This is a genomic window from Achromobacter marplatensis (genome assembly GCF_002209535.1).
Taxonomy (GTDB): Bacteria; Pseudomonadota; Gammaproteobacteria; order Burkholderiales; family Burkholderiaceae_B; genus Achromobacter; species Achromobacter marplatensis.
In genome coordinates this window covers 1-115,343 of sequence record NZ_NJIG01000002.1, presented here as the reverse complement: position 1 = coordinate 115,343, position 115,343 = coordinate 1, and the positions used below count along the sequence as shown (strand labels likewise).

Here is a 115,343-nt window from a genome sequence, read left to right as displayed (position 1 = left end):
AGATGCGGCTTGCGGTCGACGCCATGGGCGGCGCACTGCGCGACATCGGCATCACTCGGGAAAGCGCCGGCGCTCCGCCGCGCTTCCCGCAACCCCTCATCGCTTAAGGAAGATATCCATGCGTATGCTCCACACCATGCTGCGAGTCGGCAACCTCGACAAATCCATCGATTTCTACACCAATGTGCTCGGCATGCGCGTCCTGCGCCGCAACGACTATCCGGAAGGCAAGTTCACGCTGGCCTTCGTGGGCTATCAGGACGAAACCGAAGGCGCGGTCATCGAGCTGACCCACAACTGGGACACCGAAAAATACGACCTGGGCAACGGCTACGGCCACATCGCCCTGGAAGTCGACAACGCCTACGAAGCCTGTGACAAGGTCAAGGAACGCGGCGGCAAGGTCACCCGCGAAGCCGGCCCGATGAAGCACGGCAAGACGGTCATCGCTTTCGTGGAAGATCCCGACGGCTACAAGATCGAGTTCATCCAGAAGAAAGGACGGCAGGACTAGAGCCCCCACGCCGCACGCGCTGCGCGCGCTTGCTGCCCCCCGAGGGGGCCCTTTCCCCTTGGGGCGGCCCGGCGGCCGAAAATTGCCCCCACGCCGCACGCGCTGCGCGCGCTTGCTGCCCCCCGAGGGGGCCCTTTCCCCTTGGGGCGGCCCGGCGGGGAAAGAACTACCGCGTAGAAGAGACATACATCATGATTCATCCCATCCTGAAAATGGGCGACCCGCGCCTGCTGCGCGTGGCGCCTCCGGTGGAGCATTTCGACACGCCCGAGCTGCACGCCCTGATCGACGACATGTTCGAAACCATGGCGGCCGCGCAAGGCGTGGGGCTGGCTGCGCCGCAGATCGGCGTGGACCTGCAGCTGGTGATCTTCGGCTTCGACCGCAACGAACGCTACCCCGATGCGCCCCCGGTGCCGCAAACCATCCTGTGCAATCCCGTCATCACGCCCTTGTCGGACGAGATGGAAGACGGCTGGGAGGGCTGCCTGTCGGTGCCAGGGCTGCGCGGGCAGGTGCCGCGCTATCGCCACATCCGCTACAGCGGGCGCGACCCCTACGGCCAGTTGATCGAGCGTGAAGCCGAAGGCTTTCACGCCCGCGTGGTGCAGCATGAATGCGACCACCTGATCGGCCGCCTGTATCCGTCGCGCATCCAGGATTTCTCGAAGTTCGGCTTCACCGAAATCCTGTTTCCGGGCATGGACCCGAACGCCGACGACTAACCGCCCGGGTTCGGATGCGCCGCAGCAGGCGCATCTGCTGCGGTTGCCGCCTGCGGCGACAAGTCTTCCGGCGCGAAATCATCCACCTGCAAGACCTGCGACACCAGAGCCTCCGCCGCTTCCAGCTGCGCGGCCTGCGTGTCGGTGATCGCGCCGCGCTGATGCGCTTCGCGCCAGTCGCGCACGCCGGATTGCCGCAGGCGGTCGCGGATTGGCTGCACGGCATCCACCAGCGCGAACGCGCGAGTCAGCTCGCCCAACGGGTCGCCGCCCGCCCGGCCACCTCCCAGCAGCACGCCCGTCGCCGGGGGATTGCCCGGTTCCCGCTGCAGGTCGGCCGCCAGCCGCACATGCGTGGGAGACGGCTTCAAGAGCAGCTCGGCGCACTCCCGCGTCAAAGCGTCATTCGGCCCCCTGGCCAGGCGCAGCGGCAGAATGGCTGCACGCAGCCCCCAGGCCAGCACCCGCCCCGGCAGGTTGCGCAGCACCTGATCCAGGCTTTTCTCGATGCTGGCGTAGCCTTGCTCCATGCACCAATGCACCAGCGGCAGGTCGTCGTGCTTGCGCCCTTCGTCCTCCCAGCGCTTGAGCACCGCCGACAGCAGATACAGCTCGGACAGGATGTCGCCCAACCGCGCCGAAATCATTTCGCGCCGCTTCAACCCGCCGCCCAGTTGCGCCAGGGTGGCGTCCGCCAGCAGCGCGAAGCCAGACGAATAACGCCCCAGCCGCCGGTAATGGCCGGCGGTCGGGCCGGATACCGGCGACGGTGCCAGCACCGCGCCCGTCCAGGCGCGGCCGATGGCGCGCAGCGTGTTCTTGCCGGCATGTCGCAGGTGACGCCAGAACACGTCGTGGAAGACCTCGATGCCGCGTTCTTCGTCCGGGTTGGCCAGCGCCAGCATCTCCGGCATCAGATAGGGGTGGGCGCGGATGGCGCCCTGGCCGAAGATGATCAGGTTACGCGTCAGGATGTTGGCGCCTTCGACCGTGATGGCGATGGGCACCGCGCGGTACAGCCCGCCCAGGTAATTGCTGGGCCCGTCGATGACGGCGCGGCCGGCGTGCACGTCCATCGCGGCATTGACCGAGCCGCGCATGCGCTCGGTCGCGTGGTATTTCATGATGCCCGACACCACCGCCGGCTTCACGTCCTGGTTCAACGCGGCGCAGGTCAGGCGCCGGGCGGCCTCCACCATATAGGCATTGCCCGCCAGCTGGGCCAGTTGTTCCTGCACGCCTTCGAACTTGCCCACGGGGATGCCGAACTGCTCTCGCACCCGGGCATACATGCCCGTCGTGTGCGCGCACATGACGGCTGCGGCCGCCGACAGCGAAGGCAGCGAGATACCGCGCCCCGCCGCCAGGGCGCTCATCAGCATCTTCCAGCCCTGGCCCGCGCGGGCCTCGCCCCCGATCAGCGCGTCCAGCGGCACGAACACGTCGCGCCCCTTGTTGGGGCCGTTCTGGAACACCTGCATCGCGGGCAGGTGGCGCCGCCCGATCTCGACACCCGGCGCCTCGGTGGGCACCAGCGCCACCGAAATGCCGATGTCCTTGGGTCCGCCCAGGATGCCGTCGGGGTCGGACATCTTGAAAGCCAGGCCCAGCACCGTGGCGACCGGCCCCAGGGTGATGTAGCGCTTGTGCCAGTTCAGCCGGATGCCGATCAGTTCACGGCCGTCCACCACCTGGCGGCAGACGACGCCGGTGTCCACCATGGATGCGGCATCCGAGCCCGCCTCGGGGCTTGTCAGGCCAAAGCAAGGCACTTCGCGGCCGTCGGCCAGGCGCGGCAACCAGTAGTCGCGCTGCGCCGGCGTACCGAATTGCATCAGCAGTTCGCCCGGGCCCAATGAATTCGGCACCATGACCGTCACGCCCGCCGTCACGGAATACGCCGAAATCCGCCGCACGACTTCGGAATGCGCATAGGGCGAAAAACCCAGCCCGCCATAGCGCCGCGGAATGATCATGCCGAAGAAGCGCTGCGCCTTCAGGAACGCCCAGACCTCCGGCGGCAGGTCGCGCCGGCGCCAGGTGATGTCCCATTCGTCCAGCATGGCGCATAGCTGGGCTACGGGGCCATCGATGAAGGCCTGTTCTTCGCGGGTCAATGTGGCGGCAGGCACGTCCAGCAGCTTGCGCCAGTCGGGGTTGCCCGTGAACAGGTCCGCATCCCACCAGGTGTCTCCGGCCTCGATGGCCTCGCGCTCGGTTGCAGACATGGGCGGCAGGGCGTTGCGCGCCCAGCGATACGCAGGTTCCGAGATGCGGCGCCGGCGCCAGGCATTGAAGTCCATGAGTGTCCCTCACTGTTATGGCCCTAGGGCGTATCGGGCCAAAGTACCAGAATTGGCGGCGGGCGGCCAAGCTGGAGCGTGCCGACTCTGCGACAATGAGCGTCGCCGCGCTGGTGCGCAATCAACCGCTATCCGGGCACATTCCGCATGCTGAACAAACTCTGGCTGGGCTTTTTCCTGACTGCCGCAGCCGCCGCCCTGTACCGCTGGCTGGCCGTCGGCGACCCCGATGTCTTCCGGCTCATGGTGGCCAGCCTGTTCGACATGGCGCGCGTATCCGTCGAAGTCATGGTGCTTCTGTTCGGCACGCTGACGCTGTGGCTGGGATTCCTGCGCATCGCCGAAGGCGCCGGGATGGTGGAAAAACTGGCCCGGCTGCTGGGGCCGCTGTTCGCACGCCTGATGCCGGGGGTGCCGCGTAACCACCCCGCCATTGGCCTGATCACGCTGAACTTCGCCGCCAACGGCCTGGGGTTGGACAACGCAGCCACGCCAATCGGCCTGCGCGCCATGCGGGAACTGCAATCGCTGAACCCCACGCCGGAAACCGCCAGCAACGCGCAGATCCTCTTCCTGGTGCTGAACGCCTCGTCGCTGACCCTGCTGCCGGTCACGCTTTTCATGTTCCGTGCGCAACAGGGTGCCGCGGACCCGACGCTGGTGTTCCTGCCCATCCTGCTGGCCACCAGCGCATCCACGCTCGCGGGCTTCCTGGCGGTCGCCGCCTGCCAGCGGCTGCGCCTGACGGACCCGGTCGTGATGTTGTGGCTGGGCGGCGCGGCGCTGATCATGGGCGGCTTCATGGCGCTGCTGGCCAGCATGTCGGCCGCTGCCATCGCCACGCTGTCGTCGCTGCTGGGCAACCTGACGCTCTTCGGCATCCTGCTGGCATTCCTGATCGCGGGCGCCTGGAAGAAGGTGCCGGTCTACGAGGCCTTCATCGAAGGCGCCAAGGAAGGCTTCGATATCGCCAAGAGCCTGCTGCCCTACCTGGTGGCGATGTTGTGCGCCGTAGGCGTGCTGCGGGCCTCGGGCGCATTGGACTTCCTGCTGGACGGCATCCGCTGGCTGGCGCAATACGCGGGCTGGGACACGCGTTTCGTCGACGCCCTGCCCACCGCGCTGGTCAAGCCGTTCTCGGGCAGCGCGGCACGCGCCATGATGCTGGAAACCATGACGCACCACGGCGTGGACAGTTTCCCCGCGCTGCTGGCCGCGGTGGTGCAAGGCAGCACCGAGACCACCTTCTACGTGCTGGCGGTGTATTTCGGATCGGTGGGGATATTGCGCGCGCGCCACGCGGTGGGCTGCGCGCTGATCGCCGACCTGGCCGGGGTGCTGGCTGCGATCGGCGTGTGCTACTGGTTCTTCGGCTGAGCGCGGCAGCGGGGCTTGGCGCCCCGCATGCGCCGCCTTAGTCCACCAGCAGGATCTTCATGCCGTTGGTGCCGCCGCTGTCGCGGTAGAAGTCGCCCTTGGTCAGGATGACCCAATCGCCCGTCTTCACCAGGTTGCGCTTGCGCAATTCATCGATGGCGGCGTTGCTGAGGTCGGCCGGTTCGTAGTCCGACGGCGCGAACGGCACGGTGTAGACGCCGCGGAACATCGCCACGCGGTTCTGCGTGAGGCTATGCGGGCTGTAGCAGTAGATCGGCACGCCGGAACGGATGCGCGACATGATCAACGGCGTGTGGCCGCTTTCCGTCAACGCGATGACCGCCTTCACACCCGGGAAGTGGTTGGCCGCATACATGGCCGCCAACGCGATGGTCTCGTCGCAGCGCGTGAAGGTCTCGCCCACCCGGTGATGCGATTTCGTCGTGGTCGGGTGCTTTTCGGCGCCCAGGCACACGCGCGCCATCGCCTGCACGGCTTCCACCGGATACTGGCCGGATGCGCTTTCGGCCGACAGCATGACGGCGTCCGTGTAGTCCAGCACCGCATTGGCCACGTCCGACACTTCGGCGCGCGTGGGCATGGGGCTGGAGATCATCGACTCCATCATCTGCGTGGCCGTGATCACGACCTTGTTCAGCGTGCGCGCGTGCTGGATGATGCGCTTCTGGATGCCCACCAGTTCGGCATCGCCCACTTCCACGCCCAGGTCGCCGCGCGCCACCATCACGCCGTCGCTGGCGCGGATCAGGGCGTCCAGTGCTTCGTCATCGGCCACCGCTTCGGCGCGCTCGATCTTCGCGATGATCCACGCCTGGCTGCCGGCCTCGGCCAGCAAGGTGCGCGCTTCGTCGATGTCGCTGCCATAACGCGGGAACGACACGGCCACATAGTCCAGCTCCATTTCGGCCGCGAGCTTGATGTCAACGCGGTCCTTATCGGTCAGGCTGGGCGCGGACAAGCCGCCGCCGCGGCGGTTGATGCCCTTGTTGTTCGACAGCGGTCCGCCCACGGTCACGGTCGTGTGGACCTCGTCGCCTTCGACGCGGTCCACCACCAGCACGACGCGGCCGTCGTCCAGCAGCAGTTCGTCGCCGACGCGGCAGTCCGTCACGAGCTCCGGGTAATCGATGCCCACGATGCTGGCGTTGCCGGCTTCCTTGGGATGCACGCGCGACAGCGTGAACGGTTGGCCGACCTGCAGTTGCACCAGCTTGTCCGTGAAGCGCGCGATGCGGATCTTGGGGCCTTGCAGGTCGCCCATGATGGCGACGAAGCGTCCTTGCTTGGCAGCGATTTCGCGCACCAGCCGGGCGCGTTCGCGGTGGTCGTCCGCGCTGCCGTGCGAGAAGTTCAGGCGGGCCACATCCAGGCCGGCGCGGATCAATGCATCAATGCGTTCGGGCGACGAAGTCGAAGGGCCCAGGGTGGCGACAATTTTGGTGCGGCGCAATACAGGCATGACGGTCCACTCTCGCGAAAACAACGAAAGCGTTATGGTACGCCGCCTGCGTCCGCACGGGTATCATGGTCATCACACCACCCTACAACCAGGCCAATCAAACCCGTGAAAATCGTTATCGCTCCCGACTCTTTCAAAGAAAGCGTTTCCGCGCCCGATGCGGCGGCAGCCATTGCGCGCGGCGTCAAAGCCGCCAGCCCCGGCGCCCACACCGTATGCGTACCAATGGCCGATGGCGGCGAAGGCACGGTCGAAGCCGTGCTGGCCGCCACCGGCGGCCAGGAGCGGCAACTGACCGTCAACGACGCGCTGGGCCATAAGGTCGATGCGGTCTGGGGTTTGCTGGAAGACGGCACCGCCGTCATCGAGATGGCGGCGGCAGCCGGCCTGGAACTGATCGCGCCGTCCAAGCGTGACCCGATGCGCGCCAGCAGCCATGGCGTGGGCGAACTGATGCTGGCCGCCATCAACGCGGGCGCCACGCGCATCATCCTGGGGCTGGGGGGCTCAGCCACCAACGACGCCGGCGCCGGCATGCTGACGGCGTTGGGCGTTCGCTTCATGGACGCGGAAGGCCACAGCCTGCCGCCGGGCGGCGGCTCGTTGGGCAAGCTGGCCCGCATCGACACGCGTGGGCTGGACCCGCGCCTGGCCGGCATCCGCATCGACATCGCCTCCGACGTCGACAACCCGCTGTGCGGCCCGCAGGGCGCCTCGCACATCTTCGGGCCGCAAAAAGGCGCCACGCCGGAACAGGTACTGGCGCTGGATCAGATGCTGACGAATTTCGCCGACGTCTGCGCGCAGCACCTGGGCGCGGACCATCGCAACGAACCCGGCGCCGGCGCCGCCGGCGGTCTTGGATTTGCCGCCAAGGCGTTCCTGCAAGCGCACTTCCGGCCGGGCGTCGAGATCGTGGCGGAACTGGGCGGGCTGGCGCGAGCCATCGAAGGCGCCACGCTGGTGTTCACCGGCGAAGGCCGCATGGACGCGCAGACGTTGCGCGGCAAGACGCCGGCAGGCGTGGCCCGGATCGCGCAGCAGGCGGGCGTGCCGGTGGTCGCACTGGCGGGCTCGCTGGGCGACGGCTACGAAGCGCTGCATACCTGCGGCATCAGCGCCGCATTCAGTCTGGCCCCCGGTCCCATCACGCTGCAACAGGCGCTGGCCGATGCGGAGAAACTGCTTGCCGATCGCGCGCGCGATGTAATGCTGCTGTGGATGGCGGCGCAAAAGCGCATGCTGTGATTGGCGAACGCGCGCAACCCATCGGACGGCATACCGGTTCGACTCACGTTCCGCCCCAACGAAAAAGCCCGCATCAGCGGGCTTTTTCGTTGAGGGTTGCGGCTCAAGCGGACTGCAATATGCCCGCTTCCACCAGCGCATCCGACAGGCGGATGTAGCGGTCCACCGAGATGTCTTCCGCACGCGCCGTGGGAGCGATATCCAGGGCTTCCCAAGGTACCTGCGGCGCCCAGTCAGCCAACACGCGACGCAGCATCTTGCGGCGCTGCGAGAAGGCGCGCGCCACCACGGTTTCAAAGGCCCGCGTACTGACCGGACGCAGCCGGTCCGCAGGCAGCGGCACCATGCGCACGATGGCCGACACGACCTTGGGCGGCGGGTCGAACGCTTCCGGCGGCACATCGAACAGCTTGTGCATCCGGTAGCGCGATTGCAGCATCACGGACAAGCGGCTGAAATCGCCCGAACCGGGCTGCGCCACCATGCGGTCGATCACTTCGCGCTGCAGCATGAAATGCTGGTCGCGGATGTGGTCGGCCCACTCCATCAGATGAAACAGCAACGGGCTGGAGATGTTGTAAGGCAGATTGCCCACGACACGCAGTGCGTTGCCGAACTGTGAAAAATCCACCGTCAGCGCGTCGGCTTCGACCACCGTCAGGCGGCTTGCCTCGAACTGCTTGCGCAGGCGGGCGGCCAGATCGCGATCGATCTCGACCGCGGTCAGGTGGTCCAAGCGCTCGAGCAGCGGTCGGGTAAGCGCAGACAAACCCGGGCCGATCTCGACCACGGCATCGTCACGGGCAGGGGCAACCGCCCGGACGATGGACTCGACGACGCTTTCGTCGGTCAGGAAGTTCTGGCCAAAGCGCTTGCGCGCCTGGTGTTGAGACATGAAAAGCCCGTAATGCGTTTAGCGGTTGTTCTGCTGGATCTTCTGCTGCTTTTCAAGACGGTTGTCGACGTACGCTTGCGCGCGCAACTGGTCGAGCCAATCTTCGAAAGCAGGCTGGGCACGGCGCTCGAACAAAATCTGGCGCGCCTTCATGCGGGCCATTTCGTCGGTAACGTCATGCTGGCGGCGCTCTTCGACCTGGATCAAGTGCCAACCGAAAGGCGACTGGATCGGGACGCTGATTTCTCCCGGCTTCAGGGCGTTCATGGCGGCTTCAAACGGCGGCACGGTTTCACCCGGGTTCAGCCACCCCAGTTCGCCGCCTTGCGGCGCGCTCGAGTCCTGCGAATACTGGCGCGCCATGTCTTCGAACTTCGCATCGCCGGCCACCAGGCGCTGACGCACCTGCTCCAGGCGTTGGCGCGCGGTTTCGTCGCTCATCACGGTGGACGTCTTGATCAGGATGTGGCGTGCGCGGGTCTGCATGACTTCCGTCGGGCCTTGCGGCGCGGCGGCGGCCTGCGGCGGACGCGCCGCGGGCTGCGGGGCCTGTGCAGGCGCCGGGGCGCGCGCCGTGCGGCTGGGAGCCGGTTGCGCCGTGCCGCGGTCCATCACCTTGATGATGTGGAAACCGTTGCCGCTCTGGATCAGGTTCGTCACCTCGCCCTTCTGCAGATTGCTGATGGCCTTGACGAACAGGTCGGGCCAGCCGTCCAACGGACGCACGCCCATGACGCCGCCTTGCAAGGCTTCGGGGCCGTCCGAGGCCGCCGCCGCCAGGCTGGCGAAATCATCGCCGCGCTTGGCGCGCGCCAGAATGCCTTCGGCCTTCTTGCGCAACGCGGCAAGCTGTTCGGACGACGAGCCTTCCGGCACGCGGACCAGGATCTGCGCCAAGGCGTAAAGCATCGGGCCGGACGGTGCCGCAGCCTGTTCGGGCGCGGGTTCCGGTTGAGCCTGCGGCTGCGGCTGGGCTTGCGGTGCCGCGCCGAACGCCGGATTGCGGCGCTGGTCCTTCAGGAAGGCATCGACTTCGGTATCGGAAATGACGATGGTGGAATCCACCGCGCGCTGGCGCAGGCGATCCGTACGGATCTCATCGCGCAGCGACTTGCGGTAGGCATCCCACGTCGTGCCCGATTTTTCAATTTCGCCGCGCAGTTGCGCCACGCTGATCTTGTTGCGCCCGGCAATGGTCTGGATGGCCTGATCGACCTGGGCTTCATCCACGCGGATGCCAAGGCGATCAGCTTCATGGCGCTGCACGCGCTCCATGATCAAGCGCTGCAAGACCTGGTGCTGCAAGGTCTGGTCGTCGGGCACCTGGATGCCCCGCGACTTCAGTTCACCGGAAATGCGAAGCGAAGCATCGCGCAATTCGCGCAACGTGATCACATCCTTGTCGACCACGGCCGCGATGCCATCGACGAACTGCTCGCCCTTCGCTGCGGGAGCCGCAGCCTGCGGAGCGGCCTTGGCGCCATTGCTTGCGGCCCGGCCAGTCTGCTCGGCCGCATGCGCGGCGGGCAGGCCGGCGCAAAGGGCCAGCAACAGCGCGCTGCCGGACAGGCGGCGCAAAGAGTGCAACCTACGCATCATTCATACCTTTCAAATGTGGTCCCAGCCGGCACGGGCGGTGTAATGCTGGTGTAGCCGGGGATACTTCTGTTCAGCAGGTTCATCGGATCGGTGCCCAGGGAACCCAGGCCCGTCAGCTCAAGCTGGAAGAACACTGCGGAGTTGGCGTCCGTAGCCGATACGGCATAGCGCTGGTAGACCACGCGGCCCACCCAGCAGCAATCGCCTTTGTACTCCAGACCCGCAATAGCCTGCGTCACGCGAGGCGATTCCGTGGTGTTGGCCACCGTGCTGGACGGCCCGGAGCGCAGGGAGTAATCCACCCGACCAACACCGTACCAGCGCTTGGTGAAGGGCCATTGCAGCGCGAGGCTGACCTGATTCTGGCCCTGCGGCTGGTACGAAACCCCGGTCTGGGGGTCGCGCTGATAACGGTAGGACACGGCCACCGTCGTCAGGCGCTGCGGCGACCAGCGCGCGCTAATCAACCCGCGCGACCACTGGTTTTCATACGGGTTGTACTGGGCCGCCACGTCAGTGCTGAGCGTGTCGGTCAGTGCGGCGCTGGCGCCCACGAGGAAGTCGGAGCGCACGTTTTCACGCGGCGTTTCGCCCGGAAGCGTGACCTGTTGGTCTTCGAAATACAGTCGTTGCGCCACGGCCAGCGACATGCGCTCGAAGCCGGTGTTGGCGTCCAGCCAACGCGTCGTCAGCGCTGCAGTCAGCTGGTTGGCGTTGGAAATACGGTCCCAGCCGCCCGTGTAGATGTTCTCTTCAAAGGCCTGCGAAAAGCTGAAATCCGACAGCGACGTATCGTAGACCGGCAGCTTGGACTGATCGCGGTAAGGCACGCGCAGGTAGTACAGGCGCGGCTCCAGGGTCTGCGTGGACGCCTTGCCGAACAATGTGGTGTCGCGTTCGAAGATCAGGCCCGCATCCAGGGACATGATCGGCACGGTGCGCGATTGCGTCGACGGATAGCCAAAAGACGTGCCCGCGCTGGACGTGCCCGAATTCAGGCCCAACCAGTCTCTGCCATACCAATTGGTCTGGTACTGGGTATAGTTCACGCCTGCCTTCGGGATGATGAACCAGCCCGGCCGCACGATCGGATAGGACACGGTGGGATAGGACTGCAGGCGATCGCCTTCCGGGCCGCTGCGGCGGCCTGCCACCATGGGCACCTGGAAGCGCACCGCCGTCGATGTCCAGTCCACGTCGAAGCCGCCCCAATCATAGCGGGCACCGCGCAGGTAGAGCTCGGGCACCTTGTCGTAAGGTGGCACCAGCGGAGCGTCTGGATCTTGCAAGGTCTGGTATTTGTAGACCTGTGCGTACGTGCTCCAGTACGTCGAGGACCAGCCTACCCGCGCACGCTGCGGCAGGTAGGTGGTGGACGCCTGGTTCAGGCCCAGTTGGGAAATGTCCCGGAAATAGTTGTCGTCGGACACCTTGGCAACGTCCCAGTCCGCATAGAAACCATGCGAGAACTGCTGCTGATGACGCCACCAGTACATCCAGCGGTCTTCGCTGGTGATGTTGTCATTCGGCAGATAGGTGCCGTCCAGCGTGCCCGAATAGCCGGCCCCCAGATAGCGGAATTCGCCACCCAGCTGCATGCCGCGCTTGGAGAAGTAGCGCGGCTGTATCGTCGCGTCGTAGTTGGGCGCCAGGTTCAGGTAGTAGGGCAGCGAGAAATCGAAACCGCCTTGGCTGGTCGTACCGTAGGTCGGCATCAGGAAACCCGACTTGCGTTCCTTCTTGACCGGAAAGGTCATGTAGGGCGACGCCAGAATCGGCACATCCTTGAAATACAGCACGCCATTGCGCGCCACGCCTTCGTTCTCGTCGAAGTCGATATCGACCGTGTTGGCCTTGATGTACCAGGACGGCGTCTCGCACGAGCAGCCGCTGTACGTGACGGTATGCAGCCGCATCTGCGACTTGCTGAAGATGTCTGCGTGCTCGGCCACGGCAAACCCGCCGGTGGCCCCCATCCAGAAGTTGGGCTTCTCGACTTCGCCCGAATACTTGTCGACGTTGAACTTGGCGTTCGGACCGGTCACCAGCGTGCCGTCGCGCATCATGCGCGCGCTGCCCTGCACGTCGACTTCGCCCGTATCCTTGCGGTAATTGATGCGGTCGCCCTTGATGATGCCGTCGATGCGGCGCACTTGCGCGCTACCGGTCAAGGTCAGGTCGGAATCAGGATCGCCCTCGATGCTGTCCGCTTCCATGTAGGCGGGAATGCTGCCATCGGGCAAGCGATGCACCCGCAAACCGGGGGACGTGCGCAGCACGGGGGCCGCGGGCGACGTGGTAGCGGATGATGCGGCGGAAGCCGGACCCTGGCTACCTTGGGCCTGAACGGCCCCGGCGGCGACGCTGACAGCAGAGAGGATCAACCACCGAACCTTGCGCACGAGTGAAAACAGCCCTTTTTTGACGATGGGGGAACCTGGCACGGGCGCCACGGAAGGGCCAATGCGAACGGAAACGAGCCGGTATTATAGAGAAGCCGCGCCATACGCCCAGCCTTATGTGCGCCGAACGCAAATTTCAGCAATATTGCCTTTCTGACACGGATCTTCCTTGAAAAACGATCACGACCCCCGCCTGGCACAGATCCGCAACTGGCTGGAAAGCCTGCCCGCCGACCTGGATCTGGCCGTGGACACGCTGCGCCCGGCCTCTGCCGACGCCAGTTTCCGCCGGTATTTCAGGCTGGACGCCGGTAAGCGCACCCTGATTGTCATGGACGCGCCCCCGGCCCATGAAGACTGCCGCCCCTTTCTGCACGTGGGGCAATTGCTGGCCGACGCCGGCCTGAACGTGCCCAAAGTGCTGGCTCAGGACCTGGACCTGGGCCTGCTGCTGCTCTCCGACCTGGGCGAACAGACCTATTACCAGCGCATCCAGGACGGCCTGTCCGACAGCCAGCTCCAGACGCTCTACCGCGAGGCGCTGGCCGCCCTGGTCCAGCTGCAGAAGGCGTCCACCGCCGGACTGGCGTCCTATGACTCGGCCCGCCTGGCCGACGAGCTCAAGCTGTTTCCCGAGTGGTACGTGCAAAAGCACCACGGCGTGACGCTGGACGACAAGACGGCGAACGCCCTGGAAAAGATCTTCGCGCTGCTGTCAGCCAGCAATGGCGGCCAGGCGCAAGTGCTGGTGCACCGCGACTTCCATTCCCCCAACCTCATGGTCTGCGATCAGCCGCAATACGGCCCCAACCCGGGCATCATCGACTTCCAGGACGCCTTGGCCGGCCCGATCACCTATGACCTCGCGTCCCTGGTAACCGACGCCCGCACCACGTGGGAAGAGCCGCAGCAGCTGGACTGGGCCATCCGCTATTGGGAAATGGCGCGCGTCGCCGGGTTGCCGGTAGAGGCCGATTTCGCCGATTTCCACCGCGCCTACGAATGGATGGGCCTGCAGCGCAACCTGCGCATCCTGGGCGTGTTCGCACGCCTGAACCACCGCGACGGCAAGGCGCACTACCTGGCCCACATGCCGCGCGTGAACGGCTACGTACGCCAGGTCGTCCAGCGCTATGGCGTCTTCACCCCCCTGCTGCGCCTGCTGGACAAGCTGGACGACCGCCAGGTCAGCGTCGGGTACACGTTCTGATGCAAGCCATGATTCTTGCCGCGGGCCGCGGCGAACGCATGCGCCCGCTGACCGACAAGCTTCCCAAGCCCCTGCTGGCGGTCGGCGGCAAGCCTCTGATCGTCTGGCACCTGGAGCGCCTGGCTGCGGCCGGCATCCGCGACGTCGTCATCAACCACGCCTGGCTCGGCCACGAGATCGAGCGCGCGTTGGGCGATGGCGGCGCCTTCGGCGTGCGGATCCGCTATTCGGCGGAAGGCACCGCGCTGGAGACGGCCGGCGGCATCGCCCAGGCGCTTCCACTGCTGGGAGACGCGCCCTTTCTGGTGATGAACGGGGACGTCTGGTGCGACTGGGACCCCGCGGCGGCCCCTGGCCTGGCCGCCAGCCTGCCCGACGGCGGAGCCTGGCTGCTGATGGTGGACAACCCCGCCCAGCACCCCAACGGCGATTTCCGGCTGGCGCCCGACGGCAGCCTGCACGCCCAGGGGGAACCGCGTTTGACCTATGCAGGCATCGCCGTCTACCATCCCTCGTTGTTCGCGGATGTCCCGCGCGGCACGGCCATGCCCATGCTGCCCCTTTTTCGGCAGGCCATGGCCCAGGGCCTGGCGCGCGGCGCTCACCATACCGGCCGATGGACTGATGTCGGCACCCCTGAACGGCTTGCCGACCTGGACGCCGAGCTCCACGCAGCGGCGCGTTGACGCTCACATATTTCACAATATCAAGGTGCGCAACCAGGATTTTCCGCGCACCCATCGCCCCCGGCTAACGGGGTATTCTCTGACGCTTTGGCACGCGCGGGCACCGCGCGGACGAGCAACACACAGGAAGTTTTCTAGGAATGGGGATGTTTGGAAGATCGCAACGGGCCGTGTTCAAGCCCTCCGTATACCAACCCGGTCAACGCACGCGACGCCTGCCGCGCTGGCTCGTCCTGCTGCTTGTGGGGATTGCCCTGGGTGCGGGCGGCGTGCTCTTCCTGCAAACCAACTATGGCCCGCAACGCCTGACGGTGGAGCAGTCCGAGTCGCTGCATAGCGAACTGAGCGCCTCCAACCTGGAACGCCAGCGCCTGCAGACGCAACTGGACGAAGCCACCCAGCAGCGCGACGCCAACAAGTCGGGCCACGAAAAGCTGACCTCCGATCTGGCCGACGCGCGCAGCAAGATCGAAACCATGAACAAGGAACTGGTGCTGTTCCAGGACGCCATGCCGCCCGATCCGCGCGGCGGCAACCTGGGCATCCGCTCGGCCACCTTCAAGCGCGCCCCCGGCCAGCTGGACTACCAGGTGCTGGTCATGCGCGAAGAGCGCACCGGCGCCCCCTTCAAGGGCACGCTCACGTTCTCCATCGACGGCAGCTACCCCAACGGCCGCGCCGCCACCGTCACGCCGGAAGGCCCGGCGCTGAACGTGGACCGTTACGACTACGCACTGGGTCAGTTGAAACTGCCCGACGGCTTCACCCCCAAGGTGGTGGTGCTGCGCGTGATGGACGGCGGCCAGAAGCAGCAGGCGATGCGCATCTATTACGTGCGCAACTGACGCCCAGGACTCCGCCCGCGAAGACCCGCCCTGATCCGGCGGGTTTTTTTTCGCCCTGCGCAAGTAGTTGCGTGCACAACCTTTTCGGGAATATAGTTGCGCACACAACTACATATCGGAGACAAGATGCCGCTCCCCTCGCAGGTTCCCGTCCTGATCGCCGGCGGAGGCCCCGTGGGCCTCACGCTTGCCGCCCTGCTGGCCGAATACGGCATCGCCTCGCTCACCGTGGAAGCCGACGATGATTACTGCGCCGGCAGCCGCGCCATCTGCATTTCGCGCCGGTCCCAGGAAATCCTGAGCTGGGCCGGCGCCGACCAGCCCTTGATGGCAACCGGGCTGCCCTGGACCGGCGGGCGCAGTTACTTCCGCGATCGGGAAGTCCTGCACTTCGAAATGCCGCATGACCCGTTGCAGCGCTATGCACCGATGGTGAACATCCAGCAGTACTCGATCGAGGAATACGCCCATCAGGCCATGCAGCGCCATCCCGGACAGGCCGCGCTGCAATGGTCGGCCCGGGTAGCCGGATTGCAGGCGGATGCGGACGGCGTCACGGTCGAGGTGGATGCTGGCGGCCAGCGCCAGACCGTGCGCGCCGACTGGCTGATCGCCTGCGACGGCGGACGCAGCACCGTGCGCGAAGCAATGGGCCTGAAACTGGAAGGCATGCAGTACGAAGGCCGCTACGTTATCGTCGACATCGAGCAAGCCTCCAGCCGCCCCGTCGAGCGCCTGGCCTGGTTCGATCCCCCTTCCAACCCCGGGTCGACGCTGCTGATGCATCGGCAGCCTGGCAACGTGTGGCGCGTGGACTATCAGATCCGCGACGACGAAGACCCCGACGAAGCCGTCAAGCCCGAGAACGTGCTGCCGCGCGTGCAAAGCCATCTGGACATGATCGGCGAGACCGCCCCCTGGAAGCCGCTGTGGATCTCCATCTACAACGCCAAGTGCCTGACGCTGGACCAGTATCGGCATGGCCGCGTGCTGTTCGCCGGTGACGCCGGCCACCTGGTGCCGATCTTCGGCGTGCGGGGCCTGAATTCCGGCCTGGACGACGCGGGCAACCTGGCCTGGAAACTCGCCTGGGTGCTGAAGGGCCAAGCGCCGGCCAAGCTGCTGGACAGCTACAGTGTCGAACGTGTCCACGCCACCCGACAGAACCTGGCCTACGGCGCGAAGAGCACCGAATTCATGGCGCCACCGGATTTCGGTTTTCGCCTGATGCGCGAGGCCGCGTTGCGGCTGGCGTTGGTGGACGACAACGTGCGCTCCTTGATCAACCCGCGCCAATCCGCGCCCATTTCCTACGACACCTCGCCCCTGAATCTGGCGGACGGCGCCCCCCAGACCGGCCCCGCCGCCGCGCCCGGCCAGCCCGCGCCCGACGCGCTGCTGCAGGACGGCGATGCGCCGCGCTACCTGAGCGAATGCTTTGGTCGCGGCTTCGTGGCGCTGGCGGTCTCGCCCGCCACGCCCCTGTCGGCGGAACTGGATGCGCTGGCTGCGGCAACGCAAGGCTTGCCGCAGCCCCTGCAGGTCGTGAGTGTGGGCGCCGGCGGCTGGCACGATGCGCATGACCAATTGCGGCAACGCTATGGCGCGGCTGACGGCATGGTCTACCTGCTGCGCCCCGATGGCTATGTGCTGGGCCGCTGGACCGCCCCCGACGCAGCGACCCTGCGCACCGCCCTCATTCCCTACTATCCCTCGATCGCCCTGCCCGCAAAGAAGGAGGCTCAAGCATGAACCACGAAGAACTGGACCAGGTCTATACCGGCATGGCGCAGGCGCTGACCCGCGTGGGCGAATCGAACGCGCCGCTGTTCCTGTCGATACTCGGTTTGTCGTTGCTGAGCCGGCAACCGGATGCAGCGTCCGCGCTGGCATTGCTGGCACAGGCAGAAAGCGCCTGCCGGGGCGATGACGCTGTGGCAAACTATCCCCCCGCCACTCCTGCCCGCCCGACGTGAAAACGCCTGCCCTGGAACGATTCCTGACCTATCGCCTGCACGTGCTCAACAAGATCACGGACCGGGATACGAATCGCGCCTACCTGTCAGACTGCGGCATTCCGTTAGGCGAAGCGCGCTGCCTGGCGGCGATCGGCCGCTACGCGCCGCTCTCCGTCAACGACCTGGCCCGGTCGGCCAACCTGAACAAGGGTCAGGCCAGCCGATCGGCCCAGGCGCTGGTTGAACGCGGACTGGTCGAAAAAGCCCTGTCGGCCGCCGACGGACGCGGCGTGGTGCTGACGCCGACCGACGCAGGCGTGGCGCAGTACCAGCGCATCATCGCGCTGATCGCGCAACGCAATGACGAGATCTTCGCTTGCCTGGATGCCGACGAACAACGCGTCCTGGGCGACATGCTGGATCGCCTGATCGACCATCTGCAAGCGCGCGAAGACGGCGAACCTGGCGAAGGCGCCTAAGCGCCTGCCTTCGGCGCCGTCGCGCCCATCTGCGCGGCGGCCTCGTCCATGAACTGCGCCATGCGCACATCCAGTTCGGTCACGCCGCCGGCGTCATGCGTGGTCAGCGTCACGTCCACCCGGTTGTAGACGTTGGTCCACTCCGGGTGGTGGTTCAGCTTTTCCGCGAACATGGCCACCCGCGCCATGAAGCCGAACGCCGCGTTGAAATTCGGGAAGCGGAAGCGCTTCTCGATGGCATCGCGCGTGGCCACGGCCTGCCAGCCTGACAACGCGGCCACGGCGATATCGGTGCCGATACGGGCGGGAGGAAACATGCTCATGACAGACCTTATTGCTTGACCGCGTACAGGTAGATTTCCACGCGCCGGTTCAGCGCGCGCCCTTCGGCGGTCGCATTATCGCCGATGGGGTCGTTCGGACCGCGCCCTTCCACCGCCATGCGCCCGGCGGCCACGCCTTGCTTGGCCAGGTAGTCCGTCACGCTCTTGGCGCGATTGACCGACAGCGTCTGGTTATGCGCAAGCGCGCCTGTGCTATCCGTATGGCCGACCACCTTGGTGCGCAGCTCCGGATGCTGGTTGAGCGAACGCGCCACGCTGTCGAGCACCGGCAGCAACGCGGGCTTCAGCTGCGTCTTGTCCGTGTCGAACGACACGCCGCTGGGAATATTGACCTTCAGGCTGCCGTCGGGCATTTCCACGACATCGATCCCCAGGGAAGACGCGCCGGACTGCTGCACATCATCCTTGACGACCTTCCAGTTGTACCCGACAAGACCACCTGCCACCGCGCCGATGCCGGCGCCGATGGCCGCCCCCTTGCCGTGCCCGATCAAGGCGCCGATGCCAGCGCCGACCGCCGCGCCTGCACCGGTGCCAACGGCGGTGTTCGTCTGCTGCTGCGTGGCGCACCCCGCCAGCAACGCGCCCGCCGCCGCGACTACCGCGATCCGGTTGAATATTGTTCTTGAGTTCATGGCAACCTCCACTATCCCGTCGGTGCGCCGGATCATTCCGGCGTAAACCATGCTAGCAAGGGGACGCCGCGGGACCAGCAACATTTTGTATTGGCGGACGGCCCCAAAAGGACCACCACGGGACGCCCGAACGGGTCAGGCGGTACGGAACCGGGCCAGCCACGGCAGCGCCTCATCCAGGCGGGGGGATTCACGCTCCGGCGCGGGCGCCCCTTCGGGCAAGGACAATCCCACGCGGTTGTGCCAGTACGTGCGCAGGCCCACCTTGCTGGTGCCGAACAGGTCGTAACCCGAGCCGGCGACGAATGCCGCATCTTCCGGCCGTACCTGCAAGCGCGCCAACGCCAACGCGTACGGCCGGGGATCAGGCTTGTAGAAACCCGCCTCTTCGGACGTCACCACCACGTCCCAGTCCACGCCCAGCAGACTGGCTGCCTGGCGGCCCAGGCGGTCGGAACAGTTGGTAACCACACCCAGGCGGCAATACGGGCGCAAAGCCTGCAGCAGCTCGCGCGCCCCATCCCACACGGGCAGCTCCACCCAATGCGCTTCCAGCGCCTGGGGCGCGCTGGCAGGAAGCCCCACCGCGGCGGCAGCCTCTTGCACCAATTGCTCATAGGGCTGATACGCACCGCAACCATAGGTGCGGCGCAGATAGTCAGCGCGCCAGGCTCGGCCCTGGACTTCGCTGCCCGCCGCGCGATTCCAGACCGTCCAGGAATCCAGCAAGGCGGTCAGCAGGTCGAACAGCACCGCTTGCGGGTAGCCGGACGGGACAGGGGTATCGGTGGAATCGGACATGCGGCGCTCCTTGGATGGCAATGCGGCCACTATAAAGAGCCGGACGCCCGCTGTGATTTAGCGGGCGTTTACCCATCGTTAAGCCGGCCCTTAATGCCGGACTACCAGCGGTAGGTGGCGGTCGCCAGCACCGTACGCAGGTCGCCGTAGCGGCAGTCGCCCTGGCTGCAATTGCTCAAATAGGTCTTGTTGGTCAGGTTGCGCACATTCAGCGCCAGATTCCAGCGCTGAATCTGATAGCCGACCATCGCGTCGATCAGCGTGTAGCCCGGCAGCTTTTTGGATGCGGATTCCGCGTAGCCCTGGTTGGGTCCGGTGTAACGCGCGCCGACGCCCACCTTGATGCCCGACCCGAAGCGGTAATCGGTCCACAGCGCAAACTGGTTGCGCGACACTGCCTGCATCTGCTTGCCCACTTCGCTGGGCGTGCTGCTGGCCGTCACATCGGCTTTGGGGGTATAGGTGTAGGCCGCCACCACATTCATCTGCGGCACGGGGCGGAACCCGGCTTCGAACTCCAGGCCGCGCACCTGCACTTCGCCCGTCTGCTTGGGCAGGAAATCCTCGGTATAGGTGATGTAGTTGCGGCGCCGCAGGTCAAACGCCGCGGCGCTGTAGCGGCTGGTGCCGCCCGGCGGCTCGTAGCGCACGCCCACTTCGTACTGGCGCCCCGTCTCCGGCTTCATCGGACTGTTGGTGACGGGATCGATGGTGGCCGTCGGCGAGAACGACTCCGCATAGCTGAAGTACGGCGCAATACCGCTCGGATGCAGATACACCAGCCCGCCGCGGCCGCTGAAATTGTGTTCGTCGACCTTGGTCCGCGACCCGTCGATATTGCTGCTGACATCGGCGGAGGCCCGGTCATAACGACCGCCCAGGGTGGCGACCCAGTTGCCCCACTTGATCTGGTCCTGCAGATAGAAGCCAGTCTGCGCCAGCCGGGTGGTGCCGTCGAACCAAGGGTCGGCGGGGTTCACGGGGCTGCCGTGCACCGGCGAATAGCCGTCGATCGGTCCCACCGTGCCGTCGTTGTAGGTGGCCTGATAGTTGCGCGAATGCTGGTAGTCCAGGCCGGCCAGGAACGTGTGCTGCCAATCGCCCAGCCTCAACTTGGCTTGCGCCTGGTTGTCGATCGTGAAGAGCCGAGCGTTCTCGTTGCTGCCGAACGGATAACGGTCCAACAGGCGGAAATTGGAGGGGTCGCTGGGATTGTCGGCGTCGACCGTCGCAAAGCCGCGCACATAGACCTGCCGATAGTCCACGCTGGTATAGCCGTAGCGCGCGTTCTGCCGCACCGTCCAAGTGTCGTTGAAACGGTGCTCCAGCATATACCCGACCATCCACTGTTCCTGGTTGAAGCGGTCAAAGCCCGGTTCGCCCACGTAGGTCTTCGGCGAGAACTTGCCGTTCGGGTTGGGCTGCAACGTGCCCGCTTCCGGGAAACTGCCATACGAACTGCCATCGCGTACGCGCAAATAGTGCGACAGCAGCGTCAACGTCGTGTCGCTGGACGGCTTGATGGTCAGCGCAGGCGCGATGTAGAAGCGGTCGTTCGGCAAGCCGCTGGCGGGCAGTTCGGCGTCGCGCGCCAGGCCGGTGATGCGGTAGAGCACTTTGCCCGCCTCGTCGACCGGCCCGGAAAAATCCGCCGCCACCTGGCGTCGCGCGTTGTTGCCGACCTGCACTTCCATCTCGTGCAACGGTTCCTCGGTGGGCCGCTTGCTGACCACGTTGATCATGCCGCCCGCCCCGTTCTGCCCATACAGCACCGACGTCGGCCCGCGCAGCACTTCGATGCGCTCGGCCCCGTAGACCTCGGTCTGCCAGACGGCCCAGCTGTTGTTGTTGCGCAGTTGCAAACCGTCCAGGTAGTAGCCGGGCGTCTGCGCGTCAAAGCCCCGGATGATCGTCCAGTCGAATCGGGAATCCGATCCCCACGGCGACGTGTTGATGCCCGGCGTATAGGACAGGCTTTCCTTCAGCCGGGACGCGCCGATCTCCTTGATGAAATCCGCGGATACCACCGAGATCGATTGCGGGGTCTCGAGGATAGTGCTGTCGGTCTTCGTGCCGGTGGCGCTGCGCTTGGCAAGATAGCCGTCGACCGGCCCCGCGGCCGATTCCGCACTGCCCGTCACCGTCACCGCGGGCAACGTGGTCGCGCCACGCGCGTCGGCCTCGGGCACCGGCGCAGGCCGCAGGGAATAGGCGCCGCTGGCCCCGCGCACGATGCGCAGGCCATGCCCACGCAACAGTTCAGCAAAGCCCTCCTGTACTCCGTAGCTGCCCGCCAGCCCCGCCGACGTCTTGCCCTGGATCAAGGCCCCATCCACGGACAACTCCACGCCCGCATCGCTGGCGTAGCGATTCAGCGTGCGGTCCAGCGGTCCGGCGGGGATGTCGTAGCGGCGGGGAGATTCAGGGGTGGATAGCGGGTTCGCGGCTTGCGCCCGCGCGGCGGACACGGGCAGTAGCGAAGCCCCGGCCAGCATCAAGGCCACGGCGACGTGGCGGTTCAGTTCAAGGGTGCGGCGGCGTGCCATCGGCAGATTCCTGGAAGTACGGACGATGAAGGTGCTTTTGACGTCTTCCGAACCAACCTGCGGAATCCTCAATGATTGGCAAAAATAAATTGCAACCGCGCTGCTTCGCCCGTTACGCGGGCTCCTTCGCGTGCACGGTCACCCAGTACGGCGTGCGGTAGCTCACGGTCAACGGCAGCCCCAGCATCAGGTTGCGCAAGGCGCGGTCGGTATCCTGCACCGAAAACACGCCCGTCACCCGCCAATCGGCCACGGCGGCATCGCAACGCAGGAAACCGGCGCGGTAGCGTCCCAGTTCCTCCAGGAAATCCGCCACCCGCATGTTTTCCGCCACCAGCACGCCGCGCGACCACGCCGCGGCGCTTTCGCGCACGGCCACCGGCGGCTCCGCCCGCTGAGCGGAAAAAACCGTCCGCTGGCCGCTATTGACGCGGACTACACCGCTATCCGCCCCAACCGCGTCAGCGGGATACACATCGACCGCGCCATCGAAAACCGCCACATGGGACAGGTCCGCCTCTTGGCGCACCGTGAAGCGCGTGCCCAGCGCCTGCACCATGCCCTGGCGGCTCTGCACGCGGAACGGACGATGCGCAGGCGCTTTATCCGGCGCGGTGGTCACCAGGATCTCGCCCCGCCTGAGGATGACGCGGCGTTCGCCCGCATCGAATCGCACGTCGATCGCCGTGCGGGTGTTCAGCACCACGCGGGTGCCGTCGGGCAAGGACACTTCGCGGACCTCGCCGGTGCCGCTGCGATGATCCGCCAGCACGGCCTGCCAATCGCCGGACTCGCGCAGAGCCAGCGCCGCCCCGCCCGCAGCCACGGCCAGGCCCAAGGCCTGCAAGGCCCGGCGTCGCCCGCGCGACGGCGCTTCCAGCAAGGCTCGGCTGGCGCCGGGGGCCGCCGCCTTGCCCAGTTTGGCGTCCATGAGCTGCAGACGGGACCACGCACGTTCATGGTCGGGATGCGCCGCCCGCCACTGGGCACAGGCCGCCAGGTCCGCGTCCGACGCGGTGTCCGACCACAGCCGCGCCATCCACTCCGACGCACGTCGGACAATCGCGGGATCGATCGGGGCCGCGACTCCTGGCGCCGCGTCAGCCCGCGTCATCGTAGAGCGCTTGATAGCAAGCCAGCAGCGCGGCGGCCACATACTTCTCCACCGACGACACCGACACGTTCAAGCGTTCGGCGATATCGCGGTAGCTCAAACCGTCCAGCTTGCACAGCAGCAATGCCATGCGCACTTTGGCGGGCAACTTGTGCAGGATGGTGTCGATCTCGACCAGCGCCTCCAGCACCAGCGCCCGCGCCTCTTCCGAGGGCGCCTGCGCCTCGGGCAGGCAAGCGACGGCGTCCAGATAGGCGGCTTCGATATTGCGGCGGCGGTACAGGTCGATCAGCAGGCCGTTGGCGATTTGGGTCAGGTATCGGCGCGACTGTTCCGGTTGCGGCGTCGTACCCGCCGCGATGATCCGCACGTAGGTGTCATGCGCCAGGTCGGCGGCGTCGAAGGCGTTGCCCAGCTTCTTGCGCAACCAACCGCGCAGCCAGCCGTGATGGTCGCCATAGAGCGTTTCGATAGCTTGGGCGGGAGCCCCGGGCGCGGACATGATGGGCAAACCTGGTTGTGGGAGACGAGAGGATCGGGGCCTTGCTGCGCCCAGGAATAAATGCGAATTATTCTTAATAATAATTTATTCGCGATTCGTTCCGCAAGACGCAAGGCGCCCCACCGCCAACGCGCTCCCCTCCACACACGCCACCAGGGCGCTGCCGGCCCCGGCGCCGACCGGGTGCCCGCCCGTGAAATCGGAAAACGCGGGCAACACGGTAATGCCTTCCCGAAGCCAGAAAGCCGGCCAACTGCGGGGGACGCCGGGCACGCGAGTCTTGGGATGCACATGGCCCGCGATGACGTGCAGGCCATGGGGATCGGCGTGCGGCAGATGCCGGAACAGGAAGGGCCCGTCGGCCAAGGATTCGCCCAGTTGTCGCAGGTTCAGCGCCGCGCCATCCAGGGCGCGGTCATGGTTGCCCGTCAGGGCCGCCACGTCCAGGTCCTCATACTGCTTGCGCCATTGCGCCCAGGCATCCCGCCACCCCGCCTGGGCCATCGGGCCATGCAGCACATCGCCCACGATCCATAGGCTGCGCGCAGCAGTAGAGTCGATCAACCGGGTCAGGCGCAGCAGGTCATCCTGCGTCGCGCCCCGCGGGACGGCGATGCCGGCCTGGCGAAAGACATGGCTCTTGCCCAGATGCAGATCCGCGATGATCAAGCGCGACCGTGCCGGCCAGTACAGGGCGCGCGCGCCCAGCAACACCACCGGTTCGTTCGCCAGCTTGATGGGCAGGGCGTCGTCACCCGATCCGGGCATAGCGCTTCTCCAATTGCGCGGCGGCGCGCTTGACGCGGGCCTGCCAGGTTTCCGTGCTGAGCTGGCCGCGCAAGCTTTCCGTCCATAGCGGAAAGGACAACGGCGTCAACGCGCGGGGCGCGCGCAGCTCCAGCGACCGCGCCGCGCAGTCCTGCAACGCAGCCTGCAACCGCGGCGCCTCCAACTGGAATTCCAGGACTTCTCTTTCGGCTTGCGCCAACAACAGATGGTCCGGGTCGTAGCGGCGCAACACGTCGTACAGCAGGCCGCTGGAAGCCTGCACCTGGCGCAGGGAACGTGCCGCGCGGCCCGGCAGCGAAGGCGTCAACAGCCCCGCCACCCGGGCGATCTCGCGGAACTGGCGGCGCGCCAACTCTCCCAGGTTGACACCATCGCGCAAGTCACCCGCCATCTGCTCGGGGCTAAGCAATTCACGCAGCAGCGCGTCGTCAAGGTCCGCGGGTTCCGCCAGGGTCAGCATCAAGCCGTAGTCGTTGACCGTGTATGAAAACGTATTGGCCTGCCGCCGCCCCCACCTCAGCGCGATCATGGCCGCCATGCCCTCATGGACGGCGCGTCCGGCGAACGGGAACAGGAACAGGTGCATGCCGCGGCGCGTGGCGATGCGCTCGGCCAGCAGACGGCCCCGATCCGGCAGCGCGCTGGCCTCGCGCTGGATCCGCAACAGCGGTTCCATGGCGCGCATCTCCGGGTGCTTGCCAGGATGCGCAAACAGGCTTTCGACCTCGCGGGCCAACTGGGTCGACAACGGCATGCGTCCGCCTTGCCAGGTCGCCACCGGTCCGTTGCCGCCCTTGGCGCGGCGCACGTAGGCCGTCATGCCTTCCAGCCGCACCAGTTCCAGCGTCCGGCCGGCAAACTGGAAGTGGTCGCCGGGGCGCAGGCGCGCCAGGAAGCCCTCTTCCACCGAGCCCAGCCCGCCGCCCCGCAAGTACTTCACCGAAACGGCGCCATCTGCGGTGATGGTGCCGATCGACAGCCGATGCCGCAGCGCGATGCGGCGATCATGGACGCGAAAGCATCCGTCGTCATCCTGCTGCACCCGGCGGAACTCGGGATAGTTCGACAAGGCGCGTCCACCTTGAACGATGAAATCCAGCACGGCCTGCCACGTGGCGGCATCCAGGCCGGCGTAGGCATGCGTGCCGCGGACCTCCTCATAAAGCGCAGCGGCGTCGAAGCCCCCGCCCAGCGCAAGGGTGACGGCGTGCTGCGCCAAGACGTCCAGGCTGCCGCGCGGCGGCGGCCGCGACTCGATGGCGCCGCGCGCAATGGCCTGACGCGCCGCGGCGTATTCGATCAGTTCCAGCGCCTGCGCCGGGACGCAGATCACGTGGCCGGATTCACCCGGCCGATGCTTGGCGCGGCCGGCGCGCTGCAACAGCCGGGCGACGCCTTTGGGGCTGCCGATCTGCAATACCTGATCCACCGCGGGAAAATCCACGCCCAGATCCAGACTGGACGTCGCCACCACACAGCGCAAGCTGCCATCCCGCAAGCCTTGTTCAGCCTGCGTCCGAAGCTTGGGGTCCAGCGAGCCGTGATGCAGCGCCAGCGTGGACAGCGCTTCGGGCCAGATGGATTCCAGCGCGCGATGCCATAGCTCGGCCTGCGCGCGGGTATTGGTGAACAGCAGGCTGGCGCGGACGTCGAACAAGCGCTTGAACACGCGCGGCAACTGGGACAGCCCCAGATGCCCGGCCCACGGCAAGGCACGGCTGCGCTCAGGCAGCAGCGTCGAGATCACGACCTTGCGCGGCGCCGCTCCCGCCACCAGCGGGCTGTCCGGCGCATGAGGCAGCAACACGGCACGCGCCTCATCCAGGTTGCCCAGCGTGGCCGACAGGCCCCACGTGCGCAACGCCGGTGACAAGCGGCGCAAACGCGCCAGGCATAGCTGCAGCAACACGCCGCGCTTGTTCCCCAGCAATTCGTGCCATTCGTCGACCACCACGCTGCGCAGCACGCGAAAGCGCGAAGACGCATCCGCGTAGGACAGCAACAACGCCAGCGATTCGGGCGTAATCACCAGTACGTCCGCCTTGCCCTGGCGCGCCAGGCGCTTGTCGCGCGCGCTGGCGTCGCCGGTGCGTAGCGCAACCGTCCAGTCCACCTCCAGCGCTTGCGCCGCATGGGCCAACGCCCGCGTGGTATCGGCCGCCAGCGCGCGCAGCGGTGTGACCCACAGCACCCGGGGCCCCGCGCCTGCCGCGCCGTGCGCGGTGGCCGGATCGGCCAGGGCCTCTAGCAGCGGCCCGCCGAACGCGGCCAGCGTCTTGCCACTGCCGGTCGGTGTGTGCAGCAGCCCCGATTGGCCATCCAGATAACGGCGCCAGGTCTCGCGCTGAAACGGCGCCGGCCTCCAGCCCTGCGCCTGGAACCAGGCCGACAGCGGCGCATCCCAGCCCCGCCGCGCTGCCGTCATCGTGCCAGCGCCTTCAAGGTGTCCAACTGGTCGGCCTCGGCTGCCGGCTTGTCGTGCCGCCAGCGCAAGATGCGCGGAAAGCGTACCGCCACACCGGACTTATGGCGCTTGGACAGATTGACGCCCTCGAATCCCAGTTCAAAGACCTGGACAGGTTCCACCGAGCGCACAGGACCAAAGCGTTCGCGCGTATGAGCGCGTAACCAGCGGTCCAGCGCCAGGATCTCTTTATCGTCCAGACCTGAATACGCCTTGGCAATGGGCACCAGCGTGTCGCCCTGCCACAAGCCGAACGTGTAGTCGGTGTAAAGCGTGCTGCGGCGGCCATGACCAGACTGCGCATACAGCAGCACGGCGTCGATCGTCAGCGGGTCGATCTTCCATTTCCACCAGTCGCCGCGCCGCCGACCGCTCTGGTAGACCGCAGTGCTGCGCTTGAGCATAAAGCCTTCCACGCCGCGTTCGCGGGCCTCTTCGCGCAATGAGGCGGCGGCGTCCCAACTGTCCGGCGCCACCAAAGGCGACAGCCCCAGGCGCGCATCCGGGTGACGACGCAGCAGCCCCTCCAGCTGCCGGCGGCGCTCGGCCTGCGGCAGTTCGCGCAAGTCGGCGCCATCAAGCTCCAGCAGGTCGTAGGCCAACATTCGAACAGGCGCGTCGGCCAGCCACTTGGGACCGGGCTTAAGTCGTTGGATGCGCGTCTGCAAGGCAGAGAACGGCATGGGCTGGACCGCGTCTTCCTGCCACGCGAGCAGTTCGCCATCCAGCACGCAATCCACGTCCAGCGCCGCGGCGGCCGCCTCGACTTCGGGAAAGCGACCGTCCAGCCGCTCTTCGCCCCGCGACCACAACGCCACCTCGCCATGGCGGCGGATCAGCTGGGCGCGGATGCCGTCCCACTTCCATTCCAGCAGCCAGTCCTGGATGGGGCCAAGCGCAGACGGCGCCCCCTCCAGCGGCGACGCTAAAAAGAACGGGTACGGCTGTTGGCGATCGCCGGGCAGGTCCTCGGCGCTGAGCAGGTCGCGCAAAAAGGCGGGGCTGGGTTCCCAGGTGCCCAACATCCGCTGGGCAATGCGCGCGATCGGCACGCCCGACATCTCGGCCAGCGCCTGCTGCACCATGCGTTGGGACACACCCACGCGCAGCGCACCTGTCAGCAGCTTGTTGAAGACAAGTCGTTCCTCGAACGGCAGACCGAGCCAGGCGGAAACGATGACGTCGCGCCGCTCGGCCTCGTCGCGGTTGGCGACAGGCAGCAACACCTCTTCGATCCAATCCGCCAAGCCGCGCTCCGGCGCCGGATGAGCGGGATCGGGCATCAGCAGCGCCAGCGTTTCGGCCAGGTCCCCGACCTGGTCATAGCTCGCGTCGACGAGCCAGGGCGCCGTACCTGAGGCTGCCGCGGTCCAGGCGCGCAATTCGGCCACGCCCGCAATCTTGCGGCGTGCGCTGGTGATCTTTCCGCCTGCTAGCAGGTACAGCGCCCAAGCAGCATCGCGCGGCGGCGCATCCCCGAAATACGCGGCCAGCGCCGCCCGCTTGTCCAACGTGGCGGTACTGCGGTCCAGCTCCTGATACAGCGCTGCGAATCGCTTCATGCCCGGGTACGCCTCCGATGTCTAATCGTCTTCGCCATACTGCGTGGCCAGCGTTTCAGCCGCCACGCCCGCTTCGTTCAGCGTGCGCACCAGCGCGTCCGTGTCGCCGTGCGTGGCGATGACGCGGCGCGCGCCGGTGTCATGGATGGTGCGCAGCAGATCCGGCCAGTCCGCATGGTCGGACACCACAAAGCCGCGGTCCATGTTGCGGCGGCGGCGGTTGCCGCGCAGTCGCATCCAGCCCGACGCGAAGCCTTGCTGCGCACGGCGAAAACGCCGCAACCACGCGCTGCCCGCGGCCGACGGCGGGGCAATGACCAACTCCCCCGCAAAGCCGGCCGCCGCCTGCGACTTGCCGTCGGCATCGATCACCAGCCGCGTGTCGGCCATGTCGATACCCGCCTGCCGATACACGTCCACGCCGGCCGCGATGGCGCCATGCACGTAGACAGGCCGGTCGATGAAGGGCTTGAGCTCGGCCAGGACGCGCTGCGCCTTGCCCAGCGCGTAGCAATACAGAATGGCGGCCTCGCCGCGCGCGGCGCACAGATCTCGCCATTGCACGATGTCGCGGGCGACGTCCGCCGCGCTGGGCCAGCGATAGATCGGCAGCCCGAACGTGGCTTCGGTGATGAAGGTGTCGCAGGGCACGACTTCAAATGGGCTGCAGGTAGGGTCCGGCTGACGCTTGTAGTCCCCCGACACGACCCAGGTCTGGCCGTCCGCCTCGATGCGTACTTGTGCGGAACCCAGGACGTGCCCGGCCGGATGCAGCGATACGCGGGCATTGCCCAGCGTGAACGGCTGGCCGTAGGCGTGCACGCGATAGTCCTGCTCGCCCAATCGCCATTGCAGGATCGGCAGGCCTTCGGCACTGGTGTGATAGCAGCCCATTCCCACCCTGGCGTGATCGCCATGTCCATGGGTCAGCACAGCGGTGGCCACCGGCCGCCATGGGTCGATGTAGAACTGGCCGGCCGGACAGAACAGGCCTTCGGGTCGCAATTGCACGACATCATACATAGGGCTCTCCGGGCACAGCGCTTGCTGATGGGCAGTCCGGACCCACGGCTCATTGCGCCGCAGGTTGAAAACGCTTCACGATACTCCAAAAGAATCCATGCGCCCCCCGCCACCCGCACGTTCTCAGCTTAAGTGGACATCAGTGCGAAAGAAGTTCCACTCATAGTGCAACAATGTCTCGGACAAGGATTCCTTTCCCCGCAGTGCAACGACGGTCTCCTCATCCGCTAATGCAAATTGCGACCACGCCAAGCTTCTGAGCCGCTATGGCGTGCGGTCCACGGGCATGCAAAGCTGCAGAAAGTTGAGCCCGTCTAACGGCTTGGACAGGGCAAAGCCTTGCCCTTTGTTGCAACCCAGACGGCGTAGGGTCGCGATACTGGACTCGTCTTCAATGCCTTCGGCCACCAGACTCATATTCAGCAGGCTTGCCAACGAGGCGATCGTCGCGATAACCCCTCTAGAAGGCGCTTTCTGATCGATCTCCTTGACGAATGAGCCATCGATCTTGACCTCGTCGAAAGGCATTGTGGCCAGCAAGTTCATGGTGGCGAAGCCGGATCCGAAGTCATCTAATGACGTCAGGAATCCGTGTGTACGCAGCGAATTCAAAGCCCCGGACAAGAGCAAAGGATCCTCCACGGGTAATTCCTCGGTCAGCTCGATCTTGAGCAAGTGCGGAGGCAGGCCCGCATGCTCCATCTTTTGGGCGAGGAATTTGGCGAAGCCCTTCGTGCACACTGTCTTCACCGATGCATTGACGGCAATCGGGATGTCGATGCCGCGGCCATGGAGAATTTCAAGGATTTCAATCACCTTCTTCTTCACGAAGCCGAACAGCATCAGGTTCAGATCCAGCCGGTTCACGATCGGGATGAACACCGTGGGCGATATGTTGCCGTGTTCGGGATGCGTCCAACGGGCCAGGGCTTCCGCCCCGACAATCGCCTTCGTCTGCAGGTCGTACTGCGGTTGCAAGACAATATGCAGACCCGTTCCACCACTGACCGCGGCGATCAGATCGTCCTCCAGCGGCAGTTCGTCGTAGGGAACCGCGGGTTGGAAGACCGAGGTCTGAGTATGCACAAGAAAATCCAACGTCGCGGCAAACCGCGCCACTTCGTTGCCCCGGCTAATACCGACGTTGATGCCGGCATGCCGTGCCAGCCTGGCATGCGCTTCCAGCGCCTGTAACGACACCTCTCCACGCTTGTCCCGCTCTGGGCGAACCGGCTTCGAGTCTTCCCCCGAAGAGGCTGAATCGTATGCGCCATGGCGCGCGTCGGGTGCCGACTCCACCGACCAGAGGATGCGGGGCGCCTCGTGAACTCTGCCGTCCCTTCTCATCGTTCGTAGCAAACTGGGCAGCATCAACCCCTCTTCGTAGCCCGGGTAGATGCCACATACGATGACATCCACCGGAGCCGTCCGCACCAACGTTTCCACGTCTTCGAGGCGCGCGGCATGCTCGAATCGGCTTATACCTAAGAGGGTCAGCGTATCGGTGACTGCTCGGGCCTGCTCGGGATCAGGAGTGAAAGCGACGACGTAAAGCGTCTTGAATACCGCTGAAGAGGCTTCCTCTAGATGTACATGTCCCATGCTTGGTCGCTCAGATGAAAAAGGTTGTGAGCGACAACTGTAGTGTCGGGAACGAATTTGAGAAATCGGACTGGGACGAAATTGAGAGCGCATCCGTAGTGAATTGAGGTGCGATCGCAGCGCAGACCGGGAGACAACGATGACTGCAGCTTGGACAAATCTGGGACACAGGCGATCCAAACTTGTCGATTCTTGACGTTCTTAGCTTTGCTTTTAGGAGTGCGCTGATTTCCTGAAAAGTGGCAGCTTCATATAGTCCCGCCATGTGATCTCGAATCCCACATCTGCAAGTAGCATCCACGGCAGCCCGTCTCAGAAGTGGTGCTGGGGTGCGAACGTATAGGGACTAACCGGTACGGCAGATATCGGCAAGCCCGCACGCGGCAGTGGCACTCAAAAACATCACGCACGCAATACTCTCCAGCCCCCCTCTGCCGCACACCTCCTCCCAATTTGTATGACATTCGAATTTTTGACCGAATCGGCAAGTCTGGGCAGACGGTTCAGCACGCGAGGCTTGAGAGCAGGCTCGGCATGGCGGTGACCACCTACGAGCATCTGGAATGCGGCCTCGTGCTGCTTTGCAAATGGACTGAACCCGCCATCACATCGCGACTCGCGGCAATAGGCCTTACTGCCCACCTGATACGGCCCGCCACAACCAAAAAAATGGCGGCCGCCATATTGCGGCACCGGGGAATTCGTAGTATTTATCCATCAAATTAAAGAACTGCTCCGGATTATTCCGATATCGTTCTTATTATGGCGAGAGGCGACTATCGTGTCGAACACCTTTGCAAGCAGTGTGCGCGTGGCTATCTTGGATGATCACGCCGTCGTTCGAAACGGACTCGTCGCTCACCTGCAATCTGAAATCGGCATAGAAATCACCGGGGTTTACAACAGCAGCCGGGCGATGATCGCTGGGGTTGTCCAGAGTCCCGCCGATGTATTGCTCATCGACTACGCACTGGGTCCGGACGATATGGACGGCGTGGCCTTGATCCGCGCTTTGCGCCTCCGGTTTCCCTCATCCCACATAATCGTGCTCTCGGCACATAACGAACCGGCTACCGTGGCCCTGGTGCTCCGGGCAGGCGTGCGGGGATTTGTCTCCAAGACGCAGGACATGGCCGAGATCGCTCGCGCCATCCGAGTGGTGGCCAGCGGCGCCGTTTTTCTTGAAGCACAGATGACATTCCGCTTGGCCGACGCTACGACCAACCACGTTCCCGTGCAAAGTGACGAGTCGGGCGACGCTGTCTACGGCGCGGCGCTATCCGCCCGGGAGCGCGAGGTTATTCGCTGTTTTCTCGACGGCATGACGGTGACCCAAATCGCCGAAAAATTCAACCGAAGCATAAAGACGATCAGTAGTCAGAAGGCGGCCGCGTTCCGCAAGCTCGGCGTGACGTCAAACAACGGCCTGTTCAAGGTCCGGCACATCATCGACTCACTATGAAACCGCGCACGCCCCTCGGACGTTTCCTTGGAGCGTTGTTAGTGTGGTCGGGGTTGCTGGCGCAGTCGGCATTTGCAGTCCAGTCAGATAAGTTCACCAAGGAAGAACGTGCCTGGATCGTGGCGAATCCGGTCGTGATGGTGGGCGTCCGGACGGACGTCGCGCCACTGGAATACACGGTAAACGGACAACTCAGGGGTTTGTCAGCCGAATATCTGAAGGCGGTCAGCCGGCTGACCGGGCTGAAAGTCGAGATCAGGGAAATCAACGACAGACCCACGTCGGTATCAGGATGGCCGAAAGACGGCATTGTGGACATGTTCGCACTTGCCGTCCGCAACATTCGTTCTCCGTCTGATCCATCTGATTCCCTGTTCACTGCCCCCTATTACGTCAGCGCGACCATCATCGTTACGCAAACGGGAGCCCCCCTCATGGTGGATGTGGGCGAACTCGATGGTCAAACGGTGGCCGTGCCGCGATACAGCGTCTTCGAAACCAAGTTTCGTGAAGTCCTGCCGAAGGCCAGGATCATTACCGGCGACGGGGCCGTGGGAACACTTGAATTGGTTGCTACGGGAAAAGCCGACGCGGCAATCGGCCTAGACGGGTTTCTTTCTCCCCTCATGTCGGGACGCTATGCCGGAATACTGCAAGTATCGGGCGTGATCTCATCTGTCTACGCCGAGTTGAGCATGGCGGTCTCTAGCGATCGGCCGATGCTGTACTCGATCCTTCAGAAGGCGCTGCAACAAATTACCGCGGAGGAATCCTATCGGATGAATGAGGCGTGGCTCGAACAAGTGCGCTTTGGCGAGCCATCTCTGGGAGTGCTCGTCCGGCATTACAGCCAGCAAGGCTTGTTGCTGTCCGGGGTTTGTATCTTGTTGGGCGGGCTAGCCTACATTTGGCGGCGCGAGCATCGACGGGCCGTTCGGGGCGAAGGCGAGAAAGCCATGTTCCTTGCCGTCATGAGCCACGAGATTCGATCCCCCATGAACGCGGTGCTCGCATCGGTGGAATTACTCCAGCGTACCCCTTTGGATAGCGAACAACGGCGATTAGTCGGTTTGGCCCATGATGGCGGCGGGGCGCTGTTGCGTCTACTCAACGACGTGTTGGATATCACCAAGCTGGAGGCAGGCAAATTCGTGTTGGAGTTTGAGCCGACCGACATCGCCGCGCTAGCGCGGGAAGTGGCTGAATTTTTCAGAGCACAAGCGGAAGAAAAGGGCATCGAACTCGTTGCGATGCTTCCAGACTCATGTGGCATGTTGCTGCTGGACGCGCCGCGGACGACCCAGATTCTGCACAACCTTGTGTCCAATGCGATCAGATTCACGCCTACAGGATCGGTCACAATCACGGTTGCATTCTTGCCCCACGAAGATTGCGCGCCCGACGGCGTGCTACGCATCGAGGTTGCGGATACCGGGATTGGAATCGACGAAAGCGCCCAGTCCCGATTGTTCCAATCCTACGCGCAAATGAAGAAAGCAATCAGGCGGCGTGACGGCGGAACAGGGCTGGGCCTGCTAATCTGCCGTGAACTTGTCACGCGGATGAATGGGCACATCTCCGTGCACAGCTTGCTGGGGACCGGGACCACGGTAACGCTGTCGTTGCCGGTAACGAGCGCCGCCGCAAGCGAAGGCACCCCGAAGGATGCAGGCCTGCCGGCGGCGTCCTCGGAGTTCGACAGCGCCGCCATTTTGTTGGTGGAGGATACGCCCGCGAATCAGTTTGTGATTCAGGCGCAGCTGGACCGTCTGGGATGCAAAGTCCGACTTGCCGCGGATGGCGCACAGGCCATGCTGGCATTCCAACAAGCGAACTATGACCTGGTTCTGATGGACTGCGATTTGCCCGATACGGACGGCTACACGTTGGCCCGGAAATTCCGCGCACTCGAAGCCGCGCAGGGCGCGTCACCCTGTTCGATCATCGCGATCTCGGCAATCTCGGGCAGCACGCACACCCTGCAATGTCTGAACGCTGGCATGGATGGGGTACTCAGCAAACCAATCCGGCTGGCCAAGCTGCAGAGCACCATCGAGAACTTGTGCGGGGTGTCGCTGACTGAGCCGAACGAGGAATCGCCCGTCAGTGCACCTGCGCCCCCCACAATGGATGCACATATCGCTTTGGGCTTTGTGCAAGAGGATCTGAGCATGGTGGTTGCCGCGTGGGCGGAAGGCGACGTGTCCAGGGCGAAGCATCACGCGCACCGCTTGCGCGGTGCCAGCATGAGCTTAGGATTACTAACGCTGAGCCGATTGGCGACAGGCCTCGAAGAATTGCTGGATTCTGGCCCGGACATGGACGCCGAGGACGTCCTTCAGGTAATCAAAGACGCGGACCTTGAACTCCGGCGCATTATCGCTGCCGCAAAGGGCGCTCATTGATGCCGAAAATGCTGCCCCGCCTGCCAACAAGGACCGAGGGGACAACGCGGCGCCGTGGTTTGCCGAAGCGAATCCTGATTGCTCTCGGCGTGTGCTTTTGCATCTTGATTGCAGCGCTTTTTCTGGGCGTGACGGCAATCCGCAATTCCAGCACTGCCCCTTCATTGGCCGCGCTGCCAATACTGGATTTGAGCCGCGAAGAGCAGGCGTGGATCGCCGCAAACCCGGTCGTAATAGTGGGCGTGATGCCCAATAGCAGTCCGCTTGAGTACCTCGAGGACGATACCGCGCGGGGATTGCCGGTTCAGTACATAAGGGAAGTCGGCCTTCGCACTGGATTGACCTTCACCTTCAAACCCGCGGAAAGTGTCCAGTCGCGCCTGGACTGGCTCAAATCGGGGGAAATCGACATGCTATCGATGGCCTCACGAAATCTCGGGCGCGTACCCCGTACGCCGGGCGTGCTCTTTACACCTGCCTACATCGTCAGTGCGACAGTCGTGGTGACGCGGGCGCATGAGCATGCCGTGACAGAACTGGACGAACTCGCCGACAAGACGGTCGTGGTGCTCGAGCACGCGCCATACGCCAATTTGCTAAAGGGTAAGGTGGGAAAGATCAAGCTGACTGCCGAAACAGTAGGCACAGCGGTATTGGACATGGTGGCCCGGGGGGAGGCGGACGCCACGATCGGCACTGAACTCTTTCTGGCGCCCTACCTGAATCGCCGCTATGCGGGAACATTGCAGATTGCAGGGGTGCTGTCATCAATGACCGCCGAGCTCGCCATGGCCGTCTCTGAAGACAAGCCTTTGCTGAGGTCCATTTTGCAAAAGGCGCTACGGTCCATTTCCGCCCAGAGAGCGGCTGAATTGCGGCAGGCTTGGATCGAAGATATTGACCTGGGCGCCCCACCGCTGTCCACGCTGATTCGGCACTATGGCCCGCAGGGCCTGGCCGCGTTGGCAACGCTCTGCCTGCTGGGATTTCTGACATATCGCACGTGGCGAGAGTACCGACGGGCGGTCAGGAGCGAACGGGAAAAAGAGATTTTCCTGTCAGTGATGAGCTACGAAATCCGCACTCCGATGAACACCGTTCTGGCGTCGGTGGAGCTGCTACGGAATACGTCGATGGGCGAGCAGCAGCGGCACTTGGTGGGGTTGGCCAACAGCGGTGCAAGCGCTCTGCTGCGCCTGTTGGATGGTGTGCTGGATATTTCCAAGCTCGAAGCCGGAGATTTCGTCCTGGATTACCTGCCCACGGATATTGCAAGTCTTGCGCGCGACGTTGTCGACCTGCAAAGACTGCAGGCACAAGAGAAGGGTATTGGGCTGAATTTAACGGTTCCCGATGGGTGCGCAAGATTGATGCTGGACGCCACGCGCACGAATCAGATTCTTCATAACCTGGTATCCAATGCCATTAAGTTCACGGACAGAGGCGCGGTTGATGTCGCCATCGCGTTCTCGCGCATCTCTGGATCCGAGCACTGTGGCCTGCTCGAGATACACGTGTCCGACACCGGAATCGGCATACCCGAACAGGCGCAGGCTGAGCTGTTCCGTCCTTATGCGCAGGTCATCGGCTCCCCATCCAGGCGGCCCGGAGGCACTGGCCTGGGTCTGCTTATTTGTCGCGAATTGGTCACACTCATGAAGGGGCACATCGCGCTTCGCAGCGCGCCAGGCGTGGGGACGACGGTGACGCTGACGCTTCCGGTCGATGTTTATCTTTCGCAGCAGGCCTGCGAGTCCGACGCGCAGGCAGCAACCTCGACAGGCGCGCGCCTGGAGATTTTGCTGGTGGAGGATCTACCCGCGAACCAAGCTGTGCTTCAGATGCAATTGGCAAGCCTGGGATACGGCGTGTCGGTGGTGGGCGACGGTGCACAGGCGCTCCAGATGTATCGGGAGCGCTGCTACGACCTCGTTCTGATGGATTGCGATCTACCGGACACGGATGGCTATACGCTGGCCCAGACGATTCGAAATCACGAGTCAGCGCAAGGCACGCAAGCGACGCCCATCATCGCGATTTCAGCAGCCACGGGTGCGGAGCATGCCCAGCGTTGCGCAAAGGCCGGCATGAATGGCGTCATCAGCAAGCCCATCCTGCTGGCAAAACTGCAGGATGCCATCGAAAGGTGGGCAGGTGCCAACCCGGCCAGGACGTAGGATGCAGATTCGCGCTAGGTGAACGCGCCTTTCGCACCATATCGCGTTGGGCGCGGCCGCCCAACCTTCTGCCCCATTTTTGCACTCGCGCCTTCTGCGCAAGCGGGTCGAGCCACACATTATGCGAGCCTGAGCTGCATTTTCGGAGTGCGCCCTATGTTGGGAGAGAGCGTCGGTTGATAGCATGATTTCGTTGCGGAAATTCTGTTGCGCAACGCCAAATCAAACCGATCTCATCTCTTAATTTAGTGCTCATACCATGAACCGTTCTCTTCTGGCTTCCTCGATCCTGGCTCTGGCCGCAACCCTTCCCTCGCTGGCGCAAGCTAACGGCGGCACGATCACCATCAACGGTGAAATTACCTCCCAGACTTGCAAAATTGAAAACGGCAACGGCGATATCACCGTCACCCTGCCCAAGATTGCCGCTGGCCGCATGCAAGGCGTCCAGACCGCAGGCGCTACTCGCTTCGTGATCCGTCTGACGGAGTGCGAGGCCCCCACTGGCGGCGTGCGTGCCTTCTTCGAGCACGGCACTGGCGTCACTTCTGACGGACGTCTGAGCAACGTGGCCGCAGTCAACTCCGCGGCGGGCGTGGACGTCGAATTGTTCAACATTGAAAACAACAACCAAATCAATATCGGCACCTCCGAGGAAGCGCAGAACACCAACTTCGTCGAAATCGCGTCAGGCGCGGCAACGTTGACCTACGGTGCGCGCTACTACCGCACGGCCGCCACGGTGACTGCGGGTCTGGTGCGAGCCCAGGCTGTCTACTCGTTGAACTATCGCTAAATTCCTAGGGACTGCGGTCGGGTCGCATTTACCGTGTGGCCCGCTGCTCCCCGCCATTTATCATGATCCAACGTCCTGTTTGCCGTTTCCTGCGCCGAATTACTCTCGGGTTCGCCGCATCATGCTTGGTTTGCGCTCTGCCCGCCTCGGCGGCAGTCGTTATTCATGGCACACGCATCGTCTACCCGGCGGCCGAGCAAGAAGTGTCGATTAGGTTAGAAAACTCGGGATCGGCTCCTTCGCTCACCCAAGTCTGGATCGATGACGGCAATGCCACCCTGAATGCCGCCGAAGCGGTCGTTCCGTTCATCCTTACGCCGCCCATGGCGCGTGTGGACCCAAGCAAATCGCAGATCGTGCGGATTCTTTATTCGGGCGAGGCGATCCAGGGTGACGCAGAACGTTTGTACTGGTTCAACGTTCTTGACATCCCCCCCGAGTCTAGTGAGCAAGATACCAACAAGCTTCAGCTCGCGTTTCGTTCGCGGATCAAGCTTTTCCTACGCCCCGCGCAGTTGACCGAGGCGGCCGAGGAAGCGCCCGCCAAGCTGTCTTGGAAAGTCCAAGGACGTGATTCGGTCGCCATACACAATGGCTCGAAATTCCATATCACTTTCTCGTCGGCAAACGTCAAAAGCCCGACGCAGGAGTTGGTGTTTGAGGACCAATCGATGGTGGCCCCCGGCCAGACCTTGACGGTACGTCTCAAACAGGGGTCCGCAAACGTCGGAGACGCGGTGAACTTCAGCATCATCAACGATTACGGCGGCCAAACCAAAGGCGAAGCGGTCTTGCGGTAGGCCTGCGCCCCCACCACTAAGCAGACGAGAGCACCTGACGCGCACATGCTGCGCCGACGTAGACGCGAAACGACACTGCTGCTGCATCCAGATACCACCATGAATAGCGTTCTTTCGCAACGATCGCGTCGCCGCGCCTATCGCAAACTCGCTGAGACCATGACACTGGCTTTCGGCGCCACGGTAGCCAGCCATGCGCAAGAGGTCCGGTTCAACCAGAGCTTTCTCCGGTCAGCGGGAACGCCTATGGACGTGAGTCGCTTTGAACAGGGCAATTCAGTCTTACCAGGCGCCTATGGGGTTGATCTCTATCTGAACGACGAGTGGCAGAGCAAGTACACGGTCGTTTTTCAGCAGTCGGCCGGGATGCCGAGCGCCGTTCCATGCTTCGACCTTCCCTTGTTGCGTCGCCTGGAAGTCAACGAGCGCAAGATCGGCACGGTGGCCGCCGACCTGGATGCAGGCAGGTGCGGTGACTTGAGCGCTTTGGTACCTGGAAGCCGCTATAGCTATGATGCCGGCGAGCAACGGCTGGACATCACGATTCCACAGGCGCTGCTGCTACGCGGCGCGAGAGGCTATGTAGACCCGAGCTTGTGGGATGACGGCATCGCCGCCGGACTCCTTAACTACAACTGGAATTTCTATTCGACCAAGCCCCGCTCGGGCGCGTCGGACAGCTTCAGCTACCTGGGGCTGAACGGTGGATTCAACCTTGGCGCGTGGCGGTTTCGCCATCAGGGCAACTACTCCTGGAGCAATCGCGCCGGGGCCGAATACACCAGCAACCAAACCTATGCCTCGCGCTCGGTTCTTCCGCTGAAGGGCCAACTCGTGATCGGGGACACCTTCACCGATGGCCGGCTGTTCTCGTCGATAGGGTTTCGCGGCGTTCAACTGAGCTCCGATGAGCGCATGTTGCCGCAATCACAACGGGGATACGCGCCGGTGGTACGGGGCATTGCGAACTCGAATGCCCGGGTGCGCATTCTTCAGTCTTCGAACGTGATCTATGAAACCACGGTGCCCTCAGGGCCGTTTGAAATCACCGATATTTACCCCAATGGTTTCGGTGGCGACCTTACCGTTGAAGTCACGGAAGCGGATGGCCGCGTCCTGGTTTCCCGTATCCCATACGCGGCTACGGTCAACTCCCTTCGAGAAGGCGGGATCCGTTATCAGCTCACGATGGGGCAGTACCGAGATCGACAACTCTCGGACAAGCCGGCCTTCGTTCAAGGCGGCCTGACCTACGGGTTCAACAACCTGTTGACCGGCTACGGCGGCTTCATCGGATCCCGTGATTATCGGGCGGCGGTCGCCGGCGCTTCGATCAACACGCTCATTGGCGCCTTTGGCCTGGATGTGACGGGCGCAAACGCGGACCTGGGCGGCGGAGAGTCCACCACCGGACATAGCGTTCGCCTTGCTTACTCAAACTATGTCGACGCAACTAAGACGAATGTGCTGATCGCAGGTTACCGCTACTCCACCCAAGGTTATCGCGAGTTCGGCGAAACAATGGCACTGCGCCAATGGCAGGACCGGGGGGGGCGATCCGACTTCCAGGCCCGGCGCAACCGGTTGCAGGCCAATGTGTCGCAGCAATTGGCGCCAGGCTACGGGTCCCTGTATATGACTGGTTCCGTGGAGGACTATTGGCACCAATCCGGTCGCGGCACCGAGGCTAGCGCCGGCTACTCGAATAGTTACCGCTCGATGAATTACTCGGTCTCGGTCGCCCGGCGTTTGGACGTGTTTTCGCAGCGCTGGGAAAACCAGTACATGCTGAATCTATCTTTCCCGCTGGGCGGGCGAGATTCCACGACCTATGCGTCCACCACGTTGCAGCGAAACTCCAATGGCACCACGTCCGCATCCCAGACGGTGTCCGGCATGCTTAGCCAAGATCGCAATCTTGCATACAGCGTGACCGCCAATGCGCAACGCTACGGCGGCGCGCGCGACGCCAACGTCAGCGGCTCACTTGATTACAGCGCCAGTGGGACGCGCATGAACGTCAGCGCGGGTACCGGCAGGAACTACACGCAAGCGGGCGCCAGCCTGAGCGGCGGCATCGTTGCGTACGGAGGCGGCGTCGCATTTTCGCCCGATCAGGGCGATACCTATGCCGTGTTGGAGGCCCCAGATGGCGCGGGCGCCAGCGTCGGAAACGTGCCGGGTCAGCGCCTGGACGGACGCGGCAAGGCGCTAGTCTCAAACCTCATGCCGTACGAGCACAACTCCATCACGATCGATCCCAAGGGCATTCCCCTGGGCGTGGAGTTCAAGTCGACGGAGCAGCGCGTGGTTCCCACGGCCGGCGCCGTGGTCCGGATTCCGTTTGAGACCGTCAACCGTGGCAGGACGTTCGTGCTACACGTGCGCCAAGCGGGGGGCGCCCCCCTGCCATTTGGCGCCCAAGTTTTCGATGCCAACGGCAAGACGGTCGGTGTCGTCTCACAGGGTAGCCGCATCCTGGCCAACGGCCTGGAGGCGGGCCCGACAACGCTTACCGTCAAATGGGGCGACGGAGATTTGGGCCATTGCGCCATCACTGCGGAGATTCCCCCGCCGGCGGATAAGGCACAACGGATGCAGGTTGTAGAGGGTCTGCATTGCCAACCTCCCGAGGTCTCCAAACCTTTGGGCAGACCTTGACTCTCCCCCGGCTATCTTTTTTTTCCGACAGAATATGACCACCATGTCCACCGCCTTGCTTCGCTTGCGCTTTCCCAATTTGCTCTGCGCCGTCTTGGGCGTGGCAGGTCTTGCCGGGCCGTCCCTTACACACGCTCAATTGGTTCACGCTCGGTATGCCATCTGCGACAACGTCAGCGCATCAATAACGCAAACGCTTCAACTACCCGCCACCATTTCCGTGCCTCGTGATAGCCAGCCCGGCCAAGTCATTGCACTGACCAATTGGGTGGTCGTCGACGCGCCCACCCGGGGAGTGTGCAGGTTCTCGACCGTAGTTCGCTTCGAGGATCTCGAATTCGCGGCAGCTGCCGGATACGGCGGCAGAGTAATGCTTCCCGCGCCTATACGGACCTATGTGGAGGATGGCCTCACCTATTCGGTGTATGCCCTGGATAAAGCGCCAGGCGTGGGCGTTATCTTTTCGTTTCGACCGCGCGTTCGGGTTACTGCGGGCCCCGGTTGTAACGACATCCACGCTCAACAGACGCAACAGTCACAGTTCGATAGATTGAATAGTTTAGGTCTGTGCGGCGGCAATGTGCCCTCGATATTTGCCGTTGGCGCCACGGTAAGGGCCAAACTCATCCGGTACGCTCCGATCGCGGAGGGCACGCGAGTTAATCCGGTTCTCGCTTTTGAAGGCTATCCGATCGCCCGCGATGCATCGAATACCAGACTGCCCGGCAACCCGCTCGCCACGAATCTGCGGGTGATGCTTGGAGCGACGGTCATCAACGTACTGACGTGCTCGACTAGCGACGTCTGGGTCGATATGAAGCGCGTGGGTCGATCGGATTTCAAGGGCGTCAATGGACCGCTAAAGTCCTTTGGCATCAATCTGAATTGCCCGGCCAACATGAACCGGATCACCGTGCGGTTAGACCCCAATACGGCGGAAATCGGGAATCAAAGCATAGTGGCGCTGGACAGCCGGTCGTCGGCCAAAGGGGTAGGCGTCCAGTTCCTGACGGCATCCGACGCAGCGTTTCCCTTGCGGACGGCGCAGACAGTGACCCAATACAGGTCTGACCGGGGCGGTTCTTTTGATATTCCGCTCAAGGCTCGCTACGTACAGACCGGCGGGCCGATTTCTCCCGGCACCGCCAACACGACCATGACGTTTACCTTGACCTACGAATAACTCGTATGGAAGTTGCCAGCGCCTTTATCGTCTATCGCAGGTGAACAAGCGCCCAGGTCGGACAACAGGCGCTTGTGAAGCCGCCGGGGAACTTCGGCCAGCCTATCTTTTGCCGGCTTACCGGGCGCCCAGAGCAAAAGGCCGTTATCGATCATGATCGATAGCGGCCTTGGGAATTCTGGTGGGCTGTGAGTGGCTCGAACACTCGACCTACGGATTAAGAGTCCGCTGCTCTACCAACTGAGCTAACAGCCCTGCAATCCACTCAGTTCCGATTCGTTTTCAACTGCCGCTTATCGTTGCCGATACGTTGCTGCTGTCTGCGTTTCGTTATGTGTGTAGTGCGAAGAAGCAAGATTATATGTAGGTTTTTTGGTTTGTGCAAGTCGTGTGCGAAAAAACTTTTCTGACGTGCGATATCAAGCGGCGTAACCCCCGTCCACCGCCAGGCTCGCGCCCGTGATGTAGCGGCCCTCAGGGCCCGCCAGGAAGGCCGCCATCCCGGCGATGTCGCGCGTTTCGCCATAGTGCGGCAAGGACAGCACGGCCACCAGTTCGCCCGCGCGTTCGCCGTCCGCCGGATTCATGTCGGTGTTGATCGGGCCGGGGTGCACCACGTTGACCGTGATGCCGCGCGTGCCCAGGTCTCGCGCCAGGCCCTGCGTCAGGCCGATCAGCGCGGACTTGCTGGCGGAGTACAGGGCCACGCCGGCGCGGCCGGCGCGCGTGGCCAGGCAGCTGCCAATATTGATGATGCGCCCGCCGTCGGGCATCGATGCCTGTGCCGTACGGATCGCGACGAAAGGCGCACGCACGTTGATATCCATCGTGCGCTCGTAGTCGTCCAGGCTGGTGTCGCCGATCAGGCCGGCGACAAAAATCCCGGCGTTGTTGACCAGTACGTCTACCGGCCCCAGCTCCGTGATGGCCGCTTCCACCGCCTGCCGCACGGCCAGCGCGTCTTCGGAATCGGCCTGGATGGCGCGCGCCCGGCGCCCGTCCACGGCCAGTTCCTTGGCGAGCGCCTGCGCGGCGTCCGCAGACGACGCGCTGACATAGGTGAACGCCACGTCGGCACCGTCGGCCGCCAGGCGCCGCACGATGGCCGCGCCGATGCCACGGCTGCCGCCCGTCACGAAAGCCACTTTTCCAGTCAGGTTGCCCATCGTTCTTCCTTAATTTGTAGTGATCAGTACAAATATCATCGCCGGGCCATGTCACGCGCGTCAATCATTTTTTTATCGATCAACACAAAATATCGGTCGCGAGTAAAATCGCCCCATGGCAGAACGTGGGCGCCCCCGGAACTTCGACCGGGCCCAGGCCTTGCAAAAGGCCATGGAAGTCTTCTGGTCGAAGGGATATGAAGGAGCATCGCTAACCGATCTGACGGAAGCGATGGGCATCAACTCGCCCAGCCTTTATGGGGCATTCGGCTCAAAAGAAGGACTATTTCGTGAAGCGGTCGAGCTCTACCGCGAAACGGAAGGCGGGTCGTCCCGGCGCGCGCTGCAAGACGCGCCCACCGCCCGCGGCGGCATCCAGTCCATGTTGCTGGCCGCCGCCGAACGCTTCACCGCCCCCGGCCTGCCGCCTGGCTGCATGATCGTGCTGGGCGCGCCGTCGGGCAGCGTCAACCACGCCAGCGTCGGCGGCTTCCTGTGCGACAACCGCCGCGAGATGCAAGGCCGCATCCTGGCCCGACTGAACGCGGGCGTCGGGCAAGGCGAGCTGCCTGCCGGCGCCGACACGAAGAGCCTCGCGGCTTTCTACACGACCGTACTGCACGGCATGTCCATCCAGGCGCGCGACGGTGCCACCCGCAAGACTTTGCAAGCGGTGGCGCGTCAGGCCATGTGCGCCTGGGACGCGCTGACGGGGGCCATGCCCCCTTCCGGCGTACCGCCGGGCCCCGCCCGATCCTGACGGAGTCGGCCATGTTCCGCATCGACCTTCGGCGCCTGATCCTGTGGATCAGCCTGCTGTCGGTCATTCTGGTGCTGGCCGGCGGCCTGCACGCCAGTTATCTGGTGCAGCGCGATCTGTTGCTGCACAACGCGCTGGAGGTCAACCGCGTCTATGCTTCGAAGCTTGCCTCGACCACCGATACCTTCCTGAATGACGTAAGGCGGTATCTGGCCTACAGCGCTGACGTGCTGGCCGACATGGAAACCCGGCCCGCGCTGATGGCCGAAGAGACGCGGCGGCAGCAGGAACAGCTGGGACACTTCAATTCCAGCGTGGTGGTGTCGCCGCAGGGCAAGGTGATCGCCGTGTCCTCCGCCTATCCGGAATTGCTGGGCCAGCAGTTGACGAGCGACGCCTCCAAGACCGCCATCCGAACCAAGCAGCCCATCATCAGCGAGCCCTACCAGACCAGCACTGGCCGTTGGCTGATTCTGTATTCGTACCCCCTCTTCTCCCACGACTATCGCTATCTTGGCTATATCGCGGGCACCTTGTACCTACATGAAGACAATGTGCTGGACCGCCTGCTGGGCCAGCATTTCTACCGCGACGATTCCTTCCTGTATGTGGTGGACCGCAATGGCACGCTGATCTTTCACCCCGACCGCAGCCGGCTGGGGCACAAGGCGCCCGACGACGAAGCCTTCGCCGCGGCCCGGCGCGGCGAAACCGGAGAACGGCGCTTCACGGACAGCCAGGGCCGCGACATGCTGGCGGGCTATGCGCCAGTGCCCAGCACCGGTTGGAGCATCATTGCGCAGCGTCCGGTGGACAGCACCCTGCAACCCTTGAGCGACCTGCTCATGGCCACCGCCCGCAATGCCCTGCCGCTGCTGTTGCTGTCGGTGATCTTGATCTGGCTGCTGTCGCGCTGGATCGCGCGCCCGCTGGGCGAACTGGCGGGCATCGCGCGGCACATGCAGGATCCGGATTCGGCGGCCCGCATCCACAATGTGCGGTCCTGGTATTTCGAGGCGGCACAACTCAAGCGTGCGCTGCTGATGGGGTTGGCGTCGATCCATCACAAGATCCGCGACCTGCGCCGTGAAACCACGACCGACACGCTGACCGGCCTGCTGAACCGACGCGGCCTGGACGAAGCGCTGGCGATGCTGCAAGCCGACGAATCTCCGGTGGCGCTGATGGTCCTGGACGTGGACCACTTCAAGGCCATCAACGACCGCTATGGCCACACGGCAGGCGACCGCGCCCTCCAAGCCCTGGCCACGCTGATGAGCGAAGGCTCGCGCAGCGGTGACACGCTGGCGCGCTCCGGCGGAGAAGAATTCGTCATCCTGATGCCCGGCGCATCGCTGGCCGCGGCCGTCTCGGCAGCAGAACGCCTGCGCCAGCGGCTGGCGGCGCAGCCCGCGCCGGGCGCCATCAGTTCGCCCATCACCGCATCGGTGGGCGTGGCGCGCTACCCCGATCACGGCGCCACGCTGGACGCCGTCTTGCAACGCGCGGACCAGGCGCTGTACTACGCCAAGAACCATGGCCGCAACACCGTGTGCGTCGCCGACGACGACGCGCGCGACGGCTCGCGACGCGTGTCACCGGGCTGAGCTGCGGGGCTAACCTGCCGGGTTGACCCTCCAGACGCCTGCGCCCGGCGTGCGGCTACTTCCCCTTCGGCGCGGCAGGCGCCGGCGCCTTGGGCGGTTTGCGCATCTGTTCCAGCAGCGGGCCGCAGGCGTTCTCGTCGGTGGTGCTGGGCGCAATCAGCGCCAGCAAACCGGCCGCCGGCGTCAACAGCACACCCAATGCCACCATACCTGCGCCGCGCGCGGCCAGCGGCAACACATGCACGCCCACGTCAGGCGAGCCAAAGGTGCCGCGCACGTACAGCGGCGAGCGCAACGAGAAGATGCGGAAACCCTTGCTGTCCGGCGTGATGTCCATGTCCATCGTTTCGTTCTTGAAATCGGCGGTGCCGGTGATGCTGATCAGTGCGTTCTCGGTATCGAACACGAACACGCGCGGCGTCATCACGCCGTTCTTCATGGCGAGGTCGGCGGCGCCGCAATTGATCTTCACCTCGTCATCGCCGAACAGCTTGGACATGACGTAGTTGCCCACATTCAAGCCCGCGATCTCCATCAGGCTGCGGCTGATGACGCCGTCGTTGACCAGCATCTTCACGTCGCCCGTCGCCGAGCCCAGCAACGCCGCCACCGAATTGCCGGTGCCGCTGATCGCCAGATCGCCGTTCAATTCGCCCAGCGTCTTCTGCATGGCTTCCGTCGCGGGGAACAATTGCTTCAAGCGCAGACGGCGCGCCTGCAGATCGACGCGCCCGGTCAAAGCTTCGTTGGCACCGTCCAGTTTGATGGTGCCGTTGATGTTGCCACCGGCAATGCCAAAACGGAACGGGTCCAGCGTCAGCTTGCCGTCTTGAAGCACCACGTGCACCGTCAGGTCCGACAGCGGCAGCTTGCTGTCATGCACGATGCGCCCCGCGTCCAGCGAGACGTCGGCATCCATGTCGCGCCAGCGGTCAGTACGGAAAGCCTGCGTCGGCAGCACCTTGCCGCCCTTGGGCTTGGCGGGAGCATCCTTGGCGCGGTCGGCGGGCGCCGCCGCCGTGCCGCCCGCAGGCACGCCGATCAGCGGCCCCAGGTCCACCATGCGCAGCTGCTTCGACGAGAGCTTGCCGGTGAGCTTCGGCCGTGGCGCCCCCAAGGCGAAGGTGATGTCGCCATGCAAGTCGCTGTTGCCCACCTTGCCGTTGAAATCCTTGTAGTCGAACACGGCGCCGCCGGGGTTGTTCAGCTTGGCGACCAGGTGCCCATCGGTGGAGTAAGGCGGCGTATCAGGCAAGGTCACGCCCGTCAGCGGATACAGCTGCGCCATCGAGGCGCCGGACAGTTTCAGCCGCAGGTCGAGCGCGCCCAGGTTGGCCGGATCGGTCAACGTCCCCGTCACCGACGCCTTGGTACCCCCGATCGCCACATCCGCCTGCACCGGGAACGGCTGCTTGGCATCCTGCAAGGCCAGCATCCCGCCCACCTTGCCTTCGCCCTTGGTGGCCAGCCCCTTGAACTTGCCGTCCACCTTCCAGCCGAACACGTAGTCGCGGGGTGCGGGCGCCGCACCGTCCTCGGGCACGAAGGCGGAGCCGGCCACATCCGCGAAGGGCACGGGTTTGCCCAGCGGGTCCACCAGCACGGTCAAGTCGGCCTTGAGGACCTCGTCGACCAGCCCCACCCGGCCCTTGTCGAATCCGATTTCGTTGATGTCCAGCACCCACGGAGAGGGCTCGCCGGTCTCGGGCAAGGTAAAGACCCAGTTGGCGCGGCCATCGGCCAGCCGCTCCAGGTCGGCGGCGGGCTCGGTCAGTTGGATCCGGCGAATGACCACCCGCTGGCGCAAGAGGGGCAGCGGCGCCAGGCTGAACTCGCCGCGCTTGAGCGTGGCGAAATGAGGCGCTTTCGCCCATGGCGCGTTGCCCACCGAGATATCGTTGGCGATGATGTGCGGCCATGGCACCCAGGCTCGCCAGCCGCCTTCGTCGGGCTCGCGCTCCCATTTGACGCTCAGGTCGCCATTGATGGCGAAAGGTCGGCCGATGGCGGCGCTGGCGCGCTCGTTGATCATGGGTTTGGCCCGGTTCCAGTCGAAAGTGGCGATGACCACTCCCAACACGAGCACGACGAGGGCCAGACCCCCTACAATCCCGATCGCTATTTTTCTTGTGCGCGTCATGGTTATTATCCTTGGCGTTGTGGCCGGCCTCCGACCGCCGGCCCTCTGTTACCGGTAAGGGTATCGCGGCGCACCGCAAGGGTTAAGCCAACCGGCCCCATAATGTGTGCGGATCTTTCCGCCCGCGAAACGTCCGGCCGGCCTTCGCCGCACGGCGACACATCGCCGCCTGCGGGTTTGCGCAGCACGCCGTGTTCCCGGCCTGGCGCCAAGCAGTTACAAAACGAAATGGCTATGACCCCCGGAAAGTGACCGGAAGGCAGTACCTCACTGAATTTTCGACGCGCGCCCTGCTCCAATGCGCGGACGATTGATTCCGCCCCAATGGGTCGGATAGCAGAACAACCTGGAGGCCCGATGCGGCATTCAACCTTGATTTTCGTGGTGGCGGCGTTTGCGCTGCTGACGCTCAGCCGCCTGGCGCTGGCCGCCTGGCAATGGCAGCGCGTGCGTAACGCTGGCGGCCTGTTCCCGCTGCTGCTGGGCGGCCTGCGCATCGACGCGCACCAGATCGCCGTGTTGGCCGCGTTGCCCGCGGTGCTGTCGCCCCTGCTGGGGCACTTCCCCATCGCCGCGACCATCGCCGGCTACTGGTATCTGGTCGCGTTCATATTGCTGGCCTTCCTGGAAGTCGCCTCGCCCCCTTTCATCCTGGAATACGACTCGCGGCCCAACCGGCTGTTCGTGGAATACCTGAAGCATCCGCGCGAAGTCTCCGGCATGCTTTGGCGCGGCTACAAGCTGGCGCTGCTGGGCGGCCTGGGCGGGCTGGCGGTGATTGGCTGGGGCGCGTTCGGCCTGTTCGGCCACGCCCAGCCCGATGCGCAATTGACCTGGTGGCAGATGCCGCTTGCCAGCGTGGCCATCCTGGCCATCGTCATCCTGGCCATCCGCGGCACGCTGGGCCACCGCCCTATCAACCCGTCCTCGGTCGCCTACTGCTCCGATGGCATGCTCAACACGCTGGCCCTGAACTCGCTTTACAACGTGTTCTACGCCATCTACAGCATGAAGAACGAGAAGTCGGCATCGGACGTGTACGGCGGCATGGACGACGCCAAGATGCACGACCTGGTGCTGGCGCAGGCCCAACTGCCCAACCCGCCTTCCAACCCCGACTACCCCAGCCTGCATCGCCAGCCCGCCACGCGCAAGACGCCGCGTCCGCTCAACCTGGTGATCATCCTGGAAGAAAGCCTGGGCGCGCAGTACAGCGCGGGCCTGGGCGGCGCCGACCTCACGCCGGAGCTGGACGCGCTGGCGCGGGAATCGTGGGCCTTCACGCGCGCCTACGCCACCGGCACCCGCTCGGTGCGCGGGCTGGAAGCGGTGGTCACGGGTTTTCTGCCCACCCCTGCGCAAGCCGTGCTGAAACTGCCCCGCTCGCAACGCGGCTTCTTCTCGCTGGCCGATCTGCTGGGCCGCCACGGCTACCATTCGCGCTTCATCTATGGCGGCGAATCGCACTTCGACAACATGAAGGGCTTTTTCCTGGGCAATGGCTTCAAGCAGATCGTTGACCGCGCGGACTTCGTGGACCCGGCCTTCGTGGGCACCTGGGGCGCGTCGGACGAAGACATGTTCAACCAGCTGGATCGCTTGCTGCGTGAAGACGCCGACCAGCCCACCTTCACGCTGGCCTTCAGCGTGTCGAACCATTCGCCGTGGGAATACCCCGCCGGCCGCATCCAGACCGAAGGCAACCCGGCCACCGTCGAAAACACCGTGCGCTACGCCGACTGGGCGCTGGGCCGCTTCTTCGAACGCGCCAAGGCATCGCCCTATTGGGAAAACACCGTCTTCCTGGTGGCGGCCGACCACGATTCCCGTGTGTTCGGTGCCAGCCTGGTGCCCGTGCGCCACTTCCATATCCCGGCCGTGATCCTGGGCGCTGGTATCGAAGCGCGCCGCGACGACCGCCTGATCAGCCAGATCGACCTGCCGCCCACCTTGCTGTCGCTCATCGGCGTGGACACCGAGCACCCGATGATCGGCCACGACCTGACGCGCAGCACGCCGGGGCGCGCCATCATGCAGTACGACAGCACCTACGGTTATCTGAAGGAAAACGATCTGCTGGTACTGGCGCCCAACAAGACGCCCGTGCAGTATCGCTATACCGCGCCGGAAGACTACGCGCCGGTGGCGCTGGACCCGGCGCTGGCGACAGAGGCGCTGGCGCACGCGCTGTGGCCCAGCTGGGCCTACCGCGAAGGCCGCTACAGCCTGCCGGGCCACGTGCCCGAGCAAGCCGCCGCGCCCGCCGCTACACCGGCCGCCGGTCCGCCGGTCGCCTGAATTCCTTGCGCGCTTTTTCGCTGAGCGCGTGGCAATGGCACCCGGGGCTGTGATCGTTCACCATGCCCACCGACTGCATGAACGCGTAGACGGTGGTGGGCCCCACGAACTTCCAGCCCAGCTTCTTCAGCGCCTTGGACAAGGCCACGGATTGCTCGGAGGTTGAAGCGCCCAAGGTGGACGGCGCGCCGGCCGGCGCTTCGAAGCGCCAGAAGAACGCCGCAAGCGAGCCCTCCTTTTCGATCATTTCCAACGCGCGGGCCGCGTTGTTGATCACCGCTTCGATCTTGCCGCGATGCCGCACGATGCCGGCGTCGGCCAGCAAGGCGGCTACCTGCTTTTCACCGAAGCGCGCCATCTTGGCCGGATCGAAATCCGCGAAGCCGCGCCGGAACGCCGGGCGCTTGTTCAGAATGGTGCGCCAACTGAGGCCCGACTGGAAACCTTCCAGGCAAAGTTGTTCGAACAAGGCGCGGTCATCGCCTTGCGGGCGGCCCCATTCGTTGTCGTGATAGGCCATGTATTCGGCGGACGTATCCACCCAGCCGCAGCGGGCCAGGCCGTCGGGGAATTCGGTTTTAGCGTTCAAGACATCGCTCCAGGCGGCAATCAGGCCACCGATGCTACCGCAGCAACGTCCCCGAAAAAAGTCGTAGCGGCCGCAGTCCGAATCCCGCTACTATTTGCGCCCCAGATCCCGCGCCAGCCGTGCCCGCGCGCACCCCCATGTCCCTGCTAGAGACCGCTGTTCTGACGTTCGTTTCACCCGCCGTGCTGGCCGGTGACAAGCCGGACGCCAACCCCTGCCTCGATTGCGGAGCTTGTTGCTCCCACTTCAGGGTGTCGTTCTATTGCGGCGAACTGGCAGGTGAAAACGGCGGCCACGTCCCCGTGGAACTGGTCACCCAGATGAGCCCGCTGCGCGCCTGTATGAAGGGCACCGAGATGGGCGGCGGCCGCTGCATCTCGTTGCGCGGCGAACTCGGCCAGCCGGGCATCCACTGCGCCATCTACGAAAACCGCCCCACCCCGTGCCGCGAATTCGACATCTGGATGCCGGACGGCTCGCCCAACCCCGATTGCCAGCGTCTGCGCATGGGGCTGGGCTTGCCGCCGGTGCCACCCCGGCCGGATGCGGAAAACGACCCGCAAGGTCCGCTGCTGCCGGACCAGCCCGCAGCGGCCTGAGCCGGCACACCCGCATCGGCGGCCGCCGGCCGCTTGCGCACCCGCACCAGGTCGGGGTCCCTGCCCAGGAAGGCCAGCACGTCGCGCATGACGCGGTCACGCTCGTGGTCGACGCAGATCATGTGATAGCTGTCTTGCAGCATCACCACCGTCGCGCCAGGGATGCGGGAACCCAGGAAGCGGGCGGATCGCGGACTGGTCAGCTCGTCTTCTTCCGCATGCATGATCAGGGTCGGGCAATCCAGATGCTCAAGCCCTTGCTGGACCATGCCGCGCAGGCGGTCCACCTGCCGTACGCAGGCCAACGGCACCCACTGGTAATGAAAGCCGTCGCCGCGCGCGAAGCCGGCCTTGATGAACGCGCGCACCAGCTCGCTTTTCACGCCGTAGGGGTCTTCTTCCTGCACCCGGATACGGCGCGGCACACCCGGCACGTGGTACAGCAGATACCGCAGGCCGCGATACCAGGGCGTGCTCCAGCCATCCAGGAACACGGGGGCCGACAGCACCACCAGCGCGCCACGCGTGTGCGATTCCCGCTTGCACAATTCCACGGCCAGCAGCGCCCCCAGGCACATGCCGATCACGTGCACCACCTCGTATTGCCCGCAAAGCTCGCGATAGCGCTGGGTCACCACGGCCATCCAGTCCTCTACCCGCACATCCAGCAGGTCTTCGGGCTGTCCGGCGTGGCCGGGCAACGTCACGCCGTGCGTTTCCACGCCCGCGCGCGCCAGCACCTTGTGCAGCGCGCCCATATCGAACTCCGTACCGCCCAACCCATGGATAAGCAGCGCACCGGTGCGATGCGGCTTCGAAAGGTCATTCATTTCTCACCCCAAAAGCATCATGGGTGGACGAACGCAGCCGCCCACCCCTGACGCCATACTAGGGACAGGGCGCGAATGAAGATCCGCAAAAATGTCGGAGAAACGTGAAGATGCGTAAAGGCGGAAGGCCGCGGCCCCGCGCGGTCAGCGGTCGGCCAGGTAGCGCGTCGGCGTCATGCCGAAGGCGCTGCGAAAGCTGCCGATGAACGCGCTGGTGCTTTCGTAGCCGACCGACAGCGCGGCTTCGGTCACCGACCCGCCCCGGCTCAGCATTTCCAGCGCGCGCAGCAACCGGGCCTGCTGCCGCCATTGCCCCAGCGTCACGCCGGTTTCCTGACGGAAGCGGCGCATCAGCGTGCGTGAAGACATGTTCAGCCGCTGCGCCCATTCGTCGATGCCGGCGGTATCGTCCGGCGTATCCAGCAAGGTATTGGCCAGGTCCTGCAGTCGTGCGTCAACCGGCATGGGCAGCAATTGCGGCGCGTGTTCGCGGTGCTTGAGCTCTTGCAGCAGCACCTCGAACAGCTGCGCCTGATAGGCGCCCGACACCCCGCCGTCCTGGTTGCTGGTGAAGCGGTCGATCAGGGCCTCGATCAGCTTGGACGACGGCCAGGAACGGCAGTGCGCCGGCAGGCGGTCGCACACGTCGCGCCGCACATACAGGAACGAACCGCGCGCATCCCCGAACCAGCGCGCGCCATGCGGCGTACCCGGCGGAATCCAGCCCAGGCTGCCCGGCATTACCGTCCAGACCTCTGCCCCGGCCTGCACCACCACCAGCCCCTCGTGCACAAGCACCAACATGCCCTCGGCATGGACATGCGAGGGCACGGCAATGCCTTTGGACTCGCGCCGCCCTTGCACGCTGAACGGAGTCAGCAGCACGTCGGGAAGCGGGTCGGCGATAGCCACATGAAGCATGGTTGGCAGGTTTGAGCTACAGGTTGACGGGTTCCCGTTAGCGGGTTCAGTTGAAAATGTACATCATTCTCATCAGTCGGGCATCAGCCCCCCGAACGGAGAAACCACATGGACACCACGCGGCTGCGCGACGCCGGCATCAAAGCCACCTTCCCCCGGCTGAAGATCCTGGACATCTTTTATCAGCGGGCCAATCAGCACATGAGCGCGGCAGACGTCTACCGCAGCCTCATCTCGGACCACAGCAGCATCGGTCTGGCGACGGTTTATCGCGTCATTACGCAACTTGAGGACGCCGGCCTACTCAAACGTACTCAGCTCGACGCGCACACCACCGTGTTCGAGCTCAACGACAAGGGGCACCACGACCACATGGTCTGCACGCATTGCGGGCAGATCCTGGAATCCAGCGATCCCGCCATGGCGCAATTGGTCAGGAAGATCGCCAAGCGCAGCGGCTTCGCGCTGGATTCCTACAGTCTGGTGCTCTATGGCGGCTGCGGCTGCAAGCCCGGCGCGCCTGCCCACCCCCACGGAGAATTCGAATGAACCGCGATCAGTTTTTCTTCCACGACCTGTCCCAATTTCCGATCGTCACCGCCAAGCACGGCGGCGCGCCCAAGGGCTATTCGACCAGCTGGATTCGCGAAATGGAATTGCTGGTGGACAACCCGCAGACCTTCGTCATGGTCGTGCCCGACATGCGCCAGGAAGCCGGCCATGAAGACCGCAAGGCCATGATCGAATGGCAGACCACCAACATGCCGCGGCTGAAAGCGCGTTGCCGGGCTTTCATCGCGGTCGAACGCGACACCGATGCGCTGGACAAGGTCCGCAAGCAGGGCGAGAAAATGGCCCGTGCGTTCGGCATGCCGTTCCTGGCGGTGGCAACGCCTGGCGAAGCGATGCAATGCGCACGCGAGCTGCTGGGCCATAGCGGCCCCGGTGGTTTCGTCGTGGACTAAGCCGCCCTCGCCTTCTACTCTTGCACGCGCCTTCGGGCGCGTTTTGCATTTCCGAGGCTTGCCGGCAACGGCATCAAGCCAAGGCCGGCCGCGATTGCCGAAATTAGAATGCAATATTGATAAATTTGCGATTGTGGCAAAAGGTGGAGCTGGAATAAATTCCACCCCTGGCACATCGGCCCGTCCCGCCACGTCGGGGCTGGCGTCCTGGCGCGCCGGACTCTCCGGATGACGCTTGTCGGCCTATCCATGGCGCAACCCGCCATCGCTTCCCTGGTCCGTACCTGTTGGCCTGCGCGTTCACAAGACGCCGTGGCGGGCGGCTATCCCACTGCCACCTGCCCCTCGCGCGCTATTTTTGCGGCTGCCAACCGCCTGGACTCGACATTGAGATTTACGGCATTCACATCAATGAAGCGATTCCAATTCGATAGCACCGCGCTTCGTTATTTCCTGACCGTCGTCGACACCGGGTCCGTCAATGGCGCGGCCGCGCGCCTGAACGTGGTCAGTTCCGCGGTCAGCCGACAAATCGCCGGCCTGGAACAACGGTTGCAGAACCAGCTGTTCGAACGTCACCCCAAGGGCATGCGCGTGACGGAAGTGGGCCGCATCCTGGCGGATCATGCACGCCGAGTGGAAGCCGACGCGGCGCGCACCTATGCCGAGATCGGCGGGCAGAACGGCCGCTTTACCCAGACGGTGAAGGTCGCCGGCGCCCACGGCTTCGCGGCCCAGGCGCTGCCGCGCAAATTCGCCGCCTTCCAGGCCGAACACCCTTCCGTGCGCTTTAACCTGACCATCCTGGATGCTGGTCTGGTCACGGAACGCGTGCGCTCGGCACAGGCGGACATCGGCTTCACGTATAGCCATGCGGCCGAAAAGGACATCGCCGTGATCGTCGCGGGCCCAGCCGAGATCGTCGCCGTGATGCGGCCCGGCCACCCGCTGGCCGGCGTCGGCGTCCTGCCTTCAACGTCGCCGCTAGTCCTGACCCAATTGTCGGCCTATCCCCTGGCCCTGCCCGAAGGCGGCAGCGCCTTGCGCCGGGTGCTCGACATGGCCTCCAGCCTGTACAACACCACCCTGTCGCCCGCCTTCACGTCCAACCACCCCGAGGCGGTCTACAACTATCTGCTGACCGGAAATGCCGTGACCCTGTGCGCGCGCCTGTCGGCGGCCGAGCATCTGGACTCGGGCCGGCTGGTCTGCCGCCCTGTGGACGACGCGCTGCTCAACGGCGGACAGATCCAGGTCCAGACGCATGTCTCCCGGCCCTTGCCGGATGCCGCCCAACGGTTCCTGCGCTTCATCCGTAGCGACGCTTCTCCCCTGTTCTGACCGCGCGCGCCTGCCGCCGGCCCAGGCATTCCTGGCCGCACGCTGCCCCCCTCGCGTTGCCAAAACCAGAATGTCCCAGTGAAAAATGATCAATTGTTAAAAATGTAAATCACACTTACATTTGCCACGGGTTTACCACTAGATCTTGGCTGCCAGCCCTGCCGGCGGCCTTATGCCGGAGCCGTGCGCATGCTTAAGAACCTGAAAATCCGAACCGGACTGCTCGCGGTCCTGGTCCTTTTCGTGCTGGCCCTGGCCGGCGCCACCAGCATGGGCTGGGTGTTCGCCCGCGCGGCCGACGACGCCGTCGACGACCTGAACCGCGTCGCCACCGAACAGACCCGCCCGCTCTACGAAACCCAGGTGCTGCTGCTGCGCACCCGCATCACGCTGGTGGCCGCCTACCTGGATGTGGAAGCCGGCCGCGGCGCGCAGGCGCAAGCCAGCGTGGACCAGGCCGGCAAGTTCCTGGCTGACGCCCGCCAACGCTACGCCACGTTCCAACGCGTGCCCAAAGTCACCGAGGCGGCGCAGAAACTGACGGCTGACCTGGACGGCATTTTCAACGCCTATGTGCGCAGCATCGATGCGCTGGGCGAGGCCCTGCAAAAGCAGTCCGCGGAGAACTACGTTACCGCCGTCACCGAGGCCCGCTCGGCCGACACCCGCTTCGAAGAACGGGTCACCGCCTTCCTGGCGCACACCGAACGGCGCGCTGCCCAGATCAACGACGCGTCCGATCAGCGCTACAACCAGGCGGAACTGGCCACGATCATCATGCTGGTTCTGGCCGTCGTCCTGGCCGCCGGATGCTGGCGCTTCATCAGCCGTCAGGTGCTGTTGCCGCTGAAAGACGCCGCGCTGCACTTCGACCGCATCGCCTCGGGCGACCTGACCCAACGCGTGGCCGTCGGCGCCCACAATGAGATCGGCGTGCTGTTCGCGGCGCTCAAGCGCATGCAGGACAGCCTGACCCGCACCGTCGCCGACGTGCGCCGCAGCGTGAACGAGATCAACACCGGCGCTGCCGAGATCTCGTCGGGCAACACCAACTTGTCCTCGCGCACGGAAGAACAGGCCGCCTCCCTGGAGGAAACCGCGGCCAGCATGGAAGAGCTGGCCACGGCCGTGAAGCAGAACACCGAACACGCCCACCAGGCCAACGCGCTCGCGGCCGAAAGCCGCGGCGTGGCGCTGCGCGGCGGCCAGGCCGTCGACCAGGTCGTCCAGACTATGACGCGCATCTCCGACAGCTCGCGCCGCATCGCCGAGATCGTTTCGGTGATCGACGGCATTGCCTTCCAGACCAACATCCTGGCACTGAACGCCGCGGTGGAGGCCGCCCGTGCGGGCGAACAGGGCAAGGGCTTCGCCGTCGTGGCGGGCGAGGTGCGTTCGCTGGCGCAACGCAGCGCACAAGCCGCCCGCGAAGTGAAGGACCTGATCGAGCAATCCACCAACAACGTGGACAGCGGCGCCGCGCAGGTGCGCGAGGCCGGCGAGACCATGCAGGAAATCGTGACCTCGGTGCAGCGCGTGACCCAGATCATGGCCGAGATCACCGAGGCGTCCACCGAACAGTCCATCGGCATCGACCAGATCAACCGTGCCGTCACGCAGATGGACGACGTGACGCAGCAAAACGCCGCTTTGGTCGAGCAGGCCGCGGCGGCCGCGTCCTCGCTGGAGGATCAGGCCAAGCGCCTGGCCGCCACCGCGGCCTTCTTCAAGGTACCCGCCGAAACCATCATCGACATGGCGACGGAACCCGCCCCGGTGGCCCTGCGGCCCGCCTATGCGGCGTAAGCGTCGCCGGCTGGCTCATCCTTTCGGCCGACTCGCTTTGTCCTAGGGATTTGCGCCGGCTTAAGAGTTGGCCCGCCAGGCCGTTGTCTAGGGGCAAGGCGCCGTTTACTGCGGCGCCGCCCGCCAACCCGACGATGAGCCGCCCTACGCATGAACTGCGCACTCGCCTGTACGTTTTGCCAATCCACGCTGGCCCAAGGCGTGCCGCTGCTGGACAAGAACGGCGCCGCCATCTGCAAGCCCTGCGTGGACCAGTTCGCCGAGTTGTTCGCGGAAAGGGCCTGGCTCATGGCCGCCACCTTGCAGGAGCAATTGGACGTGCTTTTGGAAGAAAGCCGGCGAGCGCTAGCGCAGAGCGAATCCCTCGCCGAGCGCGCCCGCGGTTGCGGGCTGAGCCTGCATGACCTGTCGGGCGCGGCCACCCGGACCTTGTCTTAGGCCAGGAAAGCGCGGGGAAGCCTCCCCCGCGCACGATGCCCGGCCGGCCTCAGGCCTTGACGGCGAACGGAGCCACGAAGCGGCGCAGGCGCAGCGCATTGCTCAGGACGAAGACGCTGGACAGCGCCATGGCGCCGGCTGCGAACACCGGTGACAGCAGGCTGCCGTTGACGGGGTACAGCAGGCCGGCCGCGACGGGAATCAAGGCCACGTTGTAAGCGAACGCCCAGAACAGGTTCTGTTTGATGTTGCGGATGGTGGCCTTGGACAAGGCGATGGCGTTGGGCACTCCACCCAGGTCGCCAGACATCAGCACCACGTCCGCCGCCTCGATAGCGATGTCCGTGCCGGTGCCGATCGCCAGGCCCACATCGGCTTCGGCCAGCGCCGGCGCATCATTGATGCCGTCGCCCACGTAGGCAATAGGACCGTACTGCTGCTTCAGGCGCTGCACGGCAGCGACCTTGCCGTCAGGCAGCACTTCCGCGATCACCTCGTCGATGCCAAGCTGGCGAGCAATCGCCTCGCCCGTGCGCCGGTTGTCACCGGTGATCATGGCGACCTTCAGGCCCAGGTCGTGCAGCGCCCGGATCGCGGCGGCCGTCGTTTCCTTGATCGGGTCGGCCACGGCGATCATGGCAGCCAGCCGTCCATTGACCGCCGCATACAGGGGCGTCTTGCCTTCGTCGCCAAGGCGCGCTGCGTCCTGGCCGAACGTGGCGACATCCAGGCCCAGGTCCCGCATGTAGCGGTCGGCACCGATCTCGACCAGGTCGCCGTCCACGCGAGCGCTGACGCCGAAACCGGTGATCGACTGGAATTGCTCGATGGCGCCCAGGGAAATGCCTTGCGCCCGGGCGGCGTCGACAATCGCCTGTGCGATGGGGTGCTCGGATTTCGCCTCCACCGTCGCCACCTTGCCCAATACGGCGGACCGCTCAAAGCCGGAGGCGACGATAAGGTCCGTGAGTTCGGGGCGGCCCTTGGTCAGCGTGCCGGTCTTGTCCACCGCCACTACCTTGGCGTCCTTCAGGGACTGCAAGGCTTCGCCCTTGCGGAACAGCACGCCCATCTGCGCCGCGCGCCCGGTGCCCACCATGATGGAGGTCGGCGTGGCCAGGCCCATGGCGCAGGGGCAGGCAATGATCAGCACGGCCACCGCATTGACCAGCGCGAACGTCAGCGCAGGCTCGGGTCCGAACGTGAGCCAGATGATGAAGGTCACCACCGCCGCCGCCATAACGGCCGGCACGAACCACATCGTGATGCGGTCCACCATGGCCTGGATCGGCAGCTTGGAGCCCTGCGCCTGCTCGACCATGCGGATGATCTGCGCCAGCACGGTGTCGTTGCCGACCTTGGTGGCGCGGAACGTCAGCGCGCCGTTCTGGTTGACCGTGCCGCCGACGACTTCCGCGCCCGGGCTTTTCTCCACGGGAACGGGTTCGCCGCTGATCATGGATTCGTCGATGAAGCTGCTGCCTTCCACCACCTCGCCGTCCACGGGAACGCGTTCGCCGGGGCGCACTTCGATCAGGTCGCCCGCGACCACGTCTTCGATGGCAAGCTCAATCGTGGCGCCGTCGCGGACGACGCGCGCCGTCTTGGCCTGCAGGCCCAGCAAGCGCTTGATGGCCTCGGAAGTGTTGCCCTTGGCTCGGGCCTCGAGATAGCGCCCAAGCAGGATCAGCGCCACGATCACCGCGGCGGCTTCGAAATAGACATTGACCGTGCCGGCAGGCAGGAGCCCGGCCGCGAAGGTCGCGACCACCGAATAGGCATACGCGGCGGACGTGCCCACCGCCACCAGCGAATTCATGTCAGGCGCGCCGCGCAGCAGCGCCGGGATGCCTTTCTGAAAGAAGCGCAGGCCGGGCCCGAACAGGACGATGCTCGCCAGCACAAACTGGATGTACCAGCTGTTCTGCGTGCCGATGCTTTCGGCGATGACGTGGTGGAACGCCGGTACCAGATGCGCGCCCATTTCCATGATGAACACGGGCAACGCGAAGAGCGCAGCGATCGTCAGCGCGCGCTTGAGCGATTTCAGCTCGGCGGCCTGGCGCTCGGCGACCGCATCCGTATCGGTGGATTCGCCGGAAAGGACTTTTGCCTCGTACCCCGCCTTGGCCACAGCCTGGATCAGCGCGGTCGGCGACGTGCCGCCGGTGGCGGTCACCTGCGCACGCTCGGTGGCCAAGTTGACGGTTGCGGCGCTGACGCCCGGCACGGCCTTCAAGGCCTTTTCGACCCGGCCGACGCACGAGGCGCACGTCATGCCGGACACCGACAGCTCGATGGTGTTCTCGGCGACGGCGTAACCGGCCTTCTGAACAGCCTGGACAGCCGCGACGACGTTCGGCGTCCCGTCAAACGTGATATCGGCGCGTTCGGTGGCCAGGTTGACGCTGGCCTTGTGGACGCCCGGCACGGCTTTCAAGGCTTTCTCGACGCGGCCAACGCACGAGGCGCACGTCATGCCTTCGATCGGAAGACTGATCGCGGTGCTGTCTGCTGTGGCGCTCATCACTGCTCCTTTACTGGGATTTCCCTTCAGATGCAGACCAAGATAAAGGTTCCAATGATGTGAAGGTCAAGCCTTTAACGCGCAGGCAGCGATGGTCGGGCCCGGGTTTTTGCTCCGGCTCGCTGCCGCTTCGCATCGTACAGACGAAAAAAAAGCACCGCGATCACTCGCTGGTGCTTGATTCTCTTTCCGCCCCAGTAAAAAAGGCGGGGGGTGGTGGGCTGAGCGAGACTCGAACTCGCGACCAACGGATTAAAAGTCCGCTGCTCTACCGACTGAGCTATCAGCCCGACCGAAGCCAGAAATTATGGCGGATTTTTTTGGTCTTGTCAAAAAGTTTGGCGGCAAGCTGCCATGACCACTCGCTTGCCGCCCATGAAAAACGGCCGCGCTGGGCTGCCGTTCTTCCGGGCAGATGACGCTGGACTTACCAGGCGGCCACCACGGCGCCCTTGTACTTGGTCTCGATGAACTGCTTCACGGCCGGGCTGTGATAGACGCTGACCAGCTTGGCGAACTCGGGGCGGTCCTTGTCCTTCTCACGCACGACCAGCACGTTGGCGTACGGCGAATCCGGCGATTCCTGGGCGATGGCGTCCTTGGTCGGGTTCAGGCCGGCTTCCAGCGCGAAGTTGGTGTTGATGGCCGAGGCGTCGGTATCGTCCAGCGAACGCGGCAGTTGGGCGGCGTCCAGCTCGATGAAGCGCAGCTTCTTCTTGTTCTCGACGACGTCGATCGGGGTCGCCTTCAGGCCGGCTTCCGGACGCAGCTTGATCAGGCCATTGGCTTGCAGCAGCAGCAGGGCGCGGCCGCCGTTGGTCGGATCGTTCGGCAGCGCGATGCGGGCGCCGTCTTTCAGTTCGGCCAGCGACTTGATCTTCTTGCTGTAGATGCCGATCGGGAAAATCACGGTCTTGGCGATGCTGACCAGCTTGTAGCCGCGGTCGGCGTTGGCGTTGTCCAGATAGGGCTGGTGCTGATAGCTGTTGAGGTCCAGGTCGCCCGAGGCCAGCGCCACGTTGGGCTGCACGTAGTCGGTGAATTCGATGATCTGGATATTCAGGCCCTGCTTGGCGGCTTCGGCCTTGACCACATCAAAGATCTGGGCGTGCGGGCCGGCGGTGACGCCAACCTTCAGCGGCTTGTCCTGGGCCAGCGCGGGCTGGGCAAAAACGGCGGCGCCCAGGGCGAACGCGGCCAGCGACTTCAAAACCTTGATGCTCATGTTGCGATATCCCGAATAACGGATGTAGAGAGAAGAATGAATAGGCGCCGTTGCGATCAGCGATGCGACATGCGGCGCACGAAGCGGTCGCCAAGGCTTTGGATCGCCTGGACCAATACGATCAGCACGATCACGACCGCGGCCATGACGTCCGATTGGAAACGTTGATACCCGTAGCGGATGGCCAGGTCGCCCAAGCCGCCGCCGCCGATGGCGCCGGCCATCGCCGAATAGCCGATCAGGCTGACGACCGTGACGATGGTGGCGGCGATCAGGCCGGGCAAAGCCTCGGGCAGCAGCACCTTCAGGATGATCTGCATCGGCGACGCGCCCATGGCGCGCGCGGCGGTGATCAGCCCCGGATCCACTTCGCGCATGGCGTTCTCGGCAATGCGGGCCATGAACGGGATGGCGGCCACCGACAGCGGCACGATGGCGGCCGTGGTGCCGATGGAGGTCTGTGCGACCAGGCGGGTGAACGGGATGATCGCGACCATCAGGATCACGAACGGCACCGAGCGTGTGGCATTGATGATGGCGCCCAACACGTGGTTGACGGGCTGGTTCTCCAGCATGTTGCCGCGCGCGGTCACGGTCAGCGTCACGCCCAGCGGAATGCCGATGACCACCGCGATGGCGCTGGCCACACCCACCATCAGCAGGGTGTCAAGCAGCGACGTAATAAGCAGATCGATCAGTTGCGGACTCATGAGCTATTTCTTCAACGGTGATGTCACGGGCGGTCAACGCGGCAATCGCGTCCTTGACCGCGGCGGGCGCGCCTTGGGCCAGCACGAACATCGTGCCCACGGCCACGCCCTGGATGTCTTCGACGCGGGCCTGCACCAGGCCGACGTCCAGCGAGTACTGCTTGGACAGATCCGACAGGAACGATCCCGACGCGTCCGTGCCGGTCAACGACAGGCGCAGCAGGCGTACGGCCTGACCCGGCTTGGCGGCGGCCAGCGCGGCGATGCGTTCCTTCACGGCGGCCAGCGTGGCGTCGGTCAGGTCGGACGCGGTAGCGGCCGACACCATGCCGCGCGTGACGTCGTGGCGCGGCTGTGCGAACACTTCCCGCGTGCTGCCCACTTCCACCACTTCGCCTTGCGACAGGACGGCGACGCGGTCGCAGACCTCGCGCACGACTTCCATCTGGTGCGTGATCATGACGACGGTCACGCCGGTCTTGCGGTTGATGTCGCGCAGCAGCGCCAGGATGTTGTGCGTGGTTTCCGGATCCAGCGCGGACGTGGCTTCATCGCTGAGCAGCACGTCCGGATTGTTGGCCAGCGCGCGCGCAATGCCCACGCGCTGCTTCTGGCCGCCGCTGATCTGGCTGGGATAGCGGTCGCGCAGATGCTCCAGGCCCACCAGCGCCAGCAGGCGTTCGACGCGGGCCGGGATCTCGGCCTTGGCAACGCCGGCGATTTCCAGCGGCAAGGCGACGTTGCCGTAGACGGTACGGCGCGACAGCAGGTTGAAGCCCTGGAACACCATGCCGATGCGGCGCCGCTGCTCGCGCAGCTGCGCTTCATTCAGGCCGGTCAGTTGCTGCCCACCGATGGCGATCGTGCCTTGGTTGGGACGTTCCAGCAAATTGATGCACTGGACCAGCGTGCTTTTACCGGCCCCGCTGGGGCCGATGATGCCGAAGACCTCGCCCTGCGCAATATGCAGGTTGATGCCTCGCAGCGCCTGGAATTCTCCATGCGGCGTGGCATAGGTCTTGGATAGGTTCTCGATGTGGATCATGGCAAGCGATTTTGTATCTTTTCTCTTCTAAAGAGAACGACTGTTTTTTTCATTTTCTATAACTATAAGTAATATAGAACGCCGTGGCCGCCGGAGGGCGGGCCGACAGGGCCTATCTCGAATCCTGCAATCGGTGCCGGACAGAAGGCGTAAAGGGCAGTCAGGAAGGAAAGCCTTCCTGACTGCCCTTTTGTGGCGGTGGCCGGCGAACCGGCCACGCTACTGTCAACGAGCGCGGGAAATGCGGACTTCCGCGCCCCGGCGCTTGACCTCAAGGCCTTCGGACGGCGAAATGCGCAGCCCTTCCAGCCCCTTGATGTAGCTGGAGCCTTGCATCTGCATCACGCGGATCTTGTTGCGCATGACGACCGGGTTATGCACCGGCATGCCGAACATCCAGACTTCGTCCAGGATGCGGGCCGAGTTGAACTCGCCCGTATGCTGCGCGGCCGGTCCCAGACAGAGCATGTGCCCTTCGCGGCCGAAAACCGGGAACTGGCCCAGTTCGCAGTCGATCGTCCAGGTGGTGCCGCCTTCGTAGCGATGCCCCGTGTTCAGGTCCCACCAGGCCTCGCCCTTGGGCAGGTACACGCGCACCTGCTTGCCGGGTTCGGTCACCGGCGCCACCAGCAGGGCCGGGCCCAACAGGTATTGCAGGTCCCATTCATGGGCATGCGGATCGTTCGGGAACGACAGGGCCATGGAACGCTGCACCGGCAGGCCGGTGCGCGCCGAATCCTCGATGGCGCCCAGCACATAGGGCACCAGGCGGTAGCGCCACTGCATCCAAGTCTTGGCCTGGGCCAGCGTTTCTTCGCCGAAGTCCCAAGGCATCAGGCCTTCAACGCCCTGGAACGAGAAGTTCGCCGAGAACACGCCCACCGTCAGCCAGCGCAGGTACAGCTCAGACGTCATGCCCGAGCGGTCGCGCGAGCCCGAACCGATGCCATGCACTTGCACCGGCACGCCGCTGGCGCCGATCGACAAGGCGGTACGCAGGGTGTGGCGCAAGCCATCCCAGGTGTTTTCCACTTGCGGCCCCACTTGCCACGGCAAGCGCTGGGCGGCGGGGAACAGATCGGAGCTGGGCACCACGCCTTCCGGCGGCACCTTCAGGCCGGCAACAGCGTCGAACAGCGCGCGGCGCACCAGCAGCGGATACATGCTGCGCAGCGCCGGGCCGGTTTCGCCGTTGCGGGCGGTCACGCCGTCGGGGATGGCGATCTGGGCGTCGCACGCGGGCGCGTCCAGTCCGTCTTCGACCAATTGGCGATGACGCTCGACCCACTGGTTGTAGATGTCGCGATAGGTCAGGTCCAGCAGGCCATAAGGCTGGCCGGAGGTGGCGGCGTTGCCGTCGAACACCTGGGCCGACCCGTCATCCTTGGTCAGCAGCCAGCCGCGGTCTTCCAGTTCTTCGAACAGCGGGCTGGTCTTCAGCACGCCGGGGAAACCGGAGGCCGACACGTGCACGTTGTGCTTGTGGAAGAGCGCCAGCATCTGCTTGGCGTCCGGGAAGCGCTGGGCGTCCCATTCGAAAACGGCCTTGTCCGCCTGGAAGCCCCAGGCGGCAGGCTGCGCCAGAGTCACGGCATCCACCGGGATCTGGTTTTCACGCATGCGGGCAACCAGGGCCACCGTCTGCGTCGGCATTTCGCCCGCGGCCTGTTGCAGCCACGCGCCCATCGCCCACAACACAGGCTGGCCGGCACGGCCGGTCAGCGCGGTGTACTGATTCAGGATTTCCGCGGGTTCGCCGGCAAACAGGAACACGTCCAGCACGGCATCGTCCACGGTCAGCACGTAGGCCGATTCCGCGGGCGCGACGCCCACCGCGTGCTCGACGCGGCGCATGGTGTTCACGTAGACTCCCCAGCCGCGCGGGCTCCATGCCAATGGCAAGGCGCGGTGCTCGGGGTCATCGGAAACGACCGATTCCTCGCGGCGGTTCAGGTCGCCCGGGGTTTCGCCCAGGCCGAAGACGCGGTCATCCGCCTGCAGGGTGAACCCCGCAGACCAGACCGCGTCATCGTCCTGGTCCAGCGCGTTATGCCCAAATGCGGGCGTATGCGCGGAAACCTCGGACTCGAACACCCGTTCCTCGTTGCGGTAGAGCGCCACACGCACGGGGTTGGATTGGATCTCCAGGGCGACGTCGCCCTGGGTAATGCGCCAGCCATCCCCGCCTTCGCGAGGGGCAATGGCGGCTTCGCCCACGGCCTCTTGGCGCGCGAGCAGCATCTCCGCCACGGCGCGCGCACGCGCGCTGGGCTTATCTTCATTCAGGTGGTTCGCCTCGCCGCAGCGCAGGCGAAAAACACCAGGCGCATGCGCCTCGACTACCAGGTGCAACCCATCGCCCGCATCGAAATCGAAACGACTGGGGCGGGACGTCAGCAGCTCGACATTATCGAGCTGGGTAGTATGGGCAAAGTCGAACTTGGGCGGCACAGAGCATCCCCCGGCTTAAGCCAAAAACCATCAAAAGACGCTATTTTGACGGATTTGAGCTTTGAAATAAACTCGGTCCCTCTTTTGGAAGGCGATCTCATCCAAAAAAGGGGCATAAAGCCCTCGGCCAGCGCCCATCGGTCTACACGACCGTGCGCTGCCGAAACGCCAATTTTGAGCCCAATGCGGCCTATTTGGCGCCAAATCCTGGCAATTACTGCAATTCTACGCCACCTGACTGCGAGGCCCGTCACCGGCCCGACTTTTTTTCACCGTGGAGAAATAAGTTGGGCCAGATCGGTTTCCAGCGGCGACGGCTCGCCCGCCAGGCGAGCAGCGATCAAGTCGCCCATCAATGCCGACCAAGACAGCCCCCGCGAGGCGTAGCCCACCGCCAACCACAAGCCCCGAGCATGCGGCAATTCCCCCACTGCCGGCAAGCGTCCCGGCAACACGGCGCGCCAGCCGGCCCAACCGGGCAGGTTGCCCGGAACCAGGGCGTCGAATTCGGGGAAGTGACCGCTTAGTAGCCCTGCCGCCTTGGCCAGCGTGACCCGCTGGCCGTCTGCGCTGATCCGCGCCTCGGCCGCATCATGGACGTACGTGCTGCCCACCACGCAGCCTGCGCCCACATCCGGCAGCAAATACCCTTCCCCGCCGACGATGCAACGGGGGCCGCCCGACAGCGCCTCGGCAGGCACCAGCGTTACCTCGCCCGTCAATGCATGCATCTGCGCCACGCGCGGCAGGGGATCCAGCAGGCCACTGTCGGCCAGTACGCCGCGCGCGCCAGCCGCATTGGCCAGGATGACCGTCTGGGCCTCCACCAATTCGGCGCCTTGCCCATCCAGCACGCGCCAGCCCTGCCCGCTAGGCTCCACACGCGCCGCCTGGCCGGAAAGCAGCGTCACGCCCGGGGTGGCCAGCAGCGCGTCGATCAGCCGGTTCGGCTGCACCAGCATGCCCTGGGCAAAGAACACCCCGCCGCGGGCCAGCGGCAGGCCGGCCAGGGCGCTGGCCTCGTCGCGATCCACCTGACGCACCCAATCCGACGGAAACGCCAGGGTTTCCAGGGTGCCAGCCAGCGCAGCCGACTTGCCCGCATCGCGCTCGACCTGCACGGTGCCGCACACGCGCGGCGCCGCATCGCCGGCCAGGCCTTGCCAACGGGCCAGTGCGCGCTGGCTGCCCGCGCGCGACAGCCGCGCCCGCGCATTGTCGTCACGCGCCACCACCGGCGTCAGCGCCGCAGCCAGATGGCCCGCATGCGCGGGCGCCCCCAGCGCCCGGCCCGCATCCAGCACCGTGACACGCCAGCCGCGGCCTGCCAGCGCTTGCGCGATTCCTGCGCCCGCCAGCCCCGCGCCCACCACCACGGCGTGGCCGGCGTCCACGCCTGCGGCCGCCGCCGCGCGGCCGCGCTCGCGGACCTCGCCCACCGTCATGTGCCATTTGCCGCCATAGCCCGGCTCGCGCCGCACATCGAAACCGGCTTCCTGCAAGGCTTGCCGCAGCGCGCCGGTGCAGGCCCAGGTCGCCACCGTCGCCCCCGGCGCCGCAAGATCGGCCAACGTGCGCAACAGGGGCTCGGACCAGATATCCGGATTGCGGTCAGGGGCAAACCCGTCCAGGAAGAAGGCATCGACCCGCGCGCTCAAGCGTGGCGCCAGCACCTGCGCCCGCCCAAAACAAAGCGTCAGCGTGACGGCGCCGTTCTCGAATTCCAGGCGATGCAGCCCCGGCAGCAGCATGGGCCACTGTGCGGCCAGGCGCTGCGCCAGCACCGCAAACGGCTCCGGCACATAGCGCGCCAACAAGGCGGACAGATCTTCTTGCGTGAATGGATGGGCTTCCATCGAGATCACGTGCAGCGTGGCGGACCGTTGCGGGTCCTCGCGCCACGCCTTCCACAACGCCAGGAAATTCAGCCCCAGGCCGAAACCCGTTTCGCAGACGGTGAACCCCTTGCGGCCCTGCCAGCGGCCGGGCAGCCCGTTGCCGCGCAGGAACACGTGCTCCGCCTGCCCCAACGCACCCGATGGCGAGTGATAAACATCGCCATACACGGGGCTATACAGCTTGCCGTCAGCGTCGATATCGACCACTGCGGGCGTCAAGGGAACATAAGGCGCAGACATGGGATCCCGGGAAAACAATCAAGGTTGAGACAACGGCGAATTATCGAGCGTCTGGCGCCCAGGCGTTGGATGGACACCACGCCGACGCCCGTGTTTCAGGCCTTTGCCTCAGATTTGACGCATACATGGGCTTACACTGGTTTACATGGATACCTATGATCAGCCCCGTTCGCAGGCTTCGCCCATAGACCTGTGCGCCGCCATCGACGCGGCCGTCACTGCGGCTCATGGCGGTGCGGCCATCCTGCAATCCTACGCGCATCACCGCGCCGATCTCGTGATCGACCGCAAGGCGCGCAATGATCTCGTCTCCCAGGCGGACCGCGAGGCAGAGGCCGTCATTATCCAGGAGCTGCAGACCCGCACGCCCAAGTTCGGCATCGTGGCCGAAGAGACCGGCGGCAAGCCCAAGGGCATCGCCACCTGGTACATCGACCCGCTCGACGGCACCACCAATTTCCTGCATGACATCCCGCACTACGCCGTGTCGATCGCGCTGATCGCCCACGCAGGCACCGCGGTATCAGCCACCGAAACCCTGGCGGAAGACACGCCCGTGATCGGCGTGGTGTACGACCCCAACCGCGAAGAGCTGTTCACCGCGGTGTACGGCATCGGCGCCTGGCTCAACGGCCGCCGCATCAAGTGTTCGCGCACGCAGACGATCGAAGACTCCGTGCTGGCCACGGGCTTCCCGTTCCGTGACTTCTCATTCGCCGGGCAATACATGCCCATGCTGGACGACGCCATCAAGCGTGCGCGCGGCGTGCGCCGCATGGGCGCAGCGGCGCTGGACCTGGCATGGACGGCTTGCGGCCGTTACGACGGTTATTGGGAAATGGGCCTGGCGCCCTGGGACGTGGCCGCCGGCACGCTGATCCTGCGCGAAGCGGGCGGCACCTGCACAGACATGCACAAGCTGGACCCCTGGCCGATCGGCGGACGCGTCGTGGCGGGCAACCCCGCCATCGAACGCGCCCTGCACGAGATGATCGCGCCACACCTCGCCAAGCCCGGCTGAAGCCGGGCTTCAGGCCGTCGCTTTGCCCGCGGACGCGGCGGCCGGCGCATCGGGCCGCAGCTCGCGGCGCAGGATCTTGCCCACATTGCTCTTGGGCAGTTCATCGCGGAATTCCACGAAGCGCGGGCGCTTGTAGCCCGTCAGCTTTTCGCGGCACCAGTCCTGCACCTGGGCCTCGGTCAACGACGAATCGCTCTTGACCACGAACACCTTCACAGCTTCGCCCGAGTGCTCGTCCGGCACGCCGATCGCCGCGCATTCCAGCACGCCCGGCAGTTGCGCCACCACGGCCTCGACCTCGTTCGGATAGACCTTGAAGCCGGACACCGCGATCATGTCCTTCTTGCGGTCCACGATGCGTGTGTAGCCCTGCTCGTCCATGATGCCGATATCGCCCGTGCGGAAGAACCCGTCGGCCGTCATGGACTGCCGCGTTTCCTCGGGCTTCTGCCAGTACCCCAGCATGACTTGCGGCCCGCGAATGCCCACTTCCCCGCGTTCGCCCAGCGGCACTTCGTGGCCGGCGTCGTCGAGGATGGCCACGTCGGTGGACGGCAACGGCAAGCCGATGGAACCCGAATAGGCCGTGGCGTTGGTCGGGTTCACCGTCGCCACCGGCGAGGTCTCGGACAAGCCATAACCTTCGATCAGCGGCCTGCCGGTGATCTTCAGCCAGCGTTCGGCCACCGATTGCTGCACGGCCATGCCGCCGCCCAGCGTCAAGCGCAATGCCGAGAAATCCAGCTTCGCGAAATCCGGGTTGTGCGCCAACGCGTTGAACAGCGTATTGACGCCGGGGAACAGATTCACCGGCACCTTGCGCCACGCATTGATCAGCGACGGCTGATCGCGCGGATTGATGATGAGCACGTTGCGCATGCCCGCGTGCAGGCCATACAGGCCGCAAACCGTCATGGCGAACACGTGATAGAGCGGCAGCGCGCTGATGATGGTCAGCTGGCTGTTCGCCAGGTCATGCACCACGGGCTGCGCCACGGCTTCCGTTTGCAGCACGTTGGCCGTCAGGTTGCGGTGCGACAGCATGGCGCCCTTGGGCACGCCGGTGGTGCCACCGGTGTATTGCAGCACCGCCACGTCGTCCATCGTCAGCACGGGCTGCGTGAACGGCAGGCCCGCGCCGTCGTCCAGCACCTTGGGCAGCATGCGCGCGCCGTCGATCCGCCAGGCCGGCACGATCTTCTTGATATGGCGCGCGGCGAAGTTGACGATCGGCGCCTTCAGGCCGCCCAGCAGGTCGCCCGGCCCGGTCACGACCACGTGCTTGAGCTGCCCGCGGTTCTTCACCGCCTGCAACGTGTGCGCGAAGTTTTCCAGGATCAGGATGACGGACGCGCCGCTGTCCTGCAACTGGCGTTCAAGTTCGTCGGCCGTGTAGAGCGGGTTGACGTTTACCACGACGAGCCCGGCGCGCAGCGTGCCCAGCATGCCGACCAGATACGCCGGCACGTTCGGCATCATCAGCGCAACGCGGGCGCCCTTGGGCAGCCCCAGGCTTTGCAGCCAACCGGAGAACGCGCGCGCATGCCGGTCCAGTTGCGCATAGGTGATGTCGCTGCCCATCGCCGTGCAGGCGATGCGCGAAGCGTATTGCTTGCAGGCCCGGTCCAGCAGGTCGGCCAGTGAGGAATAACCCTCAGTGGAGATCTCTGCCGGAACCCCCTGCGGGTAATGGGCAAGCCACGGACGCGTCATGGTAGTTGTCTCCATTAAATAGATTTTTGATTGATGATAACCTTGTTGCGTTCCCTTATTCCGCCTGACTTCCCCCATGAAACTGCTCGAACCCATCGTCGCCTGGCATCACGATATCTCCAAGATCCGCCGCGACATCCACGCGCATCCTGAATTGGCCTTCGAAGAATTCCGCACCGCCGACGTGGTGGCGGCCAAGCTCGAAGAATGGGGCATCGAAGTCGACCGCGGCCTGGGTGGCACGGGCGTCGTCGGCATCATCCGCGGCAACCAGCCCGGCGACCGCGCCGTGGGCCTGCGCGCCGACATGGATGCGCTGCCCATGCAAGAGGTCAACACCTTTGCGCACGCCAGTAAGAACGAAGGCAAGATGCACGCGTGCGGCCATGACGGCCACACCGCCATGCTGCTGGCCGCGGCGCAATACCTGTCGCAGCACCGCGATTACGCGGGCATCGTGTACGTGATCTTCCAGCCCGCCGAAGAAGGCGGCGGCGGCGCCAAGCGCATGATCGACGACGGCTTGTTCAAGCGTTTCCCGATGGAAGCGGTGTTCGGCATGCACAACTGGCCCGGCATGAAGCCCGGCCAGTTCGGCCTGACGCCCGGCCCCATCATGGCCTCCAGCAACGAATTCTCGATCGTGGTCAAGGGCAAGGGCACGCACGCCGGCATGCCCAACCTGGGCATCGATCCCGTCATGGCCGCGGTGCAACTGGCGCAGTCGCTGCAGACCATCATCACGCGCAACCGCAACCCGCTGGACGCGGCGGTGCTCAGCATCACGCAGATCCATGCCGGCAGCGCCGACAACGTCGTGCCGAACCACGCCGAATTGCGCGGCACGGTGCGCACCTTCACGCTGGACGTGCTGGACCTGATCGAACGCCGTATGGAAGAGATCACGCGCCACACCTGCGCGGCCATGGACTGCGAGGTTGAATTCACGTTCCAGCGCAACTACCCGCCCACGATCAACCACGCCGAAGAAGCCGCGTTCTGTGCCGACGTGCTGCGCGACATCGTCGGCGAGGCCAACGTCAACGACCACGTGCAACCCACGATGGGCGCGGAAGACTTCGCCTTCATGCTGCAGGAACTGCCGGGCTGCTACGTCTGGATCGGCAACGGCACGGGCGACCACCGCGACAGCGGCCACGGCCTGGGCCCCTGCATGCTGCACAACGGCAGCTATGACTTCAACGACGAACTGCTGCCGCTGGGTGGCACGTACTGGGTTCAACTGGCCCTGAAGCGTCTGGCCAAGGCCTGACCCTACCCGCCGTCCGCCGCCCCGACCGCCAGGCACATCGCCAAAAAGCGGCCGGTGGCGCGGGCGGCGGCGTCCGCATGCGGCACCAGGATGCTGAGCGTGCGGGTCAACGGCTTGGGCAACAGGCGCAATGCCGCCAATGCCCCGTCCTCATGCCGCATCGACATGACGGACACGAACCCAACCCCCAGCCCCGCGCGCACCGCCTGCTTCACGCCTTCGACGCCGGCCAGTTCCAACCCCACCGACGGCGCCAGCCCCGCATCCGCGAACGCGCGCTCGACCAGCCGCCGTACGCCCGAACCGGGCTCGCGCATGACAAGCGGCGAGGCGGCCAGATCGCGCAACGTCACCGCGCCCTTGCCCGCCAGCGCGTGATCGGCCCGCACGATCGCCACGACTTCGTCCTGCCGCCAGGCATGCACCGCAGTATCCGCCGGCAAGCCGGTGGGCACATCGCCTTCAATGAAAGCCAGGTCCAGCGCGGGCAAGCGTTCGACGATTTCCCGCGTGTTGCCGTCGGACAGGTGCAGGCTGACCGCGGGAAAGGCATGGCGGAAATCCGCCACCAGGCGCGGCAATAGGTAGCTGGCGGGGGTGGTGCTGGCGCCCAGGCGCAACGCGCCGGTTTCCAGCCCGCGCCACGTTTCGCGCACGGCCTGCGCCTGGCGATACACCTGGCGCAGCTGCCGGGCCTGCTCGGCCAGGCGTTCGCCGGCTTCCGTCAGCGCGATGCCGTGGCCGCTGCGGCGGTACAGCGGTTCGCCGAACCATTCCTGCAGCATGCGCAGCTGGCCCGAGACGGCGGGTTGGGACAAATGCAGCACCTGGGCGGCGCGGCTGATGTTGCCGGTATCGGCTACACAAGCGAAGGTCAGCAACTGGTCCGGAGTCATGGCGGCCTAATTATCAGAATTTCTGATATTACATATTCAAAATAAAGATTTTTCAAATAGTAGAGCGAGATCTAATATTTCGTGAAGTTATTTAGATATGCCCAAAGGGCCAGTCATGAGCACCTCTTCCAGCACCACCGCCCCCCTTCCGGCCGCAGCCGGCGCGACCGCAGCCGCTCCGGCCGCCGCATCCACCACCACGCCGTGGCGGGACAAGCTAAACGGGGTGCTGTTCGTTGGCTTGATGGCGGGTGCGGTGATGCAACTGGCCGACCTGCCCGCCATCCGCCAACTGGGCTTTTCCCCGCTGGTCGTAGGCATCGTCTGCGGCATGCTGTACGGCAACTTCCTGCGCGGCACGATGCCGGCCGATTGGGGCGTGGGCGTAAACTTCACCGCGCGCCGCCTCTTGCGCATCGCTGTGGCTTTCTATGGCTTGAACATCAGCATCCAGCAAATCGCGGCGGTGGGCCTGCCGGGGCTGGCCGTCTCGGTCGCTGTCGTGCTGGGCACCTTGCTGATCGGCACCGTCGTGGGCCAGCGCATGCTGGGCCTGGATCGCGACACGGCCATGTTGACGGCCGCCGGCAGCGCAATCTGCGGCGCTGCCGCCGTGCTGGCCTTCGAACCCACGCTGCGGGCCGCCCCGCACAAGAGCGCCGTCGCGGTCGCCACCGTGGTGCTGTTCGGCACCCTGTCCATGTTCCTATACCCCATCCTGTACCACGCTGGCTGGCTTGATTTCGACACCCAGGCGCTTGGCATCTACATCGGCGGCACCATCCATGAAGTGGCGCAGGTCGTCGGCGCCGCCAGCAATATCGACCCCGCCACCACCGAAGTCGCCACCATCGTCAAGATGACCCGCGTGGCGCTCCTGGTGCCGGTGCTGCTGGTCCTGGGCATGTACCTGCGCAGCGCCGCCAGCCAGGCCGGCGGCCAGGCCAAGGGCGCCAAGCTCCCGATTCCCTGGTTCGCGGTCGGCTTCCTGGTGCTGGCCATCATCAACTCGCTAAACATCATCCCCCCCGATGCCATCGCCGCCGTCCGCCGCCTGGACGTCTTCGCCCTGACCATGGCCATGACGGCGCTCGGCATCGAAACCCGCTTCGCCCAGATCAAGAAAGCCGGCCCCCGCGTGATGGCGCTGGGCCTGATCCTGTACGCCTGGCTGTTGGTTGGCGGCTACGGTATCGTGAAGTTGGCGACCTGATCGCCGGGCCGCCGCGGCAAAGCGCCGCGGCGGCCCTTGCCGCACACGCCGCGGTCTCGTTTTTCCTGCATAATCGGCTGGTTCCCTTGCTTTGGAGTCGGCCGCATGACCTCCAGCACCAAAACCCCGTTTACGACTCTGCCTGCCAATCGCGACCCGGTATTGCGCGTCATGCCGATGCCCGCTGACGCGAATATCCACGGGGACGTCTTCGGCGGCTGGATCATGGCCCAGGTCGACATAGCCGGGTCGATCCCCGCCGCGCGCCGCGCCGCCGGGCGCGTGGCCACCGTCGCAGTCAATGCCTTCCAGTTCAAAGAGCCCGTGTTCGTGGGCGACCTCCTCAGCTTTTACGCATCCATCGCCAAGACCGGCACGACGTCGGTCACGGTGTCGGTCGAGGTCTATGCCGAACGCCAGCGCCTGGACGCCGAAGTCGTCAAGGTCACCGAGGCTACGCTCACCTACGTCGCCACCGACGAAGCGCGGCGCAGCCGCCCTCTCCCCACTCTTTGAGCCGTAACGCATGACGCAGTCCGCCGCCGCGCAGAAACCGCCCGCGACGCCCCGCCGCCTCGACCCGGAAGACGCCCAGACCGCCCTGGCCGAAGTGCAGGAACGCCTGCGCCGCCAGCAATTGGTTGCCGACCTGGTGCATCGCCAGGAAGAAGGCGACGCCAAGGCCACGCTGGTCGAAGACCTGGTGCACCGCCAGCACGAGGCTGAACTCAAGACGCTGCTGGACGGCCTGCATCCGGCAGACATCGCCTTCATCCTGGAATCGCTGCCCAAGGACGAACGCCAGGCCATCTGGAAGCTGGTCAGCCCCGAGCACGACGCGGACGTGCTGCTGGAAGTCGAAGACTGGGTGCGGGAATCGCTGATCGAAGCGATGGACCGCCAGGACCTGGTCGCCGCCACCGGCAACATGGACGCCGACGAGCTGGCCGACCTGGCGCCCGACCTGCCGCCCGACGTGGTGGCCGAAGTGCAGAAGGGCCTGACCGAAGAAGAACGCGCGCAGTTGCTGGAAGCCATGGGCTATCCGGAAGACAGCGTGGGCGCGATCATGGACTTCGAAATGGTCCGGGTGCGCGAGGATGTCACGTTGGAAGTGGTGCTGCGCTACCTGCGCCGCCTGCACGAGCTGCCCGATCACACCGACCAGATCTTCGTGGTGGATCGCCAGGACAAGCTGCAGGGCATCCTGCCCTTGTCGCGCCTGCTGGTCAGCGAACCCGAAACCGAAGTGCGCGCCGTCATGAATTCGGATTTCCTGGCGCTGAACCCGCTGGACTCCGACGCCGACGCCGCCGGCGCATTCGAACGCTACGACCTCGTGTCCGCCCCCGTGATGGACGACCAGGGCCGCCTGATCGGCCGCGTCACCATCGCCGACGTCGTGGACGTGATGCGCGAAGACTCGCAGGAACAGGCGCTGTCGCGCGCCGGTCTGCAAGAAGAAGACATCTTCGCGCCCGTCAGCACCGCCTTGCGCAACCGCGCGCCCTGGCTGCTGCTCAACCTCTGTACTGCCGCCACGGCCTCTTTCGTGGCCTCCCAGTTCGAAGGCACCGTCAGCCAGATCGTCATCCTGGCATTCCTGATGTCCATTGTTGCCGGCATCGGCGGCAATTCGGGCAACCAGACCATGACGCTCATCATCCGGGCGCTGGCCATGGGCCGGATCACCGGGCGCAACCTGTGGCAACTGGTCAAGCGCGAACTGTTCGTGACCCTGCTGGTCGGGCTGTGCGGCAGCCTGGTGGCCGCTCTCTTCGCCTGGGTGATCTCGCATTCGCTCTCGATCGCCGTGGTCATGATGGCCGCGATGGTCTGCAACATGCTGGTCGGCGCCTCGGTCGGCGTCCTGGTGCCGATGGTGCGTGCCCGCTTTGGCAAGGACCCTGCGATGGGGTCGTCGGTGTTGCTCACCTTCGCCACCGACTCGCTGGGCTTCTTTATCTTCCTGGGCCTGGCCACCTTCTTCCTGCTGTAGCCTCACTGCAACAGTCAGGCGCTGCCTGGTTTGCCTGCCCCGCTTGTGTGCCGGGGCAGACCGGCAAACGTCGCCTCGTGACAGCGAAGTGACAGGGAAAACACCGCAGCTCCATGTAAAGTCATGGAACTGTCATCTTTTCCCTTAGTACCCGCAATGACCGCCAAACTCCGGGCAGCCCTCTTTTTCGTGCTGCTCTCGACTTTCGCCGCCACCGCGCAAGCCTGTGAAAACCTGCCCTCCTGGGCGCAGTCGGCCTGCAACCGCCTGGACCAGATCTGGACCGAGGGCGGCAACGACCTCTACGTAAGCGGCTACGCGTGGCACAACCGCGCGATGTACAGCCGCGAAAAAATCGACAGCTTCAACGAGCTGGCCTGGGGCGGCGGCTACGGCCGCAGCATCTACGATGAAGACGGGGACTGGCAGGGCCTGTACGCCATGGCGTTCCTGGATTCGCACAGCAAGGTCGAACCCATCGCGGGCTACGGTTTCCTGAAGATCGGGCAGGTCAGCGAGAACTTCCGGCTGGGCGCCGGATACACCGTCTTCCTGACCGCGCGCCACGACATCATGAGCTATGTGCCCTTCCCGGGGATCCTGCCGCTGGTGGGCGCCGGCTACAAAGACGCCATGCTCTACGCGACCTACATCCCCGGCTCATCCGGCGCGGGCAACGTGCTGTTCGTCTTTGGCCGTTGGCACTTCTGAAGCGAGCGGCCGCTCGCCTAGAAGGCCTGACCCAGTTTTCGGACCAGGTCCCCCAGCCGCCAATCATCGATGCCGTGGGCGCGCAGCGCGCGCTCGGTTTCCACCACGTAGTCCAGGCAAGGCCCGGATTGCCCCACGGCATTGCGCACCGAGGCCAGCAGGCGGTCATCGCTGATATCGGCCGCATATTCCTCGCAGGCGCGGTTCAGCAGGAAGACCAGCCCGGGCACGGGCGCGGCGTCGGTATGGCAGGTCAGCCAGCGCGGGGTGTAGGCGCCGGTCACCATCTCTCGGCGCCACAGCGCCTGGAACACGGTCGGCACATCGCTGGCCGCGATCTGGTAGGCCACGCCGCGGCAGCATCCGCCGCGATTCAGCCCGAACACCAGGCCGGGGTTGTCCGGCGACCCGCGGTGGTCGCGCGACCACAGGCAGAGCGACCGGTGATAACCGCGCACGGTCGCCAGGCGGCGTTCGCGCCACGCGAAACCGGGATGCCAGATCAGGGATCCATAGGCGAACACCCACAGATCGTCCACGCCGTTCCATCCGGCCAGCAGATCGTCCACCGACAGCGCTTGCCGCGTTTTTGCCAGACCGGCACAGCCGGCGGGTACTGCCAACGACATAGGGTCCTCTGATATCCCGATTCATTCCCTAGCAGGAATGAGCGATATCCTACGCCGACGGCCGCGCAAAAGAATTGCGAGATGGGGCCTTCGCAACACGCCGAAAGAAATTTGCATCCGCCACGACCCGCGTGCGCGGAAAAAAATTGCGCGCCCGCCGCTAGACCGCATCCAGGGGCAATTCCGTGGTGCTTTTGATGATTTCCATCGAGAAGCTGGCGCTGACGTCCAGCAGGTCGACCGCGCCGATCAGCCGGCGGTAGAAGCGGTCATAGGCGGCCATGTCCTCGACCACGACTTTCAGCAGGTAATCGATGTCGCCCGCCATGCGGTGGAACTCCACCACATTGGGCAGCGCCATGACGGCGTTGATCAGGCTCTGGGTCCATTTCTCGTTGTGCTGGCTGGTCTTGATCGACACGAAGACCGTCAGGTTCAGGCCCAGGGCGCGGGGGTCCAGCAGGATGGCATTGCGGGCGATGACGCCGTCATCCTTCAGCTTCTGGATACGGCGCCAGCATGGCGTGACCGACAGGTTCACCTGCTCGGCGATTTCGGCGACCGAACAGGTGGCGTCCTTCTGCAGCAACGCCAGTATCTTGATGTCGGTCTGGTCCATGGTTTCCTCAGCGCGGTGGGTGCCAATCTTGCCTGTTACGGCTGCCCGCGTCCAGCCACGCGCAGCACGCTGCCGCCAACCCCGCCTAGTAGGTGCCCGGGTAGCCGCCACCGTCAATCAGGATGCTTTGGGCCGTCATGTAGCCGGACTGCGCGGAACACAGATAGGCGCACAGCGCCCCGACCTCTTCCGGCTGCCCGTAACGGCCGGCCGGGTTCGCGCGCCCGCGCTCTTCCCAGAGCTGGTCGAATGTCTTGCCGGACTGCTCCAGCATGCCCTGGATATGCCTGACCTGCGCGTCGGTGGCGAAGGCGCCCGGCAGCAGGTTGTTGATGGTGACGTTGTGCCGCACGGTCTGGCGCGCCAGGCCGCCCACAAAGCCGATCAGGCCCGACCGGGCGCCGTTGGACAAGCCCAGTTCGGCATGCGGGGCCTTCACGCTGCGCGACACGATGTTCACGATGCGGCCGAAGCGCCGCTCGATCATGCCGTCGACCACGCGCCGGATCATGTCGATCGGACCCAGCATCATGGCGTCCAGCGATGCGATCCAGTCCTCGCGCGTCCAGTCCCGGAAGTCGCCGGGCAAGGGGCCGTCGGCGTTGTTGATGAGGATGTCGGGGTGCGGGCACGCGGCGATCGCCGCGTCCCGGCCGTGCGGCTGGGTCAGGTCGGCCGACACCCAGCCCACGCCGTTGCCGGTTTCGCGAGAGATCTCTGCGGCGGCCTGCTCCAGCGTCTGCGGATTGCGGGCCGCGATGGTCACCGCCACCCCTTCGCGCGCCAATTGCAGCGCACAAGCCCGGCCCATGCCGCGGCTGCCGCCAAAAACCAATGCCGTTTTGCCGCTGATGCCCAGATCCATGCTGTCGCTCCCGTTGCGTGTCGCGCCACCGACCTGGGCCGCTGCGCCGAAGCGCACCAGTATAGGAGCGCCCGCCGCGCTTCGGAATGGAATTTTTTGCGGCGCTGCCGCTCAACCCCTCCTACGACGCGGCAGAAGCGCCCCTTTCGGGATCACCCCATCCACTGGCTGACCGGTGCCGCCGCGTCCTGCAAGGGCTGCGCCACCACGTCAATCAACGCCGGGCCGTCATGCTCCATGGCGGCTTTGATCGCGGCATCCAGCTTGGACGGATCCTCCACGCGCCAGGCCTTCACGCCGTAGGCTTCGGCGATGCGGGCATGGTCGGTGCGGTTGAAGTCCACGCTGTAGTAGCGCTGGTCGTAGCCCGCCTTCTGGCTGGCCTTGATCCAGCCGTAGACCGAATTCGAAAACACGATCATCAGCAGCGGCGCCTTGTGGCGCACGATGGTTTCCAGTTCGCCCACCGTGAAGCCGAAGCTGCCGTCGCCCATCACCGACACGCACTTCGATTGTGGGCGGCCGACCCACGCGCCAAGCGCCGCCGACATCGAAAAGCCCAATGCGCCGTGCGCGCGGTTGGTGATGAAATGCCGGCCGGGGCGCGACACGTCGTAGTAGGCCGAGAAGTACGGGCAAGGCGTGCCGGGGTCCGCGCACACGACCGCGTCGTCCGGCAGCAGGCGGTTCAGCGACTGCACGACGCGCTCGGGGCGAATCGGTGCATCCAGGCTGTTGGCCAACGGTTCCAGCTGCGCCAGGCGGGCGGCCTTGGCACGGCCGGCCAGCACCGCGCCGTCCACGGCGTCGGAATTCCGGTGCGCCAGGCGGGCCTGCACCTCGGCGCCCAGCGCTTCCAGCGCCAGCTTGGCGTCGCCCACCAGGCCGACTTCGGTCAGGTAGTTGGCGCCGATCACCATGGGATCGATATCGATGTGCAGGATGGGCACGTCGCGGTTCGGGAAGCGCCAGTGCTCGGTCGACGTCGACCCGGCGCGGCAGCCCACGAACAGCACCACGTCGGCCGCGGCCACCACATCACGCGTGGCCATCACGCCGCCATTGGAGCCCACCACGCCGGCGTTCAGCGGATGCGTGTCGGCCAGGCTGCCCTGTCCGCTGACCGTCACGCAAACCGCCGCCTTCAGCGTTTCGGCCAGCGTCTGCAAGGCACCGCTGGCGCCGGCGATGACCACGCCACCGCCGCAGATGATCACTGGGGCGCGGGCGCCGACCAGGCGCTGCGCGGCGCGTGCCACGTCCGCGGGGTCCGGCGCGAAGCGCATCGACGGGAACTGGCCGTGCTCGGGCTGCGCCCAGACATCGGACGCGTCCACTTGCTGCTTCATCACGTCATAGGGAAAGCACAGGTGCGCCGCGCCGGGCTTGCCGGTAGTCATGGCGCGGAATGCCGCGCGCACCATGCCGGGGATCTGGTCGGCCCGATCGATGGTGCGGTTCCATTTCGTCAGCGGACGGTACAGCGCTTCCTGGTCCAGTTCGGTCAGCGGATATTTGCCGCGCGAGCCCACCGCCACGTCGGAGGTGATGCCCAGAACGGGAATCGACGACTCGTTGGCTTCGACAAGACCCGGCAGCAGATAGGTCGCGCCGCCGCCGCTGGGGCCTTCGCAAACGCCGACCTTGCCGGTCACGCGCGCGTAGGCGTCGGCCATGTAGCCAGCGCTGCGCTCATCGCGCGTCAGGATGTGCTGCATGCCGTGGTCCAGGCGGTACAGCGCATCGTAGAACGGCAAGCTGGTGTCGCCGCACAGGCCAAATATATGTTTGACGCCGTTGTGCTGCAGCATCCGCACCATAGCTTCGGCGCCGGTCAGGTTTTCCATGTCATCTCCACGTGTTTCGTGGACGGAACCGGGCGGCTCACCGCCCGGCGGTCCGCCACTCAGTTATCCAGATTGATGTTGCTGCTCTTGATGAACGCGCTCCAGCGGTCGTATTCCGACTTCACGTACGCATCCAGCGCAGGGCCGTCGGATGCCACGATCTCGAAGCCCGCTTCCGTGACCTTCTTCTTGATTTCCGGGTCGGCCAGCACCGCCTTGAAGTCCGCGGTCAGCTTCTTCACCGTGGCCTCGGGCGTGCCCTTCGGCGCGAACATGCCGCTCCACGAATAGGCGACGAAACCCGGGAACCCGGATTCGGCCACCGTCGGCACATTCGGCAGTTCCGGCAGGCGCTTTTCGCCCGCCACGGCCAGCGGCTTGATCTTGCCGGCCTGGATCTGGCCGCGCAGCGCCGCAAAGCTCAGCCACGTCATGTTGGCCTGCCCGCCCACCACCGCCTGGATGGCCGGCCCGCCGCCGCCATACGGTACGTGCAGCAGCTCCACTTTCGACAACCGCTTGAGTTCTTCGGGCGCCAGGTGGTTCAGCGAACCGACGCCTGTCGACGCATAGTTGAATTTGTTCGGCGACTCTTTGGCGGCGGCCGCCAGGAAGGCTTTCAGGTTATCCCCAGGCACGCCTGGGTTCGCGCCGATCACCAGCGGAAAGCGCACGGTCTGCGAGATCGCCACGAAATCCTTGAACGTGTCGTACGGTAGCTTGGACTTCACGGCAGGATTGATGCCATGGTTGTCGAAGCTGACCAGCAGCGTATTGCCATCCGGTTCGGCGCGGGCCACAAAGGCCGTCGCGATCTGGCTGGCCGCGCCCGGGCGGTTTTCCACCACTACCGCGCGTCCGCCCAATTGCTGCGACAGGCGCGGCTGCAGGATGCGCGCCAGGATGTCCGTGCTGCCGCCCGGCGGATACGGCACCACCAGGATCAGTGGCCGTTCTTCGGCTGCGGCCGGCGCGGCGATCATGGCGCCCCCGGCAGCGGCTGTCGCGCATAGCGCCGCGAGTACCCGCTTCATCGTGTGAGTCATTTTTTTTCCCCTGCTGTCATGGTGTTGGCCGGCGCTGCCGTGGCGGGTTCGGCCTGGTCCCGCATGTAAATCGTTGAAAAACCCGTGCGTATCACGTCCGTGATCTGATCCAGCCGGCGTCCGATATGCGTGTTCATCAAGCCCGGTAAGGCGTCCATGTCGCGTTGCTCCAGCGCCTGCACGATGCGCAGGTGCTCGCCCTGGGTATGGCTGCGCCGGCCCTGCTGCATGTCGATCCAGCGCACGAAATGGATGCGGGCATTGACGCTTTCCAGCGCGCGCACGAATTCTTCGTTGCGCGACAGGCGGGCCAGTTGCAGGTGGAAGGCTTCATCCAGCTCCAGCAGGCGCGTCGCGTCGCTGTCTTCCGGCACGTCCCGGGAACACTCGACGAATTGCCGCAACCCGGCCAGTTCTTCGTCGCTGGCGCGCTCGCAGGCGGCGCGCACGATGCCGGCCTCCAGTACCGCGCGGTATTCGTACAGGCTGTGGATCTGCTTGGCGTCCAGCAAGCGGGCGATGAAGCCCCGGTTGACCGAGCGAGTCAGAAAGCCCTCGACCATCAACTGGTTCAGCACCTCGCGCAGCGGCGTGCGACTGACATTCAGGCGCCGCGCCAGCTCGACTTCATTGATGCGTTCGCCCGGCTTGAAATCAAAGCGCACCGCCATCGCCTTGACGGCGCCATACAGTTCGGCCTGACCAGCGGAGGTGCGGGCGGCAGGTCGGATGGCGGAAGGGGTTTGCGGCATACCGGGTCGAAAACGGGAAGGTTTCCAGGGGAATGAAGTGCATACTAAAGTGCATACACTTTGCAAGACAACCCGGGTTTGCCCGGACGCGGGCAGGCGAACGCCCGCCGCCAACGCAGCGAACGTCAAGCGGAACCGGAAATGAAAACGGGCCTCGATGGGCCCGTACGAACGCTGGCGAAACGAAGGAATTACAGGCCGGTATCCAGCGTGTAATGCGCGCCGTCGCGGTTTTCCAGCGTCAGCGTAGTCAGGGTGGGGGTCGCGGCCGCGGCATCCTGCTGCACGTGGATGCGCAGATTGGCCAACGGCACATCCCAGCCGCCGGTAGCGGCTTCAGCGTTGACGTCCGCCACCAGCGCCAGCCGTTCGGCCACCGCCCGTGCATCCGCCGCGCGGGCGTCGATGCGCAGCAGGCTACGCGCGCCGTTGGGGTGCGCCATCAATTCAGGCGACCAGACGCACTCGGGCGTCAGATGGCGGCAGAAATACATGCGGATGCCGGGCAAGGGCTGCTCGGCAAAACGCACGGTGTGAAAACGCGCCTGCACTTCCTGGCCGTCCAGCATCGCGGGACGGGTCAGCTCCTGCACGGGATTCACGGCAAAACCCGCCGCCTTCAGCCGCTCGTAGGTGGCCTCCGCGTCATAGGTACGGAACACCAGCGCTTCCAGCCCGAACGGCGAATCGGCGATTTCACGGCGCACCGGCGGCGCCCCCGCCGGCCAGCCCAGCAGTTCGACATACGTGCTTTCCAGCACGATCAGCCGATTGCACGACCCCAGGTTATGCACCGCCTTGTCGCTCAGGTGAAAGCCCTGACGCTCGAAGTGCGGCGCCAGCGCATCCAGCCGGTCGCGCACCATGACGACGGCATGGTCGAATTCGGTACGGCCGACGGAATGCAGCATGGCGTGTTATCCCTGGATCAGACGAGCTTGCCGTGGCACTGCTTGTACTTCTTGCCGCTGCCGCACGGGCACGGGTCATTGCGGCCGACCTTCGGCAACGCGTTGCGCACCGGCTGTGCACCATCGTCCGATTCCGACTGAGCCAGGGCTTCGTCGTAGTCCGAGTGATGGTATTGCACGTTCTGCACATGCGGCTGGGCGGCTTCGGCTTCGGCCTGTTCGACCTGTTCCGACGACTGCACGCGCACCGTCATCAGCACGCGGACGACGTCGTCGCGGATGCGGTCCAGCATGCCCGAGAACAGTTCGAAGGCTTCGCGCTTGTATTCCTGCTTGGGGTTCTTCTGCGCATAGCCGCGCAGATGGATGCCCTGACGCAGGTAATCCAGCGCCGACAGGTGTTCGCGCCAGTGCGTGTCGATCGCTTGCAGCATGATCGAACGCTCGAACTGCGACCACGATTCCGTCCCCACCTGATCGACCTTGGCCTGGTAGGCGTCGCGGGCAGCAGCCAGCACACGCTCGCGCAGGTCTTCGTCGGTCAGGCTGGTTTCTTTTTCCAGCATCTCGGTCAGCGGCAAATGCAGTTGCCAGTCGGCTTCCAGCGCCTTCTGCAGCGCCGGCACGTCCCACTGCTCTTCCACCGATTCCGGCGGCACGTACGTGTTGAACAGATCGGTCACGGCGGCGTCGCGCAGGTTCTGCACGGTGGCGCCCACGCTGGCGGCTTCCAGCACGTCATTGCGCTGGGAATACAGCACCTTGCGCTGGTCGTTGGCCACGTCGTCGTATTCCAGCAATTGCTTGCGGATGTCGAAGTTGCGGCCTTCCACCTTGCGCTGCGCGGTTTCGATCGAACGCGTCACCATGCCCGCCTCGATGGGCTCGCCTTCCGGCAGCTTCAGGCGTTCCATGATGGCGCGCACGCGGTCGCCCGCGAAAATGCGCATCAGCGAATCTTCCAGCGACAGGTAGAAACGGGACGAGCCCGGATCGCCCTGGCGGCCGGCACGGCCACGCAGCTGGTTGTCGATACGGCGCGATTCGTGGCGCTCGGTACCGATAATGCGCAGGCCGCCGGCGGCCTTGACCTGCTCGTTCAGCGGCTTCCACTCGGCACGCACCTTTTCGATGCGCGCGGCCTTTTCGGCTTCCGACAGCGATTCGTCGGCGCGGATCAGGTCGACCTGCTTGTCGACGCTGCCGCCCAGCACGATGTCGGTGCCGCGGCCTGCCATGTTGGTGGCGATGGTGATGTGGCCCGGCTTGCCGGCTTCGGCAACGATCTCGGCTTCGCGGGCGTGCTGCTTGGCGTTCAGCACTTCGTGCGGCAGCTTGGCCTTCTTCAGGAGGCCCGACAGCAGCTCGGAGTTTTCGATGCTGGTGGTGCCCACCAGCACGGGCTGGCCGCGCTCGTGGCAATCACGGATGTCTTCAAGGATCGCGTTGTACTTTTCCGGATCGGTCTTGAAGACCTGATCGTTCTGGTCCTTGCGGATCATGGGCTTGTTGGTCGGGATGATGACCGTTTCAAGTCCGTAGATTTCCTGGAATTCGTACGCTTCCGTATCGGCCGTACCGGTCATACCGGACAGCTTTTCGTACATGCGGAAGTAGTTCTGGAACGTGATGGAGGCCAGCGTCTGGTTCTCGTGCTGGATCTTCACGCCTTCCTTGGCCTCGACGGCCTGGTGCAGGCCATCGGACCAGCGGCGGCCCACCATCAGGCGGCCCGTGAATTCGTCGACGATCACCACCTCGCCGTCCTGCACGACGTACTGCTGGTCGCGGAAGAACAGGTTGTTGGCGCGCAGAGCCACCATCAGGTGGTGCATCAGCGCGATGTGGCGGGGGTCGTACAGCGACTCGCCTTCCGGCAGGATGCCCAGGCGGGCCAGGATGGCTTCGGCGTTTTCGTGCCCGGCTTCGGACAGATAGACCTGCTGGCTCTTTTCGTCGACCCAGTAGTCGCCTTCGGGTTCCGGCTCCTGCGGCTTGGGCTCGCTGGCCATGCGCTTGAGCAGCGGCGGCACCGCGTTCATGCGGATGTAGAGCTCGGTATGGTCTTCAGCCTGGCCGGAGATGATCAGCGGCGTGCGAGCTTCGTCGATCAGGATCGAGTCCACTTCGTCAACGATGGCGTAGAACAGCACGCGTTGGCGGCGGTCCTCAACACGGTATTCCATGTTGTCGCGCAGGTAGTCGAAGCCGAATTCGTTATTGGTGCCGTACGTGATGTCGGCGGCGTAGGCGGCCTTCTTCTCGTCGTTGGGCTGCTGCGGCACCACCACACCCGTGGTCATGCCCAGGAAGTGGTACAGGCGCCCCATCCATTCAGCGTCGCGGCGGGCCAGGTAATCGTTCACCGTCACCACGTGCACGCCCTTGCCGGCGACCGCGTTCAGGTAGACGGGCAACGTGGCCATCAGCGTCTTGCCTTCCCCCGTGCGCATTTCGGCGATCTTGCCGTTGTGCAGCGCGATGCCGCCCAACAGCTGGGAGTCGAAGTGGCGCATACCGAACACCCGCTTGCCGGCTTCGCGCACAACGGCGAACGCTTCGGGCAGCAGGTCGTCCAGCGTGGTGCCCTGGGCGTATCGGGATCGGAATTCGTCAGTCTTGGCCGCCAGCTCCGCATCGGAAAGCGCGGAAATCTTGGGCTCCTGCCCATTGATCTGGGTTACCAGCTTGCGATACTGCTTAAGCAGCCGGTCGTTGCGGCTACCTATGAGTTTTTTGAGCAGAGAAACCATGCGTATGTCGGCCGCACGTGCCACGCCGCGCCTGCAAAGGGCCAGGGCAGCGTCACCCGTGACTTTGATGTTATTGGTTGAGCGGGGGTCCGCTGGGAAACGAACCAGTTTAACGCACCTGGAGCGTAATAGCCTGGATCTATGACCAGGGTGCTGTCATTGTCCTGTTGGACCGGTCAGCGCGCCGCAGGTTCAGTCGCCTGCGCCACGGCAGGCGGGGCATGCTGCTGCGATCCCAGGAACAATCTGGGGTCCAGCGGCTGTCCGGCAAGGCGGACTTCAAAGTGCAGATGGGGGCCGGTCGATCGGCCCGAGCTGCCTACGCGCGCCACTTGCTGGCCGCGGTCAACCAATTGCCCCTGCTTGACCATCAGGGACGAAGCATGGGCGTAACGGGTGATCAGGCCATCGCCGTGATCGATCTCGACCATATTGCCGAAACCCGGTTGAAACTTGGCTTCCAGCACCACCCCGCCCGAGGCGGCCAGGATAGGCGTGCCCGACGGCGCGGCGAAATCCAGCCCTTCGTGCATGGCCGTGCGCCCCGTCACCGGGTTGCGGCGCCAGCCGTACGAAGAACTCAGATAGGGATAATCGGTGATCGGCATGGCGGTCGGCATGCGCGCCTGGTCCGCCGAGCGCTTGGTCAACGCCGCATCCAGCAGTTTCAGGTTGTCCGACTGCTGCGCCAGCCGCGCCTGGATTTCATCCAGTTGGCGGCCCAGCGCTTCGGCCGAGGCAGCGCTGGGCGGCGGATGATCGGTGAACAGGTCGTCCATGACCTGCGTGGCTTCCGGCTGGGTCAGCGCTTCGGGCTGCGCCACGGCCAACTGCTTGGCCAGTTCCGGGTCGGTGTAGGCCACGCCCGCCACCTTGGCCACGCGCTGCCCCAAGCCGTCGATGCTGACCAGCTTGGCCTGCAGCGCGCCCACCTTGGCGGCCAGCAAGTTCATGTTTCCACGCAGGAAATCGGTGTCGCGCCCCGGCTGCCCGCCCAATGGCCAGCCCACGGTCTGGACGGTGGGCAGTATCGGAGTAAGGTATCGTTGTAGTGCGGCGCCGAAGATGGCTGCCGTGACGAGCGCGGCCCCGAGAAACAACGCCAACCGCGCGCCTCCCAGGGTGAAATGCCCGTCCCGCCCGTCGCGGGCGTGCATAATCACGATTTTCAAGGTTGCTTCCTAATTCTTTAAAGCCGGGATGAATAGACCTGCTTCAACCCGTCAACGTTCCGGTTCCAGCCGGCGGAAAGAAAATACCGCACTGGGATGGCTGGGTCATGACATGCGGGGCGCCGGGGTACTGGCGACTGCCCGCAAGCACTTGCAAATTCAGTATGCGGTGGCGGCGGTTCTGCCCACCCCGCTGGGTGCTGTCTGCCAGGTGGGCAAACTGGAAAACCAGTGCCTGCACCTGGTGGTGCCCAGTGCTGCCCATGCCGCCAAGATGCGTCAATTGGCGCCGCGCATCGCGCGTACCTTGGCAGACCAAGGCTGGAACCTTAACGAAATTGCCGTCAAGGTACAAGCGGGGTTACCGAAGCCCGGTGCCCGCCAGCCGCGCCCTCCCAAAGAGGCGCAACCGCTTGGGGACAAGGCCCTGGGCGCGTTCGAGTCACTACACGACAACCTGCGCCCCGGCCCGTTGGCCGATGCGGTCGCCAAGCTTTTAAGGCATCACAAGCGTAGCTGAATCAATCCGGCCCTGTCCGGCGCCAGAGGCGCCCGGAAACGAAGCGAAACCAAGTTTTCGAGCGACTAGCCCGATGGCTTGCGACCGGATGGCGACTTTTGCTCAGGAGGATGGCAACCCGCGCCATCCTTAAGCAGGAACCTGAAGGGATCCGGGGACAGGCCCCGGCATTCAGGTCCAGATGGGAAGCCTGGCGTCAGGCCAGCTTCCACTCGTGGCGAAACGCCTGCGGCGCCTCTGCCTGCGATTCATAGGTGACCAGTTCCCAGGCATCTTGCTGGGCCAGCAACGCACGGGCCAACTGGTTGTTCAGGCCGTGGCCCGATTTGCACGCCACATAGCGCGCCACCAGAGGCTTGCCCAACAGATACAGATCGCCGATGGCATCCAGGATCTTGTGCTTCACGAATTCGTCGTCGTAACGCAGCCCGTCGCTGTTCAGCACGCGGTATTCGTCCATGACGATAGCGTTGTCCAGGCTGCCGCCGCGCGCCAGACCCATCGAGCGCAGGGCTTCCACTTCGTTCACGAAACCGAAGGTGCGCGCACGGGCGATCTCGCGCACATACGAGTGCGTCGCGAAATCGATCTCGGCGAAATTGGCCGTGGAGTCGATGGCGGGGTGGCGAAAGTCGATCGAGAACGCCAGCGCGTACCCTTCATGGGGCTCCAGCCGGGCCCATTTCTCGTTGCGGCCTTCGCCTTCGCGCACTTCCACCGTCTTTTTGACGCGGATGAACTGCTTGGGCGCGTTCTGCTCGACGATGCCCGCCGAGCGCAACAGATAAACAAACGTTGCCGCACTGCCGTCCATGATGGGGACTTCTTCGGCAGTGAGGTCGATATGCAGGTTGTCGATTCCCAGGCCGGCCAGCGCCGACATGAGGTGTTCCACCGTGGAGACGCGGACATTGCCCTGTTGCAGGACGGACGCCATGCGCGTATCGCCCACGCCAGTGGCTTGCGCGGGCAGGTCAACGACCTGCGGCAGGTCCACGCGGTGAAAGACAATGCCAGTATTGGGTTGCGCCGGACGCAGGGTGAGTTCTACCCGCCGCCCGGAGTGGACGCCGACGCCTGTCGTGCGGACTAGATTCTGAATGCTGCGTTGTCGGAACATGAGACTTGGGTGTTAGAGCCAGAAAGCCGGCACGAAGAAGACAGATTGCCGGCGTAACTGACGTATTGTAACGCTGTCCGACCCTTGACGCCATCAGCGCGCGGGATCGACCGATACCTCCGTCCCTTATTAGAACCGTGCAAGGGAAACACGGACCGCTCCGCCTCCGGCTTGCCCGCGGGGACAGGCAAGCCGGAGATGAGGGAGTGCGTTTAGAGCCTGTGGCCGGCTCTTTGGTTCAATCCGCCTGCTTGCGCAGGAACGCCGGGATGTCGAAGTGATCCATGCCCGAGCTTTCCAGCGCGCGGACCTGGGCAGACGCCTGGCTGCGCGGATTGCGCATGACCGACGGCATGTCCAGATTGCGGTAATCGCCACCTTGGCCGGCCGGCATCGTGCCCATGGGCATGTTGTCGGTACCGGTGCGGAGCACTTCAGCGGTGTTCTGAACCAGTTGCGGACGCGCTTGCGCACGGCCCAGGCCGGTTGCAACCACGGTCACGCGCAGGTTTTCACCCATCGTTTCGTCGTAGGCGGTGCCGAAGATCACGGTCGCGTCGTCCGAAGCGTAGCTGCGGATCGTTTCCATGATTTCGCGCGTTTCGCGCATCTTCAGCGAGCGGCTGGCGGTGATGTTGACCAGCACGCCGCGAGCGCCGTTCAGGTCCACGCCTTCCAGCAGCGGGCAAGCGATGGCGTGCTCGGCGGCGACGCGAGCGCGGTCAGCGCCCGATGCCGATGCCGTGCCCATCATGGCCTGGCCCTGCTCACCCATGATCGTCTTCACGTCTTCAAAGTCGACGTTGACGTTGCCTTCGACGTTGATGATTTCGGCGATGCCCGCGCACGCGTTGTGCAGGATATCGTCGGCCGAACGGAAGCAGTCTTCCTGCGTCGCGTCCTCGTCCATCAGTTCATACAGGTTCTCGTTGAGCACCACGATGAGCGAATGCACGTGCTTGGCCAATTCCGAGATACCGTCCTCGGCCATCTTCAGGCGCTTGTTGCCTTCAAAGGTGAAGGGCTTGGTGACCACGCCTACGGTCAGAATGCCCAGTTCCTTCGCCACCTCGGCAACGACCGGACCTGCGCCGGTGCCGGTGCCACCGCCCATGCCGGCGGTGATGAAGACCATGTGCGCGCCATTCAGCGCGGCACGGATCTCCTCGCGCGCGGTTTCAGCCGACGCACGTCCCTGCTCGGGCTTGGCGCCCGCACCCAGGCCGGTACGGCCCAGACGAATCTGCACCGGGGCATTGGTTGCCGCCAGCGCTTGCGCATCGGTGTTTGCGCAGATGAAATCCACGCCATGCACGCCGTTGCGAATCATGTGCGCGACGGCATTGCCGCCCGCACCACCCACACCAACGACCTTGATTACGGTCCCTTTGGTGTTGTTCTCAAGCATCTCAAAGTTCATCATGATGACTCCCTCACAAGTCCGATTTTGCAAATCACAAAAATTCCCCAACAGCCTATCTTTTGTGAATCGCCTCAAAGCCGATGCCGACTACATAGGTCCGCCACGGGTTTGAGACGCCTCCTCTTTCTGGCGCACCCCGCAATACTGCCGCGAGTCACGCCAAGGAGCAGGCCCCAACCTGCACCCTTTAATTCATAAACCATTCCTTCATGCGCGCCAGCAGGCTCTTGAAATTGCCTGTCTGCGCCGCGACCTTGCGGCCACGCACGCGCTGCATGCGCGCTTCCTGCAACAAGCCCATCACCGTCGAGAAGCGCGGATTGCGCATCACGTCGGCCAGGCTGCCTTCGTATTCGGGAACCGCCACGCGCACCGGCTTGAGGAACACGTCCTCGGCCAGTTCGATCATGCCGGGCAACTGCGCCGACCCGCCCGTCAAGACCACGCCCGAGGCCAGCAGATCTTCATAGCCGGAATCGCGCACGACCTGCTGCACCAGCGTGAACAGTTCTTCCACGCGCGGCTCGATCACGGCGCCGAGCGCCTGGCGCTTGACCTGACGCGGGCCGCGATCGCCCAGGCCCGGCACTTCCACGGACTCGTCCGGGCTGGCCAGCACCTGCTTGGCCACGCCGTAGCGCAGCTTGATTTCTTCGGCATCCGGCGTCGGCGTGCGCAGCATGGCCGCGATGTCGTTGGTGATCTGGTCGCCAGCGATCGGCAGCACCGCCGTGTGGCGGATCGCGCCGCCGGTGAAGATCGCGACATCGGTCGTGCCGCCGCCGATGTCGACCAGCACGACGCCGAGTTCTTTCTCGTCGGCAGTCAGCACGGCCAGGCTGGAGGCCAGCGGCTGCAGGATCAGGTCCTGCACTTCCAGGCCGCAGCGGCGTACGCACTTGACGATGTTCTGCGCGGCGCTGACCGCGCCCGTCACGATGTGCACGCGCACTTCCAGGCGCAGGCCGCTCATGCCGATGGGTTCGCGGATGTCTTCCTGGCCGTCGACGATGAATTCCTGGGTCAGCACATGCAGCACTTGCTGATCCGTCGGGATGTTCACCGCCTTGGCGGTCTCGATGACGCGGGCAACGTCGGTGGCGGTGACTTCCTTGTCCTTCACAGCGACCATGCCGCTGGAGTTGAAGCTGCGGATATGGCTGCCGGCAATGCCGGTATAGACGTCGCGAATCTTGCAATCTGCCATCAGCTCGGCTTCTTCAAGCGCGCGCTGAATCGAATTCACAGTGGTCTCGATGTTGACGACCACGCCCTTGCGCATGCCGCGCGATTCATGCTGGCCAAGGCCAAGCACTTCGAATCGCCCTTCGGGCAAAATTTCAGCCACCACAGCCACCACCTTGCTGGTGCCGATATCGAGGGCGACGATAAGGTCCTTGATGTCACGGGTCATGGCGTTAGCGTTTCTTGGGAGGTTTCGGTGTGGATTTGGATTTGGCTTCCGACGCGGGCAACGGGGCCAGCGCCAGGGCGAAACCATTGGGATAGCGCAGGTCGGCCTGCGTGATGGTGCGCCCTTCCAGGCGCCCCGACACGGCGGGCCACGCCTGCACAAAGCGTTGAATGCGAGCCGCGAACGGCAGTGCGCCGGGCAAGCCGTGCGGATCCGGCGCGTCGGCGCCCGGATCGCGGCCCAGGTCCAGCATCATGCCGTTGGACAGCACCACGCGCCAGGCGTAGCGCGGGCTCAGTTCCAACTGTTTGACATGCATATCCAGCGGCGCGAACCAGCGCGCCAGCTCGGCGTAGCGCTGCACGACCAGCGACTCGGTGCCCTCGGGCCCGGAGAACTGCGGCAGCACGGTTTCGTCGTCCACCTCGCCCGTGTTCGCCGTGAACGCTTCGCCCCAGGTGTTGATCATCTGGTTCTCGTTCCACAGCGCCAACGGCTGCTGTTCCTCGATCTGCACGCGCAGCACGTTGGGCCAGATCCGGCGCACGGTCGCATGGCGCACCCACGGCACCGACTCGAAGAGCTCGCGCGCATCGTCCAGGTCCACCGTGAAGAAGTTGCCCTTGAAGCGGCCGGCGATCGCCGATCGCACCGCCCCCGGCGACACGTAGTGCAGCTCGGTGTCCGGCATGGACTCCAGCTCGATCGCCGACAGCGTGAAGAACGGGCGTTGCACCACCCACACCACGCCCGCCAGGAGCATGGCGCAAACCGCCAGCACGGCTAGCGTGTTGGCGATCAGGTTGGTAGTGCGAGCGTCGTTCCACACGGATTATCCAGGTCAAGCGTTACGGGAGACGCCGTGCACTTTGCACGAGGCCTCGGACAGAATCGCCACGCACAGGTCGGCGTAGCTGATCCCCACGGCCTTCGCAGCCATGGGCACCAAAGAGTGGCTGGTCATGCCAGGCGAGGTATTCAGTTCAAGCAGCCAGGGACGGTTGTCGCGATCCAGCATGAAGTCGGCGCGGCCCCAGCCTTCGCAGCCCAGCGCCCGATAGGCCTTGACGGCGATGGCCGACACGTTCTCGGCCACTTCGGGCGGCAGGTTGGCCGGGCAGAAATACTGCGTGTCGTCCGAGAAATACTTGTGTTCGTAATCGTAGTTGCCGCCCGGGGCCGCGATCTCGATCACCGGCAGCGCGCGTGCGCCCTTGCCGGAACCCAGCACCGCCACGGTCAATTCGCGGCCGGTGATGAACTGCTCGGCCAGCACTTCGCTGTCGTAGCGGGCGGCCGCGGCGTAGGCTTCCTTCATGTCCGAATAGCCCACCACCTTGGTGATGCCCACGGTCGAACCTTCATGCGGCGGCTTGATGATCAGCGGCAGGCTCAGGCGGTCGGGGACCAGGCGCAGTTCCGTGTCGGCGTCCAGCACTTCGAAGTCAGGCGTAGGCAGGCCATGCTGCAGCAACACGCGCTTGGTCATGGTCTTGTCCATGGCCAGCGCCGAGGCCATCGGGCCGCTGCCGGTGTAAGGGATGCCCAGCAGTTCCAGGGCGCCCTGGATCGTGCCGTCTTCGCCATAGCGGCCATGCAGGGCGATGAACACCCGGTCGAAGCCTTCGGCGGCCAGCTCGGCCAGGCTGCGTTCGCCCGTGTCGAACAGGTGCGCGTCCACGCCGGCGCTGGCCAGCGCCTGCTGCACGCCCTTGCCGGACATCAGCGACACTTCGCGCTCGGCGGAACGGCCGCCGTACAACACACCCACTTTGCCGAATTGCGTGCTCATGCCAGTTCTCCCACTTGGGCCGGGACTTTGCTGATCGACCCCGCTCCCATCACAATCACCACATCGCCGTTGCGCACGAAGTCCACCACGGCCTGCGGCAGTTCAGCCACGTCTTCGACAAAGACCGGTTCGACCTTGCCGGCCACGCGCAAGGCGCGCGACAGGGCGCGGCCGTCGGCCGCCACCAGGGGCGGTTCGCCGGCGGCATAGACCTCGGTCAGCAGCACGGCGTCGGCCGTGCCCAGCACCCGTACGAAATCTTCAAAGCAATCTCGCGTCCGCGTGTAGCGGTGCGGCTGGAACGCCAGCACGATGCGGCGGTCGGGCCACGCGCCGCGCGCGGCAGCCAGCGTCGCGGCCATTTCGACCGGGTGATGGCCGTAGTCGTCGATCACGGTGAACGTGCCGCCGCCATGGTTGGCCGGCACGGGGAATTCGCCTGTTTGCGTGAAGCGGCGGCCCACGCCCTTGAACGCGGACAACGCGTCGCAGATCGCCTCGTCGGACACGCCCAGTTCGGTCGCCACGGCAATCGCGGCCAGCGCGTTGCGGACGTTGTGCAGGCCCGGCAGATTCAGTTCCACCTGCAGCGGCGGCAGCAGCGTTTCGCGGTGCGTGCGCTGCACGTTGAAACGCATGCGCGTGCCTTCCGGCTGCACTTCATAGGCGCGCACCTGCGCGTCTTCGTTCAAACCGTAGGTCGTGATGGGACGCGACACGAACCGCATGATCTCGCGCACGTTGGCGTCGTCCGAGCACAGCACGGCGCTGCCGTAGAACGGCAGGCGCTGCGTGAATTCGATGAACGCGCTCTTCAAGCGCGCCACATCGTGCCCGTAGGTGTCCATGTGGTCGGCGTCGATGTTGGTCACGATGGCCATCACCGGCAGCAGGTTCAGGAACGACGCGTCGGACTCGTCGGCTTCCACCACGATGTAGTCGCCCTGCCCCAACCGCGCATTCGCGCCGGCCGAATTCAGGCGGCCGCCGATCACGAAGGTGGGGTCCAGGTCGCCGGCGGCCAGCACGCTGGCCACCAGGCTGGTCGTCGTCGTCTTGCCGTGCGTGCCGGCTACGGCGATGCCGCGCTTCAGGCGCATCAGTTCGGCCAGCATGATGGCGCGCGGCACCACCGGAATCCGCGAGGCGCGCGCCGCGATCACTTCGGGGTTGTCGCCAGCCACGGCCGTGGACGTCACGATGGCGCCCGCCCCCGTGACATTGCTGGCCACGTGGCCGATCGCGATCTTCACGCCCAGGCTTGCCAGGCGACGCGTCACGGCCGACTCGTTCAGGTCGGAACCGCTGATCGTGTAGCCCAGGTTGAGCAGCACTTCGGCAATGCCGCTCATGCCCGAGCCACCGATGCCTACGAAATGGATATGTTGAATTCTGTGTTTCATGATGAACGCCCCGCTGCTTGTTCACAGACGTCGGCGATATGAGCCGCCGCTTCCGGGTGCGCATGGGCGCGGGCCCGGATGGCAACGGCTTCCAGTTCTTGTCGGGAACGCTGGGCGAGCCAGTCCGCCAGCCACTCGGGCGTCAAGGCGGACTGCGGCTGCAGCCAAGCGGCCTGCGCGTCGCTCAAAAAGCGCGCGTTGGCAGTCTGATGGTCATCGATGGCATGCGGGAACGGCACGAACAGCGCCGCGACACCCGCCGCGGCCACTTCGGACACCGTCATGGCGCCGGCGCGGCAGATCAGCAAATCCGCATCACCCATGGCGCCCGCCATGTCATCGATGAATGCGCGGCAGTCGGCCTGCACGCCCGCTTGGGCGTAGGCCTGCTGCAGCGCGGGCAAATGTTGTTCGCCGGCCTGGTGAATGACCACCGGGCGGCTGTCTTGCGGCAGGCGCGCCAGCGCCTGCGGAACCGTCGTGTTCAAGGCTTGCGCGCCCAGGCTGCCGCCCACGATCAGCACGCGCAGCGGGCCGGTGCGGCCGGCATAGCGCACGGCCGGGTCTGGCAAGTCGCACAGGTCCGCACGCACGGGATTGCCCATGGCTTCGCCCTTGGGCAGCACGCCGGGGAATCCGCTCAGCACGCGGCGCGACATCTTGGCCAGGCACTTGTTCGCGGTGCCGGCCACGGCATTTTGTTCGTGCACGACCAGCGGCGTGCCGCGCAGCGCGGCGATCACGCCGCCCGGGAAGGCTACGTAGCCGCCCATGCCCAGCACGACGTCCGGGCGCACGTCCGACAAGCGCGCCCAGGCTTGCGCGAAGGCGCGCAGCAGCAGGAACGGCAGCTTCAGCAGCGCCGAGGCGCCCTTGCCGCGCACGCCCTGGAACCGCAGCGGCACCAGCTCGATGCCGCGCGGCGGCACCAGCTTGCCTTCCATCTTGTCCGGGTTGCCCAGCCACAACACGCGCCAGCCACGCTCGCGCAGCACATCGGCCACGGCCAGGCCGGGCATGATGTGCCCGCCGGTGCCGCCGGCCATGATCAGGATGGTGCGGGCGGCGGTCATACCCGTCCCCCACGCATCATCACGCGGTTTTCGACATCGACCCGAATCAGCATGGCCAGGGCGCACAGGTTCATCACCACGCCGGAACCGCCGTAGCTCATCAGCGGCAGGGTCAGACCCTTGGTCGGCAGCAGGCCAAGGCACACGCCCATGTTGATGAAGGACTGCACGCCGAACCACATCGCCACGCCATGCGCCACCAGCCCCGCGAACGTGCGTTCCATGGCGATGGCCTGACGGCCGATATCAAAACCGCGATAGATGATGATGGCGAACAACGTAATCACCGCCATCACGCCCACAAAGCCCAGTTCTTCGCCCACCACCGCCATCAGGAAGTCGGTGTGCGCTTCAGGCAGGTAATGCAGCTTTTCAACGCTGGCGCCCAGGCCCACGCCGAACCATTCACCACGGCCCAAGGCAATCAGCGAGTGCGACAACTGATAGGCGCTGCCGTAGGCGTTGTCTTCGTTCCAGGGATCCAGATAGGCGAACAGGCGCGCCCGACGCCACGGCGATAGCCAGATCAGCATCAGGAAGGTGCCGACCAGCACGGCCAGCAGGCTGCTGAAGTACTTGCCGTTGATGCCGCCCAGGAACAGGATGCCGATGGCGATCGCCACGATCACCATGAAGGCGCCCAAGTCGGGCTCCAGCAGCAGCAGCATGCCCACGCCGGCCAGCGCGAAAGCCATCGGCAGGAAGCCCCGGGCGAACGCCTGCATGTGTTCCTGCTTGCGCACGGTGTAGTCGGCAGCGTAGAGCAACGCGGCCAGCTTCATCAATTCGGACGGCTGGAAGTTCAAGGGGCCCAAGGGAATCCAGCGGTGGGCGCCGTTGACCTCACGGCCGATGCCGGGAACCAGCACCGCGACCAGCAGGATCATCGCCACCACGAACAGCGGCACCGCCATGCGCTGCCAGACGCGGATCGGGATCGCCAGCACCACGGCGCCGGCAAGCAGCCCGGCGCTGACGAACAGGCCATGGCGGATCACGAAGTAGTAGCGCCCGTAGGACGCGTAACGCGGGCCGTCGGCCAGCGCGATCGACGCCGAATACACCATCAGCAAGCCAAGCAGCAACAACGTCGACGCCGCGATGACCAGCGGCAGATCGAAGTTGCGCATTTTGGTACGGCCGGGCCGTACGGCATTGACGCTGGCGGTAAGATCGGCGATCAGGCTCATGCCACCTCTCCACGGTCGCGGGCCAGGTCTTCGACCTCTTCCACGAAAACCTGCCCGCGGTGCGGGTAGTTGCGGAACATGTCCAGGCTGGCGCAGGCGGGCGACAGCAGCACGGCGTCGCCGGGCTGCGCCAGTTCCGCCGCCCCGCGCACGGCGTCATGCAGCGAATCGACGGTGATGCAGTTGACGCCGGTCGGCGCCAGCACGCGGCCGATCTCGGGCCCGTCCACGCCGATCAGCATCACGGCGCGCGCGTGGCGCGACACCACCGGAATCAACGGCGAGAAGTCCTGGCCCTTGCCCTGGCCGCCGGCGATCAGCACCACGGGTTGACCCAGGCCTTCCAGCGCGGCGACGGTGGCGCCCACGTTGGTGCCCTTGCTGTCATTGATGTAGTCGACGCCGCCGATCTGGCGCACGAACGCCGCGCGATGCGGTTCGCCGGCGTACTCGCGCAGCGTGCGCAGCATGGCGCCCCAACCCAGATCCAGGCAGCGCGCCAGTTGCAACGCGGCCAGCGCATTCAAGGCGTTGTGGATGCCGCGGATGCGCAAGGCGTCCACGGGCATCAGGCGGCTCATGCGGCCGTTGGCGCGCACCGGTTCGGGCGCGTCCTTCTTCCTGCGCACGGGCGGCGCGGGCTCATCGAAATCGACGGGTTCAGCGGCGACCAGCCAGGCCACGCCCTGCCCCAGTTCCAGCCCCATGTCGCCAACCAGTTCCGGCATGTCGCGGCCGAAGCTGCGCACGTTCAGGGCGTTCACGGTCTGCACCATGCGCACGGTCAGCGGGTCGTCGCGGTTGACGATGGCGACACGCGCCATCTTCAAGAGGCGCGCCTTGGCCTCGGCATACGCCTCCATACCGCCATGCCAGTCCAGGTGGTCCTGCGTGACGTTCAACACCACGGCCGCATCCGCCATCAGCGAGCGCGTCGTTTCCAGCTGGAAGCTGGACAACTCCAACACCCAGACCTGCGGCAGCGCGTCGTTGTCCAGCGCATCGATCAGCGCCGTCAACGCGGCGGGGCTGATATTGCCGGCCGCCACGACCGACAGGCCGCTGGCGTCGATCAGGTCGCGCGTCAGCGCGGTCACCGTGGTCTTGCCGTTGGTGCCCGTCACCGCCAGCAGGCGGGGACGGTACTCGTGCGTCTCGGCCAGGTCGGCCAGCGCGCGTGCAAACAATTCGATTTCGCCGACCACTTCGATGCCGCGGACCTCGGCCTCACGCAGCAGGTCGGCGGCAGGCGGCTGGGTCGGCGCCAGGCCGGGGCTCAGCACAACCTGGTTCACGCCATCCAGCAGCGCCGTATCGAAGGACACGTCGCAACCCAGGCGGTATTCCACATCGCTTTGCGCCAGCGCATCGCGCAGCGTCGCCAATCCGCCCGGCTCGGCGCGCGTGTCGGCCACGCGCAAGCGGGCGCCCAGGCGGGCGCACCAGCGAGCGGCGGCGACACCCGTCTCGCCCAATCCGAGGATCAGGACGAGCGGCGCGTCAGCGCGGGAGGTTTCCATCGTATTCATCGCAACTTCAGCGTAGAGAGGCCAATCAGCACCAGCATCATGCTGATGATCCAGAAACGCACGACCACCTGGGTTTCTTTCCAGCCACCCACTTCAAAGTGATGATGCAACGGCGCCATGCGGAATATGCGTCTACCTGTGCCATAACGTCGCTTCGTGTACTTGAACCAGGTCACCTGGATCATCACCGACAGCGTTTCCACCACGAACACGCCGCCCATGATGAACAGCACGATTTCCTGGCGCACGATCACCGCGATGGTGCCCAGCGCGCCGCCGAGCGCCAGCGCGCCGACGTCGCCCATGAACACCTGGGCCGGATACGCGTTGAACCATAAAAAGGCCAGTCCCGCGCCCCCGATCGCCGCGCAAAGCACCATCAATTCCGAGGCGCCGGGAATATAGGGGAACAGCAGGTACTTGGAATAGTCCACGCGGCCGACCACGTAGGCGAAGATGCCCAGCGCGCTGCCCACCATCACGGTAGGCATGATCGCCAGGCCGTCCAGGCCGTCGGTCAGGTTCACGGCGTTGCTGGTGCCCACGATCACGGCCCAGGTCAGCGCCACGAAGCCCAGCACGCCCAACGGGTAGCTCACCGATTTGAAGAACGGCACGATCAAGTCGGCGCGCGTCGGCAACGCCATCGTGAAGCCGCTGCCGACCCAGGCCTTGAAGAGCGGCCACAGTTCGGTGTTGGCCGGCGCCGACACGGCGAACGCCAGGTACACGGCGGCGATCATGCCGATGGTGGCCTGCCAGAAAAATTTCTGACGCGCGGGCATGCCTTCCGGATCGCGATAGACGACCTTGCGGTAATCGTCGCGCCAGCCGATCCAGCCGAAGCCGAACGTCACCAACAGCACCACCCACACGAAGCGGTTGGTCCAGTCCGCCCACAGCAAAGTGCTGATGGCGATGGAAATCAGGATCAGCACGCCGCCCATCGTGGGGGTGCCCGTCTTGACCAGATGCGATTCCGGGCCGTACGAACGCACGGCCTGGCCGATCTTCATCTCGGTCAACTTGCGGATCACACGCGGACCGGCGACGAGACCGATCAGCAACGCCGTCGCGCACGCCAGAACGGCGCGCAAAGTGATGTACTCGAACACGCCCAGCGCGCGCACATCATCGGAAAGCAGACGGGCGATCTCAAGCAGCATGGTGCTCTCCCTGCCCCTTGGCCGCCTGTCCGCCATTCAAAGAAAAAGCCGTCACAACCCGCTCCATGCGCATAAAACGCGATCCCTTTACCAATACGCAGGACGCGCGCAAACCGCGCAAGGCGGCAACCACTTCGTCTACCGATGCGCAGGCGTGCGCGCCAGCTCCGAACGCGGCCGCGGCCGCCCGGCTGGCTTCGCCTAGCGTGATCAACGCGTCAAGCCCTTGCTCGCGCGCGTAAATGCCCGCCTCGGCATGCAAGGCGGGACCGTTGTCCCCGATTTCACCCATGTCGCCCAACACCAGGACACGCTTGCCGGCCATGCGGCCCAGCACGTCGATGGCCACACGAACCGAATCGGGGTTGGCATTGTAGGTGTCATCGATGAGCAACGTTCCGTCACTCATTTGCTTGTGCTGCATGCGACCCGCGACGGGGACAAAGCCCGCCAGGGCGCGCACCGCGCTGTCCAGCGGCACGCCGGCCGCGATGGCGCTGGCGATCGCGGCCAACGCATTGCGCAGGTTGTGTAAACCGGGCACCGGCAGCACCAGATCCGCCGATCCGACGGGCGTAACCACGCGGCACCGCGTGGCGCTCACGTCCGCAAGAATGTGTTCCGCGTAGACGTCCAGACCAGGCTGCAAACCAAAGCGCAGCACGCGGCGCGGCTCGGCCAGCGCGTCCCAGATCGCGCAATACGGTTCGTCGCCCGGATACACGGCAATGCCGTCGTCCGGCAGGGCCGCAATCGCGGCGCCGTTCTCGTGCGCCACCGCTTCGACGGTGTGCATGAATTCCTGATGCTCGCGCTGGGCGTTGGTCACCAGCGTGACGGTCGGCGCGGCCATGGCGGCCAGTTGCGCGATCTCGCCCGGGTGATTCATCCCCAATTCGAAAACCGCCGCGCGATGCTCGGGGCGCAGACGCAGCAGGGTCAGCGGCACGCCGATATCGTTGTTCAGATTGCCGGCGGTGGCCAGCCGGCCTGCTTCGCCGCGCCACTCGGCCAGCATGGCCGAGATCATTTCCTTCGTGGTCGTCTTGCCGTTGCTGCCGGTCACTGCCACAACGGGCAATGAGAACTGCGAACGCCACGCCGCGCCGATGCGCATCAGCGCGACGCGGGTGTCGCCCAGCACCAGTTGCGGCAGCTTGGCGTCGCTGACGGGATGCGCGACCACAGCTGCGCAAGCGCCACGGCCTTCGGCCTGGTCCAGATAGTTGTGCGCGTCGAAGTTTTCACCGACCAGCGCCACGAACAGTTCGCCCGTATCGATGCGGCGGGTGTCGGTGGACACGCCCTTGACCTGCGGCAGCAGCATCGCCAGACGCGCCCATTCACGGTCGTCGAAAGGCAGCTTTTCGCCCCCGACATCCTGATAGGTCTCGTGCCCCTTGCCGGCCAGCAGCACCACGTCTTCGGGCAACGCGGCCCAGATGGTCTGCATGATGGCGCGTGCGCGGTCGACCTGCACGTCGGCATGCGCCGCTTCCGGAATACCGGCCAGAATCTGTTGAACGATCGCTTCGGGCGATTCCGTGCGTGGATTGTCGCTGGACACCACCACGTGGTCGGCCAGTTCCGCAGCAATTCGGCCCATTTCGGGGCGCTTGCCCGGATCGCGTTCGCCGCCGCAGCCAAACAGGCAGATCAGGCGGCCCGAGCGGGCAACCGCCACGGCGCGCAGCGCGGTCAAGGCGCGCGACAAGGCATCCGGCGTGTGCGCGTAATCCACAACCACCAAGGGGCTGCGGCCGGCATGGGCCTGCGTCGTGACCGGCACCGATTCCACGGTCTGCAAGCGGCCGTCCACAGGGTCGGTCGCGGCCAATTCCCGCGCGATCTGCGCAAACGGCAGACCCAGCTTGTACAGCACGCCAGCCACCAGCAGCAGGTTCGACACGTTGTGCGCCCCCAGCAGACGCGTCACGATCTGGGCTTCGCCATGCGGTGACACCAGCGTGAAGATCTGGCCTTGGGACGTGGCTTGAAGATCGCGCGCACGCATCGCGGCGGGGATCTCGGGCGAATCGCTCAGGCTGTAGCCCATCGCGCCCGTGCCCGCAGGCAGGCTGGCGATCAGGCGGCGCCCGGCGGCGTCATCGGCATTGACGATGGCGGCCGTCAGGCCCGGCCAGCGGAACAGGCGAGCCTTGGCGGCCTCGTAGTGTTCCATCGTGCCGTGGTAATCCAGATGATCGCGCGTCAGGTTCGTGAAGGCGGCCAGCGCGATGCGCACGCCGTCCAGACGGCCTTGCTCGATGCCGATCGACGACGCTTCCATGGCCACGGCTTTGGCGCCGGCGTCGCGCATGGCGGCCAGCGTGCGGTGCACGGTCAGGACATCGGGCGTCGTCAGGTCGCCGCCCAGCGTGCGGCCGTCGGGCAGCACGGCGCCCAGGGTGCCGATGGTGCCGCAAGGCTTGTCATTGCGGCTCAGCGCATGCGCAATCCATTGCACCGACGAGGTCTTGCCGTTGGTGCCGGTCACCGCCACCACCGCCAACGCGGCGGACGGGCGGCCGTACCAGGTGTCGGCCAGCTCGCCCAGCAAGGCGCGCAGACCGGTCACCGGCAACATGGGAGTGTCGGCCGCCGCGGCCAGGACGGAATCGCTGGCGGGGGCTTCGAACAACACGGCGCTGGCGCCCAGCGCCAACGCCTTATCTATATAGAGACGTCCGTCGCTGGACAGGCCCGGGCAGGCGACGAACACGTCACCCGGCTCGATATCGCGGGAGTCCAACTTCAGGTGCGCCGTCAACGAGACGCGCGCATGCAACCACGCCACGGTTTCGGCAACCGTGGCGACAGGGGAGGAGAGGAAGCCTTTGGCGCTCATCTGCCTGGCTCCTTGAGACCAGCAACAATCGTGGATTCAAAAGGCGCGTCCGGCCGCACCCCCATCAGCCTCAGGCTCCCCCCCACGATATGGGAGAACACGGGCGCGGCGATCGCGCCGCCGTAGTAGCCGCCGACCGTCGGCTCGTCGATGGACACGGCCACCACGATCTTCGGATCGGACACCGGAGCGAAGCCCACGTAGGAGCTCCGATAACGCTGCATGCTGTATTTGCCGTCGACGATCTTGCGCGCGGTTCCGCTCTTGCCAGCCACGCGGTAGCCCTGCACCTGAGCGGCCTTCGTGCCCTCGGGGCCGGCGGCGGCCTCAAGCATCGCGCGCACCATGGCGGTCGTCTTCGGCGTGTAGATCTTGACGCTGGTGGGGTCGCTGTCGCGCTTGACCAGGGTCAGCGACACCATGTCGCCATTGCGGGCGAAGACGGTGTAGGCGCGCGCCACTTGCAGCAGCGAGACCGACAGGCCGTAGCCGTAGGCCATCGTCGCCTTTTCGATCAGGCGCCAGCGGTCCCACGGGCGCAGGCGGCCCGGCGCAGCGCCGGGAAATCCCACCTGAGGCGCCTGGCCCAGGCCCAATTCGGTGAAGCGGTCCCACATTTCGCGGGATTCCAGCTTCTCGGAGATCATCGTCATGCCGATGTTGCTGGACTTGCGCAGCACGCCGGCCACGTCCAGCGTGCCGTTGCGGCTCACGTCGCTGATCGTGCTGCCCTGATACTGGAAACGGCCATTGCCGGTTTCGAACAGCGTCGACGTCGTGATGCGGCCCAGGTCCAGCGCCAGTGCGGCGGTGAACGGCTTCATGATCGAGCCCGGCTCGAAGGTATCGGTAATGGCCTGGTTGCGCAGCTTGGACCCGTGGAAGCTCTCGCGCTTGTTCGGATCGAAGGTCGGCACGTTGGCCAGCGCCAGGATTTCGCCGGTCTGCACGTCCACGACCACGGCGGTGGCGCCCTTGGCCTGGTGCTTGTCCATGGCGTCCTTCAATTCCTTGAACACCAGGTACTGCAAACGGGTATCGATCGACAGGCGCAAGTCGCGGCCGTCGACCGGCAAGGTCACGGCCTGCACGTCTTCAATGACGCGGCCCAGCCGGTCCTTGATGACGCGGCGGCTGCCCGGACGGCCCGACAACTGCTGGTTGAACGTCAGTTCGACGCCTTCCTGGCCCTGGTCTTCGACGCTGTTGAAACCCACCACGTGGGCCATCACGTCGCCGTCGGGGTAGTAGCGGCGCGTCTCGGGCTGCTGGTGCACACCCGGCATGCCCAACTGTTTGATCTTGTCGGCCACGTCCATCGAGACCTGGCGCTTCAGGTAGACGAAGTTCTTGTCTTCGTCGACCAGGCGGTGGCGCAAGTCGGCCACCGGCGTTTCCAGCAACTTGGCCAGCGCATCCATCTGCGCGGGCGTGCCCTGCTTGGCGTCTTCGGGAATGGCCCAGATGGCGCGCGCCGGCACACTGGAGGCCAGCACCGCGCCATTGCGGTCCGTGATCTTGCCGCGCGTGGCCGCCAGGGTCAGCGTGCGTTCATAGCGGCGTTCGCCCTGCTGTTGCAGGAACTCCGTCGACAACCCTTGCAGGAACAGCGCGCGGCCAGCCAGCACCGTGAACCCGCCAAACAGCAGGATCAACACCAGACGCGCGCGCCAGGTGGGCAATTGCCCTCGCAGCACCGGGTTGTCAAAGAAGGGGACGCGCTTCATTTGGCGCCCCCAGCCGTGGAGACGGGCGCTTGATTCAGATACAGCGTGCGGTCCGGAACGATGGGAATCATCTTCAGGCCGTCGCGCGCAATCACATCGACCCGCGCGTTGCGGGCCAGTTCGGCGCGATCAAGCTGCAGGCGGCGCCAGTTGGTTTCCAGGTCGCGTTCCTGGGCCTGATCACGTCCCAGCTCGACAAAGAGCTGGCGCGACTGATACCGGCTGGTGACCAGGGAAATGGCCGACAGCATCAGTAAAGCCGCAATGATCAGGTTGACACGACCCATTAGCGCCGCCCCCCCTTGCCGCCGCGGCGAGGCGGCGGAGCCAGGTCGCTGCCGGGCAGCGAGCCGATCTTCACGAACGCAAAGCCGCCCTCGGCGGGCAGCGGCGTTTCGGTGCGTTCGGCAACGCGCAGGACAGCGGAGCGGGCGCGGGCATTGGCCGAGACCTCATCGTCTTCAGCCAGGACACGGCCCAGGGAACGCAGGATGGGTTGCGGCATCTCGCTTTCGCGCAGCGGCAGGCGTGCATGCGCGGCGGCCGGACGCGCCGCCGCCGCGATGCACTGCTTGACCATGCGGTCTTCAAGCGAATGAAAGCTGATCACCGCCAACCTCCCCCCCGGGGCAAGCAGGTCTAGAGCTGCCGCGAGGGTGCGCGCGAGCTCTTCGAGTTCCCGATTGATGTAAATCCGTAAAGCTTGAAAGGTGCGTGTGGCCGGATGCTGCCCCTTTTCGCGCGTGCGGACGGCGCTGGCGACGCACTCGGCAAGCTCGAGCGTGGTGCGCAGCGGCCTTGTTGCGCGGCGAGCAGCAATCGCCTTTGCAACCTGAAAAGCAAACCGTTCTTCGCCATAATCCGCTATGACCTCCCGCATCTCATCCACACTGGCTTGCGCCAGCCAATCCGCCACCGTGGGACCACGAGTGGTGTCCATCCGCATATCGAGCGGGCCGTCTCGCATGAACGAGAAGCCGCGCTCGGCGTCATCGATCTGAGGCGACGACACGCCCAGATCCAGCATCACGCCATCGACCTTGCCGATGCCGCGCTGCTCCAATTCTTCAGCCATGGTGGCAAAGCCGCCATGGATAACCGTGACCCGAGGGTCCGCCGCCGCCAACGCATTGGCTACCGCGATCGCCTCGGGGTCCTTGTCGAACACCACCAGCCGGGCATCCTTGCCCAAGCGGCCCAGCAGCTCGCGACTGTGCCCGCCGCGGCCAAAAGTGCCGTCGACAAACACGCCGCGTTCCGCCCGCGTAGCCGTATCCGGCTCGGTCTGCGTGTGCGACCGTGTCGCGCCCTTGCCGCCGAAGTCGGGCAGCAATAGTGCGTCCACCGTCGGCTCCAGCAGAACGGGCCGATGTTCGAATTCCATAGATTTTTCAGAACGAAAACTGATTCAACACATCCGGCATACCCTTGGCCAGATCCTCAGCCTCTCGGCTGGCCAGGGTAGCGGCGTCCCACAGCTCGAAGTGCGCGCCCAGACCGAGCAGCATCACATCGCGCGTCATACCGGAAGCGTTGCGCAGTTCAGGCGCGATCAGGACCCGGCCGGAGCCATCCAGTTCCACATCCTGAGCGTTGCCCAGCAACAGCCGCTGCAATGCACGAGCCGTCATGGGAAAAGCGGCGATCTGCTCGCGCTTCTTTTCCCACTCCGGCCGCGGATACACCAGCAAGCAGCCGTCGGGGTGGCGGGTCAGGGTCAGCCGGCCATCGGCCTGCGACATCAGCGCGTCACGATGCCGGGTCGGAATCGAGATCCGTCCCTTGGCATCCAGCGTGAGCGCGCTGCTTCCCTGAAACACCACTTTTACCCCACTTAATTGCACAATTTCCTACTATTTCCCACTCTACGGTATGGCACAGGGGCGGTCAAGCGCGTGGTTGCAATTTTTTCAATCACAACAAGGACTTAGACCAATATGTAAAACCGCAAAAAGAAAAACCCCCTAATAAATCAGGAGGTTGCGGCACACTCTACAAGTCCTTCTTCAGAAGTAGCGCCTAAGGATGACTTTGCATTGTTTTACGAAGGGCCGTTTCGCCCGAACTGACGAGGCTTCCCGCCGGGCTTCCCGCCATGCGCAGCCAAAAAAATTGCGCGTCGGACTTCAGGCGCGACCACGCGCGGCCAGGCTTGGGGCCTGGCCAACTCGCGTGTGGGAAATTAGATGCAGGACGGGTCTATAGGCCGGATTCTGTACACCAGGTTTCCCTGGCGGACGATCATTCCTCTGCGCGGATCATTGCTGAGCCGCTCTAGCCACCTACCCGCATGCTTGGACGGAGCCGCCCTTCGCGACCCGAGGGCCGCACGCATGCCTATTTGATGTTGCTCCGGGTAGAGGTTGCCGCGTTTCACCCTGCGATGCCGCCCTTCGTTGCCGAATGGCGCGATACGGAGATGGCCGTATCTGTGCGTGCAAGCACGCCCGCTTCGCAGTCTCGTCTCTGTGGCCCTATTCCTCAACCGCGCCCGAAGACGCGGCCGGACGGCCGTTAGCCGTTACCCTGCCCTATGGAGTCCGGACCTTCCTCGATGGATTCGCATCCACCGCGATCGCCCGACCCGCCCTGCGGTCCGTATTCTATTACAGGTCATGGCTCTGTCCCCGAAGCGCGTCCCAAGGCGCGGGCACATCCCGCCCCAAACGAGCTTGCGGGGTTCCTGCGACAATACGCGCTGATCCGCTTAGACGCCGCAAAAACGACTCCATACATGGCCCTCGCTACTCTCATCACTCTTACCGACATCCAGCTGGCCTACGGCCACCATCCGCTGCTGGACCACGCCGACTTCGCCATTCAGGCCGGCGAGCGCATCGGCCTCATCGGCCGCAACGGCGCCGGCAAGTCGTCGCTGCTGAGGTTGCTCGACGGCAGGACGCTGCCTGACGACGGCGACATCGCCCGCAACTCGGGCCTGCGCGTCGCCACGGTCGAACAGGAACCCGAGCTGGACGAGAACGCCACCGTGTTCGATGTCGTCTGCAATGTGGAAGGCGACCACGAAGACTGGCAACGCCCCTCGCGCGTGCGCGCCATGCTGGAAAAACTGGGTCTGCCCGCCGATGCGCAGATCGCGGGCCTGTCCGGTGGCACCCGCAAGCGGGTCGCGCTGGCGCGCGCCCTGGTCGAAGAGCCCGATCTGCTGCTGCTGGACGAACCCACCAACCATCTGGACTTCGACGGCATCGCCTGGCTGGAAGAGATGCTGCGCAGCTGGCGCGGCGCCGCGGTCATCATCACCCACGATCGCCGCTTCCTGGACGCCGTCACCACCCGCATCGTCGAACTCGACCGCGGACGCCTGCTCAGCTTCCCAGGGAATTTCTCCCAATGGCAAGAGCGCAAAGCCCAGTGGCTGGAATCCGAACGCCTGGAACAAGCCCGATTCGACAAGCTGCTGGCGCAAGAGGAAGTCTGGATCCGCAAGGGCGTCGAAGCCCGCCGCACGCGCAATGAAGGCCGGGTCCGTCGCCTGGAAAGCCTGCGCGTCCAGCGCGCCGAACGCCGCGAGCGCATCGGCGACGTATCGCTGGCGCTGGCGGAAGGCCAGCGTTCGGGCAAGCTCGTGGCCGAACTCGAACACGTCGGCAAGACCTTCGGCGACAAGGTCGTGGTGGATGACTACTCCACGACGATCCTGCGCGGCGACCGTATCGGCATCATTGGCCCCAACGGCGCCGGCAAGACCACCTTGCTCAAGCTGATCCTGGGCGAAATGCAGCCGGACACCGGTTCCACGCGCATGGGCACCAACGTGGCGGTGGCGTACTTCGACCAGATGCGCGCACAACTGGATGAAAACGCCTCGCTCGTCGACATCATCAGCCCGGGCAGCGAATGGGTCGAAATCGGCGGCACTCGCAAGCACGTCATGACGTACCTGGGCGACTTCTTGTTCTCGCCCGCCCGCGCCGGCTCTCCCGTGCGCAGCCTGTCCGGCGGCGAGCGGGCCCGCCTGCTGCTGGCGCGCCTGTTCGCGCGCCCCGCCAACGTGCTGGTGCTGGACGAACCCACCAACGACCTGGACATCGAAACGCTGGAACTGCTGGAAGAACTGCTTCAGGAATACGCCGGCACCGTGCTGCTCGTCAGCCATGACCGCGCCTTCCTGAACAACGTCGTCACCCAGACCATTGCCTACGAAGGCGACGGCCACTGGCGCGACTACGTCGGCGGCTACGACGAATGGGTCGCCCAGCGCCCCGCGCCATCCGCCCCGGCAGCCGATGTGGACAGCGCCGCCAAGCCCGTCGACGAAAGCGCCGCGCGCGCCAAGGTCGCCAAGCCCAAACCGGCCAAGGCCACCAAGATGAACGCGTGGGACTTGCGCGAGCTTGAAGGCTTGCCGGACGCCATCGCCGCGCTGGAAGCGCAACAGGCCGAACTCGCCGGCAAGCTGGCCGACGGCAGCCTGTACCGCGATGCGCCCGCCGAGGTCGATCGCATCAACGGCGAACTCGCCAAACTGGAAAGCGAACTCGAAGAACGATTCGCCCGCTGGGAACTGCTGGAAGCACGCCGCGACGGCACGCTCTGACGTCCCTATCTATATATATAGATAGCCGCCATTTGAACGGCAAACAAAACGGGGGAGTGGCGCAAGCCGCTCCCCCGTTTCTCATTCGTCGACGCGCGCCCAATCTGGGCCCGCGCCCGCTGCTCAGACTTTCGCGCGCCAGGCCAACGCTTCGCCTGCCGCCAGCGGCACCAGCGTCGTATTGCCGAACTCCAGCTCGTCGGGAACCTGATACGTCTCGCGCACCAGCGTCAGGGTACCGGAGTTGCGCGGCAGGCCGTAGAAGTCGGGGCCGTGGAAGCTGGCAAAACCTTCCAGCTTGTCCAGCTTGCCCGCGGCCTCAAAGGCCGTAGCGTACAGCTCCATCGCGTGCAGCGCGGTGTAGCAGCCGGCACAGCCGCAAGCGTGTTCCTTCAAGCCTCGCGCGTGCGGCGCGCTGTCCGTGCCCAGGAAGAAACGCGGGCTGCCGCTGGTGGCAGCCTCGACCAGGGCCAGACGATGCGTCTCGCGCTTCAAGATCGGCAAGCAGTACAGGTGCGGCCGCACGCCGCCCTGGAAGATCGCGTTGCGGTTGTACAGCATGTGTTGCGGCGTGATCGTCGCGGCGATCGGCCCTTCGGCATCGCGTACATACTCGGCGCCTTCCTTCGTCGTGATGTGTTCGAACACCACCTTCAGGGCCGGAAACGCGCGGCGCAACGGCTTCATCACGCGCTCGACGAAAATCGCCTCGCGGTCGAACACGTCAATCGCCGGGTCGGTCACTTCGCCGTGCACCAGCAGCGGCATGCCGCATTTTTCCAGCGCTTCCAGCGCCTTCGCACACTTGCCCAGCAAATCGGTCACGCCCGCATCCGAGTTGGTCGTGGCGCCCGCCGGGTACAACTTCACGGCATAGACCTGGCCCGACTCGTGCGCGCGGAAGATCTCTTCCGCCGACGTGTTGTCGGTCAGATAGAGCGTCATCAGCGGCGTGAACGCTTCCGGATTTCCGCCAGCCTTGCCCAGCGCCTCCAGGATGCGGCCACGATAGGCCAGCGCCTGTTCGGTGGTGGTCACCGGCGGCTTCAGGTTCGGCATGATGATGGCGCGCGCGAACTGGCGCGCGGTATCGGCCACCACGGCTTCCAGCGCCGCGCCATCGCGCAGGTGCAGGTGCCAGTCGTCGGGGCGGGTGATGGTGAGCTGATTCGTGTTTGGAGTAGACATGGAAGGCTTCTTAATCTGCCAGCGGCATGCCCCGTTCAGCCAGCGCGCAGAACATCGCGCTGCCCAGGGGAATGACGGCATCGTTGAAATCAAAATGCGAGTTATGCAGCACGCAGCCCGACTCGGCGCCGCCTTGGCCCAGCCGGAAGTACGCACCGGGCTTGCTCTGCAACATGAAGGAAAAATCCTCGGAACCCATCGACGGCACCAGATCGCGCACCACGTTTTCCTTGCCGATCATCTCGGTCGCGATGTCGGCCACCAGGTTGGCGTGCTGCGGCGTGTTCAGGGTTGCCGGATAGATGCGCTCGTAAATCAGTTCGGCCGTGCCGCCGAATGCGCTGGCGATCGCGGTGACCAGTTCGCGCATGCGCGTCTCGACCATTTCCTGGACCGATTTGCGGAACGTGCGCACCGTGCCCACCAGCTTGGCTTCGCGCGGGATCACGCTCATGGCGCCCGGATGCCCCGCCTGCATGGACCCGATCGACACGACCGCGGAATCCAGCGGGTTCACGTTGCGCGACACGATGGTCTGCAATGCCGTAATGATCTGCCCCGCGATCGTCACTGGATCAATCGTCTGGTAAGGGTGCGCGCCATGGCCCCCGCGGCCCGTGATCTGGATCTCGAAGCGGTCCGCCGCCGCCATCATCGGCCCGGGGTTGATGCCGATCGTGCCGGGCCGCAGGCCCGGCCAGTTATGCAGCGCGTAGATCGCGTCGCACGGAAACGTGTCGAACAAGCCGTCCTCAAGCATGGCGCGCGCACCGCCCCGGCCCTCTTCGGCCGGCTGGAAAATCAGCACGGCCGTGCCGTCGAAATTGCGCGTTTGCGCCAGGTACTTCGCCGCCCCGATCAACACCGCGGTGTGGCCGTCATGGCCGCAACCATGCATCAGGCCCGGCTTGGTGGACTTGTGGCCGAAGTCGTTGTCTTCGGTCATGGGCAAGGCGTCCATGTCGGCGCGCAGCCCAATCATGCGTCCGCTGTCGCAGCGCTTGCCGCGAATCACGCCCACCACGCCGGTCTTGCCGATGCCGCGATGCACCTCGATGCCCAGTGCCTCAAGCGCGCCGGCCACAATCCCGGAGGTCCGGACTTCCTCGAAGCCCAATTCAGGATGCGCATGCAAATCGCGCCGCAGCGCCGTCAATTCGTCATGAAATAGGCGAATTGATTCCAAAGGAGATCGTGCGTACATAGGAGGTTACAGAATGACGTGATAGGGGGGACAGTCTGTGCATTTTAGTTGCTACAGAGGATAAATGCCTTTGTCTTTACGAGAGAGACACGTTATGCTCCGGCCGCAGGACAATTTTTCCAACAGCCAGAGAAGGAGCGCCGCATTATGGCCACAACCTCCAAACCCGCGACCGCGCGCAAGCCGAACGCTGCATTCATGAAGCCCCTGACCCCCAGCGCCGAATTGGCCGCTGTCATCGGCTCGGAAGCCGTGCCGCGTACCGAGGTCACCAAGAAGATCTGGGAATACATCAAGAAGCACAACCTGCAAGATGCCAGCAACAAGCGCAACATCAACGCCGATGCCAAGCTGCGTCCGATCTTTGGCAAAGATCAGGTCACGATGTTCGAACTGACCAAACTGGTCAACGCACATCTGAAGTAAGCAGGCAAAGGGCGTACCCCGTACGTCCCTGCCTCTTGGATTGTCGCGACGCCCTGGCTCACGCCGGGCTAGCACACCCTCCTCTCGCGCAAGCTCCATTTCCCGCGCGACACGCCGCTCCACATTCTGTGGACACGGCACACTCCCTCACTTGTTCCTGTCGATCCCATTTCGCTGATCGCTAGGCTTGGCGCGCCTCTTCGAGCAACCAGCTTCGAAACGCAGCCACCTCCGGACGTTGCGCGGACGCGCGCGCATACACGATCCAATAGCTGTAATCGTTCGGTAAAGCGTGCTCAAACAGTCGCACCAGACGCCCCTTTCGCAAGTCATCCGCAGCCAGCATCAGGCGCCCCAACGCGACGCCTTGTCCCTCGATCGCAGCCTGCAATACCAACGCCGCATCGTTGAAGACAAGACCCTGCGAAAGGTCCAATGCGACGTCGGTATGTTGGCACCACTGCTGCCACGCCGCGCGCGGCTGATCATGCAGTAGCGCCACGCGCTTCAGATCCTCCGGCCGCTTAAGCGCCGGCGGCCCGGCAGCCAACGCAGGGCTGCAGACCGGGCTCAAGAACTCGCGTGCAATCAGGTCGGCCTTGAGGCCAGGCCAACGCCCCAATCCCGAACGGATGCCGATGTCGAACGCGTCATCGCCGCTCCACAGCTGCACCGAGCTCGTCACCCTCAATTCCACGTCGGGATGCCTGGCACGAAAAGCCGGCAAGCGCGGCAACAACCAGCGCGAAGCAAAGGAAGGCAGCACCGAGATCCGCAAAGGCCCCTCGTGCTTGTCGCGCACGCGCTCGGTCGCCGCCGCCATCTGATCAAACACTTGCGACAGTTCGGCCAGATAGGCCGTGCCCTTTTGCGTGAGGGCCAATGCATGGCCTCGGCGCGTGAACATGGGATGACCCAGCCAGTGCTCCAGCTGCCGCACCTGATGGCTGATCGCCGCCTGCGTGACGCAGAGCTCAGCTGCGGCCAGAGTAAAGCTCATATGCCGCGCAGCGGCCTCAAAGGCGCGCAACGCGCCCAACGGTGGCAGACGGCGCATGTTCTCGATTAGTTCAGATTATCGAAGGGATGAGAATAGATCGTTTGGCCCCGCCCCGGAAGCGCTATCTACTACGACCTCGCCCGCTCACGGAAACCCCGGGGGATTGGCGGCAACCACATTCAAAGGAAGCGGTAATGATCGGGTGGGAAAGTTGGATCGTTTTCCTGGGGTACGCCATTCCCATGATCATCAGCCCGGGGCCGGGCAACACCCTCTTGGCCACCGCCGGCGGCCGCTACGGGATGAAGGGCTCGGTGCCGTTCTGGATTGGCTTCGAAGCCGGCAACCTGGCGCTCTGCGCCCTCTACGGGTTTGGCTTGGGTGGCACGCTGCACGAGTACCCGCAACTCCACACCGTCCTGAAATGGGCGGGCGCCGCCTATCTGCTTTATCTCGCCTGGGGCTTCTTCCGCGCATCCGTGGCGCCCGACCCTACGACGCGGCCACAGAAAGCGATGGGCTTTCGGGACGGTTTCATCTGCGTCGCGCTGAACCCCAAAATCCACTCGATGATCGTAGTCATGTTCGCGCAATTCCTCACGCCTGGCGCCAGCCTCGCCACCCAGGTGACGCAGCTAAGCGCCGCCTTCGTTGTCCTGGGCCTGTTCTGCCATTTCCCCTGGATCTACGGCGGCCAGGTCATCCTTGGACGGTTCAATACGCCACGTGCGGTACGCATCCAGGCCGCGGTCTTCGGCGTCTCGATGCTTGCTGTCGCAGCCTATGTCATCCTGTCCTAAGTACCTGTCCTTGGCACTGCAGCAAACGCCCATGAAAAAGGCCGGCGATCTCGCCGGCCTTTCTTGTTGCTGTTGCCCGAATTGCTTTCAGGTCACGCGTAGGTGGTGGGCGCCGCCCCTTCCAGCAACGCCAGCCAGCCCTTGATCAGGCGATACAGCACCCACACGACGGTTGCGATCAGGCCGATCCAGCCAATGAAGATATAGACGGCGATACCGCTGATGGCCAACCACAACATGGCCCACCAGAACGTGCGCAGCATCCAGTCGAAGTGGGCAGCGTAAACCGTGCCGGCCGCATCCGAGCGCTTCAGATACATCAGCACAACGGCGGCTAATGTCGCGATGCCCAGAATTCCACTCGTCAGAAAGCCCAAGGCAAACAAGCCGTAAGCCACGTGGGTCAACGTGCGCAGGTCCAACTTCGTACCGGGCACGGGGGTCTGGGTATCACTCACGATAACGCTCCAACGAATTGACTCGGTCAATCTTACCGCACAAAGCCCCCCCGCCCACGGGCGTTGTTATTTGTGCACATTCAGCATTGGCGCGGCTTGCAGCCTGATTGACGACCTGCAAAGCGCTTCGATTTGAAGGAGTTGTCACCAGCCATTCAGGCCGCCCTCGCCCAAAGACAAAGCCCCGCCGGGAACCGGCGGGGCTTTGAGGGATAAGAGCTTGACGATGACCTACTTTCACAGACGTCCGTCCACTATCATCGGCGCGAAGGCGTTTCACTGTCCTGTTCGGGATGGGAAGGAGTGGTACCACCTTGCTATGGTCGTCAAGCATAACTGCTTGAGCGGCTGCCTGAAACTTCAACCGCTCGAATCTTGGCGTACTTCTTGGGTCTTGCTGGGTCTTGCCCAGGTACTGCAGTGGATCCCGCTCTACGCATGTGGCATGCCAACAATGCCGCTTTCAATACGCAGGGGTTCTCACTCTACAAAGACAAAACCCCACAGGATTACCTGTGGGGTTTTGCGGAATAAAAGCCTGACGATGACCTACTTTCACAGACGTCCGTCCACTATCATCGGCGCGAAGGCGTTTCACTGTCCTGTTCGGGATGGGAAGGAGTGGTACCACCTTGCTATGGTCGTCAGGCGTAACTGGTTGAGCGGCTGCGGTTAGGCAACTGCTCCAATCTTGGAAGAAACACAACGTGTGGCGATCAGAGACTAGCTCGATGATCACGCACAGGGGGGTGTAATTGGTGTTGGCTGGCTGCTGACGGTGCAGCCAGATTTTGTATTGAACGACACTTGGAACGCTACATCACCAGGTCATAACCATCAGTGTTATAGGATCAAGCCTCACGAGCAATTAGTATCGGTTAGCTTAACGCATTACTGCGCTTCCACACCCGACCTATCAACGTCCTGGTCTCGAACGA

93 protein-coding genes, 2 tRNA genes, 3 rRNA genes, 1 other RNA gene and 1 pseudogene (1 of these 100 running past the window's edge) are annotated in these 115,343 nt (G+C 64.8%); 37 read left to right on the top strand and 63 right to left on the bottom strand.

The genetic code is table 11. The features are described from left to right. From CEY09_RS04070 to def, 3 genes are all read left to right on the top strand, one after another. Positions 1–107 carry the final stretch of a 2-aminoethylphosphonate--pyruvate transaminase gene (locus CEY09_RS04070; RefSeq protein ID WP_088587679.1) on the top strand. It extends 1,036 nt beyond the left edge of the window, so the window shows 107 of its 1,143 coding nt (coding positions 1,037–1,143); the start codon falls outside the window, past its left edge; the stop codon is at positions 105–107. Positions 108–118: 11 nt separating this feature from the next. Continuing rightward, positions 119–514, top strand: coding sequence for a lactoylglutathione lyase (gloA, locus tag CEY09_RS04065; RefSeq protein ID WP_006226333.1), 396 nt, complete (start codon positions 119–121; stop codon positions 512–514). A 191-nt stretch (positions 515–705) separates the two neighbouring features. Next, positions 706–1,239 (top strand): peptide deformylase, encoded by a 534-nt coding sequence (gene def, locus CEY09_RS04060; protein WP_088587678.1) that lies wholly within the window; start codon positions 706–708, stop codon positions 1,237–1,239. Here the strand turns inward: def and CEY09_RS04055 are convergent. Then, positions 1,236–3,542 (bottom strand): acyl-CoA dehydrogenase, encoded by a 2,307-nt coding sequence (locus CEY09_RS04055; protein ID WP_088587677.1) that lies wholly within the window; start codon positions 3,540–3,542, stop codon positions 1,236–1,238. The genes def and CEY09_RS04055 overlap by 4 nt on opposite strands. A gap of 147 nt (positions 3,543–3,689) precedes the next feature. Between CEY09_RS04055 and CEY09_RS04050 the strand changes: the two genes are divergently transcribed. Beyond that, positions 3,690–4,919: a nucleoside recognition domain-containing protein gene (locus CEY09_RS04050; RefSeq protein WP_088587676.1), complete on the top strand. Its 1,230-nt coding sequence runs from the start codon at positions 3,690–3,692 to the stop codon at positions 4,917–4,919. Positions 4,920–4,956: 37 nt separating this feature from the next. Here the strand turns inward: CEY09_RS04050 and pyk are convergent, their stop codons facing one another. Further along, positions 4,957–6,399, bottom strand: a complete 1,443-nt coding sequence (pyk, locus tag CEY09_RS04045) for a pyruvate kinase (RefSeq protein ID WP_006226329.1) — start codon at positions 6,397–6,399, stop codon at positions 4,957–4,959. 105 nt (positions 6,400–6,504) lie between these two features. Between pyk and CEY09_RS04040 the strand changes: the two genes are divergently transcribed. Continuing rightward, positions 6,505–7,647, top strand: a complete 1,143-nt coding sequence (locus tag CEY09_RS04040) for a glycerate kinase (protein ID WP_088587675.1) — start codon at positions 6,505–6,507, stop codon at positions 7,645–7,647. 103 nt (positions 7,648–7,750) lie between these two features. Here CEY09_RS04040 and rsmA read toward each other — a convergent pair whose 3' ends face one another. Genes rsmA through CEY09_RS04025 form a run of 3 tightly spaced genes read right to left on the bottom strand, consistent with a single transcriptional unit; the run spans position 7,751 to position 12,543 of the window. Then, a complete protein-coding gene (rsmA, locus tag CEY09_RS04035; protein ID WP_088587674.1) occupies positions 7,751–8,542 on the bottom strand; it encodes a 16S rRNA (adenine(1518)-N(6)/adenine(1519)-N(6))-dimethyltransferase RsmA in 792 nt (263 codons plus the stop codon). Positions 8,543–8,560: 18 nt separating this feature from the next. Then, entirely contained in the window at positions 8,561–10,141 is a 1,581-nt protein-coding gene (locus CEY09_RS04030; RefSeq protein ID WP_088587673.1) for a peptidylprolyl isomerase, read from the bottom strand. Then, entirely contained in the window at positions 10,138–12,543 is a 2,406-nt protein-coding gene (locus CEY09_RS04025; RefSeq protein WP_088587672.1) for an LPS-assembly protein LptD, read from the bottom strand. Before CEY09_RS04025 ends, CEY09_RS04030 begins: the two co-directional genes overlap by 4 nt. A 169-nt stretch (positions 12,544–12,712) precedes the next feature. Between CEY09_RS04025 and CEY09_RS04020 the strand changes: the two genes are divergently transcribed. The 6 genes from CEY09_RS04020 (at position 12,713) to CEY09_RS03995 (ending at position 17,721) form a co-directional block, all read left to right on the top strand. Then, positions 12,713–13,753 (top strand): aminoglycoside phosphotransferase family protein, encoded by a 1,041-nt coding sequence (locus CEY09_RS04020; protein WP_088587671.1) that lies wholly within the window; start codon positions 12,713–12,715, stop codon positions 13,751–13,753. Continuing rightward, entirely contained in the window at positions 13,753–14,439 is a 687-nt protein-coding gene (gene murU / locus CEY09_RS04015) for an N-acetylmuramate alpha-1-phosphate uridylyltransferase MurU (protein WP_088587670.1), read from the top strand. Before CEY09_RS04020 ends, murU begins: the two co-directional genes overlap by 1 nt. 146 nt (positions 14,440–14,585) lie before the next feature. Next, entirely contained in the window at positions 14,586–15,284 is a 699-nt protein-coding gene (locus CEY09_RS04010; RefSeq protein WP_088587669.1) for a DUF6776 family protein, read from the top strand. Positions 15,285–15,410: 126 nt separating this feature from the next. Next, complete coding sequence (locus CEY09_RS04005; RefSeq protein WP_088587668.1) at positions 15,411–17,036, top strand: FAD-dependent monooxygenase; 1,626 nt, start codon at positions 15,411–15,413, stop codon at positions 17,034–17,036. Further along, a complete protein-coding gene (locus CEY09_RS04000) occupies positions 17,033–17,260 on the top strand; it encodes a hypothetical protein (RefSeq protein ID WP_088587667.1) in 228 nt (75 codons plus the stop codon). The genes CEY09_RS04005 and CEY09_RS04000 overlap by 4 nt, the downstream gene beginning before the upstream one ends. Beyond that, positions 17,257–17,721, top strand: a complete 465-nt coding sequence (locus CEY09_RS03995) for a MarR family winged helix-turn-helix transcriptional regulator (protein WP_088587666.1) — start codon at positions 17,257–17,259, stop codon at positions 17,719–17,721. The genes CEY09_RS04000 and CEY09_RS03995 overlap by 4 nt, the downstream gene beginning before the upstream one ends. Here CEY09_RS03995 and CEY09_RS03990 read toward each other — a convergent pair. The 11 genes from CEY09_RS03990 to CEY09_RS03940 form a co-directional block, all read right to left on the bottom strand. Beyond that, positions 17,718–18,044, bottom strand: coding sequence for a 4a-hydroxytetrahydrobiopterin dehydratase (locus CEY09_RS03990; RefSeq protein ID WP_006226318.1), 327 nt, complete (start codon positions 18,042–18,044; stop codon positions 17,718–17,720). The two genes, CEY09_RS03995 and CEY09_RS03990, sit on opposite strands and share 4 nt — an antisense overlap. 8 nt (positions 18,045–18,052) lie before the next feature. Continuing rightward, positions 18,053–18,700 carry a YiaD family glycine zipper/OmpA-like lipoprotein gene (locus CEY09_RS03985; RefSeq protein ID WP_035213772.1) on the bottom strand — a complete coding sequence of 216 codons (648 nt, stop codon included), beginning with the start codon at positions 18,698–18,700 and terminating at the stop codon, positions 18,053–18,055. A gap of 135 nt (positions 18,701–18,835) precedes the next feature. Next, positions 18,836–19,501 (bottom strand): HAD family hydrolase, encoded by a 666-nt coding sequence (locus tag CEY09_RS03980; protein WP_088587665.1) that lies wholly within the window; start codon positions 19,499–19,501, stop codon positions 18,836–18,838. Between the two features lie 101 nt (positions 19,502–19,602). Next, entirely contained in the window at positions 19,603–22,047 is a 2,445-nt protein-coding gene (locus CEY09_RS03975) for a TonB-dependent siderophore receptor (RefSeq protein ID WP_088587664.1), read from the bottom strand. Positions 22,048–22,159: 112 nt separating this feature from the next. Further along, positions 22,160–23,161 (bottom strand): FecR domain-containing protein, encoded by a 1,002-nt coding sequence (locus CEY09_RS03970; protein WP_234818221.1) that lies wholly within the window; start codon positions 23,159–23,161, stop codon positions 22,160–22,162. After that, the gene (locus CEY09_RS03965; protein WP_085946966.1) at positions 23,148–23,663 is read right to left on the bottom strand and encodes a sigma-70 family RNA polymerase sigma factor; all 516 of its coding nucleotides are present in this window, start codon (positions 23,661–23,663) and stop codon (positions 23,148–23,150) included. The genes CEY09_RS03970 and CEY09_RS03965 overlap by 14 nt, the downstream gene beginning before the upstream one ends. 84 nt (positions 23,664–23,747) lie before the next feature. Next, positions 23,748–24,431 (bottom strand): ligase-associated DNA damage response endonuclease PdeM, encoded by a 684-nt coding sequence (gene pdeM / locus CEY09_RS03960; RefSeq protein WP_088587662.1) that lies wholly within the window; start codon positions 24,429–24,431, stop codon positions 23,748–23,750. After that, positions 24,415–26,877, bottom strand: a complete 2,463-nt coding sequence (locus CEY09_RS03955; protein ID WP_088587661.1) for a ligase-associated DNA damage response DEXH box helicase — start codon at positions 26,875–26,877, stop codon at positions 24,415–24,417. Before CEY09_RS03955 ends, pdeM begins: the two co-directional genes overlap by 17 nt. Continuing rightward, complete coding sequence (locus CEY09_RS03950) at positions 26,874–28,478, bottom strand: ATP-dependent DNA ligase (RefSeq protein ID WP_088587660.1); 1,605 nt, start codon at positions 28,476–28,478, stop codon at positions 26,874–26,876. The genes CEY09_RS03955 and CEY09_RS03950 overlap by 4 nt, the downstream gene beginning before the upstream one ends. A gap of 21 nt (positions 28,479–28,499) precedes the next feature. Next, positions 28,500–29,501: a ligase-associated DNA damage response exonuclease gene (locus tag CEY09_RS03945; RefSeq protein WP_088587659.1), complete on the bottom strand. Its 1,002-nt coding sequence runs from the start codon at positions 29,499–29,501 to the stop codon at positions 28,500–28,502. Between the two features lie 264 nt (positions 29,502–29,765). Further along, positions 29,766–31,103 (bottom strand): EAL domain-containing protein, encoded by a 1,338-nt coding sequence (locus CEY09_RS03940; RefSeq protein WP_158218649.1) that lies wholly within the window; start codon positions 31,101–31,103, stop codon positions 29,766–29,768. A gap of 781 nt (positions 31,104–31,884) precedes the next feature. On the opposite strand from CEY09_RS03940, the gene CEY09_RS03935 reads away from it, so the two are divergent. The 7 genes from CEY09_RS03935 to CEY09_RS03905 all read left to right on the top strand — a co-directional run bounded on the left by CEY09_RS03935 (position 31,885) and on the right by CEY09_RS03905 (position 42,587). Continuing rightward, entirely contained in the window at positions 31,885–32,565 is a 681-nt protein-coding gene (locus tag CEY09_RS03935) for a response regulator (protein ID WP_337360708.1), read from the top strand. Then, positions 32,562–34,970 carry an ATP-binding protein gene (locus CEY09_RS03930; protein ID WP_088587656.1) on the top strand — a complete coding sequence of 803 codons (2,409 nt, stop codon included), beginning with the start codon at positions 32,562–32,564 and terminating at the stop codon, positions 34,968–34,970. The genes CEY09_RS03935 and CEY09_RS03930 overlap by 4 nt, the downstream gene beginning before the upstream one ends. Before the next feature lie 59 nt (positions 34,971–35,029). Beyond that, positions 35,030–37,147, top strand: coding sequence for an ATP-binding protein (locus CEY09_RS03925; RefSeq protein WP_158218648.1), 2,118 nt, complete (start codon positions 35,030–35,032; stop codon positions 37,145–37,147). A gap of 259 nt (positions 37,148–37,406) precedes the next feature. Continuing rightward, a complete protein-coding gene (locus CEY09_RS03920) occupies positions 37,407–37,943 on the top strand; it encodes a fimbrial protein (RefSeq protein ID WP_088587654.1) in 537 nt (178 codons plus the stop codon). 62 nt (positions 37,944–38,005) lie between these two features. After that, entirely contained in the window at positions 38,006–38,743 is a 738-nt protein-coding gene (locus CEY09_RS03915; RefSeq protein WP_088587653.1) for a fimbrial biogenesis chaperone, read from the top strand. A gap of 99 nt (positions 38,744–38,842) precedes the next feature. Beyond that, positions 38,843–41,404, top strand: coding sequence for a fimbria/pilus outer membrane usher protein (locus CEY09_RS03910; protein ID WP_158218647.1), 2,562 nt, complete (start codon positions 38,843–38,845; stop codon positions 41,402–41,404). Positions 41,405–41,447: 43 nt separating this feature from the next. After that, positions 41,448–42,587, top strand: coding sequence for a fimbrial protein (locus tag CEY09_RS03905; RefSeq protein ID WP_158218646.1), 1,140 nt, complete (start codon positions 41,448–41,450; stop codon positions 42,585–42,587). Between the two features lie 179 nt (positions 42,588–42,766). Here the strand turns inward: CEY09_RS03905 and CEY09_RS03900 are convergent. Beyond that, positions 42,767–42,842, bottom strand: a tRNA-Lys gene (locus CEY09_RS03900). Between the two features lie 164 nt (positions 42,843–43,006). Continuing rightward, positions 43,007–43,753 (bottom strand): SDR family oxidoreductase, encoded by a 747-nt coding sequence (locus CEY09_RS03895; RefSeq protein ID WP_088587650.1) that lies wholly within the window; start codon positions 43,751–43,753, stop codon positions 43,007–43,009. A gap of 115 nt (positions 43,754–43,868) precedes the next feature. Between CEY09_RS03895 and CEY09_RS03890 the strand changes: the two genes are divergently transcribed. Both CEY09_RS03890 and CEY09_RS03885 read left to right on the top strand, forming a co-directional pair. After that, entirely contained in the window at positions 43,869–44,513 is a 645-nt protein-coding gene (locus CEY09_RS03890) for a TetR/AcrR family transcriptional regulator (protein ID WP_006226306.1), read from the top strand. Positions 44,514–44,524: 11 nt separating this feature from the next. Beyond that, positions 44,525–46,120, top strand: a complete 1,596-nt coding sequence (locus CEY09_RS03885) for a sensor domain-containing diguanylate cyclase (protein ID WP_088587649.1) — start codon at positions 44,525–44,527, stop codon at positions 46,118–46,120. Positions 46,121–46,175: 55 nt separating this feature from the next. On the opposite strand, the gene CEY09_RS03880 is transcribed toward CEY09_RS03885, so the two are convergent. Beyond that, positions 46,176–48,260 carry an AsmA family protein gene (locus CEY09_RS03880; protein ID WP_088587648.1) on the bottom strand — a complete coding sequence of 695 codons (2,085 nt, stop codon included), beginning with the start codon at positions 48,258–48,260 and terminating at the stop codon, positions 46,176–46,178. Positions 48,261–48,617: 357 nt separating this feature from the next. Between CEY09_RS03880 and CEY09_RS03875 the strand changes: the two genes are divergently transcribed. Then, positions 48,618–50,558, top strand: coding sequence for an LTA synthase family protein (locus tag CEY09_RS03875; protein WP_088587647.1), 1,941 nt, complete (start codon positions 48,618–48,620; stop codon positions 50,556–50,558). On the opposite strand, the gene CEY09_RS03870 is transcribed toward CEY09_RS03875, so the two are convergent. Beyond that, positions 50,527–51,147 carry a DNA-3-methyladenine glycosylase I gene (locus tag CEY09_RS03870; RefSeq protein ID WP_088587646.1) on the bottom strand — a complete coding sequence of 207 codons (621 nt, stop codon included), beginning with the start codon at positions 51,145–51,147 and terminating at the stop codon, positions 50,527–50,529. The genes CEY09_RS03875 and CEY09_RS03870 overlap by 32 nt on opposite strands. A gap of 137 nt (positions 51,148–51,284) precedes the next feature. On the opposite strand from CEY09_RS03870, the gene CEY09_RS03865 reads away from it, so the two are divergent. Next, the gene (locus tag CEY09_RS03865) at positions 51,285–51,746 is read left to right on the top strand and encodes a YkgJ family cysteine cluster protein (RefSeq protein ID WP_088587645.1); all 462 of its coding nucleotides are present in this window, start codon (positions 51,285–51,287) and stop codon (positions 51,744–51,746) included. A gap of 116 nt (positions 51,747–51,862) precedes the next feature. Here the strand turns inward: CEY09_RS03865 and CEY09_RS03860 are convergent. Together CEY09_RS03860 and CEY09_RS03855 are read right to left on the bottom strand one after the other, a co-directional pair. After that, positions 51,863–52,576 (bottom strand): annotated as a pseudogene (locus CEY09_RS03860) (alpha/beta hydrolase); the annotation flags it as partial. A gap of 144 nt (positions 52,577–52,720) precedes the next feature. Next, entirely contained in the window at positions 52,721–53,497 is a 777-nt protein-coding gene (locus CEY09_RS03855; RefSeq protein ID WP_088587644.1) for a helix-turn-helix transcriptional regulator, read from the bottom strand. Positions 53,498–53,605: 108 nt separating this feature from the next. Between CEY09_RS03855 and CEY09_RS03850 the strand changes: the two genes are divergently transcribed. The 5 genes from CEY09_RS03850 (at position 53,606) to CEY09_RS03830 (ending at position 58,047) form a co-directional block, all read left to right on the top strand. Then, on the top strand, positions 53,606–54,046 hold the full coding sequence (locus tag CEY09_RS03850) for a transcriptional repressor (RefSeq protein ID WP_088587643.1): 441 nt from the start codon (positions 53,606–53,608) through the stop codon (positions 54,044–54,046). Continuing rightward, entirely contained in the window at positions 54,043–54,462 is a 420-nt protein-coding gene (locus tag CEY09_RS03845) for a hypothetical protein (RefSeq protein ID WP_088587642.1), read from the top strand. Before CEY09_RS03850 ends, CEY09_RS03845 begins: the two co-directional genes overlap by 4 nt. Before the next feature lie 411 nt (positions 54,463–54,873). Then, complete coding sequence (locus CEY09_RS03840) at positions 54,874–55,803, top strand: LysR family transcriptional regulator (protein WP_088587641.1); 930 nt, start codon at positions 54,874–54,876, stop codon at positions 55,801–55,803. Between the two features lie 189 nt (positions 55,804–55,992). Then, positions 55,993–57,609, top strand: coding sequence for a methyl-accepting chemotaxis protein (locus CEY09_RS03835; protein WP_088587640.1), 1,617 nt, complete (start codon positions 55,993–55,995; stop codon positions 57,607–57,609). A 150-nt stretch (positions 57,610–57,759) separates the two neighbouring features. Beyond that, on the top strand, positions 57,760–58,047 hold the full coding sequence (locus CEY09_RS03830; RefSeq protein ID WP_006226294.1) for a ClpX C4-type zinc finger protein: 288 nt from the start codon (positions 57,760–57,762) through the stop codon (positions 58,045–58,047). Between the two features lie 49 nt (positions 58,048–58,096). Here CEY09_RS03830 and CEY09_RS03825 read toward each other — a convergent pair whose 3' ends face one another. The 7 genes from CEY09_RS03825 to mnmC all read right to left on the bottom strand — a co-directional run bounded on the left by CEY09_RS03825 (position 58,097) and on the right by mnmC (position 68,143). Then, the gene (locus tag CEY09_RS03825; RefSeq protein WP_088587639.1) at positions 58,097–60,574 is read right to left on the bottom strand and encodes a heavy metal translocating P-type ATPase; all 2,478 of its coding nucleotides are present in this window, start codon (positions 60,572–60,574) and stop codon (positions 58,097–58,099) included. A gap of 214 nt (positions 60,575–60,788) precedes the next feature. After that, positions 60,789–60,864, bottom strand: a tRNA-Lys gene (locus tag CEY09_RS03820). A gap of 137 nt (positions 60,865–61,001) precedes the next feature. Next, positions 61,002–61,799, bottom strand: coding sequence for a MetQ/NlpA family ABC transporter substrate-binding protein (locus CEY09_RS03815; protein ID WP_088587638.1), 798 nt, complete (start codon positions 61,797–61,799; stop codon positions 61,002–61,004). A 56-nt stretch (positions 61,800–61,855) separates the two neighbouring features. Continuing rightward, entirely contained in the window at positions 61,856–62,509 is a 654-nt protein-coding gene (locus CEY09_RS03810) for a methionine ABC transporter permease (RefSeq protein ID WP_006226291.1), read from the bottom strand. Continuing rightward, complete coding sequence (locus CEY09_RS03805) at positions 62,466–63,554, bottom strand: methionine ABC transporter ATP-binding protein (RefSeq protein WP_088587637.1); 1,089 nt, start codon at positions 63,552–63,554, stop codon at positions 62,466–62,468. The genes CEY09_RS03810 and CEY09_RS03805 overlap by 44 nt, the downstream gene beginning before the upstream one ends. 225 nt (positions 63,555–63,779) lie before the next feature. Then, the gene (locus CEY09_RS03800; RefSeq protein ID WP_088587636.1) at positions 63,780–66,005 is read right to left on the bottom strand and encodes a glycoside hydrolase family 31 protein; all 2,226 of its coding nucleotides are present in this window, start codon (positions 66,003–66,005) and stop codon (positions 63,780–63,782) included. 269 nt (positions 66,006–66,274) lie between these two features. Further along, the gene (gene mnmC / locus CEY09_RS03795) at positions 66,275–68,143 is read right to left on the bottom strand and encodes a bifunctional tRNA (5-methylaminomethyl-2-thiouridine)(34)-methyltransferase MnmC2/FAD-dependent 5-carboxymethylaminomethyl-2-thiouridine(34) oxidoreductase MnmC1 (protein WP_088587635.1); all 1,869 of its coding nucleotides are present in this window, start codon (positions 68,141–68,143) and stop codon (positions 66,275–66,277) included. Positions 68,144–68,288: 145 nt separating this feature from the next. Here mnmC and CEY09_RS03790 point away from each other — a divergent pair, with 145 nt between their 5' ends. Further along, complete coding sequence (locus tag CEY09_RS03790; RefSeq protein ID WP_088587634.1) at positions 68,289–69,164, top strand: inositol monophosphatase family protein; 876 nt, start codon at positions 68,289–68,291, stop codon at positions 69,162–69,164. 9 nt (positions 69,165–69,173) lie between these two features. Here CEY09_RS03790 and CEY09_RS03785 read toward each other — a convergent pair whose 3' ends face one another. Beyond that, the gene (locus CEY09_RS03785) at positions 69,174–70,877 is read right to left on the bottom strand and encodes an AMP-binding protein (protein WP_167390013.1); all 1,704 of its coding nucleotides are present in this window, start codon (positions 70,875–70,877) and stop codon (positions 69,174–69,176) included. Between the two features lie 76 nt (positions 70,878–70,953). On the opposite strand from CEY09_RS03785, the gene CEY09_RS03780 reads away from it, so the two are divergent. Further along, positions 70,954–72,150: a M20 aminoacylase family protein gene (locus CEY09_RS03780; RefSeq protein WP_006226285.1), complete on the top strand. Its 1,197-nt coding sequence runs from the start codon at positions 70,954–70,956 to the stop codon at positions 72,148–72,150. Positions 72,151–72,152: 2 nt separating this feature from the next. Here CEY09_RS03780 and CEY09_RS03775 read toward each other — a convergent pair whose 3' ends face one another. Then, positions 72,153–73,046, bottom strand: coding sequence for a LysR family transcriptional regulator (locus CEY09_RS03775; RefSeq protein ID WP_088587632.1), 894 nt, complete (start codon positions 73,044–73,046; stop codon positions 72,153–72,155). Positions 73,047–73,161: 115 nt separating this feature from the next. Between CEY09_RS03775 and CEY09_RS03770 the strand changes: the two genes are divergently transcribed. The 4 genes from CEY09_RS03770 to pagP all read left to right on the top strand — a co-directional run bounded on the left by CEY09_RS03770 (position 73,162) and on the right by pagP (position 76,969). Then, the gene (locus tag CEY09_RS03770) at positions 73,162–74,259 is read left to right on the top strand and encodes a YeiH family protein (protein WP_234818220.1); all 1,098 of its coding nucleotides are present in this window, start codon (positions 73,162–73,164) and stop codon (positions 74,257–74,259) included. A 105-nt stretch (positions 74,260–74,364) separates the two neighbouring features. Beyond that, complete coding sequence (locus CEY09_RS03765) at positions 74,365–74,775, top strand: acyl-CoA thioesterase (RefSeq protein WP_006226282.1); 411 nt, start codon at positions 74,365–74,367, stop codon at positions 74,773–74,775. Positions 74,776–74,785: 10 nt separating this feature from the next. Continuing rightward, complete coding sequence (gene mgtE / locus CEY09_RS03760; RefSeq protein ID WP_006226281.1) at positions 74,786–76,258, top strand: magnesium transporter; 1,473 nt, start codon at positions 74,786–74,788, stop codon at positions 76,256–76,258. A 156-nt stretch (positions 76,259–76,414) separates the two neighbouring features. Further along, positions 76,415–76,969, top strand: a complete 555-nt coding sequence (gene pagP / locus CEY09_RS03755; protein ID WP_088587631.1) for a lipid IV(A) palmitoyltransferase PagP — start codon at positions 76,415–76,417, stop codon at positions 76,967–76,969. A gap of 17 nt (positions 76,970–76,986) precedes the next feature. Here the strand turns inward: pagP and CEY09_RS03750 are convergent, their stop codons facing one another. From CEY09_RS03750 to CEY09_RS03710, 9 genes are all read right to left on the bottom strand, one after another. Then, positions 76,987–77,598: a gamma-glutamylcyclotransferase gene (locus tag CEY09_RS03750; protein WP_088587630.1), complete on the bottom strand. Its 612-nt coding sequence runs from the start codon at positions 77,596–77,598 to the stop codon at positions 76,987–76,989. A gap of 160 nt (positions 77,599–77,758) precedes the next feature. Then, entirely contained in the window at positions 77,759–78,217 is a 459-nt protein-coding gene (locus CEY09_RS03745; protein ID WP_006226278.1) for an Lrp/AsnC family transcriptional regulator, read from the bottom strand. An 85-nt stretch (positions 78,218–78,302) separates the two neighbouring features. Further along, positions 78,303–79,082: an SDR family oxidoreductase gene (locus CEY09_RS03740; RefSeq protein WP_088587629.1), complete on the bottom strand. Its 780-nt coding sequence runs from the start codon at positions 79,080–79,082 to the stop codon at positions 78,303–78,305. Between the two features lie 152 nt (positions 79,083–79,234). Continuing rightward, a complete protein-coding gene (locus CEY09_RS03735) occupies positions 79,235–80,929 on the bottom strand; it encodes a thiamine pyrophosphate-binding protein (protein ID WP_088587628.1) in 1,695 nt (564 codons plus the stop codon). Positions 80,930–80,988: 59 nt separating this feature from the next. Beyond that, a complete protein-coding gene (locus CEY09_RS03730) occupies positions 80,989–81,975 on the bottom strand; it encodes a tripartite tricarboxylate transporter substrate binding protein (RefSeq protein ID WP_035213767.1) in 987 nt (328 codons plus the stop codon). After that, positions 81,972–82,727 (bottom strand): GntR family transcriptional regulator, encoded by a 756-nt coding sequence (locus CEY09_RS03725; RefSeq protein WP_088587627.1) that lies wholly within the window; start codon positions 82,725–82,727, stop codon positions 81,972–81,974. The genes CEY09_RS03730 and CEY09_RS03725 overlap by 4 nt, the downstream gene beginning before the upstream one ends. A gap of 191 nt (positions 82,728–82,918) precedes the next feature. Beyond that, a complete protein-coding gene (locus tag CEY09_RS03720; protein WP_006226273.1) occupies positions 82,919–83,638 on the bottom strand; it encodes a VOC family protein in 720 nt (239 codons plus the stop codon). A gap of 17 nt (positions 83,639–83,655) precedes the next feature. After that, a complete protein-coding gene (secA, locus tag CEY09_RS03715; RefSeq protein ID WP_088587626.1) occupies positions 83,656–86,391 on the bottom strand; it encodes a preprotein translocase subunit SecA in 2,736 nt (911 codons plus the stop codon). 176 nt (positions 86,392–86,567) lie between these two features. Beyond that, the gene (locus CEY09_RS03710; protein WP_088588039.1) at positions 86,568–87,548 is read right to left on the bottom strand and encodes a M23 family metallopeptidase; all 981 of its coding nucleotides are present in this window, start codon (positions 87,546–87,548) and stop codon (positions 86,568–86,570) included. Between the two features lie 127 nt (positions 87,549–87,675). Between CEY09_RS03710 and CEY09_RS03705 the strand changes: the two genes are divergently transcribed. Beyond that, on the top strand, positions 87,676–88,083 hold the full coding sequence (locus CEY09_RS03705) for a DciA family protein (protein ID WP_088587625.1): 408 nt from the start codon (positions 87,676–87,678) through the stop codon (positions 88,081–88,083). 196 nt (positions 88,084–88,279) lie between these two features. On the opposite strand, the gene lpxC is transcribed toward CEY09_RS03705, so the two are convergent. The 16 genes from lpxC to rnpB form a co-directional block, all read right to left on the bottom strand. Further along, the gene (gene lpxC / locus CEY09_RS03700; protein ID WP_006226269.1) at positions 88,280–89,203 is read right to left on the bottom strand and encodes a UDP-3-O-acyl-N-acetylglucosamine deacetylase; all 924 of its coding nucleotides are present in this window, start codon (positions 89,201–89,203) and stop codon (positions 88,280–88,282) included. A 238-nt stretch (positions 89,204–89,441) separates the two neighbouring features. Continuing rightward, on the bottom strand, positions 89,442–90,626 hold the full coding sequence (ftsZ, locus tag CEY09_RS03695; protein WP_035213763.1) for a cell division protein FtsZ: 1,185 nt from the start codon (positions 90,624–90,626) through the stop codon (positions 89,442–89,444). A 187-nt stretch (positions 90,627–90,813) separates the two neighbouring features. Continuing rightward, the gene (gene ftsA / locus CEY09_RS03690) at positions 90,814–92,040 is read right to left on the bottom strand and encodes a cell division protein FtsA (protein ID WP_006217473.1); all 1,227 of its coding nucleotides are present in this window, start codon (positions 92,038–92,040) and stop codon (positions 90,814–90,816) included. Between the two features lie 4 nt (positions 92,041–92,044). Further along, on the bottom strand, positions 92,045–92,869 hold the full coding sequence (locus CEY09_RS03685; protein ID WP_006226267.1) for a cell division protein FtsQ/DivIB: 825 nt from the start codon (positions 92,867–92,869) through the stop codon (positions 92,045–92,047). Positions 92,870–92,881: 12 nt separating this feature from the next. Then, a complete protein-coding gene (locus CEY09_RS03680) occupies positions 92,882–93,832 on the bottom strand; it encodes a D-alanine--D-alanine ligase (RefSeq protein ID WP_088587624.1) in 951 nt (316 codons plus the stop codon). Beyond that, positions 93,829–95,235: a UDP-N-acetylmuramate--L-alanine ligase gene (gene murC, locus CEY09_RS03675; RefSeq protein ID WP_088587623.1), complete on the bottom strand. Its 1,407-nt coding sequence runs from the start codon at positions 95,233–95,235 to the stop codon at positions 93,829–93,831. Before murC ends, CEY09_RS03680 begins: the two co-directional genes overlap by 4 nt. Beyond that, the gene (gene murG / locus CEY09_RS03670) at positions 95,232–96,308 is read right to left on the bottom strand and encodes an undecaprenyldiphospho-muramoylpentapeptide beta-N-acetylglucosaminyltransferase (protein ID WP_088587622.1); all 1,077 of its coding nucleotides are present in this window, start codon (positions 96,306–96,308) and stop codon (positions 95,232–95,234) included. The genes murC and murG overlap by 4 nt, the downstream gene beginning before the upstream one ends. Continuing rightward, positions 96,305–97,498: a putative lipid II flippase FtsW gene (ftsW, locus tag CEY09_RS03665; RefSeq protein ID WP_088587621.1), complete on the bottom strand. Its 1,194-nt coding sequence runs from the start codon at positions 97,496–97,498 to the stop codon at positions 96,305–96,307. Before ftsW ends, murG begins: the two co-directional genes overlap by 4 nt. After that, positions 97,495–99,027 carry a UDP-N-acetylmuramoyl-L-alanine--D-glutamate ligase gene (murD, locus tag CEY09_RS03660; RefSeq protein ID WP_088587620.1) on the bottom strand — a complete coding sequence of 511 codons (1,533 nt, stop codon included), beginning with the start codon at positions 99,025–99,027 and terminating at the stop codon, positions 97,495–97,497. Before murD ends, ftsW begins: the two co-directional genes overlap by 4 nt. Beyond that, a complete protein-coding gene (gene mraY, locus CEY09_RS03655) occupies positions 99,024–100,193 on the bottom strand; it encodes a phospho-N-acetylmuramoyl-pentapeptide-transferase (RefSeq protein WP_006226261.1) in 1,170 nt (389 codons plus the stop codon). The genes murD and mraY overlap by 4 nt, the downstream gene beginning before the upstream one ends. Beyond that, positions 100,183–103,041 (bottom strand): bifunctional UDP-N-acetylmuramoyl-L-alanyl-D-glutamate--2,6-diaminopimelate ligase MurE/UDP-N-acetylmuramoyl-tripeptide--D-alanyl-D-alanine ligase MurF, encoded by a 2,859-nt coding sequence (gene murF / locus CEY09_RS03650; protein ID WP_088587619.1) that lies wholly within the window; start codon positions 103,039–103,041, stop codon positions 100,183–100,185. Before murF ends, mraY begins: the two co-directional genes overlap by 11 nt. Continuing rightward, positions 103,038–104,768, bottom strand: a complete 1,731-nt coding sequence (locus CEY09_RS03645; RefSeq protein WP_006226259.1) for a peptidoglycan D,D-transpeptidase FtsI family protein — start codon at positions 104,766–104,768, stop codon at positions 103,038–103,040. Before CEY09_RS03645 ends, murF begins: the two co-directional genes overlap by 4 nt. Then, positions 104,765–105,055: a cell division protein FtsL gene (gene ftsL / locus CEY09_RS03640; RefSeq protein ID WP_006226258.1), complete on the bottom strand. Its 291-nt coding sequence runs from the start codon at positions 105,053–105,055 to the stop codon at positions 104,765–104,767. The genes CEY09_RS03645 and ftsL overlap by 4 nt, the downstream gene beginning before the upstream one ends. Next, on the bottom strand, positions 105,055–106,152 hold the full coding sequence (rsmH, locus tag CEY09_RS03635; RefSeq protein WP_006226257.1) for a 16S rRNA (cytosine(1402)-N(4))-methyltransferase RsmH: 1,098 nt from the start codon (positions 106,150–106,152) through the stop codon (positions 105,055–105,057). Before rsmH ends, ftsL begins: the two co-directional genes overlap by 1 nt. Before the next feature lie 7 nt (positions 106,153–106,159). Next, on the bottom strand, positions 106,160–106,588 hold the full coding sequence (gene mraZ / locus CEY09_RS03630; protein WP_006226256.1) for a division/cell wall cluster transcriptional repressor MraZ: 429 nt from the start codon (positions 106,586–106,588) through the stop codon (positions 106,160–106,162). A gap of 366 nt (positions 106,589–106,954) precedes the next feature. Continuing rightward, positions 106,955–107,359: RNase P RNA component class A (rnpB, locus tag CEY09_RS03625), an RNA gene on the bottom strand. Positions 107,360–107,502: 143 nt separating this feature from the next. Here rnpB and CEY09_RS03620 point away from each other — a divergent pair. Then, positions 107,503–109,329, top strand: a complete 1,827-nt coding sequence (locus CEY09_RS03620) for an ATP-binding cassette domain-containing protein (protein WP_088587618.1) — start codon at positions 107,503–107,505, stop codon at positions 109,327–109,329. Positions 109,330–109,452: 123 nt separating this feature from the next. On the opposite strand, the gene pyrC is transcribed toward CEY09_RS03620, so the two are convergent. Next, entirely contained in the window at positions 109,453–110,532 is a 1,080-nt protein-coding gene (gene pyrC, locus CEY09_RS03615) for a dihydroorotase (protein WP_088588038.1), read from the bottom strand. Continuing rightward, the gene (locus CEY09_RS03610) at positions 110,528–111,721 is read right to left on the bottom strand and encodes a M20 aminoacylase family protein (RefSeq protein WP_006226253.1); all 1,194 of its coding nucleotides are present in this window, start codon (positions 111,719–111,721) and stop codon (positions 110,528–110,530) included. Before CEY09_RS03610 ends, pyrC begins: the two co-directional genes overlap by 5 nt. A gap of 147 nt (positions 111,722–111,868) precedes the next feature. On the opposite strand from CEY09_RS03610, the gene CEY09_RS03605 reads away from it, so the two are divergent. Then, positions 111,869–112,147, top strand: a complete 279-nt coding sequence (locus tag CEY09_RS03605; protein ID WP_006217453.1) for an SWIB/MDM2 domain-containing protein — start codon at positions 111,869–111,871, stop codon at positions 112,145–112,147. Positions 112,148–112,328: 181 nt separating this feature from the next. On the opposite strand, the gene gcvA is transcribed toward CEY09_RS03605, so the two are convergent. Then, the gene (gcvA, locus tag CEY09_RS03600) at positions 112,329–113,204 is read right to left on the bottom strand and encodes a transcriptional regulator GcvA (RefSeq protein WP_088587617.1); all 876 of its coding nucleotides are present in this window, start codon (positions 113,202–113,204) and stop codon (positions 112,329–112,331) included. Positions 113,205–113,341: 137 nt separating this feature from the next. On the opposite strand from gcvA, the gene CEY09_RS03595 reads away from it, so the two are divergent. Continuing rightward, positions 113,342–113,947, top strand: coding sequence for a LysE family translocator (locus CEY09_RS03595; protein WP_088587616.1), 606 nt, complete (start codon positions 113,342–113,344; stop codon positions 113,945–113,947). Between the two features lie 92 nt (positions 113,948–114,039). Here the strand turns inward: CEY09_RS03595 and CEY09_RS03590 are convergent, their stop codons facing one another. The 4 genes from CEY09_RS03590 to CEY09_RS03575 form a co-directional block, all read right to left on the bottom strand. Beyond that, entirely contained in the window at positions 114,040–114,405 is a 366-nt protein-coding gene (locus CEY09_RS03590; protein ID WP_006226250.1) for a DUF4870 family protein, read from the bottom strand. Between the two features lie 218 nt (positions 114,406–114,623). After that, positions 114,624–114,736 (bottom strand): 5S ribosomal RNA (rrf, locus tag CEY09_RS03585). A gap of 205 nt (positions 114,737–114,941) precedes the next feature. Continuing rightward, a 5S ribosomal RNA gene (gene rrf / locus CEY09_RS03580) occupies positions 114,942–115,054 on the bottom strand. A gap of 198 nt (positions 115,055–115,252) precedes the next feature. Further along, a 23S ribosomal RNA gene (locus tag CEY09_RS03575) occupies positions 115,253–115,343 on the bottom strand; the annotation flags it as partial.

Excerpts from the sequence above, each read along its gene's own strand:
- CEY09_RS03750 (WP_088587630.1), bottom strand. The coding sequence starts at position 77,598 with ATGTCGTTGGCAGTACCCGCCGGCTGTGCCGGTCTGGCAAAAACGCGG.
- CEY09_RS03920 (WP_088587654.1), top strand. The coding sequence starts at position 37,407 with ATGAACCGTTCTCTTCTGGCTTCCTCGATCCTGGCTCTGGCCGCAACC.
- CEY09_RS03620 (WP_088587618.1), top strand. The coding sequence starts at position 107,503 with ATGGCCCTCGCTACTCTCATCACTCTTACCGACATCCAGCTGGCCTAC.
- CEY09_RS04000 (WP_088587667.1), top strand. The coding sequence starts at position 17,033 with ATGAACCACGAAGAACTGGACCAGGTCTATACCGGCATGGCGCAGGCG.
- CEY09_RS03885 (WP_088587649.1), top strand. The coding sequence starts at position 44,525 with ATGTTCCGCATCGACCTTCGGCGCCTGATCCTGTGGATCAGCCTGCTG.
- CEY09_RS03730 (WP_035213767.1), bottom strand. The coding sequence starts at position 81,975 with ATGACTCACACGATGAAGCGGGTACTCGCGGCGCTATGCGCGACAGCC.
- murF (WP_088587619.1), bottom strand. The coding sequence starts at position 103,041 with ATGAGCGCCAAAGGCTTCCTCTCCTCCCCTGTCGCCACGGTTGCCGAA.
- CEY09_RS03595 (WP_088587616.1), top strand. The coding sequence starts at position 113,342 with ATGATCGGGTGGGAAAGTTGGATCGTTTTCCTGGGGTACGCCATTCCC.
- CEY09_RS03880 (WP_088587648.1), bottom strand. The coding sequence starts at position 48,260 with ATGACGCGCACAAGAAAAATAGCGATCGGGATTGTAGGGGGTCTGGCC.
- CEY09_RS03945 (WP_088587659.1), bottom strand. The coding sequence starts at position 29,501 with ATGTATGATGTCGTGCAATTGCGACCCGAAGGCCTGTTCTGTCCGGCC.
- CEY09_RS03980 (WP_088587665.1), bottom strand. The coding sequence starts at position 19,501 with ATGTCCGATTCCACCGATACCCCTGTCCCGTCCGGCTACCCGCAAGCG.
- CEY09_RS03975 (WP_088587664.1), bottom strand. The coding sequence starts at position 22,047 with ATGGCACGCCGCCGCACCCTTGAACTGAACCGCCACGTCGCCGTGGCC.
- CEY09_RS03705 (WP_088587625.1), top strand. The coding sequence starts at position 87,676 with ATGCGGGGCGCCGGGGTACTGGCGACTGCCCGCAAGCACTTGCAAATT.
- CEY09_RS04010 (WP_088587669.1), top strand. The coding sequence starts at position 14,586 with ATGTTTGGAAGATCGCAACGGGCCGTGTTCAAGCCCTCCGTATACCAA.
- CEY09_RS04055 (WP_088587677.1), bottom strand. The coding sequence starts at position 3,542 with ATGGACTTCAATGCCTGGCGCCGGCGCCGCATCTCGGAACCTGCGTAT.
- CEY09_RS03825 (WP_088587639.1), bottom strand. The coding sequence starts at position 60,574 with ATGAGCGCCACAGCAGACAGCACCGCGATCAGTCTTCCGATCGAAGGC.
- CEY09_RS04050 (WP_088587676.1), top strand. The coding sequence starts at position 3,690 with ATGCTGAACAAACTCTGGCTGGGCTTTTTCCTGACTGCCGCAGCCGCC.
- pdeM (WP_088587662.1), bottom strand. The coding sequence starts at position 24,431 with ATGCCCGGATCGGGTGACGACGCCCTGCCCATCAAGCTGGCGAACGAA.
- rsmH (WP_006226257.1), bottom strand. The coding sequence starts at position 106,152 with ATGGAATTCGAACATCGGCCCGTTCTGCTGGAGCCGACGGTGGACGCA.
- CEY09_RS03855 (WP_088587644.1), bottom strand. The coding sequence starts at position 53,497 with ATGCTTCATGTGGCTATCGCCGACCCGCTTCCCGACGTGCTGCTGACT.
- CEY09_RS04005 (WP_088587668.1), top strand. The coding sequence starts at position 15,411 with ATGCCGCTCCCCTCGCAGGTTCCCGTCCTGATCGCCGGCGGAGGCCCC.
- CEY09_RS03785 (WP_167390013.1), bottom strand. The coding sequence starts at position 70,877 with ATGACGCGTCCGTGGCTTGCCCATTACCCGCAGGGGGTTCCGGCAGAG.
- CEY09_RS04030 (WP_088587673.1), bottom strand. The coding sequence starts at position 10,141 with ATGATGCGTAGGTTGCACTCTTTGCGCCGCCTGTCCGGCAGCGCGCTG.
- pyk (WP_006226329.1), bottom strand. The coding sequence starts at position 6,399 with ATGCCTGTATTGCGCCGCACCAAAATTGTCGCCACCCTGGGCCCTTCG.
- CEY09_RS03915 (WP_088587653.1), top strand. The coding sequence starts at position 38,006 with ATGATCCAACGTCCTGTTTGCCGTTTCCTGCGCCGAATTACTCTCGGG.
- ftsL (WP_006226258.1), bottom strand. The coding sequence starts at position 105,055 with ATGGGTCGTGTCAACCTGATCATTGCGGCTTTACTGATGCTGTCGGCC.
- rsmA (WP_088587674.1), bottom strand. The coding sequence starts at position 8,542 with ATGTCTCAACACCAGGCGCGCAAGCGCTTTGGCCAGAACTTCCTGACC.
- CEY09_RS03830 (WP_006226294.1), top strand. The coding sequence starts at position 57,760 with ATGAACTGCGCACTCGCCTGTACGTTTTGCCAATCCACGCTGGCCCAA.
- CEY09_RS03845 (WP_088587642.1), top strand. The coding sequence starts at position 54,043 with ATGAACCGCGATCAGTTTTTCTTCCACGACCTGTCCCAATTTCCGATC.
- CEY09_RS03850 (WP_088587643.1), top strand. The coding sequence starts at position 53,606 with ATGGACACCACGCGGCTGCGCGACGCCGGCATCAAAGCCACCTTCCCC.
- CEY09_RS03770 (WP_234818220.1), top strand. The coding sequence starts at position 73,162 with ATGAGCACCTCTTCCAGCACCACCGCCCCCCTTCCGGCCGCAGCCGGC.
- CEY09_RS03610 (WP_006226253.1), bottom strand. The coding sequence starts at position 111,721 with ATGTACGCACGATCTCCTTTGGAATCAATTCGCCTATTTCATGACGAA.
- CEY09_RS03865 (WP_088587645.1), top strand. The coding sequence starts at position 51,285 with ATGTCCCTGCTAGAGACCGCTGTTCTGACGTTCGTTTCACCCGCCGTG.
- secA (WP_088587626.1), bottom strand. The coding sequence starts at position 86,391 with ATGGTTTCTCTGCTCAAAAAACTCATAGGTAGCCGCAACGACCGGCTG.
- CEY09_RS03835 (WP_088587640.1), top strand. The coding sequence starts at position 55,993 with ATGCTTAAGAACCTGAAAATCCGAACCGGACTGCTCGCGGTCCTGGTC.
- CEY09_RS03805 (WP_088587637.1), bottom strand. The coding sequence starts at position 63,554 with ATGATCCACATCGAGAACCTATCCAAGACCTATGCCACGCCGCATGGA.
- CEY09_RS03840 (WP_088587641.1), top strand. The coding sequence starts at position 54,874 with ATGAAGCGATTCCAATTCGATAGCACCGCGCTTCGTTATTTCCTGACC.
- CEY09_RS03645 (WP_006226259.1), bottom strand. The coding sequence starts at position 104,768 with ATGAAGCGCGTCCCCTTCTTTGACAACCCGGTGCTGCGAGGGCAATTG.
- CEY09_RS03965 (WP_085946966.1), bottom strand. The coding sequence starts at position 23,663 with ATGTCCGCGCCCGGGGCTCCCGCCCAAGCTATCGAAACGCTCTATGGC.
- CEY09_RS03745 (WP_006226278.1), bottom strand. The coding sequence starts at position 78,217 with ATGGACCAGACCGACATCAAGATACTGGCGTTGCTGCAGAAGGACGCC.
- mraY (WP_006226261.1), bottom strand. The coding sequence starts at position 100,193 with ATGCTGCTTGAGATCGCCCGTCTGCTTTCCGATGATGTGCGCGCGCTG.
- CEY09_RS03950 (WP_088587660.1), bottom strand. The coding sequence starts at position 28,478 with ATGAAGCGATTCGCAGCGCTGTATCAGGAGCTGGACCGCAGTACCGCC.
- def (WP_088587678.1), top strand. The coding sequence starts at position 706 with ATGATTCATCCCATCCTGAAAATGGGCGACCCGCGCCTGCTGCGCGTG.
- murG (WP_088587622.1), bottom strand. The coding sequence starts at position 96,308 with ATGACCGCCGCCCGCACCATCCTGATCATGGCCGGCGGCACCGGCGGG.
- CEY09_RS03780 (WP_006226285.1), top strand. The coding sequence starts at position 70,954 with ATGAAACTGCTCGAACCCATCGTCGCCTGGCATCACGATATCTCCAAG.
- CEY09_RS03765 (WP_006226282.1), top strand. The coding sequence starts at position 74,365 with ATGACCTCCAGCACCAAAACCCCGTTTACGACTCTGCCTGCCAATCGC.
- murD (WP_088587620.1), bottom strand. The coding sequence starts at position 99,027 with ATGAATACGATGGAAACCTCCCGCGCTGACGCGCCGCTCGTCCTGATC.
- CEY09_RS03955 (WP_088587661.1), bottom strand. The coding sequence starts at position 26,877 with ATGACGGCAGCGCGGCGGGGCTGGGATGCGCCGCTGTCGGCCTGGTTC.
- CEY09_RS03985 (WP_035213772.1), bottom strand. The coding sequence starts at position 18,700 with ATGAACTCAAGAACAATATTCAACCGGATCGCGGTAGTCGCGGCGGCG.
- CEY09_RS03710 (WP_088588039.1), bottom strand. The coding sequence starts at position 87,548 with ATGCACGCCCGCGACGGGCGGGACGGGCATTTCACCCTGGGAGGCGCG.
- ftsA (WP_006217473.1), bottom strand. The coding sequence starts at position 92,040 with ATGACCCGTGACATCAAGGACCTTATCGTCGCCCTCGATATCGGCACC.
- CEY09_RS03735 (WP_088587628.1), bottom strand. The coding sequence starts at position 80,929 with ATGGAAAACCTGACCGGCGCCGAAGCTATGGTGCGGATGCTGCAGCAC.
- CEY09_RS03790 (WP_088587634.1), top strand. The coding sequence starts at position 68,289 with ATGGATACCTATGATCAGCCCCGTTCGCAGGCTTCGCCCATAGACCTG.
- murC (WP_088587623.1), bottom strand. The coding sequence starts at position 95,235 with ATGAAACACAGAATTCAACATATCCATTTCGTAGGCATCGGTGGCTCG.
- CEY09_RS03990 (WP_006226318.1), bottom strand. The coding sequence starts at position 18,044 with ATGAGCATGTTTCCTCCCGCCCGTATCGGCACCGATATCGCCGTGGCC.
- CEY09_RS03775 (WP_088587632.1), bottom strand. The coding sequence starts at position 73,046 with ATGACTCCGGACCAGTTGCTGACCTTCGCTTGTGTAGCCGATACCGGC.
- CEY09_RS03605 (WP_006217453.1), top strand. The coding sequence starts at position 111,869 with ATGGCCACAACCTCCAAACCCGCGACCGCGCGCAAGCCGAACGCTGCA.
- gcvA (WP_088587617.1), bottom strand. The coding sequence starts at position 113,204 with ATGCGCCGTCTGCCACCGTTGGGCGCGTTGCGCGCCTTTGAGGCCGCT.
- CEY09_RS03680 (WP_088587624.1), bottom strand. The coding sequence starts at position 93,832 with ATGAGCACGCAATTCGGCAAAGTGGGTGTGTTGTACGGCGGCCGTTCC.
- CEY09_RS03930 (WP_088587656.1), top strand. The coding sequence starts at position 32,562 with ATGAAACCGCGCACGCCCCTCGGACGTTTCCTTGGAGCGTTGTTAGTG.
- CEY09_RS03740 (WP_088587629.1), bottom strand. The coding sequence starts at position 79,082 with ATGGATCTGGGCATCAGCGGCAAAACGGCATTGGTTTTTGGCGGCAGC.
- gloA (WP_006226333.1), top strand. The coding sequence starts at position 119 with ATGCGTATGCTCCACACCATGCTGCGAGTCGGCAACCTCGACAAATCC.
- CEY09_RS03905 (WP_158218646.1), top strand. The coding sequence starts at position 41,448 with ATGTCCACCGCCTTGCTTCGCTTGCGCTTTCCCAATTTGCTCTGCGCC.
- CEY09_RS03815 (WP_088587638.1), bottom strand. The coding sequence starts at position 61,799 with ATGAGCATCAAGGTTTTGAAGTCGCTGGCCGCGTTCGCCCTGGGCGCC.
- CEY09_RS03875 (WP_088587647.1), top strand. The coding sequence starts at position 48,618 with ATGCGGCATTCAACCTTGATTTTCGTGGTGGCGGCGTTTGCGCTGCTG.
- CEY09_RS03725 (WP_088587627.1), bottom strand. The coding sequence starts at position 82,727 with ATGCCGCAAACCCCTTCCGCCATCCGACCTGCCGCCCGCACCTCCGCT.
- CEY09_RS03810 (WP_006226291.1), bottom strand. The coding sequence starts at position 62,509 with ATGAGTCCGCAACTGATCGATCTGCTTATTACGTCGCTGCTTGACACC.
- mnmC (WP_088587635.1), bottom strand. The coding sequence starts at position 68,143 with ATGTCTGCGCCTTATGTTCCCTTGACGCCCGCAGTGGTCGATATCGAC.
- CEY09_RS03720 (WP_006226273.1), bottom strand. The coding sequence starts at position 83,638 with ATGCTGCATTCCGTCGGCCGTACCGAATTCGACCATGCCGTCGTCATG.
- CEY09_RS03970 (WP_234818221.1), bottom strand. The coding sequence starts at position 23,161 with ATGACGCGGGCTGACGCGGCGCCAGGAGTCGCGGCCCCGATCGATCCC.
- ftsZ (WP_035213763.1), bottom strand. The coding sequence starts at position 90,626 with ATGATGAACTTTGAGATGCTTGAGAACAACACCAAAGGGACCGTAATC.
- CEY09_RS03890 (WP_006226306.1), top strand. The coding sequence starts at position 43,869 with ATGGCAGAACGTGGGCGCCCCCGGAACTTCGACCGGGCCCAGGCCTTG.
- CEY09_RS03895 (WP_088587650.1), bottom strand. The coding sequence starts at position 43,753 with ATGGGCAACCTGACTGGAAAAGTGGCTTTCGTGACGGGCGGCAGCCGT.
- pagP (WP_088587631.1), top strand. The coding sequence starts at position 76,415 with ATGACCGCCAAACTCCGGGCAGCCCTCTTTTTCGTGCTGCTCTCGACT.
- CEY09_RS03910 (WP_158218647.1), top strand. The coding sequence starts at position 38,843 with ATGAATAGCGTTCTTTCGCAACGATCGCGTCGCCGCGCCTATCGCAAA.
- mgtE (WP_006226281.1), top strand. The coding sequence starts at position 74,786 with ATGACGCAGTCCGCCGCCGCGCAGAAACCGCCCGCGACGCCCCGCCGC.
- lpxC (WP_006226269.1), bottom strand. The coding sequence starts at position 89,203 with ATGTTCCGACAACGCAGCATTCAGAATCTAGTCCGCACGACAGGCGTC.
- CEY09_RS03940 (WP_158218649.1), bottom strand. The coding sequence starts at position 31,103 with ATGGGACATGTACATCTAGAGGAAGCCTCTTCAGCGGTATTCAAGACG.
- murU (WP_088587670.1), top strand. The coding sequence starts at position 13,753 with ATGCAAGCCATGATTCTTGCCGCGGGCCGCGGCGAACGCATGCGCCCG.
- ftsW (WP_088587621.1), bottom strand. The coding sequence starts at position 97,498 with ATGAGCCTGATCGCCGATCTTACCGCCAGCGTCAATGCCGTACGGCCC.